Source organism: Bdellovibrio bacteriovorus, assembly GCF_001592735.1.
Lineage (GTDB): Bacteria > Bdellovibrionota > Bdellovibrionia > Bdellovibrionales > Bdellovibrionaceae > Bdellovibrio > Bdellovibrio bacteriovorus_D.
Map to the genome: position 1 here is coordinate 1,611,096 of NZ_LUKE01000001.1, position 114,589 is coordinate 1,725,684.

Here is a 114,589-nt window from a genome sequence, read left to right on the forward strand (position 1 = left end):
AGCCATCATCGCACCGGCGATTAGAATCAATACCTTTTTCATCTACGTTCTCCTTGTTCAGTGTTGATCATCCGTGTTTCGTAGTTTGTGTTCGTAATATTAAAGGAGGGAAAAAAATCGGGACCTCTCCGCTAAGATGCAAAACAGAGAAGCCCCAATCAGAAACACCATGCAGGCGGTGCCTCTTGAACTTTAAATTTGTGCCGAACTGTGAGGGCGGTCGTATTTTTTAAGCAAAGAGACCAATTGATCCTTTACTTCTTCTTCATGCAAACCGCACTTTGCTTGAACAAGCCCATAGATAGACTTTACACTTCCGCGAGTGCGCTCAATTTCTTCAATTGAAATGTCATCCCACGTTTTGTGAAGTTCTACCTTGAGAGAATTCCATTTTTCTTTTGGTATTTGCGTGTTCATCATATGTACTCTCCTTGAGTAACGTAGGAGTGACATAGCAGGAATGGTTCCAAGCGTGAGATCGAATGTATTTGAGTACAAGCAAAAAGGGCCTTAAAATCGGGGAATTAATCCCCAATGGCGGGGCATTAATAATTGAAAAAGCATTGATGACAACTTGAGCCAAAAATCCGAAGCTTGTCTGTGTGAGGGCGTTAAAGAAGTTTCTTATATTAATATTAGTAGCGGGATTGTTATCAACACAGTCTATCTGGGCTGCCGAAGATCCACCAAAAGAAGTTGAAACATCTTATCTTGAGCAAACCAGAGCCGTCGTTTCGCAAAACGTGATTCGTCTTTCTGATAGTATCGATTCCCTGTTTGGAAATACCCAATACGAAGATAGATACAATTCGAGCACCTTACATGTATCACAAACCGTATACATGAAAGACGGCGTGCCCGGTGCAGATAGTTTAGAGGCCTCGTTAAATTTAGATCTACCCAATTTAAAAAAATTGGAAGGTCGCATTCGCGATTACTTTCTTTCTTCCGAGGAAAAACGGGCGGCAACAGGTTCTATTGCCCCTGGTGAAGAAGAATTAAGTTTGTGGGATTTTAATCAAGAAAGTGGAGTGATCGTGGCGTTGCCGGTGGATTACTTCCTTCGCCTGCGGGCGCGCCGTGAGATACTGACCGATCGTTTTGGACATTCTTTTTATCAACAAGTGGGCTGGTCTAAAAGTAAAGAATGGGAATCTAAAACATCTCTAACATCAGATTCGGCCTTAAATAGGTACTTACTTTTCCGCTTTATTAACGATTTTAATTGGGCGATGACTAATAATGAACTGGGTTTCAGCCAAGGTCCGTCTTTGATTTATCAGATGTCTGATACGCGTGGGATTTCTTTTGATTTTCGTTATAAAACGGCGATCGAAGCCAACTCATTTTTGACAGATCGACTTATCTTAGGCTCGGTATATCGGCAAGAAACTCCTTTGCAGTGGGTGTATATGTCTGTAAACCCAGAAATCGCGTGGGAACGTGGATCTCATTTTCGTCCATTATATAATCTCTATCTGACGTTTGAATTTATTTTTGGTAAAAGGGATGAAAAAGGTTAGAAATGAAAATCACCGTAAGTCATATTTTAGTACGTCATCAATATGAAGCCGAAGATATCTTGCGCGCTTTAGAAAACGGGAAAAGCTTTGAAGAGCTTGCTCGTAAACATTCCACTTGTCCTTCCGCGGCGGAGGGTGGGGCGTTAGGAACTTTTGGGTTGGGTCGCATGGATGAAGATTTTGAAGATGCGGCATTTGTTTTAAACGTCGGAGAAACCACAAAAAAGCCCGTACGCACTAAATTTGGTTATCATATTATTAAGCGCACGGCTTAGTTTCACGATACAAAAGCCCAGGAGTTTGTGGGATTGCAGTTTCTAACTGTGAGAGTTGTCAAATCGTTGAGATGCATTTGGGTTTCTTGCCATAACAGAGGATACTAAAAGCGATTACAGGAGGTATCACATGTTAAGAGCAGCCATCGCATTTTTTGTCTTAGCCATTGTCGCCTTTATTTTTGGCGCTTCCGGAATTGCCGGAATGTCTATGGAGATCGGAAGAATCCTACTCTTTGTCTTCTTGGTCTTGGCCGTGATCAGTTTTGTGATCAATCTTGTTTCGACAAGAGGGTCACGCGGACCGAAGCTATGAACTAGTTTCGAGCTCCAGAAAGTAAAAAGCCCCGATTCCCGGGGCTTTTTCTTTTTTAGGACGTTTTCTAGTCTTCGTCCTCGTCGTAATCATCGTCTTCATCATCATCGTCGTCGTCATCTTCATCATCTTCGTCCTCATCATCAAGGTCTTCGTCAGCCTCGATGCGAATCAACCAGCCCTCTTCGTAAGGATCTTCCATAATCATGCTTGGATCATCGACAACCTGGTTATTCACTTCAATAACGGTTCCTGATACGGGTGAATAGATATCCAAAGGACCATCATCTGTTTCCAGTGTTCCGATAACTACGTCTGAATCTACTTTTTCTTGTTCTGCGGGAAGTTCGACAGAGCTGATTTCTTCGAAATCTTCTAATCCATCTTCATTAATACCGATTGTGATCACGCCATCTTCTTCGCGTATCCAAAGATAGCCCATAAAGTTTTTTACGTCGTCAGATGCCATTGTACTCCCTCAAGTTGCAATACATCTGGAATTTTAGGCGAATTTTTAGGTGCTTGTCCAGAGGGGAGATAATCTCCCCCCGGATTTTAACTGATTATTAGCAATCGTAGTAAAGATGGAATTCGTAAGGAACCGGTCTTTGTTGAACCGGACGAACTTCTTTGTCGATTTTGTACTGAATCCAAGTTTCGATCATGTCATCGCTGAAAACATCGCCTTTTTTCAAGAAGCTGCTGTTAGCGGCCAAATTGTTCAAAGACTCTTCTAAAGTTCCTGGAACAGATGGGATTTTTGCGGCTTCTTGGGGGGGCAATCCATAGATATCTTTATCTAGTGGGTCACCTGGGTGAATTTTATTGATGATACCATCAATACCGGCCATCAAGATCGCGGCCTCCGCTAAATAGATGTTCGCCGTTGGATCTGGAGTACGGAATTCAATACGTTTTGCTTTCGGATTTGGACCTGAATTCGGAATACGCATTGCCGCAGAGCGGTTTTTAAAGCTGTAAGCCAATTTTGTCGGAGCTTCAAAGCCGGGAACCAAACGTTTATATGAGTTTGTCGTCGGATTAATAATTCCGCAAAGTGCCGGAGCATGCTTCAACACGCCACCAATATAGTACAACGCCATTTCAGAAAGACCTGCGTACTTGTTGCCCGCGAAAAGATTTTTTCCATCTTTCCACAAAGACATGTGGATGTGCATGCCTGAACCATTATCGCCGAAGATAGGTTTTGGCATGAACGTCGCCGTTTTACCATGACGTCTTGCCACGTTTTTAACGATGTACTTAAACCACATCATTTTATCGCCCATGTTCAAAGCAGTATCAAAACGGAAGTTGATTTCGCTTTGAGCGGCGGCCACTTCATGGTGATGGCGCTCTACAGTCATTCCCACATTTTCAAGTTCTGCGCAGATTTCAGAGCGAAGATCTTGTTGAGTGTCGGTTGGAAGAGCGGGGAAATAACCTTCTTTGGGACGAACTTTGAAACCAAGGTTGTTGCCACCTTCGTCACGGCCCGTGTTCCAAGAAGCTTCGTCACTGTCGATCATGTAGAACGCAGAGTTTGAAGTTTGTTCGTAACGAATATCATCAAAGATGAAGAATTCAGCTTCTGGTCCAAAGTAAGCCGTATCCGCAATGCCAGTTGATTGCATATAGGCGATAGCTTTTTTAACAACTTGGCGGGGATCACGATTGTAAGCTTGAAGAGTTTCTGGCAGGCACACGTCGCAAATCAACGACAGTGTTGGCATTGACATGAAGGGATCCATGATGGCCGTCGTTGCGTCGGGACGGATGATCATGTCAGATTCTTCGATACCTCTCCATCCGCGGATCGAGCTGCCGTCGAAGCCAAAGCCTTCTTCAAAAGACTCTTCCGTCAATTGATGAAGGGGGATTGTTAAATGTTGCCAAGTTCCGATCATGTCACAGAACTTAAGGTCAACCATGCGTGCGCCTTTTTCATTGGCGAACTTCAAAGCGTCTTTTGCGGTCTTAATCATCGTGGGGCCTCCGATGTTTGTTGTGGGGTGTGGTTTAAAATATAATATTTCATAATGCTTGCTCGTCTTTTTCGCCGGTGCGGATGCGCAGAGCTTGCTCTACGGGAAGCACGAAAATTTTTCCGTCACCAATTTTACCCGTGTGAGCTGTTTTACGAATAGCTTCAACAGCGCTATTGACCAGTGCTTCAGGCAGAACGATTTCAATTTTTATTTTTGGAAGGAAGTCGACAACGTATTCGGCACCTTTGTAAACTTCGGTGCGACCTTTTTGTCTGCCGAACCCGCGAACTTCTGAGACAGTGATCCCCTCTACGCCGACCTCTGAGAGAGCATCGACCACATCATCAAGTTTAAAGGGTTTGATTATGGCCTCAATTTTTTTCATTTAATTCTTTTGTGCAGGTTTGAATGAGCATAGAAAATAAATTGAAAAAACAAAAGCAAATCATTTCTTTTTATTCTTTTAATAACGCAAAACAAAAAGTGTTACTGCTCTAGAAAAATCACATTTTGACGAATTTGGTGTTGTTCGACCCTGTGGTTTTTGGTACACACGGCTTCTCTTTTTCGGAAAACCTATATTGTTGTCACGCTCGGGGGGGATATGACTACAACACGTTTTTTCGTCTATGGTTCTTTGTGTGAGGGGATGGTTCATTTCGCGAAGATTCAAAATTTCATTGAATCTTCGATATTTGCGCGTATTCAGGGTTCTGCCTACCGCTTAAAGGTGGGTTTCCCAGCACTTATTAAAGAAGGACGTGATTTAATTCCGGGGCAGCTGGTCGAACTTAAGGGATCAGAACTGTTGGTAGGTCTTTTGGATGAATTCTTTGGCTTTAATCGCCAAGACCCAGAAAAAAGTCTTTATTGCCGGGACGAGATCGAAGTTTATCCAGAAGGCGCGACGGAGCCTGTCAAAGCCTGGGCTTACTTTTTATCTCCAACTAAGTTACCTATGAACGCCGTTAGAATTCCGGGTGGGGATTGGCAGAAGTCTTTAGAAGAAAAGCCTTCGTTGATTCAACAGCTCACGGAAAAACAAGCGGGTTACATCCAAAGATTAGGAAAATCTGTCGGCCGAGAGATTGTTCCTATTGATTTAGCTCTTTACAGAGAGCTGATGAACTTGGAATTAATCGTAGATAAAGGGCGCCGTTTGGCACTCTCTAAACTTGGCCAGGAAGTATTTAGACACCTTGCCTGATAATAAAACTCTTTTCCGCATTGTACTTATTGAGCCCGAGATTCCGCAGAACACCGGAAACATCGGGCGCAGCTGCGTAGCCACAAATTGCGAGCTGCACCTTGTAGGAAAAATGGGTTTTGAAATCAACGACACAAATCTAAAACGTGCCGGGCTGGATTACTGGCCCCATTTGACATGGCATCGCCACGCGACGTTCGAAGATTGGTTTAGCAAGGTCGAAGACACTTCACGCATTTGGCTTTTCACGACGAAAACAAAACGCACTTATTTTGAACCTAAATATCAGCCGGGCGACTGGTTTGTTTTTGGTAAAGAAACAAAAGGTTTAGATCCAGATTTTCTTTTGCAACACCCAAAGCAAACCGTGACCATCCCGATGATCGGTGAAGGCGCACGCAGTCTTAATTTGGCCACCAGTGTGGCGATTGCGGCTTATGAAGGTGTTCGTCAAATGAACTATTCAACTTTTAAGGGGGAATAAATGAAGTATTTAATTCTGCTGTCTTTATTTGTCGGTCTTTCTGCTCAAGCAGAAACAAATCCCGACGATCTGGCAAAGCTTTATTCGCCCTTCATTCAAGGTGATGTTTTATACATCAAAGGTCGCATCGACAGTCATATTTATGACTATTTCGCGCGTGAAGCTAAAGCCATTCAAAAAGTTTCTACCGTAGATTTGAATTCTTTAGGCGGAAATACCGAGTGGGCTTTGATGGCGGCCGAAAAAATTAAAACGCTAAAACTAAAAACCGTCCTTCATAAAGGAAACTTTTGCGCTAGTGCGTGTACGTATTTATTTGCGGCGGGCTCTGCGCGAATGGCTGAAAAAGAAACTTGGTTTGGAATTCATGGGGTGCGTTTGGGTGCCGGTTACACGACAAGCTTCAATGGTCTTTGTTTTATTGAAATGGAAGATGGCACAAGGGTCTTTGAACCCCGTATGAAGGGCTGTCAGGATTTTCTAAATAAATGGTATGCGGTGACTTTGGATTGGACCAATAAAGGTTTTGATTTCATGGAATCTAATGGGGTTTCTAAAGATCTTCGCGATACTTATTTTGCAATGCCTGATGACCCAGAGTGGCCTTCGCAATTAAATGTTCTAAGAAAACCAGACTGGTTTCTAACAGTCTCGGAAGCAATCAAGTATCGCTTCGTAACAGAGATCCTTTAAGACGCTGCCACCAAGTTTTTGGTGGCAATTTTTTTTCTAAAACCTCAATCAGCGCCGTGCGCTTGTAAGCTTTTGCGGCCTGCAGGGGTGTCAATCCATCAAATTCAGATTCAAGAGCGGGATCAGCGCCATTTTCTAAAAGAAATAGGGCGATATCGTCGTGGCCGGCGATGATGCTTGCGACTAGTGAAGTCGAAAGGATCTCAGGATGTTGGTAATTGGGATTTACACCATTGATGATGTGATATTTGACCAGCTCAAAGTCGCCGGAACTCGCCGCTAGGTACATTTCTTTCCAATCGCCTGCTGACATAATACCTCCCAAAGCGCCGGTAAATCTGTATCGTAACCAAATGATGTCAAGGTGAGGACCGAAAAGAGCTGTCTTTGGTCGAGTCTTTGGTGGAAATCTCAATTTCTCGAATGAAATCGCAACAATGACGCAGCTAGAAAAGGTCCGTTCGCTTGCACCCGTTGTCTATTTGGGTCTATTCTTGAAAACTATGGTGACACAGATTCTTACAAAAATATTCGGAACAAAACACGACCGCGAAATGAAGAAGATCCAACCTTTGGTTGATAAGATCAATTCACTTGAACCTCAAATGAAGGCGTTGTCGGACGATCAACTCAAAGCCAAGACTCCTGAATTTCAAGAGCGCTTAAAAAAAGGTGAAACGGTCGAAGACATTTTGCCAGAAGCCTTTGCGGTTTGCCGTGAGGCTGCGACTCGTGTTTTGGGCATGCGCCATTACGATGTTCAGTTAATTGGTGGTATCGTTCTTAATCGCGGCAACATCGCCGAGATGAAAACCGGTGAAGGTAAAACCTTAGTGGCGACTTTAGCAGTTTATCTGAATGCCCTAACAGGTAAAGGGGTTCACTTAGTCACCGTGAATGATTATCTAGTACGCCGTGATGCTGAGCACATGGGCCGCTTGTATGGATGGTTGGGTCTTACGACCGGTATCATCGTTCACGGGCTGAACGACCAACAACGTAAAGAAATGTACGCTTGCGATATCACTTATTGCACGAACAATGAACTAGGCTTCGATTATCTTCGCGACAATATGAAATTCGATTTGAATGATTACGTTCAGCGCGGTCACAATTTTGCGATTGTGGATGAGTGTGACTCGATTCTTATCGACGAAGCACGTACGCCATTGATCATTTCTGGTCCAGCAGAATCTTCCACGGACAAATATTTGCAAGTAAATGCGATTGTTCCACAACTTAAGCGCGATGTTCATTTCACCATGGAAGAAAAAACCAAAACGGTTTCTTTGACCGATGAGGGAAATGCGAAAGTTGAACAATTGATGGGTCTTTCAAATCTTTATGACCCGGAAAATATTGAAATTCTTCATCACATGTATCAAGGCCTTAAGGCGCACTATTTGTACCGCCTGGATGTTGAATACATGATTAAAGATGGTGAAATCGTGATCGTTGACGAATTCACCGGCCGTTTGATGCCGGGTCGTCGTTGGTCTGATGGTCTTCATCAAGCGATCGAAGCCAAAGAAGGTGTTGAAGTTAAATCTGAAAACCAAACTTTAGCGACCATCACGTTCCAAAACTATTTCCGTATGTACAACAAGCTTTCGGGCATGACGGGTACGGCGGACACTGAAGCGGTAGAGTTTAATAAAATCTATAAATTGGCCGTGAATGTGATTCCGACCAATCGTCCAATCAAACGTATTGACGAAGAAGATGTTGTTTATAAATCTGAAAAAGCAAAATTCAAGGCGATCACGGCCGACGTTAAAGAGCGTATGGCCAAAGGACAACCAGTTCTCGTCGGTACTGAGTCTATTGAAAAATCAGAAGCCTTAAGTGCATTCCTTCGTAAAGAAGGCATCAAACATGAAGTGCTAAATGCGAAACAACATGAGCGTGAAGCAGAAATCATTGCTCAGGCGGGCCGTAAAGGTGCCATTACGATCGCGACCAATATGGCGGGTCGTGGAACGGACATCATGCTAGGTGGTAACGCTGAGATGATGGCTAAAACTGCTGTGGGTAACGACGACAGTCCGGAATACCAAGAAATGGTGCAAAAATTAAAAGGCCAGGTCGAAGCGGAACGCGCCGAAGTGCGTGCGCTAGGTGGCTTGTGCATTATCGGTACCGAACGCCACGAATCGCGTCGTATTGATAACCAATTACGTGGTCGTTCAGGTCGTCAAGGGGATCCAGGCGGATCTAAATTCTATCTTTCATTAGAAGACAAGTTGATGCGTATCTTTAACGGGGAACGCATTCAAAAAATCATGGAGATGTTAAACATCCCTGAGGATGAGCCGATCACCGCAAAAATGGTGACGAACGCTATTGAAGGCGCGCAACGTAAAGTCGAAGGCCATAACTTTGATATTCGTAAGAACCTAATGGAATACGATTCTGTTATGAACTCCCAGCGTGGTGCGATCTATGGCATGCGCCGTAAAGTTCTTGAAGGTCAAGACATCGAAAGAACGACACTTGATTGGTTGGGGGACGTTGTTTCTACTTTGTTAGACACTTACGTTCCAGAAAACGTGAAAAAAGAAGAATGGAGCATCGAAGGATTGAACAATTCTTTGTCGCAAACATTCGGCTTTAAAATCGATTTAGAAAATAAACCTGTGAACTCTGAAACAGTCACCGATGCCGTAAAAGGTGGGGTGAAAACAGTTTTAGATCGTCAAAAAACTTCGATGGGTCCTTTCTTTGAACAAGTTCAAAAGATGATCTTGCTTCAAAGTATTGATACTCACTGGAAGAATCACTTGTACGTGATTGATAAATTAAAAGAAGGTATTGGTCTGCGCGGTTACGCCCAGAAGGATCCTTTGATTGAATATAAAAAAGAAGCTTTCAAGGCTTTTGAGAAGTTGAATGAAGTTATTAAAAAAGACGCGATTGAAAAAATCATGCGCGTTCAATTAGTAGCTCAACAATCTGAAGAGCAAGTTTTAGAAAGCCTTCGCCCGGATGAGCCAGATTTGGATGGGTTGGATTACTCTTCTTCGACGGAAGCAGATATCGGGCATTCACTTCCTGATTCTTCAGCGAATGCGCAACCTGAAAAACGTCGTATGACCTTCCAAAGCGGTCCACGCAATGACGATCGTCCGATGAATCGCGAAGAACGTCGCCGCATTGAAAAGTCTGGTAAAGGAAAACGCTAATTGGCTCAATGCCCGAACTGTCATAATTCGGTCGAGATTCTTGATAGGCATTTGGGGACATTGTTTACTTGCCCCAAATGCAATGCCGTTTTCTTTGTCGATTGGAACGGGCAACCGGAAATGGCCAATCACGAAATAGAAGTCGAAGCTCCGGTGGAAGAAGCATTTGTTCCACCCATCGATGTTCCTCAAGCTCCTTACGAAACGAATATCGAGCCCACATATGTGGGTGAAATTCCGCAAAATATTCCTGAAGAAATGGCGCCGCCAGAAGAGCCTTATTTAGAACCTGCCCAGGAAATCCCTGCCGGTTCGGAGATACACACGCCCCAGGATTACCAGCAGCCTCAGGAATACCAACAGAACTATCAAGACATTCCTGCTTATGGTGAAGAGCCTCCAGCGGAACAAGCTATAGTGCCGGTGGAAGCCGAGACGCCGATGGCGCAAGAACAAGAAATTGATCCTTACGATTTCAATCAGGCTTTGGGGCAGCCACCTCCGCAACCTATGCAGCCGATGGGTTCGGATAATTCTGACTTTTCAGACATCGCCGCCTTTGGCAATACCAATGCTTCGTCGGGTCCTTTGTCCTATGTGGTGATCATCGATGGGATTGAATCCAGTCATCTTTTAAAGCAGCTAAAAGAAGCTATGACGGATTCTCGCTTTGGGTGGGATGTTCAGGCGCTCATAGGTGGTATGGCTGGGGGCCGACTTATTCTAACCGGTCTTTCGCCCGCTAAAGCCTCTGTCTTAATCAACCGAATTAAATATCTGCCTTTTAAAATTTCTTGGAGGCAAGATGTACTCTCTAGCTCTTAAAACAGTTTTGTCCGTGATGCTTTCTTCCGTGGCTTTGGCCAGCGGCGGGGGTGGTCATGGTGGTGCCGAAGGCGGCGGTGAAGCTAAGCCCGAAAAAAAAGAGATCAAATCCGCTGAAGACAGCTTCAGTGTGGTGCAATCCCGGGTGCAAGGCTTAGAAGCCAAAGTGCATTCGGGCCAAGAAGAAATTCAAAAACTAATCACTGAAAAACAGCACACCAAAGATCCTGAAAAGGTGAACGAAATCATTCGTCAAATGCTGACCCTTCATAAGGAACTGGAAAAGAATTTAAAAGAGTACGATCAGCAAAGATCGCTTTTAAAATATCGATATCCTGAAAAAGCGGCTTCAGAAAAGCGCGAATACGAGCGCATTGAATTAAAAAGTATTGAAGACATGGAATCCCAAATGTCCATTGGAAGCTCCGTCAATCGCACGATGAAAAAGGTGCGTATGCAATACGGAAACCCTGAGCCCGAATCTAAAAAGGTTGAAAGCCATTCTAAAACGGCTCCATCTAAGCCGTCACAACCGGGTTTAACGGACCCTGTAATCCTAAAAAAATAAAATCAACGAGATGTCTTAACTTGAGACGTTTCACAAGGGGAAGTTTTGAAGCTTTCCCCGGAAACTGGTAAATTTAAAGACTGGGGGAACTATGCTTCGATATATAGCTATTCCTGTCTTGCTTATGAGTTTTATGCTCTCGGCTTGTCAGACATCTATGTTGAAACAATATAACAAGGTTAAAGCCGGTATGGAAAAAGATGATGTTTTAGACATCATGGGCTCTCCTCAACGCACTCAACGCTTTCATGGTAAAGATCGTTGGACTTATGTATTTTATGATCAGCGCATTCGTTTTGAAAAAGAAGTTCACTTCTTTGAAAATAACGCTATTTACGTAGGTGATATCTGGCAGCCCGAAGAAAGCAAATCTGCGTTTGCCATGGATAAAGCTAATGATCAACGTAACGTGGAAATCGATTCCCAGATCGCTAAAGACTTAGAGACGCATCGCCGAGCTTACGAAAGTTATGAATCGCAAGCGCGCGGCACCGATAAAGTGCGCTATCTTCCGACGTTTGAGCCTATTCGTTAATCACTCAGCCTGGATAAGAACAGGCTGTCCTAGGACCGAGATGATTTCATAGCCATTGATGTTCAGGCTTGGTTCTTCAACATCGCCATACAAAGTGACGCCAACCCAATTCCAATCGGTTGGCCAAAACTCCACGACATTCTTCACAAAAATCTTAGACTTTTCGCTGCGACCGGGGATTTCGCCCGCGAATTCAATTTGGGTTAAAGGACTGCGTAAGATTTTGCTAAATGGAATCGGCAAAGACTCTAAAGTTCTTTGATCCGAAGCCACTAAGCACGGACCACGAACGATCAATGTGGGAATTGCGCCTGAAAAGGCAACCCCTTCTGCTTTAAATACAAAATCAATAGTCGGATACTTTTCACAGACGTTCACTGTTTTGCCGTCTTCATCTTTTACTAAGAAAAGACCTAAAGTGATTCCGGGGCCCGCCGAGGTTTGATCTAGGGAGGCATTTTTTAGCATCTGATATTTAAAGGCTTTTTTAAACTCTTCCGGGCTTGAATCTGAAAGATCGTATTCTGAATGTGTGCTTTCAGATGAAGAAGTGTCGTTGGCCACCCCGCGTTTTTCACCCAGTTTTTTATCTAATATAAAAAGACCTATTGGCAGCAAGGCCAATGCTAGAATGACTAAGAATGTACGAACGTATTTCTTTTTCATCTTAGTACTCACACTTAATGGTGTCTCGATCGGCGTTGGTTAGATCAACACGCACCGAAGCTCCGTTTAATATAGGCCACATAACGCTAGGAACAGTTTTTTTATGATCAAGTCCCAGGGCGTGCCCAAGTTCATGAACTAAAAGACTTTCTAAGTGAACTTCGGCGGGGGTGGCCGGCTGATCGATATAATAATTAAAGTACTTATTATCGATGGCAATGTCAGTTTCGTAAAGCGTGCTGCCTGACCAATAGATCGTAGTTACGGCTTGTTGGTTTTTTTGCGCTTCTGCCCACGTCTGCATCCAATGAATGGTGCTCATTTTGTCTTTCTTGGCACTTTCCGTGGTGATGCCGTCATTTCGTTCAAAGCGGAACAGTGTTAATCCGGCGGCATCATTCCAGTGTTGGGCGGCTTTTTTCAAAGTTTCGACGAATTCTTCAGGATAACTTTTATGAAGCTGTAAAACGACAGGGATATTTGATTTCCAGGAGACCCTTTGCCCGTAAGAGTTTTGTACAAAACCGCAATCTGCTTGAGCGGCACTGGCAAGCGCGTCCTCGTTGCCGGGCCCCAATGATGGCCCCTTTTCGCAGGCAACGAGCCCCAGAAATGCGAGAATGAGTAGAATCTGAGCAAACATATGATTTCAGTTTACACGTACTTTAGTGCGAAATCGTGGAGTTCCTTTGGTAAAGTAAAAGGACTCGACCTAAGTATAATGCAATTCTACGCAATTACCGCCCTAAAACATTTTTTTGTTTGCAAAGGGTTTCAAACTCGCATACATCGTTGTCCATGATTGAACTGGTATTTTCTTTTATCCTAAGCACTTGGGGCGGCCTGACTGTCGTTCAGGAATGGGCTGATGACCACATTGGTGGTTTTCAAGTGCTTACCGATAGAATCCATAAGGAAGAACAAATCCTTTGCGCTTTAGAACGCCAAGGAATGCTAGTTTATGACGGTCAGTGGAAAGAAAAGACACAGCTGCCTATCCCGGCAAGCTGTTTAAAAGACACAACACCTCAGATTGCCAACCCTATTCCGACGATCAGTTTTCGCAGCGAGACTCTTGCGTCCGTTCCTAATCAATCTTCCTGGGACCAGCGCATCGACATTCGCTTAAAAGACGAAGAACAGTATTCGCTTTTTTTTCGCCAAGATAAACAGCACGTGGGGGTGCATTCGACCGCAGGTTGGTCGATGTGGGTGGAACGTAAAACAGGGTGTATTCGTTACGAACTGAGCGACGCAAAGTCCTTAATGCACTTTAGACTAAAAGTGATGGGGAATATAAATCCACTTAAGGGTGTGGTGACGGACGTCAACAGTGTAGAAGCTTTGCACGTCAGCCAAAGTGAAGGAAAAGTTGAAAAGGCCCATGTCTTAGTTGGAAAAAAGCAAGAAGGCTTCACCCAACTAGTATTCCGTCGCGATAAAGACTCTTTAAAGAAAGTCGCTTCAAGTGAATCTAAAAAAGGTTTTAAAGAAGGCTTTCATGAATCTTGGGCTTCAAAGATCGGCGAAAAAGAACTGACGTTGTTTGCTGATGTAAATTCAAAAAAATATCGTGACTTCGTGATGCAAGGTTTGCCGCTGGCTTTTGACAGGGTCAATCCGGAACAGCCTGTTCCGGAGACCGCTTTATTTCGATAGGCTATTAGTGATGGTGGTGGTGTTCAGAAGATGAATCCACGCGTGGTACTACTTTGAACGCGAATTCTTTATCTTTACCATCTTGTTTAAAACGAACCTTGATCGTTTCATCTAATTTTACTTCACGTTTTGGATCAAAAAGCATGATGTGATTGCCACCAGCTTTAAGTTCCAAAGTCCCTTTTGCGGGAACAGTCCAAGTGTCTACTTTTTCCATCGCCATTTTACCGTCTTTTTCTAAAGTTTGGTGAGCTTCCACCGCTTTAAACGGCTCTGCTTTATTCACAGACAACTTAATTTCTTTATCCGAGTTGTTTGTGAAGGTTCCGTATCCCGCTGTTGCTGGGCTGCCTTTTACCGGCAAAAAGATTTTTCCCTCTGAAAGAATTAATGCCTCAGTGGCTTTAGCTTGGGCTTGTAGTCCCGCTAACACGATAGCAGACGCAAAAAGTATTGATCTCATAGTAGCTCCTTTATTTTTTGTAAAATTTCTTCAGAGGATCGTGGGCTAGAAATCATATCCCGCACGCGTCCCTTTTTATCTAAGAAGTAAAGTCGATCGGTGTGGGCGATCGAATACCCCAGATAAGATTTTTTATTTTCTTCAATCATATAGCTGGCGCCGAAAAGTTTGATCGCCGCATCGATTTGATCTTTCGTACCAGTTAAGCCAATAAACGCAGGATTGAATTGTTCGGCGTAGGTGGCCACAGCGTCGGCGGTGTCGTTAGCGGCATCCACGCTGATAAAGATCATCTGCACCTTGCTACGCTCCTTTTCTGAAGCTTCTTTAATCGCTTGGGCCGTGTGGCTTAAGGCCATGGGACAGACATCGGGGCATTTGGCGTAACCGATATAAAGGATGTTCAGGGGCTTTGCTTTTTCCGCGAAGTGAAAGCTTTCCGCGCGATAGGTAAGAGTAAAGTCCCCGCCCAGGGTTGGACCTTGTTGGGCGTACTTGACACCAAAAGTGACCGCAATCGCTAGAAGTGCCGCCACGATAACGGCGATGATAAATTGTTTTCTCATTAGGGTTACCATAACCAAGAAAGGCTCCAGAGTTAAGCTAGGACCCTATGCGCAACAACATGTTGCGGCTTTATGCTTTCATGAAAGCATCGAAATCTTTAAATAGATCCTCTGACGCTTCAACTTGCATAATTATGACGTCATCTTTTTGCGCCAGCTTTCGTATCAGGGATTCAGGTGGCAAAGGGCGTCTATCAGTAATCAAGAAAAAGCGGTAGCCCAAGATGCAAGTCTCAACGGCATTAAGATCCTCAACGCGGGCCCGTTGCGGCGGGGATAATGTAGCACTGTATTCGGGTTGAAAGGCCACCCAAAATTGGTAGTCGTTTTCTTCAAGAAACCGACCATTGTAATCCTGTGCCAGGCGCTCAAAACTGGTCCCCAATAAATCTTCGCCCTGGGAAGCCAAGATCAAATGTTGCTTCAAGGCTAAGCCCACGATGAAATACAATAAAGCCGTGCGCGAGGCCTTATGATGGTGTTCTGCCCCAAAAAAAGTGTCGTAATAGTCAGGCTCAGTGGTCTTTTTTAAAAATTTTCGATCTTTAAAAAACTCGATCGTGAAAGCGACCGTACGATCAAAGCGTTTTATGCAGGATTCACAAAGCATCAGTGTCGGATTATCCTCTGCCTGCATCCATACGGGAAACAGGTTTTCCGCAAGCAGAGTCGCTTTTTTTGAACAAAGAGGGCAGTTTTCCATTTTTCAAAACTAACATGCGTCGCAATTCGAGGGTATCTTTTACTGGCTTAAGAAGCAGGCGTTCTCCGATAGGAGCACAAGGCTTCTTAAGAAGTAAAAGAGTAAAGGTCGTCGAAATCTTGGACATCCTTTCTCCGTCTGTTCTCTAGGTCGAGATGTTATGAAGATGGCATCTGGATTGCAACTTCGGCTTTAACCAAATTTGGAGAAGTCGATCCTCCGCTAAGCTGCGAGTCCGGCGTATTTCTCTATTATTCATTTAAAGGAAATATGTATGAATACCTATCTAAAAATTATGGGTGCAGCAGCGGTGGTTTTAAGTGTGCAATCAGCAGTGGCTGGCAATGGCACTATTGGATCTTTTTCAAGATCTGCATCATCTTCGACATCGTTAGTTAAAAAACTTACTTCTCGTTATGATATGAATGCCGTAAAGGGCAACATCATTACCATGCCAGATCAAGGTTATTGCCGCGTTACCGAATATTCGAGTGCACTTTTGTGTAGTAGTGACTACTCATATGGCTTGGGATTTGGGAACTTAAGACAAATCGGTGAGATCAATTGCGAAAGTGGAAGCAAATTTTTTGTACTTACGCCATTGGATGTTAGTAAACGGGGTGACGTCGTGGTGGGATATCCCAGCACGTTTTACCAAAAAAATTGTCGCCAGTTTGAAAATGCACCCAATCCTAAAGTTCAGTAACAAAGTGATTCTCTAACAGAAAGCCCTGAGCTCAAAGACTCGGGGCTTTTTAATCTTCGAAATTTGCGTAGCCATCACCATCAATGTCGTACTCTTTAAAGTCAGGGGAAACGATCGAGGTTTCCGTGATACGACCTTCAGTGCAGTCTTCTAAAGTCTCTTCATTCTCATAGTCGTAGTCACAAGAATCCGTGTTAATAGCAGCTTGAGAATAAATAATACGGTAAGCGATCAGTTTTTTGTTTTTATAAATTGCGACCACTTCATTCAATTCTGTTTCGCCGCGAGTGATGTAGCCGCCTTCTAAAATCGTATCACCCCACACGCGCACTTGATCTTCGGCAACTTCCATCAGTGCTTTTTCTAAAGCCGCAGGCAAGGTGCCTTCGCTGACCAGTTCTTTTTCTTCATAGATTTGTTCGCAAGTCGGGCCTTCGCAGTTGTTGAATTCTTCGATGATATCCCAGAATGAACTTTGTGGTCCCGAGCCTTGGGCTATTGTCGTAGTCAAAGCCATAAGAATAATGAAAGCGATATTTTTGGCCATTGCAGTCTCCATGAGTGAATGACCCGCTTATAAAAGACGGGCGTCAGAGATTCCAATGCATGAAGGGGATTTTATTATGCATTCTCTGCAAGAACGCGTTTTAGGACCTTGCCGCTGTCCCCTTTAGGCAGGGAGGCCATAAAAACGAACTGCTTAGGAATTTTAAACTTGGCGAGGTTCTGCAAGCAGTGCCGATGCAGATCTTCGCTGGAGATCTCTTTTCCCGGTACGATGAAAGCTTTACCCACTTCACCCCACTTATCATCGGGAACCCCGATGACAGCTGCTTCTAGGACATCGGGATGGGATCTTAAAATCTGTTCGACCTCTGGGGGGTACACGTTTTCTCCGCCTGAAATGAACATGTCTTTTTTTCGACCTACGACATAGAAATATCCTTCAGAGTCGCGGCGGACAAGATCGCCCGTATAAAGCCAGCCTTCTTTAATTGTTTCTTGGGTGGCCTTTTCATTATGCCAATATCCTTGCATGCACATAGGGCCGCGCAAAATCAATTCGCCCACTTGATTTTCACCTAACTCGCGACCTTCGTTATCCACGACTTTGGCTTCGATATAAAAATTTGGAAATCCGATAGAACCAATTTTACGAAGGGCATCTTCTTCATTAAGTGAAAATACGTTCGGACCAAACTCTGTGAGGCCATAGCCCTGACGAATCGGAATGCCTTTTTTATCCCAAGTTTTTATAAGCTCTAAGGGCATCGGTTCGCCGCCCACAATGGCGTAGCGAAGTGAAGAAAGATCTAAAGAGGAAAATTTAGGGGAGCGTGCCATCATATCCATGGTTGTCGGTACCCCAAACAAGATAGTGGCCTTTTCGTCGGCACTTAATTGTAAGATCTGATCGGCATCAAATTTTTTTAAGAAAACAACCTTTGCCCCGCGATGGATAAATGGTGTCGTTAAAACATTCCAACCACCAGTATGAAAGAAAGGCAAAAAGATCACCGTCGAATCGGATTGAGAGATGTTAAGGCGGAAAGTCGTATTGATCGAATTCCAAAAAAGCATTTTGTAATTCAGGATCGCGCCTTTGGGTGAACCGGTGGTTCCTGACGTATAAAGAATCATCACCGGATCACTTTCTTCCGGGATAAAGCTGTAGTCGGTAAGATGGGCCTCTTTTTCTAAAAGCTCGGAAAAACTTTTTTCAGCCGAATGGGATTTTTGAAAAAGCAGGCGTTGCGGTTGTGCTGATGCCGGAAGATTCTTAACGATGTCGCGATAAGCTTCCTGAAATAAAACAAGCTTCGGACTTGAGTCCGTGATGATGTGATTTACTTCACGTTGGGTCAGGCGAAAGTTCACCGGCACCATGATGGCGCCTAATCTTTGCAATGCAAAAAATAAAAAAACGTATTCAAGTTCGTTGGTCGCTAAAACCGCGACGCGATCGCCTTTGCGAATATTGAATTCTCGATGTAAAAGGTGTGCACCTTGATTGGCCAGGCGATAAAAGTCGGCGTAAGAAAATTCACGACCGGTATCACCATCTTTGATGGCGATACTTTTCGGCGAATAGGTCTTCCAACGTTTTAGCCAATCTAATTCCACAATAAACCTCGTTTATGTGTCATAGCTCCATTCAAGAGCTAGTGCCGCCATGCTCATACCACCACCAGAACCCAACATAAAGACCAAATCGCCTTTTTTCATCTTCTTTTGGGCGACGGCGTCCGCCAAAGCCATGCCAATCGAGGCAGAGCCGGTGTACCCGTAGCGATCCATCACGTAATGAGCTCTATCGCGAGGCAAGTTTAATTTATCCAAAGTTTCATAGATGCTTTGCACGTTAAACTGCGTGATAAAGAAATGCTTAATATCTTCAGGCTTTTTACGTATGCGATCCAAGAGAATGTTTGTTAATCGAGGCCAGTGAATACCATTGGTTTCTGGTGGAATGCGTTTTGGAAACGCCAGCAAGTGACCTCTGTCTTCGATCACTTGATGGGTTATCGGCTGCGCCGTTCCGCCAGCGTATATTCCCATGTGGTCATGGTAAATGCCTTCGGTGAACATTTCACTTTCGATAAAGCCTGAAGAATCTTTAGAGGGTTGTAAAACGGCGGCCCCGGCCCCATCAGCAAAAAGGGAGGCGATCTTATAGTCATCAAAGTTTAAATACTTACTCATGCCGTAGGCACCGACGACTAGAATGTTTTTATATTTCGTATCGGCGGCAATGTATTTTGAAGCAATATCGCAGCCTACAACAAAACCCGCGCAAGCCGTATTGATATCGTAAGTTCCAGAGTTTTTTGCGCCCATGCGATAAGCGACCACGGAAGCCGTGGATGGGGATAAATAGTCTGGTGTATCTGTAGAGACAATAATTAGATCTAAATCTAAAGCGCTAATGCCTGCGTTTTTCAAAGCTTGTTCGGCGGCGGGAATAATAAGATCTGAGGTGCGTTGTTCAGGATTCATCCAGCGACGCTCGCGAATATTGCGCGAGGATTCTAAGAAAGTGCCGATGTCTTTTTTGTAAAGATCATCAAAAAATTTATTAGTGACTACGCGTTCCGGTGCGTACATTCCTGTTCCTGCGATGGTGGCTTTTCTAATCGCTGTCATCTTCACATCCTTTGTTCAGATGCTCATCTACAAAACATTTCTCCCGCTTTGGCAAGAAAAGAAATCAGTAGTATTTGCTCTATTCACAGAGCGAAAAACAGAAATAATTTGACGTCACCGGTGTGCGTGATAAATCCGAGATATGAAAAATATTAATTTCTCTTTCACAAATAAAAATGCGGTTGTTACGGGTGGCGCTTCTGGAATTGGTTTTGAAATCACTCGAAGTTTTTTAACAGCGGGTGGCAATGTGTCGATCTGGGATTATTCTGAACAAGCGTTAAATAACGCCAAAACAGAATTAGCTCCTTACGCCAATCAAATTCATTTACAACAAATTGATGTGACCAATCGTGAATCAGTGGCGAAAGCCGCAGCTGCTTTACCATGGGCTGTGGATATCCTTGTGAATAACGCCGGGATCACACGCGATAAATCTTTTGCGAAAATGGGAGCTGAAGATTGGGATGCGGTTATCAGCACAAATTTAACAGGCCTATTTAATGTCACTAAAACTTTGTTAGAAAAGTTTAATGCTTCATCGACGCACAAGCGCATCATCAATATTTCTTCGGTGGTGGGACTTTATGGAAATTTTGGTCAAACAAATTACGCCGCTGCTAAGGCGGGGGTGATTGGTATGACCAAAACTTGGGGCAAAGAATTGGGTCGCAAGGGTTTTACATCTAATGCCATCGCGCCTGGATTCATTATGACGGCGATGACCAAAGCTATGCCTAAAGAAGTGCTTGAAGGTATGGCTTCTAAAGTTCCCGTGGTGCGTTTGGGTGAAACGGAAGATATCGCAAATGCTGTTTTATTCTTGGCAAGTGAGCAAGCCAGCTATATTAACGGCACAGTCTTAAGCGTCGACGGGGGCATTGTCCTTTAAGCATCTATTTTAGATTTTTTGGCCGAGGGGGCTTTAAGTGAAATCATTCTTAGTTGTTCTGATGTTCGTTTGTTCTGCGTTTGTAGCGCACGCGCAGGAAACAAAACCAATCAAGGGCTTTGTCGCTATTTCTTTAGAGCGAGAACTTTTTGTCGACTATGTGCCGGCAAAACGCAATCAACCGACGTTGGTTTTGATCAATGGTCTTACTTATAGCACTCGCCAGTGGGATTCCTTTGTTGAGCCTTTGATTAAAAAAGGCATCGGCATCCTTCGTTACGACCCGGTGGGGCAGGGACAAACACTGTTAAAGTATGCGCCGATGACTCAAGTTGTTCCGGTAAAAAATCAGGTCGAAGATCTAAAGACTTTACTAAAAGCTTTAAATATTCCTGCACCTTATAATTTAGGTGGTCTTTCTTATGGGGGCGGGATCGCCGCAGAATTTGCGGCCGCAGATCCGGAGCTTATAAATGCCTTGATCTTAATGGCGCCATTCACTCAGCCGCTGGAACAAACTGACAAATGGATTAAATCGCAAATTTGGGCAACTCGTAATATCTTTCCTTACAATAAAATTTCTGATGATGATCTTTATGATCATTTTCTTCATCAGATCGTATATTTGACCTACCCTCAGGCAGAGCCAATCGTGCTTGAAAATCCTTTTAAGCTCGAAGCGACCTTTCGCTTGGTTCAAGGGATTCGTAAAGCGCGTCCGATCGATAACACCCAACTGTTACCGGCAAAATCTGTGCACTTAATGATTGCGCGCCAAGATCAATATATAGAGACAAAAGTTTTGGATGATTATTGGAATGCGGTTCCCCCATCGGCGCGAGCAAGTCGTCTTTACGTGAATAACTCTGAACATAAAATGGTGGAAGCGGTTCCTAACTTCACCGCGGCTTGGGTTTATGAAATCCTTAAAGGGAACGCCAAGCTTTATGAGGGACGCGACTTCGAAGGATATCCATTTGAAGGCGAAGTTCGTTCGGGGCAAGACCAAATCAAAGTAGGTCGTGAATGATCAACCTTGAAGTAAAAGAAAACCTCGCTCCCGAGGATGTCTTTTTCATTCATGGTAACTTAGCTTCCAACCGTTGGTGGATGCCGGCGGAAGAGGTTTGGAAAAAACAAGCACAAGGCAAAACTCACACGGGCTCTTTAATTTATGGAGAGTTTCGAGGTTGTGGGAAAAGTTCGGCCCCAAAAAGCCTTGATGAAGTCGACATGCAACTTTTTGCTGCGGATTTTATTTCACAGATCCGCACGCTGGATCGTGGGCCCGTCCATGTCGTTGGACACTCCACCGGGGGTTTGATCGCAAGTTTAATGTTGGCGCAAGCTCCCGAACTTTTTAAAAAAGCAGTGCTCCTGGACCCTGTTGGCGCGCAAGGAATCACCTTTGACCGTTCGATGATAACTGCTTTTGAGCAGATGAAAACAGATCGCGGCCTCACCGGGGCGGTGATCGGATCGACTATTTATAAGAATGATTCTCAATCTGATTTCTTTCAACAAGTGGTCGTAGAGGACGCTTTTCATGCTGTAAAATCCGTAGGGCATTGGGTGCTTGAAGCCCTTGATGGGCTTGATGTTCGCGATAAACTTGCCGGCGTAAAACACCCGGTTTTAGTGCTTCACGGGGAACATGATAAACTTTTGCCTTTGTCTGATTCCCAGGCACTTGCGGAGCTTTTGCCGAACGGACAATTTGCGATTATTGCTGATCAAGGACATTGCGCGAATGTTGAAAATCCGGAAAAGTTTGTCGGCCTGGTCCGCAACTTTTTGTTTTCTTAAGGAGCATTGTCGCCACGCAGCACAAATCACGAACTCGACGGGGACGGTGGAATTAGTTGCCCGCCTTTGCGTTTTAAGTTAGTTATCAACAATACATTACAATATTGTGACAAAACTCTTTTGCGTTCTTCTAGGGGTGTCAGCCTATGTCTGAAAATAGAGATGAATTTAATCGTGGTGGTTTAATCGCTTTCATCTTTTCGATGGTATTCTGTTTTGCCTTCTTCTTTTATTTAGTTGCTGTGAATAAAGGTGTGGATCTTGCGGAAAACGTGATTGATCCAAATGCTCCAGTTGAAGAGGGTGCCGTTCCCGTATTTGATATTAATAAAATTGCGGAGCCTTGGGTTTCAACTCCAGAGTTGATCGCTTACGGTCAAAAAGTTTTCCAGACAAACTGTGCAATGTGCCACGGTGCTGAGGGTAAGGGGGATGGTGCTGCCGGTGCGGCTCTAAATCCAAAACCTCGTAACCTTGTTGAAGGTAAATGGACTCAAGGTGGCGGCGATATCGCTCACTTTAAAGTTCTTCAAAATGGTATTAAAGGAACTTCAATGGCATCTTACGGCCACTTTAAAGCGGCAGATCGTTGGGCCTTGGTTCACTTCATCGAATCTATTACTCAAAACAAATCAAAAGATACTCCTGAGCAGATTGCTGAGTTTGCTAAAAGCGCAAAATAAATAGGAACTTAAGAATGCTACATCGTGGTTTGGTTCTAAATTTGAAGACTCTGGGGACGGTTCTATCTGCAGCCGTTCTCGTTATGTTTTCAACGGCCAGCCATGCAAAGTACGACGGTCAGCCGGCTCCGAAAGTGGCCAGCGAACAAGCCGAAGAACTTCAAGGTGTGGGTATTGATGAAAAGTTAGGCGCTAAGCTTGATTTGTCTTTGCAGGTTAAAGACGAAGCGGGAAACTCTGTTCCGTTAAGCACGTATTTTGACGGCAAACATCCGGTGATCTTGTCTCCGGTATACTTTTCTTGTCCAGGACTTTGCAACTTTCACTTAAACGGTCTGACTGATGGCTTAAAGCTCATGGAAAAAGACTGGGGTGTGGGTGGTAAGTACCAAGTCATCTCTTTGAGTTTTGACTCAAAAGAAACTCCCGACTTGGCGGCGACTAAAAAACAGACTTACATGAAGATCTATGATCGCGCCGGTGCGGAAAAAGGCTGGCACTTTGTGACCGCTGATGAGGCGACAGTTCAGGCGATTACAAAGGCTTTAGGATTTAAATTTCGTTGGGATGATAAAGCCAAAGAATGGGCGCACGCTTCAGCCGCGGTTATTCTGACTCCTGACGGAACGATTTCGCGATATTTGCCGGGAATTCAGTTCCAGCCGCAAGATATCAAATTGGCTTTAAATGAGGCGACCGAAGGTAAGATCGGTAACTTCGTAGAACACTTGGTTTTATATTGTTTTAAGTATGACCCACAACAGAGCAAATACACTTTAGCCGCCTTCAATGTTATGCAGGTGGGTGGCGCGGTGATGGTTCTGGTGATGGCATTATGGTTATTGCCGGTTTATATTCGTTCTAAAAGAGCGAAGAACAAGTCGGCGGGGAGATAAAAGTACATGATGTGGTTTAATATAGCGAAGGCCCAATCCTTCATGCCCACACAAGCAACCGAGATTGCGAAGCAGGTCGATAATCTGTATGGTTTCTTGTTGATCACAAGTTTAATTGCCTGCGTTCTTGTCATCGGGGGTATGATCTATTTCGTTTGGAAATATCGTCGTAGAACTCCGAATGATAAGACCGCCTACATTTCTCACAATACATTCCTTGAGTTCTTGTGGTCATTCATTCCACTAGTGATCTTTTTGGCGGTGTTCGTATGGGGTTGGTATATTTACCACGAAATGCGCTCAATGCCTAAAAATGCGTTGGAGATTAACGTCCTTGGTAAACAATGGGCGTGGGAAGTTGAATACAAGAACGGTTATAAAACTGTGAACGAAGTGGTTGTGCCTATCGACCAAGACGTGAAGCTGATCCTGTCTTCAAACGACGTGATCCATTCCTTCTTCGTCCCTTCTTTCCGTATTAAGCAAGACGCCGTTCCAGGTCGTTATACAGCTTTGTGGTTCCGCGCCAACAAACTGGGTGAATTCCACATCTTCTGTACAGAGTACTGCGGAACTTCGCATTCAGGCATGATTGGTAAGTTGAAAGTCGTTTCTCGTGAAGACTTCGATAAATACTTAGAAGTGGGTCAAGAGGAGCGCAACCTGCCACTAGCGAAAAAGGGTGAAAAACTTTTCGCCGTGAAGGCTTGTGCTTCTTGTCACTCGGTTAATTCGCCAGCGACGATGGTCGGTCCTTCTTTATTCCAAAAATTTGGTCATGAAGAAGAAATGAATGATGGAACCAAAATCAAGTTCGACGAAAACTATATCCGCGAATCGATCTTAGAGCCGAACAAGCACGTTGTTAAAGGTTTCCAAGGCGGTATTATGCCGACTTTCCAAGGTCAGATTAATGAAAACGAACTCAACGCCCTTGTTGAGTACATCAAGGAATTGAAGTAAGGAGCGCACCCACATGGCTACAAAATCAGCTCATCACGGTGACAATTATATTAATTTTGAAAAAGGCCTTTGGTCTTGGCTAACGACTGTCGACCATAAGCGTATCGGCTTGATGTACATGATCACTGTCATGTTCTTCTTCTTTGTCGGTGGGGTTATGGCCCTGTTGTTGCGTTTGGAACTTTTCACTCACAACACGGTTGCGAACTCGGGACAGATTCTTAAAAACGGCGACGTTTATAATCAGGTACTGACTTATCACGGGGCGATCATGGTCTTCATGGTTATCATCCCGGGTATCCCAGCGATCTTGGGTAACTTCTTCTTGCCTCTTCAATTGGGTGCAAAAGACGTGGCCTTCCCGAAAATCAACTTGGCCAGCTGGTACTGCTTTATGTTCGGTGCCTTGCTCGCGATTTTGACTTTCTTCTTTAAGAAAATCGACACGGGTTGGACTTTCTATACTCCGTACTCTATCCGCACGGGTACTGCGACGGTGATGATGGTTCTAGGTGCCTTCGTTATGGGTATGTCTTCCATCCTGACCGGTTTGAACTTCATCGTAACAGTTCATAAACTTCGCGCGCCGGGCATGACCATGCATCGTATGCCATTGTTTGTTTGGGCGCTTTATTCAACAGCAATCCTCCAGATGCTTGCGACCCCGGTACTGGGAATCACACTGCTTCTTTTGGCTGTCGAAAAAATCTTTGGTGTTGGTATCTTTGATCCAGCTTTGGGTGGGGATCCGGTTTTGTTCCAGCATTTCTTCTGGTTCTATTCGCATCCGGCGGTTTACATCATGATTTTACCAGCCATGGGTGTGGTGTCTGAGTTGATCTCTTGCTTCTCTCGCAAAGTGATCTTCGGTTACACGGCGATTGCATACTCTTCACTGGGTATCGCGGCGGTCTCGTTCTTCGTATGGGGACATCACATGTTCGTTTCAGGTCAGTCTGAAACAGCGGGTATTTTGTTCTCTTTCATTACGATGCTGGTCGGGGTTCCCACAGCAATCAAAATGTTCAACTGGGTCTCGACGCTTTATAAAGGTTCGGTCTCTTTTGATTCACCGATGTTGTTCGCCCTTGGATTTTTATTCTTGTTTGCGATTGGTGGCGTGACAGGTATCATGCTGGCAACTTTACCAATCGACGTTCACTTCCATGATACTTACTTCGTCGTAGCCCATTTCCATTACGTGATGGTGGGTGGTACGTTGATGGCGCTCATGGGTGGGTTCTATTACTGGTTCCCGAAAATGTTCGGTAAGATGTTCAATGAATCTATTGCGCGTCTTTCTTTTGTGTTCATCTTCATCGGTTTCAACGTGACGTTCTTCCCGCAATTCATCTTGGGTGCGATGGGTATGCCACGTCGTTATTTCGATTACATCCCGGCTTATGAAACCTTGAATCGTATTTCGACAGTGGGTTCTTGGTTGATCCTTACTGGATTCTTGCTGGGTCTTTGGACGATTGTTCAAGGGATCCGTAAAGGTGAAAAAGCCGGTATCAATCCTTGGGGTTCAAAAACTTTGGAGTGGACAACGACGTCTCCTCCTCCTCACGACAACTTTGCGGTAGAACCTATCGTAACTGCGGGGCCTTATGAGTACAGATAATACAATGCACGGACACGGCACACCTAGAGCGCACGTTTCGCACCACTTCAAAACCGCGGAACAAGAATACCAATCTGGTAAAGAAGGTATCTGGCTGTTCATGGTGACAGAGATTTTGATGTTCGGTGCGATCCTTGTGGGTTACGGGATCTTCCATAACATCTATCCTGATATGTTCTCTGAAGGGGCGAAAACTCTGGATTGGAAAATGGGTTTCATCAATACCCTGGTTCTGATCTTCTCTTCTTTCACCATGGCGATTTCGATTTCCTTCATCCAGAAGAATCAAACTAAGAACGCGGCGATTGCTCTAGCAACGACGGTTCTGTGTGGTGCGATCTTCATGTGTATTAAGTACTTCGAATACTCACATAAGTTTCACTTAGGTCTTTACCCAGGTCGTTACTTAGATGTTGCTAAAGTCGGTGCGGAACACGCCAACCTTGGTATGTACTTCGGATTCTATTACGTGATGACAGGTCTGCATGGTCTGCACGTTTTGATCGGTATGGGTTTGATCACATGGCTTTTGATCAGAACCATCCGCGGGGACTTCCACTCTCAATACTGGATTCCAGTAGAGGGTGTGGGTATCTTCTGGCACATCGTCGACTTGATCTGGATCTTCTTATTTCCGCTTCTTTATTTGGTGGGGTAACAAATGGCACATCACAATCACGAACATAACGACGCTAACGTTCTTCACCCGCACATCACGCCCATGTCGACTTACCTTAAAGTCGGCGGCGCGTTGTTTGGATTAACTTTCCTGACGGTCATTGCGCATCAGTTCCATCATCAAATGGGTGCTTTTGCTGCGGTGGTGGCGTTTGCGATCGCTTTGGTCAAAGCCATTCTGGTTTTGTTGTACTTCATGCATTTGAAGGACGACACCAACATCAACCGTCTTATCTTTGCTTCGGGATTCTTTTTCTTGGCAGTATTGTTATTCTTTAGTGCCTTGGATATCTGGACTCGTGTTGTAGAGATCAGTCCGCTTTAGTCTAAGTCGTGCTTAAGACCTACGCGGATCTTACCAAGTTTGGCATAGTCGTATTCTCAGTTCTTACGGGACTCGTCGGCTATGCCACTGGATTTCAGATCGAACACACTTTCGACTGGATCCTCTTTTTCAAAGTCATTGCTGGTATCTATTGCATCAGCTCAGGCTCATTAGCATTAAATCAAGTTCAAGAGTGGAAATTAGATCAGAAAATGCCAAGAACCGCGAAGCGTCCCATTGCTTCCGGTAAAATCAAACCTGCGGCAGCCGGAATTATGGCTTTGGTTTTGATCTTTGTGGGTTCGCAGCTTTTATTTGAAGTTCAACCTGTTGCCGGTTGGGTGGGGCTTTTTTGTATCTTCCTTTACAATGTGGCTTACACCATGTGGTGGAAACGTCGTTGGGTTTTTGCAGCTGTGCCGGGTGCAATCCCGGGGGCTTTACCGGTGACGATTGGTTATGCGGCGGCAAATCCTGATATTTTCAATGCCGAATCATTGTATCTGTTTTTAATTATGTTCTTATGGCAAATGCCGCACTTTTGGGTTTTAGCGATTAAGTACAAAGATGATTACGCCAAGGGTGGCATCCCGACATTGCCCGTGGCTTTGGGGATGGATCGCAGTCTTTTTCAAATCGGTCTTTATACTTTTGCGTATGTGGGTGTGGCATTAGCCGCGCCTTTATTTGTTCACGCAAGTTGGATGTTCGTGCTTTTGACGTTCCCCTTTGCGTTTAAGCTTTTGCAAGAATTTTATCGTTATTATAAATCTAACGGCACAGAACGCTGGCTCGCGTTTTTCATGTGGCTGAATGTTTCGATGTTGGTGTTTCTGGTAATCCCAGTCATCGACAAATGGAACTTTTTGTTCATTTCTTCGAACTAAGAGTGCCCCCGCCAAAACCATGATTCCTTAATCCTCGATGCACCGAAGGGTTAAAGTAGCCCAACCTTGGTCTAAGTGTATTGGGCTCCTGCCCAAGACCCCTACGGGGCTGGCGCGCAAAAATGCCGTCATGGCATTTTTGTCACTTTTGAACTTCTTGGATTTTTGGATATAAAACGATCATTAAAAAAGCTTTAGTTACAGCTAAAAAGCGCCGAATAGTACGTAACTTGTCGTGGTTACGCATATCGGACCTCCTTTGTTCTTTCGGACAATGAGGTTCACCAAAAACGGATTTGGCGGAAGCAAAATCCGTTTTTGCATTTTTAAGACCTACTTATTTAGTGCGAAGATCTTCTGGTGTATCAATCTGTCTGAATGGATCGGCTTTGATAAAGGCCGGGTGTTTGGTGCAGTTTTCATAAATCTTAGTGAGCGTTTTGTATTTGCTGGTGTCGACTTTGAAGCGATTGCTGGTCAGCATTTGCGGGATTAAGAAAACATCGGCCATGGTGATTTCGTCACCAAAGGTGTATTTGCCAGAAAACTCGCTCGCAATATTTTCTAAGGTTTCTAAGCCTTGTGGCAACCAATGGGCCATCCAGCCTTCTTTCATTTCTTGGGAATATTGGTGCTTGGTTTCCATGTACTTCAGGGTTTTTAAATTACCCATTGGGTGCATAAAGGAATTGATGACTTCGCAGAACTGACGAATACGGGCTCGTTTGTAAGGGTCTTTTGGCAGCAAAGGGTTTTGGGGGAAGACTTCATCAAGATATTCCACAATGGCAAAAGATTCTGGAATTGCCTGACCATTATGAACCAACGTTGGTAATCCCCCTAAGGGATTTAGCTTCAAGTAAGCGGGATCTCGTTGTTCGTTTTTTAAAAGATTCACGGCTTTGTAGTCATAGTCCAAACCTTTAAGGTTTAAGGCTAAGCGAACGCGGTAAGAAGTAGAGCTTCGAAAATAGTTGTAAAGAACCAAACCAGCCATGATAATTCCTTTAGATAATTGTTTAGAGTTTCCGTCTGAAACTTATATTCAGTCAAAGGACTTTGCGGTGCCGAATCGGTTTATCTTTTCGCTGCGTTTTTCAACGAAGGTCTTTTTTAGACTTTCGATGCTGGCTTTGATCATGATCGTTTTCATGACACTCTTCCGATTGAATCTGTACTTTCTTTCTGTCTTTCATGCGACACCGGATGCCGTTTTTGTAGAGGTCGCTCAGTCCTTCCTGGCGGGGTTTCGCTTTGATGTGCTGATTTTTGGATTTTTAATGATCCCGATTTATTTCTTGCTGATGATTCAGGCCTTTAGTGAAAAATGGCCCAGCGGAGTTTTGATCGGGTATAAGATTTATTTCGGGATTGTGTGGTCCTTAATCTGTGTGCTGACTTACATAGATTTTTTCCATTTTTCCAGATACGGGGCGCGCATGCGCTTTGCGGATTACACCTCGTGGAATTTTGCAAAATTAGTAGAAGAGATGGAGCTTTTGCAGCGCCATCAGGTTTTGATTTTCAGTGTGATCACAGTGATGTTATTAAGCTTAGGCTATATGCTGACAAAGTCGCTGCGCTTTGGTGAGTGGAAGGATGAGTTCTCTCCGCAAGCAGGATCAAAAATCGAAGTCGTTTGGCGTGTGGTGTTTCCTTTATTGATCGTATTCTTGGCCGCCCGTGGCACCGTTGATGCGCATCATCTGGGTTTAGAGCACAGCGAAGTATCCAGCATGAAACCTATAAACGAAATGGCTTTAAGTCCAGTCTGGTGTTTCGATAAGTGAAACGCTTCGCTGTCCCTTTGCGTCGCAAGGGGCCGTTAGCAGATGGCAACAGCCTCATTTTGTGGGATTATTTAGATCAGCTTCCTTTAAGGATGCATTGGAGGATTTTAGTATGAAAAAGCTAACACTTGCTTTGGTAGCTATTCTTGGTTTTGCAGCAACGCCAGCGATGGCCGATATTGATTACGGTTTAGAAGTGGGCATTCGTCAGCAGTCGGGTGACGTAAAAAGTGGTTCTACGGATTCGCAAATGGGTTTGCAATTTGGCGCGACAGTGCATGCACCCCTTTCAGGTCCTTGGCATCTTCGTACCGGTATGTTGTACACCCAACGTCCGTTGGTTGTTAAAGCGACTCCGGATAATAAAGTCACCATGAACTACTTGGATATCCCGGTCGCTCTTATGTACAAGTTTGAAGAAGGTGCGGGCGTTTATGCCGGTATTTCTTTAGCGATGAATTTGGATAAAAAAGCAGATTCTGGAACGGTTGAAGATGTAAAGTCACCAATGACTCCGTTTATTTTAGGTGCGACTTTCAAGTTTGCCGAAAATCTTGGCGCGGGAATCTATTACGAAACAGCTAGTGGTGAAGCCGCTAAAAATTTAGAAAACTATCGCGCCGTGGGCGCAAACTTGATGATCACTTTTGATTAATACTAAATAGGGACTTGTCGTGAAACTTGGTTCATTAAAGTCCCCACACAGCCGTGATGGGGAACTTTGCGTTGTAAGCAAAGATTTAAAAACGGCAGTAAAGGCGACACAAATCGCACCGAACTTGCGTGAAGCCTTAGAGCATTGGAAAGATAAAGAATCTGCTTTGCAGAAGCTTTATACAGATCTTAATGCGGGCACTGCGAAAGACTCATTCTTGGTGAATGAATCTGAATTCCATTCCGCGATGCCACGCACGTGGCTTTTTGCTGACGGCTCAGCTTTCATTCATCATATCAAGCTTGTGCGTATGGCGCGTAAAGCTCCATTGCCAGAGACTTTAGAAACCGTTCCTTTGATGTATCAAGGGGAATGCGGTCAGTTCTTAGCACCGACTGAAGATATTCCACAGCGTGATTTTTCTCACGGGACGGACTTTGAAGGTGAAGTGGGTGTGATCACGGATTTTGTACCGATGGGAATCACCCCGGAAGAAGCCTTAAAGAAAATCCGCTTATTAGTTTTAATTAACGACGTTTCTTTACGCGGCTTGATTCCAGAGGAATTAGCGCAAGGTTTTGGGTTTTTCCAAAGTAAACCAGCTTCAGCACTTTCGCCATTCACGGTGACTCCGGATGAGTTAGGCACATCTTATCAAAATGGCCGTATCAATTTGCCGTTAACGGTGAATTATAATGGTGAATTCTTTGGTAAGGCCAATGCGGGTGCCATGCACTTTCACTTTGGTCAGTTGATCGCGCACGCAGCGAAAACTCGTAACTTAGCAGCAGGCTCTATTATTGGAAGCGGAACAGTTTCTAATGATGTTCAAGGGGCAGGTTCAAGTTGTTTGGCTGAAAAGCGTATGATTGAACAAATTGAAACAGGTTCTATTAAAACGCCATTTATGAAGGCTGGGGACACCATCGAGATGGAAATGCTTGATGAAAAAGGTCACAGCATTTTTGGGCGTATCTTTCAAAAAGTGAAGGCCGTTTAAGCCTTCACTTGTTCTTAAGCTCCGGCTTTCCCGGAGCTCTGATCTAAGTCTTAGTTAACAGCTTCAATAATTCCACACGCAATACGCGCGCCAGAGTTTCCAGCTGGTTGAGATTTAAAATCGTCTTTGTCTTTATGAATAACAACCGCGCGACCTAAGATGCCGTTGGGTGCAGATTTCAAAGTCACGCCATTAACTGTGATTGTTGATTTCGCCACACCTTTGCCATTCGCCATTAGATTTCCAAGATCCCCTTCGTGACGAGCTTTTGAATCTAAAGAACCATGTTGATGAGTGCTGCTGACAGTAAAGTGAGGTCCCGCAGACGCAAAATCCGCTTTGCTGCAATCGCCGACTTCGTGGATGTGGAAACCATGAGGTCCGGCTTTCAAGCCTTCAACCATCGACTCAACTTTCATGGCACCATTTTCTTCAGTGAAATGAATGATGCCTTTCACCTTTTGGCCATTAGCTGCCTTTAGAACGGCTTGAGCACGTGTGGGTGCTGGAGCTACTGGCGTTACCGCCGCTGTTGTTTCTTCTGCTTTCTTTTGAGAGTGCGAGCAAGAAATCATCATTGCCGAAATCAAGGTCAGAGCGATCACCGTTTTCATCAAATACTCCTTTGTTGTTAAAAACAGGAAATATTCTAACACTGTCAAAATAGAACGGCCAAGAGCATTATAAGATGACACGACCTTCACGAGCTCTGAAGCTTAAGACTCCGAGGAGATTTTATGATCTTAAATGCGCTATTGGCTTTTTCTGTTTCTCTTGTCATCGCACAGGAAAAAGTTCAGGTAAAAAACGTCACACCCCAAGGTTATGTAAAATCAGTGGATCAGATTCGCATTGAGTTCGCAAAACCCATGGTTAAGTTCGGCGAGATAAACTTAGCATTTCCGGCTAAAAGCAATTGTTTTCAAGGAGGTCAAGGGCGCTGGGTCGATACTCGTAATTGGGTTTATGACTTTAAAGAAACTTTACCCGGTGGTAAATCTTGCGGCATTTCTGTTGGTGATAAGGATTTTAAATTTAACACGGGTGGATCGCACATCGTTTCTGTATTTCCTCGTCAGTATCGTCCGATTGAGCCAGATCAAAATTTTATCCTCATTTTAGACAGCCCCGTAAAAAAGGACACAGTGGCAAAAGGGGCTTATTTTGTCGTGGCTGGATTAGGGGATCGCATCCCACTGCAAGTGGTTGAGGGATCGGAAGCAAATAAAGTCAAAGCAGCTGCTGAAAAAGAATATAAATACGAAGATGAAGAGTTAAAAAAGAAATACTGGATCGTAGTTAAATCTTCACGTCTTTTCCCACCACAAGCGGAAGTCAGCCTTGTCTGGGGTAAAGAAGTTCAATCGGAATCAGGTAGTACTTCGCCAGAACCAGAAAATTTTGCTTTTACGGTGGTGGAACCCTTTAAAGCAAGTTTTTCTTGCGAACGTGAAGCCGCGAATAAACCTTGTGTGCCTATTTTAGGTTTCCGCTTAAGTTTTTCAGGCTCTATTTCAACAGCAGATGCGAAGAAAATTTATTTAGAAGGTGCAGACAAAAATAAAATTTACGCTTCCGGTTTAGATGATCCCAAAGATCGCACCACGTTGCTTGAGTTTAAAGGCCCCTATCCACAAAAAGCCGAATATCAACTGGTGATTCCTTCAGGTCTTAAAGATGAAAATGGACGAGAGCTCAGTAACAAGGCGCAATTCCCTTTAAAAGTAAAAACGGGCGAAGATCCGGCGTTGTTAAAATTTTCAGCCTCTTTTGGTTTGTTAGAAGCGGGGCCAGAGGCGGCGATTGCTGTCACACTACGCAGAGTTGAAAAATCCTTAAGCACGCAGTTTATGGGATGGACGGGACAGTTGACGGCCGATAAGTTTGCGCAAATTCTTAAGGTTCTCAACGAAATCGAAAATAATCCTTACGATTCCACGCGATTAAAAAGCATGAAGTCTTTCCCCGCAAAAAAGATTCAAGTGCAAAAGCCTTTGAAGGCTTCGGACGTGGAAGTTGTGGGAATTCCACTTAAAGAAAATGGCTTTTATGCCGTTGAAATTGAAAGCCCTTTGTTAGGACAAAGTTTATTAGATAAGAAAACGCCTTATTTTGTTAGAACAGCGGCATTAGTCACAAGTATGACGACTCATGTGAAATACAACGACGATGAAGCCTGGGTGTGGGTGACGCGTTTGCAGGACGCCCACGTGGTCGACGGTGCTAAGATAAAAATCTATGACGTCAAGGGCCAAGAAGTGGCCCAAGGGATCAGCGGTGCCCAAGGCATGGCGCGCTTAAAGTTTAATAAACCGGTTTCAAAACTTCCTAATATTTCTGAAGGACGTTACACATCTGGGTTTTTTGTAGTTGCTGAAAAAGGAAATGATTTTACATTCACTCATTCATCTTGGGATAACGGGATTGAAAACTGGCGCTTCCAATTAGGTCTTTATGGCGGTGATTCAGGAGTTATCGGACATGCGATTTTAGATCGCACGCTATTCCGCCCCGAAGAAAAGCTTTCAGCTAAAATTCTTATCAGAAAAACTGCTGAAAAAGGTTTAAGCCTGCCGAGTGGAAAAGAGTGGCCAAGCAAGGTCAGCTTTAATCACGAATCGGGTGTTCAAAATTTTGATCTCCCTTTGAAGTGGAATAAAAAGACCGGCGTGGCTTTGGTTAACTGGGCGCTCCCCGCCGGCATCAAGATGGGTTCTTGGTCCATGACTTTAAAAGTTCCTAAGGGAAGTTCTGATCTGAATGTGGGGCAATTTTCGGTGGACGCATTTCGTATTCCACTTATGCAGGTGCAGATTCAAGGTCAGCCCGAATATATGTTAGAAAAGAATATCGCGCTTCAATCGCAAGTTCGATATTTCTCTGGCGGGGCCGCGCCTAACTTGCCAATCAAGGTTCGTTGGAGTGTGGAACCCGACGGATTTGTGCCGCAAGATTCTGATTTGCAAGATTATAGCTTTGCAAACGGATCCGTGAAAGAAGGTGTATTCCGTTCAGGTGAAGACGAAGGCGCCCGTCATATCCCTCAAGCTGGGACCTTGGAGGTGAAGACAAATGATCAAGGTGTCGCAGATATCAAGATTAATAGTATTAAGTATTCTGCGGGTCCTCAACGACTGCGTGCTGAAGTGGAATATAAAGATCCAAATGGTGAAATTAAAAATTCCGTAAGATCATTTGGCTTATGGCCGTCGCAATTGGTTTTAGGTATTAAAACCAAATCATGGTGGGCAACCCAAAGCTCAGTGGAATTTGAGGTCGTAGCTTTAGATGTCATGCAAAAACCCCAAGTGGGGCAAAAAGTTCAGGTCGATCTTTATACCAGCAATTACTATTCACATCGTAAGCGTTTGGTGGGTGGTTTTTACGCCTATGAAGATTTCACCGAAAATAAGAAAATCGGCGAGCTTTGTCGCGGCGAAACCAACGCCCAGGGACTTTTTAGTTGTGTGGGACAAAGCAAAGTGAGCGGTTCGGTCTTAGCCGTTGTTCGATCCAAAGACAGCAAAGGTCGGGAAAGCTTTGCGCGGGTTAATCAATGGATTGTGAAGCCTGGCGAAAACCAATGGTTTGGTTCTGATGATCACGATCGCGCGGATCTGATTCCATTCAGAAAATCCTATGATCCGGGTGAAGTGGCAGAACTGCAATTGCGCACTCCTTTCCCAGAAGCAAAAGTCTTAGTGACGGTGGAGCGTGATTCGATTCTTTATTCAGAAGTCATTGATGTGAAAGGCGATCGTCCTGTCATCAAAGTGCCTATAAAAAAAGAATATGCCCCGAACGTGGTGATTTCTGCTTTTGCTGTGCGGGGGCGTCTTAATGGTCCAAAACCTACGGCGTTGATTGATTTAGGTAAGCCTTCGATGAAATTAGGAATGGCGAATGTCCGTGTGGGCTTAAAGGAAAATACTTTAAAAGTCTCGGTTCAATCGGATCGCAAAACCTATAAGGCTCGGGATAAGTCTCAAATTACAGTGAAGGTGCAAGACTTCAAAGGTCGTCCGGCAGCCAACGGTGAAGTCGTTTTAGTAGCCGTGGACGAAGGCCTTTTAGAGCTTCGCGATAATAAAAGTTGGAACTTGCTGCAAGAAATGATGAAGATGCGTGAACACCGTATGGAATTTGCGACCGCACAGACGTTGGTTATTGGGCGCAGACATTTTGGTTTAAAGGCCTTGCCAATAGGAGGCGACGGCGGTGGGGGATTAAGACGTGAACTTTTTGATTCGCTTCTTTATTGGAATCCTTCTGTAAAACTTAATGCGCAAGGTGAAGCAAAAGTGGAAGTTCCGCTCAATGATTCCACGACCAGTTTCCGCATTGTGGCGATTGCGACTCAAGGGCTTGATGAATTTGGCACGGGATGGACAAGCATTCAGTCCTCGCAAGATATCATGATCATGCCGGGTCTTGCCGGGGTCGCACGTCAGGGGGATGATTTTGCCGCGGGATTTACAGTCCGTAATGCCACTAAAGAAAAACAACAGATCGCAGTGTCTTTAAAAACGCTGCCGGATGTTTCGGGCTTTGGTGTGCAAATGGTGTCGCTATCCCCAGGTGAATCAAAGGAAGTTCAGTGGAATATCAAAGTTCCGGTGACGGCGTCTTTAGATTACATTGTGACCGCAAAAACTCCTCAAGGAAAATTCTTAGACGAAATTAAGAAGGCCCAAAAAGTATTACCGGTCCGTGTTGCTAGGGTTTATCAAAGCGAGTGGGGACAGTGGCCCGAATTTTCGAAGTTGTCATTGCAAGCGCCAGAGGGGGCTTCCCAAAAAAGCCTGGTATTTGAAGTTAGTGAAGGCTTGGGTGGGTCAACGACCGGTTTAAAAGAGTATTGGGAAAATTACTATTACAACTGTCTTGAACAACAAGTTTCTAAAGCGGTGTCCTTAAAAGATAAAAAATTATGGAGTCAGATTTCTGCGAAGTTTGGATCTTACTTAGATAGTAACGGTTTATTAAAATACTTCCCCTCGTCCACTGAAGGCAGTGTGATCCTAACCGCTTACGTTTTAAGTGTTGCGAATGAAGCGGGCTTAGAAATAGATGACGGTATCGAAGACCGCATGCTCTATGCTTTAAGCCAGTATGCAGAGGGACGCTTAAAAACAAATGACTTTAGTTATGCTGATGGCAATTTACGTAAGGTGATGGTGTTTGAGGCCTTGTCTCGGCATCGTCGTTTGAATTTGGACCTGCTCACGTCCATTGAGTATCTGCCATCACAATGGCCACTGCATACTTTAGTTGAATGGTATCAAATCTTGCTTTGGGAAAAGGACGCTCCGAACAGAGCTAAAGAATTGCAAAACTTAGAAAGCATTTTGCGTAATAAGTTTTATTTCTCTGCCAAGCGTTTGCAACTGCGCGATGAAGGTTTAGAAAAAATGCCGTGGATGATGCGTGATACAGAGAGTGCTTTGATTCGTTTGGTGTTAACAACCATGTCTCAAGAAAGCTGGCAAAGTGACGTGCCACGTCTGTATTCTGGCCTGATCAGTCGCCAAGAGAATGGAAATTGGCAAACGACCACAAACAATGCTTGGGGTCGGGTTATGATGGATAAGGTGAAGCAAAAGTATTCTAAAGACAAAGTCGAAGGCAGCTTTAGCTTTAAACTGGGAACGCAAACTGCGACCCATTCATGGGCTAAAGCCCAAGAGGGTGCTTACGAGCTTCCTTGGCAAACTGAAAATCTGACCACGTGGAATCAGCAAGGTGCAGGAAAACCTTGGATCACGGTTTCAGTGAAGGCGGCAGTTCCGGTCACCAAACCTATTTTTGCCGGATTTAATGTTGAAAAGACCATTACACCCGTAAATCAGAAGAAAAAGGGTGCATGGAGTGTCGGGGATGTCGCTAAAGTCACGTTAAAGGTGAAAACGCCAGCCCCTCAATCTTGGGTCGTGATCGAAGATCCGGTGCCAGCGGGGGCGAGCATTTTACAAAGCTCGTTTGCAACGGCCACCGAACGCAAAGAAGAGCTTATCCGCAGCTATTATTCATGGTTTAATAGTGAAGAGACCATGGAGTACACGATTCGTTTTAATCAACCCGGAGCTTTCGTTTTACCGATTTCCAGAGTTGAAGCGATGTACAGTCCGGATTTATTTGCGGAACTTCCAGAGTCTCAGTGGGTGATAGAAAAATGAAGATAAAGAAGTATCGTTATCTTATGGTAGGCACAATCTTGGTCGCAGCTTTGGCGGCGGCGGCTTTTGTGGCCTCTGTCGAAAAGCCATTGGGCTTCGAGCAGGTGAAAAGCCAATATAAGATTTCAGAGCTTGTTGTCTTAGATTCTAACGGCACGGCCTTACATCGTTGGCGGCAAAACAAACTTCAAAAAACTGTGGCGTGGACGTCTTTATCCAGTATGTCGCCATCTTTACCAAAGGCCGTTTTAAAGTCAGAGGATCGAAAATTCTATTCTCACTCAGGCGTTGATCTTAAAGCCCTAGGAGCTAGCTTTTATCAGCGTCTGTTCCGTCGGTCCCCACGTGGGGCAAGTACCATTTCCATGCAGATGGCTAAACTGATTTCGACACAAAGATCCCAATACGATGGTTATGCGGGAAAAATAAAACAGATCATCGCCGCTATCAAATTAGAAAATTCATGGACGAAAGATCAAATCTTAGAGGCGTATTTAAATCTGGTCTCTTTTCGCGGCGAGTACCGCGGGATCGCCAGTGTTTCAGAAGCTTTGTTTGAAAAACGCCCGGCGGGTTTGACGTTAAAAGAATCCACGTTGTTGGCGGTTTTAGTACGTTCACCGAATGCAAACTTGCAGGCCTGGAGTCAGCGGGCCTGCTGGCAAGAGCGCGCTTATTGTCGTGATATGCATGAATGGATTTATCGAAATTCTAAAAAACCTGCGGGCAATATTTCTGAAAAGAAAGCCATTCATTTTGCTCAACGTTTGCATAATCAAGGACTCAAGGGCGAAGTAAAAACTTATCTCCATCGTGATGTGCAGCTGTATGCTCAAGAGCTGATGCAGTCACACATCAAGGGTTTAAAAGATCGCAACGTCAATGATGCGGCGGTGATGGTGGTGGAAAATAAAACCGGTCAGGTGTGGGCTTATGTGGGTGGCACAGGGCTCAGCGAAGAAACTTTGTATGTTGATGGCTTACAATCTTTTCGTCAGGCAGGTTCGACTTTAAAGCCGTTTCTTTATGCCACAGCTTTTGAGCGCGGTATTTTATCGCCGGATTCTTGGCTTGAAGATTCCGGCGTAGATATTGTTTTTGATAATGGAGTTTACAAGCCGCAGAATCACGACCGTAAGTTTTATGGTTGGGTCAAAGCCAAGACGGCATTGGGATCTTCACTTAATGTGCCAGCGGTAAAAGTATTTAAACTTTTAAATGATACGACTTTTTATTCTAAACTTCAGTCGTTGCATTTTAAAAAATTAGAAGATCCTGAACACTATGGACCTGCCTTGGCTTTGGGGGTCGCGGATGTCACGTTAGAAGATCTTATTCAAAGTTATCGCACGCTGGCTAACGGTGGTATGTATTCAACTTTGAACTTTACTCAAGATGACATCTCAAGCACGGAAAAAGTTTTTTCTGAAGAAAGTTCTGCTCAAGTGACAGAGATCTTAACGGCCAGTGAAAATCGCGCGTTGGGGTTCGGCCTAGATTCTGTGTTGTCTTTACCGGGCGTGGCCGTAAAAACGGGCACCAGCAAAGATATGCGTGATAATTGGACCGTTGGTTATAACGAACGATTTACCGTAGGCGTTTGGGTCGGAAACTTTAATGGGGCTCCGATGTGGAACGTGATGGGGGTCACTGGTGCGGCGCCAATTTGGCGCAATATTATGGAATATTTAGAGGAAAAATATCCATCAAAAGTATCAGGGATTCAAAAAACAAAATTGGCCGAAAGTTCCAAGCCTGAAAGATTTCCGAAAGCGCGCATCGTGTACCCACAAAATGGAATGGTCTTAGCTTTAGATCCCGCGATCCCGAAAAAAAATCAAAGAATGCCTTTGATCGCCGAAGCCACCGGTGAAGGTCGTATTGAGTGGAGGATTAACGGCATAAAAAAAGCGGCCTCTCAAAAAGCCGGAACCTTTATGTGGACTCCGGTTTTAGGTAAACACCGCTTTGAACTATTTAAGAATGGGCAGCTCGCCCAGTCCGTGGAAGTCTTAGTAAAATAAATTAGATGTCGTAATGAAATGCGACGGGCAATGCGAGATCTGGATGCAAGCTGACCTTTACGGGGCAGTTAAGTGCAAGATCTTCAAGTCTTTTGCGATGCTCGTGCGGAACAGATTGTGGTAAATGTAAACCCACCGTGAGCTTTGCCACACGACGAGGATTTAAGGCCATTTCTTTATCTACGGTGACGCGCGAGCCTTTAAGATTGATGCCGTCTTTTTCGGCATGAATAGCCATAGTCGTTAACATACAAGTGCCTGTAGCGACGCCTAAAAGATCTGTCGGAGAGAAAGCTTCACCGCGACCGTTGTTGTCTTTCGGAGCATCGGTAGAGATGCGCGAATTAGAAGGGCCATGCGTGGCCTCACAACGTTTTTCACCTTGATACAAAGCCGACATTTTAACCATGGGAACCTCTGGAGCTAAGAAGACATTCCTTCGATAATTTTGCGTAAGCGCATTTCTGAAGACTTAGACATGTCTGTATAGATTTTACGTAAATGATTAGATCGAACGGGGTCATTTTTAGAACCCTTCATTTCGCGGCCGAATTTTAAAGCCGCACAAACGCTTTCAATCACTAACTTCTTTTTTGAATCTTTAGTGATGAAATCAAAAGCACCTAAGGAAAGAGCTTCGAGAGCCCGTGAATGGTCGCCGTGCGCGGTCAAAACCACAAAAGGAGTCATTTGACCCAAAGAGCGAACATAAGCCAAAAACTTAAGACCATTCATTTGCGGCATTTCGATATCTGAAAGAATCGTGTCGAATTCTTGTGCTTTTACGAATTCTAAAGCGGCCGTGCCGTCTTCAGCCTCCACGATTTCATCCACAAATTCTTTAAGAAAATGTTTAAGAAGCTCGCGAATGTCAGCATCATCTTCTACAATCAGAAGACGGCTTTTTTCTTCTTGAAGCATCAAGCTCTCCCACAGTCGGTCTATACAGAGTACCGGTTGATGACCTTCACCAGAGTTTCTTTTTTAAACGGTTTAGCAATGTGGTCATTGCATCCTGCCTGCAAAGATTTCTGGCGATCCTCCGAAAGGGCGTGGGCCGTTAGCGCAATAATCGGAGTGGGGCGGCGATGTTGTTCCGTTTCCCACTCCCGAATAGAGTGCGTGGCCGCATATCCGTCCAATTCGGGCATTTGCACGTCCATAAAGACGATGTCAAACTCAGTGGACTTTATCTTATCTATGGCCTCAAGTCCATTGTGCGCTTCAATAATTTCATAGGGCTCGTTTTTTAAATAATGCGTGAAAAGAGTGCGATTGTCCTCGGTGTCGTCGGCCACTAAAATGCGCAAGCGCTTCTCTGAAGCCTTGGCCGCAACTTCAGAAGTTGGCGCAAAGTCCAAATTCTCGCGTTCCATGGTGAAAGGTTTAATCGCTGGGCTGAGGGTTTGTTCATGATGTGGCAGGGTGAAATAAAAAGTCGTTCCTCGGCCCTCATGGCTTTTAAACCAGATTTGTCCGCCCATAAGCTCAATAAGACTTTTAGAGATTGCTAAACCCAATCCTGTGCCTCCAAAGCGGCGATGGATGGAGTTGTCGGCTTGAGAGAATTTTTGGAAAATCAAACTTTGGCGTTCTGAAGGAATGCCTAATCCAGTATCGCTGACGCTAAACAGCAAGGTGTCCTTGCGTGACGGGCTTTTGCTAACAGATAAAGTTACCGAACCTTTTTCGGTAAACTTTAAAGCGTTCCCCACAAGATTGATTAATACCTGACGCAGCTTGTGGGGGTCCCCACTTAAAGTGGACGCAATTCCATGATGAATGCTGGAAGAATAATTTAGTCCTTTAGTTTGGGCGCGCGGACGCATGATGTCTTCGACATCCATCAAAAGGGACGTAAGATCAAAGGGAATATTTTCGATAGTGACTTCACCAGCCTCGATTTTTGATAAATCCAAAATATCATTTACCAGCGTCAGTAAGACCTCACCGGCTTTACCAAAAATGGTGACGTAGTACTCTTGATCGGCATTGAGCTTGGTGTCTTTTAAAAGATCGGCCATGCCCAGCATCGCATTCATTGGCGTACGAATTTCATGACTCATCTTTGCTAAGAATTCAGATTTTGCTTGAGAGTTTCTTAAGGCGGCATCTCTTTCCAGAATCAAATTATTTTCGATGCGACGAAGCTCGCCAATTTTAATTTGGGCTTCTTTGTATAAACCGCGTTGATTGGCCAAGGTTTTTTCAAGCTCTTTGATTTGTGCTTCGGTGGTGACTAAGCTATTGCGATAGGTCAGCGTCTGTTTTTCCAGAAGGTCTTTGCTTTCTTTAAGTTCATTCAATGCCTGGGAAAGGCTGACACAGCCGTCATAGACTTCTTTAAGGCTCCCGCGTGCTTGGGGATGGGCTTTTAAAAATGCGGCATTCCGTGACGTCAGTGTTTTAAGGCTGACAGAAAGTTCATGTAACGGAATGAAAACATGTCGGCGCAAATAAACGGAAGTAATGACAAAACCGACAAGAAATAAAATAGAAACAAAATAAGAGGTCAGAGAAATATAACCAAAGATGGAGGTGACGGAAATAACTCCGACCAACAGCAGAACCGATACGAAAAATAATATTCGGTTCCTGCTGCCGTTCATTGATGTCCTTCTTTACATGTTGACGTATCTTATCTCGATGTTCAGGAAATGCGTTTCCATGCGCTTTACAAGCTCAGGAAGCGGATCATGGTCGTTGCCCTTAGAGGCCTTTTCCATTTGCGCTGCAAGCTCGCTTAACTCATTAAAACCGTATCCGGCTGCGGCTCCCTTAATCTTGTGGGCAAGTTGGGAAATCGCATTCAGATCATCTTTTTGCACCAACGCTCGAAGTGTCTCGATGTCTTTTTTTCTATTCTCTACAAATTGAGGCACTAGATCTTGCAAATCGGCGTCGATCTCAACTATCGATTTTATCATTTCCTTTGACTCCTTATGCTTGAAGTCTACCGACTTTTTCAATGCATTTTAGAATATAACTTTGTTTATTGCATACTTTTAATTGCTTCAAAAAGTAGCATTACAATGGACTCAGTTCCCAATGAACATCATTGACGAGTCCAGTGTCTTTGGTCACGCAATTTAAACGTAAAATTTAGTCGTGAGTTTTATGGCAAATAAGATTTAGTTTTTCGGTTTTCTTTTTATAAATCGCGTGGAAAGCGCTATTTCCCTGATCATATAAAAGTTGTGCTTCCACGGAAACATCGCTTCCGTACCAAAGTTGCAGGTAATAATCTTGTTGAAAAATAGGAATTTGGTACACCTTAGTATCTGAACTTTCCAGAACCTCTGCGTTATAAATTCGGTCGATCTTCCCCAGGGTCATATTTTGGGCAAGATCAAAATACTGCTTCAGACGTACAACGACCTCACCGCCGGGTTTACTTCCTAAACCGCACAGGTACACCGAGCTTTCATCCGCGAAGGCCCATGACCAAGAAAATAGAATGCCGATACAAAGGCATTTTAAACGCATAGAAACTTATCGAATTAATGATTTCAGAGCTAAACGCAACCGGCCTGGTCTTACGCCTAGATTTGAATGTGAGATTGCGAAATTGAAACCTCGTATTTAACGGAATCTCGAAATGATGCGGCAGATTCTTTGGGCCTCACCGATAAGGACTGCATAGGAGTTGCCATGAAGCTCATCGCGACAATCTTGATTTTTTCTATGTCTGCAATCTCGGTGAGGGCCCAAGCCCAAGAAGGTGAACAGCGTTCGCCAGCCTCGTATCGTCCAAAAAGTTTAAGCGACGAAGCCGCAGGAAAAGACACTCGGGACCCCTTGCCCACCTTGGTTTCGCCGACGGACAAAGATTCCGAATCGGGCGTGGAATTTGGCATCATCTATAAAGGTGAACTGAGCAGCGTCATGCAGGGGGGCTTGGATCAGCAGTCTTCTTATTTGGAAAATTTAGATGTTCGCCTGATGGTGAATACTGAGAAGTTGTTAGGCTGGAAAGGGGGAAGCCTCTTTTTATACGGTCTCGGGGATCGAGGATCGAGCGAAACGAATTCTCCCACGGTGAATGTGGGGGATATTCAAGGGACCAGCAATATCCAAACACCTTCCTCGCAGTTCATCTTGTATGAAGCTTGGTACCAGCAAATGTTCTTTGAAGACAAAGTTTCATTGCTTGTGGGCATGCATGACTTAAACAGTGAGTTTTATGCCGTCGATTCCTCCGCCTTATTTTTTAATGCGAGCTTCGGGATCGGCAAAGAAATGTCGCAAACAGGCGTGCATGGTCCGTCTATTTTTTCGGTGACGTCTTTGGCGGCTCGTTTGAAAGTGGAGCCTTCGGAAAATTTTTATATGCAAACGGCCGTCTTCAATGCTCAGGCCGGAGATCCCAATGATCATGAAGCCACCCATATCCGTGGTTTTGGCGATGATGGTTTGCTTTCTGTGACAGAGGCTGGAGTCCTTAATGTTGGCGGGCGCACATCCAAATTTGCGGTGGGCCTTTGGTCCTATGATCGCACATTTGATTCCCTCGAAGATGCCAGTCGCCAAGTGGCAAGCAAAGGATCTTACGTGATGGCTGACGTCGAGCTTGTGAAAGATTTAGCGGCCTTTGTTAAATATGGTCGGGCTTCAACAGAAAGCAATGCAGTGGGGGCTTGTCTGGCGGCGGGAATTCAATGGCAGCATTTGTTTTCAGATTCTTGGAATGACCGCTTAGGCTTGGGAATGGCCAAAGCCTATTTAGGGGCAGAGCATTTGCGTTTGCAAGAAGCAGACGGGCTTAATATGGCGGATTCGGAAACGACTTATGAATTGAGTTATCGCTTTGAAGTTTTACCTTGGCTGGCTTTACAGCCGGACTTTCAATATGTCGTCAACCCCAGCGGCAATCGCGACATCGACGACGCGCAAGTGGGAACTTTGCGCGTAGAAATCAGCATGTAATTTTAAGGAATTAAAACCAGATGGCGCTCGACTTCTAAAAGAGGCGAGTGCAGGGTCTCGATTTGCGCCGTGACCGTTTTAAATTTCTTTTGGGCTAAAGCCATTTCTTCGTCGATCTTTTCTTTGCGACCTTTTAAAAGAAAATACTTTCCGCCTTTAGCAAAATAGTTCCGGCTCATGTCTAAAATCACATCAACAGGTTTAAATGCACGCGCACTGACGATTTCAATATCTTTTAAGTCCAAGGGAATTTCGCCGTTCACTTTTAAATTTGGCGCGATCGCTTGGCATTTTCTTAGGAACTCTTGTTTCTTGGGGCTTTTTTCAAACAGGTGATAAGTGGTTTTAGGAAATTGAATGGCGTAAACCACTCCCGGAAGTCCGCCACCAGAACCAAAATCTGCCGCGACTTTCACGTGCGGAAATTTCTTTAAAGGCAAAAGGCAATCTATCAAGTGATTGTCGATCAATTCTTCAAAAGTCATCTTACGGCTAATAAGATTAAGCTCTTCATTGGAGGCCCAAAGAAGGTCGATATATTTTTTTAGACGAGGAATTTCTGATTCAGAAAAACCAAGCTCAATCATCAAAGGAATTCTTTTGTCGAAATGCATGACCCACAGATAACCGATTCTGGGGTTAAGGTCAAAAATGAACGGGGATTTCTTCTGGGTTTTGAAGAAAATCTGCCCCGAAGCGGGCCTGGTAAAGCCTTAAATCTGCCGCCGACCTGGTCCCGCCATTGCTTTAAATACATATGAACAACCTAAAGGGGGTTTTATGAAAAAGACTTCAGAAACACCAGAAAACCTAAGTCCAGAGCAAACTTTTAACAGCAACTATACGGCAAAGCCTAAGCCACGCATTATTACCCAAGAACTGATTGAACAGGACGGCCCACCAGAGAAAATCGATTATGGCACCATGAATTTGGATGATGCCATTGAATCTGGTTACACGGATGAAGAAGGTCATGCGGTTTCCATGGCCAAACATGACGTGGAAGGATCGCCGACCGGGGCTTTTACAGATATCGGTGCGGGACGATCTTCCGTCGTTAAAAAGCATCATTAGTTATTAGCGAAGAACTGCAGCATTCGTTGCACCACCGGAGTGCGGATGGAATCAACCTCCATCAGCATTTCGTGGCGTGATCCACGAACGCGTTCAATGCGGCATTTGCTAGGTCCCATGCGCTGGCAAATCGGTGGATGACCTGAATTGTCTACGACCAATTCGTCATCTGCTTGAAGAATCAAAAATGGCGAGCGGATCGTTCCTAAACGATTGATGTCGCGACGTTTGATATTGGCTTGCACGGTTTCGCGAACCCAGCGGATAGTTGGAGAACCTAATTGCAAGGCCGGCCATTTTCTCCATAAGTGATCGCGATAATCAAAACGCACGCGACTGTGGGTGACGTCATTCGTTTCAAAATTGCGATCTTCCCAACGGAAAGGTCCTCCGTTTGGAATATAGTCATTGCACCGGAACTGCACATAACACGCCAAAAAAGTATCGCGCAGCAGATTTTCTTCCGTGTCATTGGGGATTTTATATAACGGCGCACTCATGGCCACTGCTTTAAACGGTGAACGATAGTTCATCGAATAATCCGTGATCACGGCACCACCTAACGAGTGGGCCACACCATAAAGGCGTTTTATATCGATTTTTTTATCTGCCACCACAAAATCCATAAATTGCGCAAAGTCTTTGGCGTAATCCACATAATCTTCCACATGACCTTTTTGCGGATCACTGAGCATACGACCCGAAAGTCCTTGCCCGCGATGATTGATCACGTAAACAGGGGAATATCCAGCTTGAATAAAGTCATAAGCGGTTTCGACATATTTTAAAGAGGATTCGGTACGTCCGGGTGAAATCACCAAGCTGCCTTTGGCACCTTGAGTAGTTCCGAATTTTGTAAAAACAATTTTGACGTTTTTCTGACCTATAAAATAATAGTGCTGATAAAAACTGCCACGTCCATTATCGACAAGGTTATAGATTTGGCCGTAATCAGATTCTGAAACGGCGAAACTTAACAGAGGAAACAGAAGTACCGTTGCGCCGAGAAGCTTTAAGAAAAGGCTTTTCATAAGACACCTCTTTTTTGGGTATCTTTTAAGTCTATTTTCTAAGCATCTTGTGGCAACTCTTTCATGATTGTTTAGACGTAAGTGTTAGTGTCATAAATGAAAAAGCCGACCTTGGTAAGAGGTCGGCTTTTTAAATTAAAGCAGTCGTCGGGACTATTTTGCGTTGCTAAAGTTTTTCGACACGAATTCCCAGTTAACTAGCTTCCAGAAAGCACCTAAGAAATCAGGGCGTTTATTGCGGTAATCGATGTAGTACGCATGTTCCCACACGTCACAAGTCATCAACGGAGTTTTTCCATCTGTCATCGGGTTGCCCGCGTTTGATGTCGAAAGGATTTCTAATTTTCCTTCTTTAGTTTTTACTAACCAGCCCCAGCCTGAAGCAAATTGCTTCACTGAAGTGTCAGAGAATTTTTCTTTAAACGCATCAAATGAACCGAAGTTCGCATTGATTGCTTCCGCCAAAGCACCGGTGGGTTGGCCGCCACCTTTTGGTGAAAGACAGTTCCAAAAGAAAGTGTGATTCCAGATTTGCGCGCCGTTATTAAAGATCGGACCAGTTGCTTTTTTAGTGATCTCTTCTAAAGATTTGCCTTCCCATTCAGTACCGGGAACAAGTTTGTTTAAGTTATCAACGTAAGTTTTGTGATGCTTTCCATAGTGGTACTCCAAAGTCTCTTTCGACATATGGGGCTCAAGAGCATTCATTTCATAAGGTAATGGTGGTAGTTCATAAGGCATGAGATTTCTCCTTCATTTAGCTTTCATTTATGAATCTACTATTAGCCATCCCCACCGGCCGTGGTAGCTGTTTGTTGATATATTGGCAAGAATTTGAAATTTGGACGGTTTATTGACGGATAGGGCGAGGGATGACATAGTGCTTTGATGCAAGACGTAACTCTCGACCTGCTTTCCCAGAATTTATCCATCAACATCGTCAACTTGCGTAAAAAACGCAAGATGACCCAGTCCGCGCTGGCGAAGATCTCGGGCATTCCGCGATCCACTTTGGCTAGCATGGAATGTGGGATGGGAAATCCTTCACTGCAAAACTTAGCCAAGGTGTGCGAAGCCCTGCATGTGTCTTTTGAAGAGCTGCTAGCGACCCCCAGATCTTCGGTAAAATTAATACGTAAAGAAGACATTCCTACCAATCGGCGGGCCAAAGGAAACGTCCTGGTTTACAAATTACTTCCCGACGCCATCCCAGGGATGGCGATTGATCGCATCGAGCTTGAGGCGGGTGCACGCATGGGCGGTATTCCGCATTCCACCGGAACAAAAGAATATCTTCATTGCGTGGAAGGCCACATCACAGTGGCGGTGAATGGAGTGACTTTCGAACTTCGCACGGGCGATGTTTTAGCTTTCCCCGGAGAGTCCGCGCATTCCTATTTAAATCACGGATCCAAAAAAGCCGTTGGGATCAGTGTTGTTACTTTATCAACGTTGTGATGGGATGGGCTTATGAATCTTTTTGCTGATAAGATTGTCGATTTTAAGAATGCTTCCTCCACCGAAATGGCTCACGCATTCGTGGACATCGCTTTTCTGGATACCGCGCTCACTTACCTTTTAGATGAACAGTGGCTGCATAAAGATCAAGAGCTTGCAGAGATCGTCACCTCACTCTTTGCTCGCGAGCTGGCCTCTTTAGATCATTTAAGGTCGCAGTTAGATTTAAGTTCCAAAAAATCGATAAGGGCTGCGCAAGCTGAAGCCTTAAAGACCCAAGAAGATTTATTGCTTTTTATTAAAATCCGCGCTGATCAAGAACAAAAAATATTTCTAAGGGAAGCCCTGCAAAAAATGTCAGGGCTTTTTAGTTTCGAAACCTTGTTGCAAAATGAACGCAAAGTTAAAAACGAACACTTGGGATTTTCGCTGTATCGCACATTTGACGGCTTAGATAAAATTTTTGATCTTGATTACGAGGCTGATATTGGGATGAAGCAAGATCTTGCGGTGAAAGAACGTCTTTATGAAGGCGCCGGTGTTGGGGTGCAGTCTGGATATTCCACGGTCTTAACGGCCTTAAAAAATTTAAATCTCAAGGCCGGGGATCGCTTCATTGATTTAGGTTCCGGGTATGGACGTGTGGGCTTGGTCGTGGGATTGATGCATCCCGAAGTGGACTTTATCGGATACGAATATGTTCCTCACCGTGTGGACATTTCTAAGCACACGACCGAGCGTTTAGAGATGACAAATCACGTTCACTTTCAAACGCAAGATTTATCACTGAAAGAATTCCACATCCCGGAAGCGGAAATCTATTATATGTATGATCCGTTTTCTGAAGAAACCTATGGGCACGTTCTTTCCCAGCTGATTAAATTTTCTAAATACCGCAAAATCACCATCATCACCAAAGGCAACGCCCGCGGGTGGTTGCTAGATGTCGTTCGTAAAGAAGGCTGGCTTTCGCCACAAGAATTCGATAGTGGCAACCTGTGCCTGTTCACCAGTCGGTAGACGGCGCGTTGCTCGGATAACATTTAGTTTGAACAACGATTTTCATTTAAACGATTCTTTTCTTTGCATTGCGCTTAGAAATTCCTTCCCCATAGTTGCTGCGAAACCAGATGCTCGCTTTGGCGCGAAGGCTCCAAAGACGAGTGCGCCCAAAACAAATGAAAGCACGGCACTACTTTCTTCGACATTCAGGCTGCCGGAAGATAGAGCCTCGATGGAGTTAATTTCTGTATCAAGATAATGCTTAATTTTATCCATTAAACTTTTGTCTCGCAGTCCTTCTGCCAAAATGCCAACCCAACATTTTGCGGCGATAGTATTGGCTTTTTCATCTAGCTTTAGAGCCGCATCGATATAACTCTCTAGATTGGGAGCTTTTTCTGAGCTTCGTTCTTTCAAGTTTCTTCTGAAGTCTATTAGTAAGGTATTGAGTAGTTCGAGAAGCATTTCTTTCTTATCGCTAAAGTGATGATGAAGAAGCCCTGGGGACAGATTAGCTTCCTCGGCTACGGCTAAAATGGTCGCTCCCGCATACCCATGCTGAGCCAAAACTCTGGCAAAAGCTCTTATTATTTCAGCGCGGCGTTCGTTTTTGAGACTTTTTCTTCCCATAGATTGGTTGTACAACCAATCTATATCTTCGACAATTAAATTGCGAGGAGGACATATGGAAAGGAAATATACCGATTTAAAACCTGAGGAAGTAGACTATATCCTAGTGAAGACTACGTCAGGTGGCCCTTTCAGCGAAGATGTTTTTTTTCTGATATTTTCAAAAGCCACTGATAGCTATTGGAAAATACCTCAGTCTTCGGACAAAAACTTTCTTGATTGGCTAAAGCAGTTTCCGGACGTGAATATGGAGCAATTCATCAAGAGCATGGGCTGTACAGAAGATAGGATTTTTATTTTGTATCGAGGCCTCGACTATCCTGTTCTGAGCGAACACAAAAAAGAAACTCTCAAAAATAGACTACTAAAGGTTCTTTCCGGAAACTTTGATGCCTCTCCAGAAGTTTTATACAAAATTGTCGACGACGTTTTTAATTGTTACCAAGAGAGTTCTCGTCACTATCATAACTTAGAGCATATTCAGAATTGTCTATGGGAACTTGATCAGTTGCAGGAGCCTGGAATCGACAAAGTAAGTATCGAATTGGCAATTTGGTACCATGACGTGATTTACTCGCAACTTTCAAAGACAAATGAACTCAAAAGCGCAAAAAAATTGAAAGAGACACTTGGGCGATTCAAATCGAAGGTAAGTCTTGATGATGCCTATCAAATGATTGTCGCATCGCCAAAAAACGGCCATGAGTTAACAAAAACAGCAAAGTATTTTATGGATATTGATTTTTCAATCCTTGGCCAAAGAGAACTCGAATACATGGCGTACAAACAAAATGTTCGCTTGGAATACCATCTTATTCCTACATTGATGTATAACTTCAAGCGCAAGGCTTTTTTGAAGAGTATACTCAAGCGAGGTGTTTTTTTGACCAAAGAATTTCGTGATAGGTACGAAGAGCAAGCGATCAAGAATATTAAATCTGAATTATCAAAGATGCCTCGTCTTTTTTATGTTATATAGTCCTTCATGATCTTTTCAACCCACTCCATGAATATCTGCACCCGTCGAGCAAGGTTTCGTCGGTGCGGATAAAGCAGGGACACGGGCATGGCTTCGGCGCGCAGCTTGGGCAAAACTTCGATAAGCTTTCCTTCGTCCATGTATGACTGCATACCCACAAGTGGAGTTTGAATAATTCCTAAGCCCGCAAGGCAAGCGGCCGTATACGCTTCTGAGTTATTCACAGTCACCGGGCCAGCGACCGCGCGGCTGACGTATTTCTCTCCGTCAAAGTATTCAAAACCAAACGGCTTCATGCCCAATGTGGGTGAATAGTGAACCATTTGGTGTTCGTCTAAATCTTCAATTTTTTTCGGACGACCAAACTTTTTGATGTATTCGGGGCTAGCGACATTCACTAACGTTAGATTACCAAGGTGTCGCGCAATCAATCCGGAGTCCTCCAGTGTTCCTACCCGGATCACACAATCAAAACCTTCACGGATTAAATCCACTTTGCGATCGGTCGAACTGACTTCGACTTGCACGCCCGGGAATTCTTTTAAAAATTCGGGTAAGCGGGGAAGGACTAATGATTTCGCCATCCCGGCTGACATATCCACACGGATGCGGCCGGTGATATTCGTGGTGCCTTGGACGAACATGGTTTCAATGTCTTCAACATCCGATAAAAGATCTTTACAGCGTTCAAAAAAAATCGTTCCGTCTTGGGTCAATTGAACTTTTCTGGTGGTGCGATGAAAAAGCCTGGTGCCCAAAGAGGACTCTAATTCTTGCACGGCCGAAGATATTGTGGCCTTGGGCAAGCCCAATCCTTCCGCGGCGCGGGTGAAGCTTGCGGCCTCGGCCACGCGGACAAAAACTTTCATGGTTTGCAATTTATCCATACTACAGTCCTCATTGTTCAAAAATCACGAACAGTATGTCCATAATAGGCATCTTTATTCAAGGCTAGAAAAGGCCTAATCTTAATTCATAAGGTTCATAATTTTTTAAAAAGGAGCATATATGAAAATCGCATTAATCACCGGTGGCAGTCGTGGACTTGGAAAAAATATGGCGACTCATTTGGCGAAAGATGGAACAGCCGTTATTTTTACTTATCACAGCAATGTGAAAGAAGCGCAAAACGTGGTGGCCGAAGTTGAAAAAAATAGGGGACGTGCTCATGCGTTGCAATTAGACGTTAGTAAAAGCAGCACCTTTGCAAAGTTCGCGGAAGATTTGCGCGCGGTTTTGAAAGATAAATTTAATACCGACTCTTTTGATTTCTTGGTGAATAACGCCGGTACAGGTTTAAATGCACCGGTCACAAGTACCACCGAAGAACAATTTGATGAATTGATGAACATCCACTTAAAAGGTCCCTACTTTTTAACGCAAAAACTTTTGCCGCTAATGAAAGACGGTGGTCGTATTTTAAATGTGTCCTCGGGGTTGGCGCGTTTTGCGGTTCCGGGTTATTCTGCTTATGCCTCGATGAAAGGTGGCATTGAAGTTTACACTCGCTATTTAGCCAAAGAATTAGGACCCAGAAAAATTTCCGTGAACGTTTTGGCTCCTGGCGCTATTGAAACTGATTTTGGGGGCGGGCACACGCGAGATAATCCGCAAGCTAATGCATTTGTTTCTTCGGTGACGGCGTTGGGTCGAGCGGGATTGCCTGATGACATCGGACCGGTTGTGGTCGCATTACTTTCGGAAGGCACTGCTTGGATTAATGGACAACGCATTGAAGCTTCCGGCGGAATGTTTATTTAATAACTGAAGATTTAAATTTTTGTAAATGAATCCTCTCGTGATAGCCTGGGTAAAATCTTAGCCCCTATCACGAGAGGATTTTTTTTATGGAAACACAAGAGCTTCATCGCGGACGTTTGATTGATCACATTCAACTTGTAGTTAAAGATCTTGCCGCAAGTAAAAAATTTTATTCTGCAGCTTTGAAATCTTTAGATGTGCCAATGGGTGGGGAGGGGCCGGGATTTTTTTGGTTTGATGAAGTTTTTGTTTCCGAACTTGAAAGCCCAGCTTCATCGATGGGGAAGTTAACAGGCCGTACCCATCTAGCCTTTCAGGCCCGTGATCAAAAAATGGTCGAAGCTTTTTATAAAGCCACGCTTGAAGCGGGGGGAAAAGATAACGGGGCTCCGGGTATTCGCCAGTATCACCCGGGTTATTATGCGGCTTTCGTGATTGATCCGGATGGAAATAATATCGAAGTGGTCTTTCATGGTCCCGCTAAAAGATCTGCGAGCTCAGTGAAGATTGAGTTTTAATGCTATGAAAAATTAAGTAATTTCATATACTTAATTAAAGATAAAAATTATCCTTGATATCCTCCTAATTAAAGATATAAAATATCCTTAATTAGGAGGAGTCATGAGTACTCGCATTAACTATAACAAACACGCCCCAAAACAAGTTGAAGCTTTAATGGCCTTAGAAAGCGCTATTGCTGCTTCGGATATCGATAAAAATTTGAAAGACCTTATTAAGCTGCGCGCGTCTCAGTTAAACGGCTGCCTGTTCTGCATGGACATGCATTCCAAAGAAGCCATTAAACACGAAGAGCGCTTGCTTCGTTTAATCCACCTTCCCGGATGGCGTGAATCCAGCCTTTTCACTGATAAAGAAAAAGCGGCCTTAGAGTGGACAGAGCTTTTAACTAAAATCGGTGCGCACGGCGCTGAAGACGAAGATTTCAAAAAAATCTCGGCTCATTTTTCAGAAAAAGAAGTTGTGGATTTGACTATGGCGATCGCGGCGATTAATGCTTGGAACCGTCTGGGCGTTGCCTTCCGCAGTGAACCGGGCACTTTTGATAAATTCTTTGGTTTGGATAAATTAGGATTGTCTTAGATGTTATTAAGAAACCAGGTCGAGTGGGCCATCCATTGTTGTGCAGTTCTTGGGTCTTTGCCGCCGGATCGTTATCTAGCGACAAAAACTTTGGCAGAATTTCATGGAGTGCCTAAAGAGTATCTTTCAAAAGCCCTGCAGGCCTTAGCGCAAGCAGGGGTTCTTGTCGGGACTCTTGGTCCCACGGGAGGCTATCGCCTGGCAAAAGAAGCAAAAGATATCACCTTCTTAGATATCGTAGAAGCCATCGAAGGAAAAAAGAAAACCTTTGAGTGCGAAGAGATTCGTAACAACACGCCTTGTCTTAAGGGTAAGAAAAAATCGACGGGCGTGTGCGCCGTCGCCAGAGTCATGTATCGTGCTGACGAAGCCTGGCGAAAAGAGTTGCGTTCTAAGAGTCTTGCGGAACTCATCCAGGACGTCATAGATCAAGTTCCTGCGGACCTTTTAAAAGCCAACGCGGAATGGCTGATGGATCCAAAATAAATATAAATAATTAATAATCTAAGGAGATGACATGTCTAAAGTAGAAAAAGTTCTATACAAAGCAGAAGCCACTTCAACTGGAGGCCGTGAAGGCCGTTCGGTATCAAGTAACGGAGTTCTTGATGTTAAATTGACTACGCCAAAAGAACTTGGTGGTATGGGCGAGCAAGGAACTAATCCAGAACAGCTTTTTGCTGCGGGTTATTCGGCCTGCTTTTTAGGTGCCATGAAATTTGTGGCGTCTAAAGAAAAAGTCACCCTTCCCGCCGAAACTAGCATCAAAGCTATCGTGGGTATTGGTCCAATCCCAACAGGATTTGGTATCGAAGCTGAGTTGCAAATCACAGTACCGGGAGTAGACCGCGCTGTTGTGCAAGGGATTGTGGAAAAAGCCCACATCGTGTGCCCCTATTCAAATGCCACTCGCGGAAATATCAACGTCACTTTGACCGTGAACTAGTTTTCATTGTTTGAAAAATAAAAAACGACGCCTTATCGGGGCGTCGTTTTTATTTTTAGATCTACAAAAAACTGAATTAGAAGCTTCCGATGGTATTCATCCAGGTCGCAGCCTGTACGGGGGCGATCCATGTTTCATAAGTACGCTGATATCGTGCCTTCCCATCATCAAAAGTAACAACCAATTCATTGATTGTCTGCACAAGCGCGGCTTCTTGCGCACGGAATGGCTTTAGCGCCTCTTGGATAGAGGCTAGCTTTTGTGCCGCCTGGTCACGCTTAAGTGTTTTTGCCGCAAGATCTTTAGTAAGCTCCTCAATTACGGGTTTGATTTTTTTTAAACTCGATTCAGTGCTAACAATCGTACTTTTTGATTTTGCAATCGCTTTTTCAAGATCACTTAACTGCGCGGCCGCGGCTTTGTACTCTCCTTCGATGCGATCAAAATCAAGTTGTATGCGTGCCGTATCTCTTTTTTGAATTGAATCCGCCAAAGCGGCTTCTAAAGAAGGCCTTTGCGCTTGCAGTTTCGGCACCTGATCTCGACTGTAGCTGAGCTCATTACGCAAATCCGGAAGAATATTGCTGATTTGGTTGTGACGATTCTGCAAAGAATCCAAATCCGACTGTAAAGAGCGGTATCTTCTTTCCGCATCATCAGCGTCGCTTTCTAAGCTGCGTTTTTTTCTTTCAATTTCAGACATAATACTGCGAGCACGGCTTTCCGCTTCTCTTTGGGCGTTATTGGCATTGTTAATGGCACTTCGAGAACGTTGCTCTGCTTGGCTGGCTTGATTTTCATGTTGGCGAATCTCGTTTTGGATTGAATCACAGTTTTGCGGTGGATTTTGGTTTTGGCAATGGTTTAAGCGAGCTTGGGCTGCTTGTTGAGCGGTGCGGGAGTTGCGCGCCTCATTGGCGTAACGGTTTCCTTCGTCACGGTATCTTTCGGCATCCCGTAATCTATTGCTATAAGTAAAGTCGCTGCGCAATTCACGATCGTATTCCCAACGAACGTTATAGCGATCAGCCTCGCTTTGTTTTGATTGATAATTGCTGCGCGCACGGTCCACATCATAACTTAAGCTGCTTATACGCGAAGCAAGATTGCTTTGCTCATTGCGTAGGCGCGGGATTTCGCTTTCAAGGTCTGAAATGCGGCTTTGGTAGTTTCGGGTGTCGCGGATATTTTTATTTAATGCCGATTGCTTGGTGTCAACGTCGGCAACATAAGAGGCAAACTGTTTACGAAGGGGCTCGTAAATAGCTTGTTTGTTTTTGGCGTTTTCTTGAGTTGCCGGCAGGGCCGTTTGCTGGCTTTGGAGTTCACCCGTTGTTTGCGCCAGGGTTTGTTGCAGTTGGGCTTGGGTTGCTAGTTGTGTTTTAAGGGCGGCGTCCCCGCTGTCCCATCTTTTTTGGGCCGTGTTAAAAGTGTTCAAAGCCTCGGTTTCCTGGGCTAAAATTTTTGCTGAACCTTTGCGAAGGTCGGTAAGCTCTTTTGTTTTTAAAAGACCCGTGCGATACGCTTCAAAAGTCTTTTCATTTCCTAAGATCATTTCATCAACGGATGCATAATTTGCGGCGGCACCTTCTGTTTTTGCGTTTAGTTTTTTAAGGAAATCAAGTGGTAGGATTTCGCTTGCCTTAAGGCATGTCGCTGTTCTTTGTAAAGAAACCGAGGAACCCTTAAGCGAGATAATCACATGGGTCGATGCCCCTTGAACAGTCAGCGTGTTGGCGGCAGCAATATAATCAGCTAGCGGTGACCAACCGATCGGAGCATACCAATAAATAGAAGGCTGATCTGGCTGGGTTGAAGCTTTCCATAAGAAGAGGGGATAACTGACCTTGGATGAAACCTTGATAAGAAGCTGTGATTCAGGAGTTGCTTGGTCCCAAACTTTCAAAAGAAGTTGGGGCACAGTCGCGCGATCCTTGGTAAAGGATAGCAAAAGCTGGGTGCGATTTGTCCCTGCGGCTACATTCGTCGCGGCTTGGCAGGAGTCTTTCGCGAAGATCTCGTCGGTACCTTCTTGGACCATCCAGTCTTTATAAGCAATAGGCTCGGCCCAAGCAAAAGAGCTGCTTAGTAATGCCGCAAGAACAAACTTCAGTGGTTTCATTTTGTCTCCTTAAATTAATGACAGAAGACGTATTTACAAAACGAGTGCCAAGTTTTGTGATCTGTCACCCCCTGAACAGGGGGTATAAGAAAATATATCGAGGACAAGAATAAAATTTGAAGGTTTGATATTGATACTTAGTCAAAGCCTTGCTGTGCGAGAATTTTAAAACAAACATGAATATACTTGCGGACAGAACTTTTTTATCTGTGTCATGTGAACGATCTTAAATTTTAAAAATAATTGACCTCAATAAAGCTGATTTGCTGAAGTTTTTGTTCATAGACAAAGTTTTTAAACAACAACATGAGGTCATTGATGAAAAAGTTTGTATTGGTATCTGTCCTTTCTTTAATCGCGGCCACTCAGGCTCACGCTTCTAAAGCTCGTATCCAAGCTCTGCAAAAAGCGGAGTTCCTAAAAGATTCACAAACCGTGTTTGAAAATCCGGCACACGTAAATTCTTTGGGAAAATATCTGACGATGGAAATGGGTGGAACCACAAACACGTCAGCGCCTAAAGCGGAGGGTGGATTGTTTGCCGATGAGTTTGGCGCAAACATGGGTGTCTATGTGGGTCACTTAAGCCCGATTCAACAAAGCTTGCGCGCAGGAGCTACAGCCTCTGAAGGACAAAACAATCCAGTTGAAGTCTTTTACGCAAAAGACGGCTGGGGTGCTTCAGTAGCTCTTTCTAACTTTGAAGATAAAACAACAGACGTAAAAGAACAGTACCTAGCTCTTCGGTACGGTATCGATAAAGATGGCATGGAGCTTTCGGCAACTGTTGAAGCGATCGCAGTTTCAGAAACAGCGACAGATAAAACGGTCGGTGCTCCTTACGTGACTGTGAACTATGAAAGAGAAATGGGCACAAGCTATTTCTTCAGCAAATTGGCATGGGGTTCAGGTAAAAGAGAAGCGGCGGCTGGCGACACAAACGTAAACGATATTGGCGCTGAAGTGGGTATCTTAAGCCGTAAAATCAAAAACGTGTATTATGGCGCTTCTTTGTCTTATGCAAAACGTGAGATCGGTAAAGACATCACGGCGATGAATCTTCCGATTTTTGCGGGTGTTGAGGCTGATTTGACTTCTTGGTCGGTGGTCCGCGCATCAATTTCTCAAAGCTTCCTTCTAAGCAACACGCAAGACAAAAACCAAACAGCACCTGCTGATGCCGTTATCACAAATAAAAACGATACGACAGTGGCTGCGGGTCTTGGTTTGAAATACAACAACTTTGCTCTTGATGGTGTTGTGGCGGGTTCTACAACAGGTTCAATCAACGGTAACGACGTTCTAACTCAAGCATCTATTACTTATAACTTCTAACCTTTGGGCTTTAAGACTCAAAAATAGAAGGAGTTAAAGATGAAAAAAATTATTCTAACGGCAGCAAGCATTAGTTTGCTGCTAGGTGGATGCGGTGGCAAAGGTGGAAAGCTATCGGCAGCTGGGGGCACGGTTACTCAAGCTCAAGCGCTGGCGATTTTTTCTAATCAAAACATTTCGGTTGCGATGCAAAGCTTGGTTCCAAGCGGTAATCCAAATGCGCCGATTCAAATGCCGATCAACTTTGCCGGCATGTTTGATTCATGCACGACCAAGAATCCAGAAACACCAGTAGATAACGACGGTGATGGCATCCCGTTATCGCTTCAGGTGAAGTATGCTTGTAACGGTATTAACGAAGGTGCATCCACGTTAAATCGTAAAGGCACCTACAAAATTGTCGACTTTAACGATGAATCGGGAAATGAAAACATGGGTTGGGGCGGTGGATATCGCTATGACTTTGATTTTTCAAATCAGTACGTCGCCGGCCATGAGGAATTCAAAGACACTTATGACGGATTTTTTGAAGTAAAGAAGACTTCTTCAGCGATTCGTTATTCTTCAGGATACACAGGGACTGTTGATGGCTTTAATAAAAATCCGAAGTACTTTGAATGGAATTGGAACTGGCAAAGTCAGTGGGACAATGTTTACATCCCGGACGACATGAGCCAACCCTATCAAAAAGGAAGCGCCAAGTTTGATGGTTTTTTTGCGGTGACCGGGACCATGGAGCCGGATCAGAGCAATCAACAAACGAAAGTGAAAGTGGTCTTTAAGCTTAAATCAACGGGCTTAAAATATGACCGCTCTTGCTCTCAGCATTGGAGCGAAGGCAGCATTATATTCTTAGATGGATCTAACAATGAGATCCGTTATGAATATTCATGCAGCGGTTCTAAAGCTTATTTTAATGGAACAGAAGTAACGAATTCTCTTGTGCGTTTGTAATTGCATCCTATAGATGCGCAAGATTATGTGTTCACAGCCCCACGGGCCGATCCAAAGGCCGTGGGGCTCACTAAGTCCAATTTTCGTCTCAAACTGAGACAGTCAAAGTTTCAAACAACTGGTGCCTGAAAAGCGCCTGGGGGCACTTTGTCCTACCTTAAAATCAAAATAATTGCAGTTAGATAGGTAAGGTTTTTGAATTACCAGGGTTTATGGTGAAATGCCTATCTCTCTGCTTAAAGTTGACGACACTCCTGGTGGGAACGCTAGCAAGTGCCTCCGTGGCTCTTGCCGACGTTACTCTGTATGCTTGGGAAAGGGGTCACAAGGCGCCTGCGATTATTATCCCCGTGAGAGAGGGACAAAGCCCTCTTGAAGTTTGGGAAAGCTACGTTGAGAATTTAAAGACCCACGCTGATCTGAATAGCTTTACTCCCCCAGCAGATTTAGAAAAACCAACGGAGCAAAGTTTTAAAAAATTAAGTTATGAGCCAGAAAAGCATTCCTTACTTTTAGCTAATACCAAGAATGATTTATCTCCCGCTCAAACGCGCCCCACGAACTGGACAAAGCTGATGTTGGATCGCGGGATTAAAAACTTTGTTTTGCCGCCAGCAGTGGGGTCGGTATTGTCTAAAAATCATCGTGATCTTTTTCATAAAGAAGTAGCGGCTCACTTTTCAATTTTATTTCCCTTAGGGGGCGCTGATGTAGATCCGCATATATATGGGGATATCCCAAATGGGGCGCGAGGCTATAACGGCGTTTTAGATATTTATGAAAAAGAATTGATTCAGAAATACATTCAGTCAGAAAAAGGTTTTGTATACGCGACTTGCCGAGGGGCTCAGATGACTGCGGCATCAATGGGTTATAAAATCGTGCAAGACGTCCCTTCGCAAGTAAAGACCGCCCATGAACATTGGGATGTGGGACATGACGTGATTATTGATTCTAAGAATGAGCTGATGGCCAAGATCTGGAAGGGCTTAGAAAAAATATTTATTTATTCTTACCATCATCAGGCCATCGACTATAAACCTATTGGCCCTTTGACGTTAGCGGGTGTCGCGGCGGATGGAATCCCAGAAATTTTAGTTTTTAAAAATGGTCGTGGTCTTTTGATGCAAGGTCATCCTGAATTGACATTAGGTGGTCGTCAAAACATCGGTGATCTTGATGCCGCAAGAAAACTATTTGATGGCTTTGTCTTAGAAGCCAGGAACAAGGTACGCTTTACTTGCGGCAAAATTCTTCTTTAAGGGAAGATCTTTCTTAATTTGGCATCTCTTAAGTAAAGTCCTAACCAAACAAAAGCAGCCACATAAATAGGGAACAGAGTGTGGGTGAAAAGGGGATTGCTAACACGCACGTGACTTGCCACAGCTCCACCAAGATAACCTGTTAAAAGAACGGCCCCTAGAAGTGACGTGCGCGGAATTGCATAAAGCAAAGTGCAAATAAGTAAGATCGTACCCACAGTCGGCATTAATTCGACAGGCCATTGCAGGACCGCACCAGCTTCTAAGGCTTCAGGTGGAAGTTTATCCATGAAAAATTTCATGATCCCATCAAATAGCAAGAAGGCGATCGCTAATCCACTTAAAACACGTCCGGTCCACATCATAGGGGTCTCCTTTAAACAAATAACTTTACTTCTATTTCATACCCATCAGGGTCAATTAGAAAAGCCGCATAGTATCGCGGCCCGTATTCCGGTCGTGGTCCTGGCTGACCATTATCTTTACCACCATATTTTAGGCCCGCTTCAAAGAAGGCATGAACATCGCTTTGAGTTTTGGCGTGAAAAGCTAAATGAAATCCCCGGCTCGGCGGATGGGCCTGGTGGACTCTTTTTTTAATGGCAAACTTCTCATTGCCTTGAGCATCCCCCCAACCGGCGGCAGTATCGCCAGTGTAAACGCGGGGGTATCCCAAGATGCCAAGGACGGCATCGTAAAACTCGGAAGATCTTTTAAGATCAGAGACTGACAAAGAAATGTGGCTAAGCATATCCATGAGGTTATTTAAAAATGAAAACCCGTAAATGTATACTTCTTGTTTTAACTTATCGTTTAAGGTACTGCCGTAAGATCTCTAATCCTTCCGGAGTCAGGTGCTGTTGAAGCTCAACGGCCGTGGCCCACGGAAGTATCACCTCATTGGAATTTTCTTGAGGTCCCCGATTGGTGAACCAACCGGCCTCTAGGTTGACTTGGTAATTTTTTAAATTTTTATCGATATTTTCACACATCATTTGGTGCGGACGTCCGTATTCAAGGTCGGTTAAGGCTTGATCCATGCAAGATTGATATTCATTTATCAGTCTTGTGATGGGTGTCAGAAGATTTGCCTCTAATTTTAAAGTGAGCTGAATCGTATCTTCGATTTTTTGAGAATAGTCAGCAAGAAGGGGCCATTTAAAAGCTGCGGCCTTTGTTTTAAATTTTTGAATAGCCTCTAAAGACAACTTTAAGTCATTGGCACTTTTGAAGCTTTGGATACGCGGTATTTCATTAAGGATCGGTTTTGCCTGAACGACAAAAAGATCTTCCTTGGGCATCATACTTTCTTCGATGACGCTCATTTTCTTTTGGATGTAGGCGTGAATATCCGGTCCTGAAGTAGGTTTTTTTAGAATTCCGGAAGCACCGTGGGTGACGGCAATAATAAGGCTATTGCTGTCATATTCTGACGTAAGAAAGAAGACTGGTAAATGATGATAAGCGGGATCTGATTTAAGCAAACAAAGGAATTGCAAGCCACTTTTACCGTTCATAAGCCAATCGGTAAGGATAATGTCGAATTTCTGCCCTGAAGCCATCAGATGAAGGGCTTCGTCGACGGATTCAACTTGGGTGAGCTCGTAATGTTCTTTGAAAGGTTCTAAGCCGCGCGCGATAGTCTTACGCAATACGGATGAATCATCAACGTGCAAGAGTTGGAGAGGTTTCTTTACGTACATATCGCTCCACTAGATAATCTCTGATTAACTTATCGATGTGTTAAGGTCTGGACTGAAGTGCCGGGGATTAAACTCAAGTAAGCTTTACACGAATCTCATTATGAGACACGATATCGAGGGCGACAGGCAGTTGAGCTTTATTTGTTGTGAAACACACCGCTATTGGCGGCGCAGTCCGCAGCGGCACTCGCTGCTGAATATTGCGGAGGATAATAAGTCGCATGGGCTTCGTTAGAACGTCCTCTTTGTACCGCACAGGTGCCTACGCTTTGGGTGTGATCGCAATTCGCAGTTGAAAAAACTCCGCCTGTGGCCTCGCAATTTTCTTTTAGGACCGCTAGATATTCAACATCGTTGTAATCATCGCCAACCACTTCAGTGCAAAGATTGATAAGGCTTACAGATTGTCGATTGCAAGTTCCAATGGATTTTACGCTTTGGCTATCAAATGAAGCTTCTCCCGCGGAAAGGGGAGTGAACTGCTCACATCCCATAAGACCTGAAGAAATCGTAAGTAGTAAAAATATAAAAAGTTTATTCATAAGATGATCCAAGCATGCATCCTTTATGTTCCGTCTAAGCAAGTGAATTTTGCTTTGATCAGGCTTCCTAACGGTGGGGCGTTTTGCAGCACAATTTTGTTGGGCGCAATAAAGGTTGAGGGCACTTTGACTAAGGCTCCGCCTAAGGCTTGTTCATAGGCTTCGGCAGAGTTTTCCACGATCTTTTCGCACGGTAAGGTGTAAGTCTTAGCTTCATTGACGATCTTAGCGGCAAGCGAGCTGAGTTGTTCTTGATAGGTTTGTTTTAAAGCGCAGATGTCTCCAATGATCCCGTTCGTTAAATTAGAAAGATTCATGTACATCGTACCCATCGAAACTCCAGGGCCATCAAGGCACTCTTGGGTGCTAGTAACGATCGAATGAAAACTGATGGTTTTCGGGATAGAGCTGACTTGATCTAAGGCATGAATCGCGGGAACAAAGTTTGCCGGCAGATCGATTGCTTCCGGAGCCGTATAATCGGCAGAGTTTGGATCTTGGGAACTGCGCTCATCTTCGTCAGATAAAACGATGACGGAAAAAGAAGTGTCGGGGCGAATAAATCCACGACTGGTGCTAGGGTTAAATTCTCTTTCAGCTGTTAATCTGGCAGCGGCAATCCCACGTTCATCCGCACTTCCACCGATACCTAAAACCACGGACGCTTGAAAGGCTGCATTGGCTTGATCGGTACTTATAGATGTATCTAAATAATAGGTATTCGCCGGCATATTTTGAAACGCCACCAAGGCCCCTTGTTTGCCCGAGCCCGAAGTTGCAATATCTGTCGATGTGATAGCCACATGCCAATCTAAAGTTCCGCTGCTGTATGCGTTTAAAGCAGAGGTGAAAGATGGAAAGCCGTTTTTTAAAAGGTCTTGCTCTTCGGCCATTGAATTGGAAGTGTCTATAACAAATAGGATGTCAGCAGAACGTTTCACGAAAAAGTAATAATTTTTAGTCACTCCGCCAGAGGGAGTTTCTGATCCCAGTGAGTCCTGATTATTATCCGTGACGTTAACGCCCACCTTTGAGCACGCGGGCATTAAGGTGAGTATTACCCAAAGACCTAAGAATTTTCTAAGTTTACGTCCGTGGCAAATCATCCTGATCACCTCTAAAAAGGATGGAAGCAGAATTCATGCCGCAAATGTGGATTAGAATGAGAAGCCCCTTAAGGAGCTAACTAATTGAGAAACCTAAACACTCCCGAAATTCCAAGAATGGGATTGTCCAAAATTTCGTCTATACCGAATCGAAGGATATATTTTCGACACTATCTGATGATTTTTCGTTACATTTGGTCCAACCATGCGGCGGCTGATGAAAATAGCGTTTTTCAAAGGCAAGGAAGCATGGGATCCGACGATTCTGCGAATAAAACTGATTATACGACATCGACTCTTGGGGGACTTGTGGGGTATCGAATCAACAAGTTCGACATTTGAGCCGGCTATGGTTTTAGTTCTAAAAAGAACAATAAAATAATTTACCACGCAGCTGAAATTTGTTCGGTGAGGCCGTATTACAAAATCAATACTCCCGCGCGTTAGGACCTCTTGAGGATTTACATTTTTCTTGGTGAATCTACCATCTGAATCTTCGATGCCAAATTATATCAAGGAGGAATTATGAGGCTCGCTGGTTGGTTTTTTTCTTTTCTGCTCTGCAGTTTAATGTCTTGGGCGCATGCCCAGTCATCACCTTATCCCATCACGATTTCCGCAAATAAGCGGCATTTCGTGAATGCTCAAGGACAGCCGTACTTAATGGTTGCTGATACGGCTTGGTCCATCTTAGCTGAGTTAACTCAATCTGAAATCATCGACTATTTAGATGATCGACAGGCGCGAGGCGTGAATACCATTTTGATTAACTTGATTGAACATAGCTTCACATCAAACACTCCCAAGTGGGTGACACGCACGGGGATTTCTCCGTTTTCAAACGTGAATGATATGTCCACTTATAATTCTGCCTATTTTGATTTTGCAGAGTGGTTCATCCAGGAGGCGTTAGAGCGCGATATTCTGGTTATCGTGACTCCTTCTTATTATGGTGCGGGTTGCAGCAGTGATGGCTGGTGTACAAAGATGCGCACGACGGGGGCGACGAAGCTTCAGCAGTATGGTCAATACATCGGGGCAAAGTTTGCCTCTTATCCCAATATTATTTGGTCTGCGTCGGGGGATGCGACACCTGGCCCTTCAGATATGTTGCTGGTTAATGCGGTCATGAATGGGATCGTGGCCGGTGAGGGCAGTGGTGGAGTTCACTATCACGTGGCTCACTGGGATCGAGACACTTCGGGTGCGGAAATTCCAGGAATCTCTCGTTTAGATATTGATACGACTTACACTTATGAAGGCCCCGAAAACTATTCAAGACTTCTAGCTCGCTGGGCGGACAATGAAGGTGTCAGACCTCATATCTTTTTTGAAGGTGAGTATGAGAATGAGCACAACTCTGACAGTCTGGTGTGGAGATCTCAGATTTACATGCCAATGGTGACGGGTTCTACGGGTTTTATCTTCGGAAATAATCCTATATGGTATTTTGCGGATCCAGGCGATCCCCAGGACACTTTCGGAAACGGAGGCTTTCCCGGTGGTTGGACGACGGCGATGAACAGTCCTGGAATTCAAACTCTGACTCATGCACGCAATTTTTTTAGTCCCATTGCCTGGCACACTTTAAGTCCTGACGTAAATCATACATTTATGACTTCAGGATATTTGGGATCGACGCCAGAAAACTACGTTCAAGCGTCGATAAATTCTGCGGGAACATTGGCGGTGATGTATTATCAAAACCACTTGCGCAATCCGACTTTTGATATGTCGAAGATGGCAGGTCCGGTGACCGCTAGGTGGTATGATCCATCCAACGGAACTTACACCGCGATTTCCGGAAGTCCGTTTGCTAATTCGGGAACGCGGCAGTTTATGCCTCCTTCTCTGAATTATGAAGGACAAACCGATTGGGTTCTTCTTTTAGAAACGACTCCGGAAAACAACGACAATCCCATTGCATATGTTCAAAACTCAGAACAAGCCGTGACGGCCAACACGGACTCCATTTCTACGCCATCATTTGTAACCAATCCTGTTGCTGGCAATTTAATGGTCTGCGCGATTGCCTACAATAGCACTTCGCCGGTATCTGCGGTTTCGGACACAGCAGGGAATTCATATACTAAAGCCGTCGGACCCGTTGGCACCTCAGGTGCTTTAGCGGGCTGGGGATTAGAAATATGGTACAAAAATAATCTTGTCAGTGGATCTAGTTTTGTAACGACGGCGACGTTCCCTTCGGCATTTGATGGATATAAACGCATCAGTTGTCATGAATACTCAGGCATTGCGGCAAGTAATGCTTTAGATCAAGTGATTGGCGACTCAGGGTATGGAGCCACCGGAAGTGTGGGCCCCGTGACTACGACTCAAGATAAAGAGTTGTTATTTATGGCCGGAGCGGTTGCGAGTGGTTCTTCAGCGGCGGGTTCTGGGTTTACTCAACGTTCAACTTTAGATAATGACACGATCGCTGATCGTATCGTCAGTACTGCTGGTGATTATTCTGCGACCATGTCGCCGACCGGTGATGAATGGCAGATGGCCTTTGTTACTTTCAAAGCGGCGGGGGAAGCGGTTCCCCCTACGGTAGCGATCACGGCGCCGTCAAACAGTGATGTGGTCCCTACTTCAAGCACCGTGGCTATTAATGTGACAGCCTCTGACAACGTCGGCGTATCGAACCTAAAAATCTATGTGAATGGAAATCTTTTGTGTACGGATACGACAACACCTTATTCATGTAATTGGAGTGTTCCGGCGACCGCAGGCAGTTTCTCAATTCAAGCAGTGGCGGTGGATGCGGCAGGAAATAGCGCCAACCATACAATTGCTGTGACTTCGGCATCGGCAATTCCGATTTCGTATGTGCAAAATTCCGAGCAGTCTATCACCGCAAATTCTAGTTCGGTGGCAACTCCGGCATTTAGCTCGTCTTTGACGGCCGGAAACTTGATGGTGTGTGCAATTGTTTACAACAGCAATTCGATTCAAGTGACATCCGTGTCGGACACTGCGGGAAATTCTTATGCTAAGGCTGTCGGCCCCGTCACGAGTCCGTCGGGTTTGATGGCCGACTGGAGAGCTGAAGTTTGGTATAAAGAAAATCTTGCAACCGGAACTAGTGTCACGGTTTCAGCTAACTTTGGATCTACTTTCAACGCATACAAGCGTATTAGTTGCCATGAATATGCGGGAATTAAAACCTCGGGCGCTTTGGACCAATCCACAAGTGCGGTGGGGACGACCTCTATCGGCAGCGTAGGTCCGATTACTACGACCCAAGCCAATGAGCTTTTATTTGTGGCCGGCGCTGTCGGTGGCGGAAATTCTATGGCGGGTTCTGGATTTACTCAGCGTTCGACTTTAGATAATGATACGGTCGCTGATCGTATCGTCAGTAGCACCGGAAGTTATTCTGCAACGATGTCGCCGACGGGCGATGACTGGCAGATGATACTGGTCAGCTTTAAAGGACTTTAGTTGTTTGCAAAAAAAGGGCTCGGGATTCCGGGCCTTTTTTATTTCTATTACAAAATCTGAGTCTTTTATATTGAATCTCGCTCGTGTGGATAGATTAGTAGTTGAAGCAGTTGTAGTAGCTGGCATTATCAGCCGGAAATTGAGACCACTGTTGATCTGCTTTAATATTTCCAATAGCGCAATACTCTTTTCCACCGCGATACTTGATGGTCAGATTACTGCGGTAACGGTTTGTCCGATATTGCTTTCCGGAATAGCTGTAAAAGCCACCGCTCCAAGCATGTGTGATGGGCAATAAAAAATTGTCCCAATCTTGCTTGTCGGCACGCTCCAGAATAAGAATTTGGTAATCTTTGGTCTTATCCGTTTTGTGCTTAACTGTATTTCTTAAAAGTGGGAACGAGTTAGAACCATCAGCGGCGATAAATTTCTCGATGGTCTGCGTGCCCTCAACGTCTTTACCTGCAATGCTATAATTCTTTGTGTACTCGGAAGAGTAGATGTTTCCATTTTGGTCTAAGGAAGTGATGCCGTATTCCAATAGCTCGCCTGTTTTCTTATAGAATGACAAAGATTGGATTTCTACAATTCGGTAACTGCTATCAACGAAATAGTTTGAGATTACTTCTCGTCCAAAATCTTGACCTTCCAGTTGAAGAACAAACGCATAAGGAAATCCGAAATTAGACGTGCCTGAAACATTCTGAACAAAGTTTTTACGAATACCGTATTGCCCACCACACATTGAATTGTAGGTAGAGCCACCTTCGAATATCACTTCAAATGGGTCGACTTTGTAGTTTGCGCTGATTTTTGACTTAGCATCTTCGCATTCATCTTTGCTGATTTTCGTTCCTTTTTTTAGAACGAGCGGTTTCATCCTTGCCGCTTTATCAAATTCTTTCGTCGCATTAGCAATAACGCCACTGAACGATTGCTTAAGTTGGTCCAAGCCTTGGTCTGCAAAAGCAGTTGAAACGCTAAATAAAATAAGCAAAGATATAACTCTCATCTAATACCCCTTCGTCGATTCGCCGTCTACGAATATAGTTGTTTTTAGTAAACGGGATATTTTTAGCGTGATGGTGTCGTAGAGTAAAGCCGCTCCATCACGATTGGAGCAGTTTATGATTTTAGACGAACAACAGCACATTCGCCAAGTCCTCACAGACTACTTTGTTAGGGCTTCTCAGAAGAACCCAAGTTTTTCACTCAGGGCATTCGCAAAGAAACTGGAAATTTCATCATCTGCCCTATCGGAAATCATGCGAGGCAAAAGAAAAATCTCGCTTTCTAAAGCCCTTATTTTAGCCAGTAAGATTGGCCTGAGTGACAAGGAGATTCAAAAAATTAGAAGCATCTTTGAACGAAAGAGCAGTATTGATAAATTAACAAAATTGTCCAATCCCTTTCGGGAAGTCATTCTTAAGCCCAATGAGTTTGATTTGCTTGCTGACTGGAAATTCTTCGCCATCGTGGCCTTGATGAGAACCAAAGGATTTAAATCAGAAAATAGCTGGATTGCTAAAAGACTCTCATTAACTGAAGCCGAGGTAGCTCAGTCACTTCAACGATTGATTGATTTGGGAATTGTTCAAAAAGATAGGCGTGGAAACTTATCTGAACAGAAATGTAGCTACAGAACTTCGGAAGATTATCCTGATGAACTCATCCGCAGTCGCCAAGTAGAAGGACTTTCTGCGGCGATTAAATCCATTCAGTCTGCCGCCAAAGGACAGATGGGCTTCTACTCCACGATTTCCGCTGACATAAGAAACATTGATAAAGCCCCCGATATGATTGAAGAGTTCCTAAAAAAATTTAGCATCTTCCTTCACGAAGGCGATCCCTCGGAGGTTTTTGAATTTCATATTCAACTATTTCCGAGAACACGGATTTAGAAATAATCTTGTAATGAGATATATCGCAGTAAAATTTGGCGGAGGATGCGAGATTCGAACTCGCGTTACGCTTTTGGCGTAAACTCGCTTTCCAAGCGAGCGCCTTCAGCCACTCGGCCAACCCTCCGCTACTTGGGAACTTTTCTGAAGGGCTAACATAGCATCGTGCGACGCGGCAATGCAAGGTGGTTGATGAGTAAGTTTGTCAGTGGTGAGATGAAAAGGCGGAGGTGCTTATGGGCATAATCGGAACCATTATTATTGGATTTTTAGTAGGGCTTGTGGCCCGTTTTATCAAACCTGGAAGCGATAAGTTGGGTTTTATCCTGACAACTATCTTAGGAATTCTAGGGGCTTTCGTCGGTGGTTATTTAGGGCAAGTCCTTGGTATTTATGAAGTCGGTGAGCCGGCGGGATTCATCGGCTCGGTCATTGGGGCTGTCATTCTGTTGGCCCTTTTAAAGGCCGTTGCGAAAAAATAAATTCTATTAGTGCGCGATGGTCGCGGCGTCGTGAGAGGTCGTGACCACGTTTTTGATGCGACGACTTCCAAAAGTTAAAACGGCTAAGGCCACGATAGACGAACCCATAAAGATCGCGGCAATCGGAAGTAACTGCTGGGCTTTCAGAACCCCGACGATGACTGAAGCAATCGCCCCAATCGCCATTTGTAAAAAGCCAATGAGGGCGGCGGCACTTCCTGCGTTTTTTGCAAAAGGGGCAAGCGCTAAGGCTGCCGCATTGGGGTTCGAGATGCCCACGCAAGCCAAATACAAAAAGATCACGGCAATGGTTCCGACTAAACCGTAAATGCCGTAAAAAGTGCCAATGAAAAAGATAGATCCCATCACCACAAGACTTGTCAGGCCTGCGCGCAAAATACCTTCGTTGGAAAAGCGCTTTAATAAAAAGACATTCAACTGAGTCGCCCCAATAAGTCCCGAAGCTAGCAGCGCAAAGATCCAGCCGTAAGTTTGTTCGTTGACTTGAAAGATCTCCATAAAAATAATCGGCGAAGCCGCCAAGTAAACGAAAAGTCCCGAAAAGCCGATGGCCCCCGCTAATGAATAAGAATAAAATTGGGGATTTTTAAAAATCTGCCAATAGTTTTTCGCAATTAAGACCGGATGCAAAGAGTGAGCTTTGTCGGGCTCATACACGGAAGGTAACAGAAACACGGCTAAGGATAAAACAAAGGCGCCTAGTGCTCCCAGGGCAATAAACACCGACTGCCATCCAAAATGGGACGTCAGAAAACTTCCCGCCGTCGGGGCAAGTAAGGGAGATACACCTAAAATTAAAACTAGCAGCGATAAAATCTTAGCACTTTCTTTGGGCGTGAAATAATCGCGCACCATGGCCATAGCGGTTACGCTGGCCGCGCAGCCACCGACGGCTTGAATAAATCGGAAAACAATCAGCGATTCGACAGACTTAGAAAAAAGACAACCGATGGTTGCTAAAATAAAAATAATCAAACCAATGTACAAAGGCGACTTGCGCCCGAAACGATCTAAAAGTGGACCATAGAACAACTGCCCTGCTGCAAGACCAATAAAGTAACTTGAAAGTGACATTGAAACTTGAGGCACGGTCGTTCCTAAGCCTTCAGCCATCTTCGGAAATGCAGGTAAGTACATGTCGATCGCAAAGGGGCTAAGCGCAGTAAGTGAACCTAAAACTAAAATTAAAGAACGTTTGCTAGATTTACTGTCAGACACGGAGAGCCTCGAAGGAAGAGAGAATTAATGTGACCATGTCTAATACATTAAAAAATGTCAATACAGAGTTTGGCAAAGAAAAAGGGCCTCTTTCTAGAGGCCCTTTAAAACTACTTAATGTCAGATTTCAAAACTTTGCAGTGTCCCAGCTCACCGTCACCAATCGTGGCAACCGGAATAGCTATCAATGCGTCTTTAGGGCCTTGTCGGATTTCAAAGATCACGCCGTATTCGTTGTCTCCAGGATAGCTCGCCACAATCGCAAATTGGCGTCGGTAAGAATTAGGAGTGAAATAAGTGATGTATCCGTCCGATTTTACGAAATCCAAAAGCTGTTCGCTTTCGCTCTCTGGTTCGCCGATAGAATAACTGTCGATGATCATTTGGCGCTCTAAATCGGTAAGACCTTTAAGGCGTTGTGGGCTAGATAATTCGATGGTTTCACCGTGGTACCAAAGTTTACCGGATGCTTCACTAGTGATCTCTTCTTTCAATTCCCAAGAGTCTTCGCCAAATGCGCATTGGTTGTCAGCGTGTGCAAAAGAAGTCATGGTTAAAGTCGTCGTTAAGACAAGGATAAGGGCTTTCATAAAATCTCCGTGAGGTTTGTTATGTATTTATGAACGCAATATGCCAGCGCAGACATCGGGAATCCAATGCCCGTTTGAAACGTTAATATGCGAAATATGGATATAAAGGCTTAATGTAATTCTTACTGCGTTTCTTTGGGTTGGGAGCGCCATTCCTTATCCACAATTAAACGAGCTCCGCGTTTGAAAGTCAGATAAGCGTAAGCCCACTGCCAGATAACGAAGAACTTATTTTTAAATCCGATCAAATAGTAAACGTGAATGAAAAGCCAAATAAGCCAAGCAAGAAAGCCTCCCATCTTAAAGCTTCCGATTTGCACGATGGCTTTACGGCGACCGATGGTGGCCATTTGACCTTTATCAAAATATTTAAACTCTTTTCGTGGCTGGCCTTTAATTTCGCCCAAAATTTCTTTGGCAACATGAAGTCCTTGTTGCATAGCCACCGGACCCAATCCGGGAAGACCACGGCCATCTTCTGTCGGAAAATAAGCCTGATCACCCACTACAAATGCTTCGGGATGGCCTTTGATGCTAAGATCTTTTTCGACAATCACTCGGCCTGAACGATCTAACGGAACCCCCAGAGTTTTATTTAAGCTGGATGGTTGAACGCCCGCCGCCCACAGAATGGTAGAGGCCTTGATCACTTCATCACCTAGTACTACGGAATTACTACGCACATCGGTCACGCGCGTATTAGTCCAAATCTGCACACCTAAATCTTCAAGATCCCGAGCCGCCCGACGAGAAAGTGTGGGATCAAAGGCAGCCAGAATTCTTGGCCCCGCTTCAATTAATAAAACACGCGTGCGCGAAGGATCGATATGACGGAAATCCTCCATCAAAGTATGACGGCTGATTTCTGCAATTGCGCCCGCAAGCTCGACACCTGTAGGCCCGCCACCGACGATGACAAAAGTCAGATGCTGTTTTTGAATTTCCGCATTGGCTTCAGTTTCCGCACGCTCAAAAGCGACAAGCAAGCGACGGCGAATTTCCGTGGCTTGTTCTAAAGTTTTTAGACCCGGAGCATTTTCTTCCCATTCTGGATGGGCGAAATAACTGTGCTTAGCGCCGCAAGCAAGCATTAGATAATCGTAAGAGATTTCTTTGGTAGTTGTTTTTAATTTACGATTAGCAAGATCCACACCTTGTACATTATCAAGATAGACAGAAATGTTCTGATATCTTGATAAGATCCCGCGGATAGGGCCCGAGATTTCAGCGGGCGATAAGCCCGCCGTAGCCACTTGATATAAAAGAGGTTGGAAAAGATGGTAATTACGTCGATCAATTAAAATGACTTCGACGTCTTTTTTATTTCCCAGTTCACGTGCTGCTTTGATGCCGGCAAATCCACCGCCGACAATAACTACTTTTTTTGCCATAGGATCCTCACGGAATAAGAAGACTTTATCATCATTTCGCGGGGAAGGATAATTGAAACTCTGTTGCTTTTTGCACACGTAAGTGAAAGTCTTTATGTATGTTGGATATCACTTTAAAAAATATTCAGGTGAATCTTCCTGATAAATCAAAGCTTTTTCATGTCGATCATCTGCATATTCCCTTTGGGGAGCACGTCCTGGTAAAGGGGAAAAGTGGCCAAGGCAAAACCACCTTATTGCATTTAATCGCCGGACTTTTAAAGCCCGATCAGGGCGAGCTGAAAATTGGTTCAGAGAGCTTAATAAACCTCAATGACAATCAACTGTGTCAAATGCGCCGTGAAAAAATTGGAGTTATTTTTCAGAAACTCAATTTATTAGATCACTTGACGGTAAAAGAGAATGTGCTGCTCAGTTCACAAAACGTGGGGTCTGTGTTGGATGACGTGGGTCTTGCTCAATGTGCTGACACGCGCTGTTCAGTTTTAAGTCTGGGCGAACAACAGCGAGTTGCGGTGGCACGCATCTTAGCGCAAAAGCTAGATATCATTCTGGCGGATGAGCCGACCTCAAGCTTAGATGAAGAAAATACTCAATTTGTTATCAACGCATTAAAGAAAAAAGCCGCAGGCAAAACTTTGGTTGTTGTGAGCCACGATGATCGCTTGACTCCGTATTTTGACCGTGTGTTGCAGTTTTCTGAGGTGATTCGATGAGTCCGCTAAAACTTGCGACTTTGAATCTGTGGCGCAGAAAAATTCCCACCTTCTTAGCGGTTGGAGCCATTGCCGTCGCTGTGGCGTGCAGTGGAATTTTATGGCGAATAAATATTTTGGCGAGCTCTAGATTTGAGAGCTTAGGCAAAGGACCCGAAGCCGTTATCGGCGCGAAAAGTGGCGGAATTGATATCTTGTTAGGGTCGCTTAATGGGGAAGGATCTTATCCTGGATTTTTGCCGAAAAAATTATTTGATAGCTTACGTTCGGCCCAAACGGTTCAGTTTGAAGACGGAGCGCAAAGCCAAACAAAATATATCCGTGCGATAGTTCCATTTTTATATTTTGCAAAATTCAAAGAAGCCCGTGTGGTGGCCACAGATGAAAGTTTCTTTGGTCAACCGCTAGATAATGAGCGCATGCAATTTGAAAGTGGCTCGTGGACCGGAAACCCCAATGAGGCTGTCATTGGTGCTGATATCGCGACCCATTCTGGATTGAACGTCGGGGATTCTTTCACCGCGAATGCGTGGTTTGGTGAAGATATCTTTTCGCCGACGCAAGTTTCTTTAAAAGTTGCGGGCATCTTAAAATCGACCTCTTCGACATGGGACCGATTGATTTACACGGACCTTGCTTCCGCCCAAGAGATTTTAAAACGCACGGATTTAAGAACAAAATCGATTTGGGGAGCGGATGTATTAAATTATTTTTTGGTACGCCTTGAACCCAATGGGCTTCAGCCTTTGCAGGCCTTAGTTAACAGCCGCACTGTAGGGCAAGTGATTGATGTACAAACGGAAAAAACAAGACTGGAAGAACTTGTCGGCTCAGGAAAAAACTTGGGTCTTTTGTTGGCGATTCTGGTTTTAATACAAGGTGGTCTTTGTATGGCCTCGATGTTGATCACAAGATTTGAAGCGATGAGTATGCAGCTTGCGGTCTTGCGAGCCATCGGTTACCAAAAGAATCAGTTAGGAACATGGTTGGTGTTTGAAGGATTGATCATCGGGCTTTGTGCGGCGGTGATAGGGGGAATACTTGATTACGCTTTCTTCCCTTTTATTTGTCATCTTTTAGGATCTTCGCTGCCATCATTGGAATTAGGGGGAGTGATGATTTTTGCCAGTTGGCCGGTATGGTTTATGACTTTGTTATCCACCACATTGGCGGTGATAGTTCCGCTTTACCGGGTCTATCACCAAGATGTGCATTTTTCTTTAAGAGGATAATTTTTTATTACTGCGAACAAGCAGAATACAAAGTAACAAGGCCGGAATTCCCACAAGGGCCGTGCTGACAAAAAATAAAGCATACCCTTCCATCAGTGTGCGTCCTTCGGCAAAGCTTTGCACCATAACGCCTGAAAAACCCTTTAAAGACTTGCCTAAAAGCGCATAGAACGAACTTAAAAGGGCATACTGAGTCGCCGTATAGCCAAGGCTTGTCAGACTTGACATATAACCAACAAGGGCGGTGCCCGCAAAGCCGGATGCAAAGTTATCAATCACCATCGCTGTGGTAAAAATCTCATTACTTGGTCCGACCATCGCCAAAAGTGAAAAGCCCAAGTTCGAAGCCGGGCCAATCACCGCACCAATCATTAATGTTGCGACAAAGCCCCAGCGAACCGCCGCTAAGCCACCAGCAGCTACACCCACAACCGAAGCGATCAGACCCACGGATCCACGAACCGCACCCACGGTTTCTTTAGTAATTCCGATATCGGCATAAAAAGGATTGGCCATGGGGCCCATCATAAAATCTGAAAGGCGATACAGGCTAACAGCGGCCAGGATCAATATTGCCTTTTGACCGTGTTGTTTGAAAAAATCAATAAACGGACCTGCGACGGCATCAAATACTCCGCGCAAGCTGTTCATGGAAGATTCCGCCCTGTCCGCGAGGTTGCGACCTGGTTCTACCGCAATAAAGGTGGCAGCAATACCCACGGCCATCAAGGCTCCCATCACGGAATAAGAAAGCGACCAGCCAACGGCACCGGCCACAATCAGGATCAAGGCATCAGTTAGTAGCAAAGAAGCACGGTATCCCAATTGATACGCCGAGGAAAGCAGGGCCATATCTTCACTGGCATCAGAAACCTCAATCCTCCATGCATCAACAACGATATCTTGCGTGGCCGAAGCAAAGGCAACCAACAAGGCTAAAGAAATAAACGGCATCAAGCCGCCTTCAGGTTTTACAATCGACATGCCGATCAGGCCGATCGCAACCAAAACCTGAGAAATCAGCATCCAACCGCGACGACGACCGAGCCATTTACCGACAATAGGTGCGTTAACTTTATCGATCAACGGCGCCCATAAAAACTTTAATGAATACGCTAAACCCACCCAAGAAGCAAAACCGATAGTCGCAAGTTCAATTCCACCTTCGCGCAACCAAAAACCTAATGTGTTTCCGGTAAGCATGAATGGAAGGCCCGAAGAAAATCCTAGGGCCAACATGATGGCCACTTTGGGGCGGGTGATCGCGCGAAGAGTTTGAGTCCAAGACGGCTTTGATTTTTTTGCGGTTGTTGCAGCCACTAGTTGTTCTTTCTAAGTTTTTTTCTCATCGTCCACAGAAGATGACTGATATAAGGACGGCGAGTTTCCCCGGTCGTCACCATAAGTAACTTGGTAATTTTAAGATTTACTGAATCGGTGTAAAGCAAAATAAGCATCTCGAAGATGAAATTGGTGTTCAAAGTGATATGGTTGTCGGTACCAACGCCTAATTGAACGCCCTTTTTTTCCCACCAAGAAAACGGATGATCTTTATAGTCTTCAAATTTTCCGGTTAATTTGTTATTCGAAGAAGGAAGAGAAATCAGAGTCACACCTTTTTGAATCATACGATTTAAAACGTCATGCTGATAATGCTCAACTTCACGGGCGGTGTGGAACTTTGCTTTAACGAATAAAATATCTTCTGCTTCCGTAAGCTTTTCCCCCTTAGTTAGCTTGCTTAAGACATTTCGATTTGTGCCCCAATCAAGCTCTGTCAATTCACGATAAAGGGGGTCTTTTTCGGTGATAGGTTGGCTGTTTTGATTCTTCTCGTGAATATTTTGATAAATATGATGGAAGTATTTATTGGGATTGATCCCCAAGCTGATTCCGTGCTCTAAAGTATCGATGTGCCAGATATTCATGGCGTTATCGACGGCTTGGATTCCTTTTTTTAGGGTGTGCCATGTTTCGCCGTGATGCGATCGGATTTTAAATCCGCGATATTGTAATTTTCTAAAGCCCGCTTGCATTTCGTTGAAGTGCTCTTTGCGATAAAGATCTCTTTCGTCACCCACGGTATCCACATCTGTCATGTGCTTAGTTAAAAAAGGATATTTATCTAACATGCGCACGATTTCATTAATCTGTGCCATAAAGTGGGCTTGGCGATTTGGATAGTTTGCCGAATCAAAGTGATTGGCTTCTTTTCTGAAGGAAGGTGAAAGAATGAAATCAAAATCGGGATGCTTTTCTTGGAACTTCTTAAATCCTTCATAAAGTCCCAAGACCACGTCATCCGAAGTTACATCATCAATGCCCGGAATTTGTTCAGACGAACTTGCGGTGGATCGAGATAGCGAAAATTTCAAACGAATACGACCGATATTAAATTTATAATAAAGCTCTTCGGCCATATGATAAGCAGCCTCATTATGAGCTTCGCGCGAAACAAAAATTAATTTCGGAAGATAGAGAATTTTAAGATAGCGCGAAAAGCCTTCGTTTTCTTGTAAAGAAATCAGGCGCTCAACATCGGCCACCGAATTAATGGGCAAAGCTTTGTCGCCATAAACTTCTTTGATCTTCTGTTCGTAAATAGCCTTGTCGGGGCCTTCTAATAATTTTTTTAAACGTGGAAAAATAAATTCTGCATTGATCGCGCCCGTCAGATGGATGTGTTCTTCGCGATATTTTAGCGGAAAATTTTTAAAGAACTCAAAAAGGGCGGCAGAGATCGGGTGTTTTAAAAGATCCGTGATCGAGGCTTGATTGATCTGAAAGCGATTTAGCAAATTGTGAAAATCAGAAACCTGATTGTAAGCATCAGGATGTTTTTGTTTTAAGTCAGAAGTTAATAACAGATCAATTGTGTCCGCAAGTGAAAGACCATTGGTCTCACTGATGATGGTTGTCAGCGCTGACACAAGATGCTGGTGAACGTCCTTATTCACTCGAAATCCCCTTGTAAAATCTGACTCAAAGTTTATCGGGGATCGAATCTCTTGTACATGACTTTATGGGGACCGATCTGGGGCAAGTCGAACATGGGTCCATAGAGAGTAAAGCCCAGGCTTTCATAGAAGGGAAATGCGACTTCCCTTGCGTTAAACCATATAAAGTCACATTCCAGTGTCGTTAAATGTTCGATGCCTTTTGCAAGCAACTTTTTTCCAAGACCTTGACCCTGCAAATCTTTGTCTACGGCCATCCCGCGCAAGCGATAGGGAGTGCGGGCGGGAAAATCGGGATGTTCTTGCTGAATAAATGTCGAAACACCCTTGATGTCTCCATCAAGGAAAAGGGCAAAGTGAAATGTAGTTGGATAATTATCATCAGGATAGGCGCACTCCGCTTCGCTGGCGAAGGGCTTTAAGATTTTTTGTCGAAGCGGCAAAGTCTCAAAGCCTTTCACCAAACGAATTTCAAAAGACACTTTTTTACCCCGTACTTAATCGAAGATACGGACTCCAATCGGGAGGCACATGGTCTTCGCCGATTTCTAAAGCTAGAGTCGGCAGCCAGTTTGGCGCTTTAGGCTCATTCAGTAAAGGCATATTTGCCGTTCGCGGAGTGCGGTTGGCTTTTTTCTGATTGCAAGCGCGGCAAGCAGAAACCACATTTGTCCAATTTTTGGGGCCGTTATGTGAAGCAGGTACGACGTGATCAAGAGTGAGCTGTTTTGCGGGAAGTTTTGTGGCGCAGTATTGGCAGGTGTATTGATCGCGGATATAGACATTTTCGCGACAGAATCGCACGGCGTTGGAACTCCGTGGTCGCACATATGTCTTGAGGCGCAAGACACTGGGGAGCTGGAATCTCCGTTGGACGGACCGGGCGAAGGCAGAGTGATATTCCAGTATCTCTACCTTACCTTGAAACCATAAAACCAAGGCCTTTTGCCAACTTACGACCCTCATCGGCTCGTAACTAGAGTTGAGCAGCAAGGACCTCAGTGAGGACATGTGCATCATGCGTTGTCTCCCTCTGCAGGCGTCTGTTTAAGTATATCTGAGTCGATGTGTTAAAAACAAGCCCCCCTCTTAAATATCCAGAAATACAGGCTGTTTTAGATTGAAAAAGGTGTCTATTAGTGGGATACCGAGCCCCAATAGACGCTTGGGAGGTCCAGATGAAACGAGTTTTAGCTTTTAATTATGTCCTTAAAGGTCCTGATGGAACTGTTTTGGATGCTTCAGAGCGTGGTCAGCCGCTTCCATTTCTTGAAGGTACTGGCCAAATTATTCCTAAACTTGAAGACGAAATTAAAGACCTTAAAGAAGGCGACAAAAAAATTGTTAAAATCAAAGCGGCTGATGCTTACGGCGAAGTGAAAGACAATATGTTCATGGAAGTTCCGAAAGAAGAACTTGCGCACTTGCCACAGCTTGATATCGGCGCTCACTTGCGTTTGGAATTGCCCCAAGGAGCTCACATCGTGAAAGTTTCTAAAATCAGCGACACGCATGTAACTCTCGATGGAAATCATCCTTTAGCAGGACAAGATTTAGAATTCGATATCGAAATGGTTCTGATCCGCGAAGCAACAACTGACGAAGTCTTGCACGGTCACCCGCACGGCCTTCACGGCAATGCAGGGCACGGCCATTAATTAGGAGTTTTCTGAATGCCATCATTTGATATTGTTTCTGAACTAGATGTCCAAGAAGTTGATAATGCTATCAACCAAGCTCGCAAGGAAGTCGAAGGTCGTTACGATTTTAAAGGAAGTAAATCAGAGATTCAGTGGGATAAAAAAGAAATCACCTTATTGGCTGAAGACGATTACAAAGTCGAGGCCATGGGTGGAATCCTGCAAACCAAACTTCATCGACGCGGTATAGATATTAAGGCGGTGAAGTTTGAGAAACCTGAACCAGCTGGTGGCAAAATGCTCCGCCAAAAGGTCACTTTGGTCCAGGGTATTGACCGCGAGGTCGCCAAAGACATTTTAAAGCTTATTAAAGATTCTAAATTAAAGGTTCAACCAAGTATTGCTGACGATAAAGTCAAAGTTTCGTCAAAAAGTATCGATGAACTTCAGGAGTGCATTGCATTGGTTAAGGGCGGAAGTTTTGCTGTTCCCTTACAATTTAATAATATGCGTTCATAGAAAAGTTTGAGCTTGCACAGTATTTGGGCTGTGCTAATTTGTATATGTATTTAAGTTCCCGTGTGAGTGGTCTCGATTTTATGCTGTTCGAAGGCGTCCCGGGGTCTAGCCGACCATAAGGAGGTCTTTGTGGCTAAAAAATTATATGTAGGAAACTTGCCGTACTCAGTTGATGACGAGGCACTTCACCAACACTTTGCTCAATTCGGAGCAGTTGATTCAGCAAAAGTTATCATGGACAGAGAAACGGGCCGTTCAAAAGGTTTCGGTTTCGTAGAGATGGCTGACGATTCAGCAGCTGACCAAGCTATTGAGCGTGGTAACGGCGTTGAGCTTAACGGTCGCGCGATCAACGTATCTGAAGCTCGTCCACAAGCTCCTCGCGAAGGCGGCGGTGGTCGTGGCGGCGGTCGCGGTGGTTTCGGCGGTGGTGGCGGTGGCCCACGTCGTTCTGGTGGCGGCTTCGGCGGCGGACGCGGTGGTTCTGGCGGTGGCGGATCTCGCTACTAAGACCCCATAAGTTTGACTTAGTCAGACTTGTTAAAAAGGTTTTTCAAAGGTCTCATAGGAAACTATGAGACCTTTTTTATTTTTCATCTCAGCACTCATTTCATTTTCCCTTTTATCTGCAAATGCCTTCGCCGAAAAAAAATTAGTCGTCCTTGGTGATTCCATCACTGAAGGTTATGGCGTGGCAAAGTCGGCAGCGTATCCCACATTGCTGGAAAAAAAACTTCATGAAGCCGGCAAAAAAGAATGGACCGTGATTAATTCTGGCGTCAGTGGATCAACCACGGCTTCAGGATTGTCGCGCATGAAATGGCTATTTAAAAGCAAGCCCGATGCCGTGCTTTTAGTCTTAGGTGCCAATGATGGTTTGCGTGGCTTAAAAGTCGAAGCCAGTCAAAAAAACCTGGCGGATGCCATTGAGTACGCCCAATCGCAAAAAGTGAAAGTCATCTTGGGTGGTCTTTATATGCCGCCGAATTATGGTAAAGACTATACAGATCAGTTTAAAAAAATGTATTCGGATCTGGCGGCGAAATACAAAGTCACTTTGATTCCATTCATTCTTGATAAAGTGGGCGGTGATCCCAAATACAATCTTGCTGATGGTATTCATCCAAACGAAGAAGGACATAAAATTATCGCGGATACGATTTTCAAGGTCCTAAAGGGGGCCTTGTGAGTCTTATCTTAAAGTCCGTAAAAAAAGGTTTTCACCAAGGTGACACCGAGATCAATGTGCTTAACGGCTTAAACGCCATTATCGAACCCGGACAAGTCGTATCGATCGTGGGGCAATCCGGCAGTGGTAAATCGACATTGTTATCCCTGTTGGCGGGCCTAGAGCGTGCAGACACAGGGCAAATTTTAGTGGATGGTGTAGATCTTGTTCCGTTGACTGAACAAGAGATGACTTTGTTTCGCGCTCAAAATATCGCGATCGTTTTTCAACAGTATCATTTGATTGCGCATCTAACGGCGTTGGAAAATGTGATGTTGGGGTTAGAGATTTTAAAAATCGATAACGCTAAAGAAAAAGCGGAAACGGCCTTAAAAGAGCTTGGGTTAGGACATCGTTTAAACCACTTCCCAAGTCAGTTAAGTGGCGGGGAATCCCAGCGCGTGGCAATTGCGCGCGCCTTGGTGGTCCAGCCTAAAATTCTTTTGGCCGATGAGCCTAGCGGAAACTTAGACACGCATACTGGTGATAAAGTGATGGATGTGTTTTTTGAAGTGGTTCGTAAATATAAAATCACCACTATTTTAGTGACCCACAGTGAAGGCTTGGCTCAACGTTGCGAGCGCACCTTGCGCTTGCAAGAAGGTCAGTTGAGGGAAGTCTAAATGTTATTTCGATTAGCCTTTCGCGAATTGCGGCGCAGCTGGCGCTTTGGTTTGTTTTTCATTTTTAATTTAAGCTTGGGTCTTACCGGATTTGTCGCCCTTCAAGCATTTAATTCCGCTTTAAATGCGCAGATCAAAGCCAACGCCAAATCCATTCTTTCGGCGGACTTGGCAATTTCCGCCCGTCGTGAACTGACGGAAGACGAACTTAAAAAAACGCGTGCGGTTTATCCCGCGGGCACAGAAGAAAGTAAAATGTATGAATTCTTTGCCATGATGAATTCGGCAAAGGGTTCGCGTCTGGTGATGATTAAGGCTATTGATGGGTCGTATCCGATTTATGGCAGTCTGGATTTAGAATCAGGTACTTCCATCGTTCAGGGATCAAAAAAAGATATCATCGAAAATAAAACGGCTTGGATTTATCCCGAACTGCGAGCGCAGTTGGGGCTGGAAGTGGGCGATGAAATTCAGTTGGGATCTTTAAAATTAAAAATCTCTGAAGTGATCCAAAAAGACGCGACCCAAACTTTCCGGATGGCTTCATTAGCACCCAGAGTTTATATCAATCGCGCCTACTTGCCTCAATCGGGGCTTCTGCAATTTGGAAGTACATTTTCTTTAGCTTATCTTTTAAAAATTCCTGAAAAAGTACCGATGGCGCCCCTTCAGGACGAGCTTTATAAAGCGTTGTCTGATCCTGCCGTTCGGGTTGAAACCCCAGACAGTGCGGGTGAAGATTCGGGTCGTCAGTTAGGATATCTGTCAGATTATTTAGGCCTGGTTTCGATCATTGCACTTTTTATGTCAGCCTTAGGGGCGGCCTACATTTATCGTCTGTTCCTTTCTTCGCGCATGAAAGAAATTGCGATCTTAAGGACCCTAGGATTGCAAAGCTGGGAAGCAGTGGGCGTGTACGTCATTCAAGCATCTCTCTTAGGTTTGCTAGCAACGGTGCCGACACTGCTTTTTAGTCATTTGGTTTTGCCGTTATTAAGTAAACTCCTGGCAAGCTTTACCCCATTTGATTTACAACCCAGCATCAGCCTAGAGGCTATTATTGTCTGTTTGGTGATGGCGGTGTTTGGCAGCTTTGTTGTGAGCATGCCGTTTTTGATGAAGATTTTTGATCTTCGCGCCGCCAAATTATTTAGCGAAGAAAAATTTGCGGTCGGTGATGGGGTTCGTCGTTATTGGACGTTCTTACCACCAGTGATGTTGTTTTATTTTTTATCGGTGTATCAGGCTCATTCGTGGAGGATTGGCTCTTTATTCGTGGGTTCAATGGTCGCTGTCATCATTCTTTTAACCGTGATCGGCTATGTGGCGGTAAAAGGCGCGGGATTGCTGACCGGATTTAAGACGTGGTTCTTGCGTTTTAGTTTCTTAAGTCTCTCACGTCGTGCGATTGCCAGCTTAGCCGTTTTTGTGGCTTTGGGTTTAGGGGCGTTGTTAATTAATATCTTACCGCAGTTAAAAAACTCGTTGCAGTCTGAATTTCGATTTGAAGGGCGATCTAAAATTCCTTCATTATTTATTTTTGATATTCAAGATGAACAGCTGCCGGGAATTCAGAAGGTCCTAGAAAATAATCAGCTAAAGCCATTGGGGCTTTCTCCCTTGGTTCGAGCTAGAATTTTAAAAGTTAATGATCAAGATTATGAACGAAAGCTTGAGGGAGAAGGTTTTAAAACCCGCGAAGAGGAAAACGAAGCGCGTTTTCGTAACCGGGGAGTGAACCTTTCTTACCGTGAAGGTCTTTCTGATTCAGAAACTTTGATTGAAGGTCGTCCTTTTTCGGGCGATTTTAAGCCAGATCAAAAAGTAGCCGAGCTTTCAGTTGAGATGCGTTTTGCAGATCGCATGGGCTTTAAAATTGGCGATAAGTTGCTCTTTGACGTGCAAGGTGTTGAGGTCGAAGGTGAGATCATTAACTTAAGAAAAGTAAAATGGACAAGTTTTCAACCTAACTTCTTTATTTTGGTTCAAAATGGCGTTTTAAATGAGGCGCCGAAAACCTATATCGCAGCCATTCCGTCAATTGCTGAAAACCGCCGCGTGGAACTGCAAAACCAAGTGGTGAAGGAATTCCCGAATATTTCGGTGATCGACGTCGTTCGGGCGGTGGATGATGTCTTAAAAACGGCAGAGAAAATGAGTTGGTCCTTAGAGCTCATGGCAGCATTAGCTCTGATTACGGGTTACATCGTTTTGTTTTCAATTGTACGTAGCCAGATTAAGCTGCGCCGTTGGGAATTGAATATGCTTAAAATTCTGGGGGCATCGGGCCAGGAAGTGGCGAGCTTCATTTTGGTTGAATTTGCCTTTTTATCTTTCTTGGCAGCCACCGCGGGTTCATTTTTAAGCATTCTTGTGAGTTTTTCTTTAAATACCTTTATTTTTGAAAGTGAATTCACCCTGTCTTGGCTGCAACCCATGGTTTCGGTGGTCATCATCACGGCAATTAGTTTGCTTGTCTCTTTCCTTGCGAGCCTGGATATTGTAAAAGAAAGTGCTTTAAGTATCCTGCGCGAGGAAAAATAAATGGGAATGACCCAAGATATTGCCAAAGCAAAAAACATTCTGGATGAGGGAGGCGTTATCGGCCTTCCCACCGAAACCGTTTATGGCTTGGCCGCGCGTATCGACATTCCCTCGGCCATCGAAAAGATCTTTAAAACCAAAGAACGACCTTTTTTTGATCCCTTGATTGTGCACGTTTCATCCATGGCTCAAGCCCAAAAAGTGGCCGCTTACTGGGGGCCGGTGACGGAAATCTTGGCGCAAGCTTTTTGGCCGGGTCCTTTGACGCTTGTTTTACCTAAAGGATCGTCGGTAAACCCCATGATCACCTCAGGCCTTGAAAGTGTTGGTATTCGCATGCCCGCGCACCCGGTGGCTTTAGAGATTTTAAACAAAGTCGGAACACCGCTGGCGGCTCCAAGTGCGAATAAGTTTGGTAAAACTTCGCCAACATCTGCGGCCCATGTACGAACGGAATTTGGAAAAGAAGATGTTTTTGTCGTCAATGGCGGGGATTGCAATATCGGGATTGAGTCCACTGTATTGTCCGTTAAAGAAAATGGGCGTGAAGCTGTGCTTTCCATTTTACGCAAAGGTCATATCTTAAGATCTGATCTTGAAAAGGTCTTAAACACTAAGAACATTTCTTATCAATTTGTGGAAACGACAGACAAAAAGGAATCCCCCGGCCATATGAAGCATCATTATATGCCGCCGGTGCCTTTTATCGTCTGTAAGGATTCAAAGCGTCCGTTAGCAAGCATCCTGCAAGAAGTGAATCAACAGTTGGCAAAGCTGCCAGATGAAATCGAAAGTATTAAAATCGTAAAGCCTAAAGAAGGTTTAAAAACAATCACCGCTTTAAAGCTGGATAACGATCCGGTTCTCGCGTCTAGGGAATTTTACGCCAAACTTCGTGAAGCGGCCGCCGCTGGAAGTGATGGCATTCTATTTTACCAAGAGTCCTTTCATGATGGGGAACGATGGGAACCCCTGTTTGATCGCTTAAATAAAGCGGCGTCCTTGATTTTGAACTAGACCTTTTCAATTATCCTCACAAAGACTCGACAGAATCTTAAGACTCTTCTGACAATTTCGTTTCGAAAATATCGTTAGACTTGAGGTCACAAGGGGGACTTCATGATTAACGCCATTGCTTCAGCCAGCGGTCGAGTGTCTTCAAATATCCAGTCATTTTACCAACTGCGCTCCAATCGTATTCATAAGTTTAAGGCGAAGATTGAAATTCAATCCGAGGTTGGGCCTTTTGAAATTAAGACCGCGACGAATGTGGATGAGCTTAAAGAAGCCTTGGCTCTTCGTTACGAAGTTTTTCACCGCGAGATGCAAGGCAAAACCCGACTGCGCGGCTTTGATGTGGATAAGTATGACTTTGACTGTGATCACTTAATTATCAAAGAAAAGCGCACCAATCAAATCATCGGTACTTACCGATTGAACTGCTCTTTATTCACGGACAGCTTTTATACTTCTAAAGAGTTTTTGATGAATGAGATTCTTCAGCAGCCGGGCGTAAAGCTTGAGCTGGGGCGTGCTTGCATTCATAAAGATTTCCGTCGCGGGGTTTTGGTTTCCTTATTATGGCGCGGAATTGCGGAATACATGGCCGCTAGTGACGCCAAAATGCTATTTGGTTGTGCCACTGTAATGACGGATGATCCCCGAGATGCTGCTTTATTAACTCGCTATTTCGAAGAAGAAAACAGAATCATGGCGGGATTGCGTACTCGCCCTACGTTGGCTTATACGATGCCCATGCTAAATTATTTTATGAACGAAATTCGCAGCCCTCTCACGGAGACTCAGAGAGCGGAAGCGGAAAATCTTTTACCACCGTTATGTCGGGCTTACGTTAAAATAGGCGCCGCCATCGGGGGCGAGCCAGCATGGGATCAAGAATTTCAATGTATTGATTTCCTGACTATCTTACAGCGTGAAGATCTCAACCGAACGCTGTGGAAAAAATTTAAACTTTAGTAAACTTAAGGCCAGTCTTTGACAGATCACACGGTCTACCGTGTGAGTTTTGTCATTATCCGCACGTTTTTTTGGAAGCATGGTATGAAGCAGTCTACTTTGTTAAGAGCAAAGGAAGTAGGAGGCGACCATGCGATCAAATATCTGGAAGGGCTCCATCAGCTTTGGCCTTTTAAATATCCCCGTCAGTCTGCAATCAGCGCAACAAGATAAAGACCTTCATTTTTCGATGTTAGATTCGAAAGATATGGCCCATATAAAATACAAAAAAGTGAACGCCAAAACGGGTCGCGAAGTTCAACAAAAACAAATCGTAAAGGGTTATGAATATAAGCCCGGTCAATATGTGACCATCACCGATGCAGACTTTGAAAAGGCGAACACCAAAGCCACCAAAACCATCGATATCGAAGATTTTGTTCTATTAGAAGAAATCGACACCATGATGTTTGAAAAGCCTTATTACATTGCGCCTCAAAAAGGCGCAGAAAAAGGATATTTCCTTTTAAGAGACGCCTTAGAGAAAACCAAAAAAGTCGCTATTGCTAAAATCGTGATCCGCACTAAACAGCATTTAGCGGCCATTTTGTCTAAGGGTGATTACCTAGTTTTAGAACTTTTGCGTTTCGCCCATGAAATGAAAGATGTAAATGAAGTAAATTATCTTTCAGAGGTTAATAAGCGCGTTCGCTTTTCGGAGCGTGAGCTAAAAATGGCCGAAGACCTGATCAAAGGAATGACGGCTAAGTGGAAGCCCGACAAATATAAGGACACCTATTACGACGACATGATGAAACGAATCAAAGCCAAAGTAAAACAAGGCCGCGGTCAAAAAGTCGAAGAAGTCGAGGAGGTGGAAGATATCGAAGAATCATCCAATGTGGTGGATTTATTGCCACTGCTACGTAAAAGTCTGCAAGAGCGCGAGGGTGGCGGAAGAAAAAAAGCCTCTACTCGTCGTAAAGCCCCTGCGCAAAGGAGAGCTTAATGCCGATTCAGGAATATAATCGCAAAAGAAATTTCAAGGCGACCCCCGAACCTAAGGGCGGAACAAAGTCAAAAAAGAATGCCCGGAAGGAAACTCCAAGAATGTTTGTGGTGCAAGAACACCATGCCTCACACCTGCATTATGATTTCAGGCTGGAATTAAATGGCGTTTTAAAAAGTTGGGCAGTACCGAAGGGCCCCTCTTTGGATCCAAAAACAAAACGCCTGGCCGTGGAGGTCGAAGATCATCCTTTAGAATACGGATCATTTGAAGGAATTATTCCCGAGGGAAATTATGGTGCGGGTCATGTGCATATCTGGGATACCGGAGTTTGGACGCCGGTGGGAAGTCCGCGTGCGGGTTTAGCCAAAGGACATTTAGAATTTGAATTAAAGGGAAAAAAGCTGCACGGACGGTGGATGCTACTTCGTACCAATCGCGGTGGCAGTAAGGCACAGTGGTTGCTGGTGAAGCGCACCGACGAATATGCTCAAGCGGGGCACGAGGTTGAACCCATCGCTACGGACGACGATGCTGGGAATCTGGATCAAGTCTGGCAAAGCAACCGTAAAGCAAAAGGATCAAAAAAAGTTCAAGCGTCGGCTAAGCCCAAAAAGGCGGTCCAAAAAAAGTCGGGGGCGCGAAAAGCGCCTCCCAAATTCATCGATCCTCAGCTCGCGGTCCTCGTTAAAGAAGTTCCCCAAGGTGAAAAATGGGTTCATGAAACAAAGTTTGATGGCTATCGCACGCAAGCTCGCGTGCAAGGGGAGGATATATCTCTTTACAGTCGCAGTGGTCTTAATTGGACAAATAAATATCCACGTATCGCCAAGGCCCTAGAAAATTTGGCTGCGGACAATGCCGTTTTAGACGGTGAAATCGTGTGGGTGGAAGAAACAGGGCGTACCGACTTTCAAAAATTGCAAAATGCGCTAAAGACCTCGGACACAAGCCGTATCGTTTATTATATTTTTGATTTACTTTTTGTGGACGGCGAAGACTTGCGAGATAAACCTCTTTGGGAGCGGAAAGAAAAACTAAAAACGCTGCTTGGTGAAACTAAGAGTTCCCTTTTAAGGATGAGTGACCATATCGAAGGACACGGCCAAGAACTTTTAGATGCCGCCTGCGAACATCATCTTGAAGGAATCATTTCCAAAAATATCGACAGCACCTATGTCTCTGCCCGCACCAGTGATTGGGTGAAAGTAAAATGTCATAAGCAGCAAGAATTTGTGATCGGCGGATTTTCCGCTGGTGAGGGTTCGCGTGGCGCTCTGGGTTCCCTCTTGCTAGGAGTCTACGAAGGAAAAAAACTTCGTTACGCGGGTAAGGTCGGAACAGGCTTTACCGAAACCTCGTTGAATGATGTCTATAAAAAATTGAAGAAACGTGAAATTAAAGAGTCCCCTTTTGATTTAAAATCACCGCGAGAAAGAAATCTGCACTGGGTAAAACCAGAACTGGTCGCCGAGGTGACCTTCGCCAATTGGACCAGTGATGAAGTTTTACGACAAGCCGTCTTTCACGGACTCAGAGAGGATAAAAACCCTGTGGAAATTCATGTGGAAAAAGAAAAGGTCGCGCCGAAACTTTTAGCGAAAACAAAGGGATCAAAAAAAGAAGTAAGTACAAAAAAGGCGAAAACGGCGAAAAAGACAATAGCGCCAGCGGAAGATGTCGCCATCACCAATCCAGAAAAAATAGTCTTTAGAAAAGAAAAGATCACCAAGCGGGATCTGGCGGAGTACTACCAAATGATCACTCCGTTGATTTTGCCTTACGTCGAAGACCGTCCCTTAAATCTTTTGCGCTGTCCGGACGAGGCCGGCAAAAACTGCTTTTTTCAAAAACATATGACTGGCAAGGCCACCGACAATATGATCCCGGTACGTATTAAAGAAAAAAGCGGAACGAAAACATATCTGACGGTAGAAACGGCAGAGGGGATTGCGGACCTGGTACAAATGCGCGCCTTTGAAATTCACGTCTGGGGGTCTAAGGCCGGTCATTTAGAGCATCCCGACCAGATCGTGATGGATTTTGACCCGGGCCCGGGCACTTCCTGGAAAGATACGGTCAAGGCGGCTTTTGATCTAAAAAAAATACTGGATAAATTAGATCTGAAAAGCTTCGTGAAAGTTTCTGGTGGTAAGGGAATTCACGTGCAAGTACCCATTGCACCGATTTATTCTTGGGATCAGGTCAAAGATTTTTCCAAGGCTTTAGGTGAAGAAATGGCCCGTCGCGACGACATCTATACGGTGTCGATCGCTAAAGCCAACCGGAATGGAAAGATCTTTGTGGATTATCTTCGTAACGGCCGCGGTGCCACGGCAGTGGCCCCTTATGCTGTGCGGATGCGAGAACAAAGTGCGGTGGCGATGCCGATAAGCTGGGATGAACTTAAAAAGCTTAAAGCAGCTAATTTCTTTGATCTTAAGACGGCAATAACATTTTTGAAAAAACGTAAAAAAGACCCTTGGCAAGGTTATACTGACCTTCAACAAAAGATCTCGATTCTTAAACCGAATGTGAGATAGTGGGGGAATGGAAAAAACGCTTTCAAAAGAGTTAACGGGTTTAGTGGACTGGGCGGTCACCGCTTTGGGTGATATTATTCGCATTGAGTTGGGCGAACGAGGATTTCAAAGAATAGAAAAAATCAGGAAGTTCGTTAAATCTTCTGAAGGACAAAAGCTTCGGGGACTGATGAAGCTTAAAAAGGATTTAGATAAACTAAGCGCCGCTGAAAGATTTCATATCGCTCATTCCTTTGCGTTGATGTTAGAAATAATTAACTGTTGTGAAGCGGCTTATCGTACCTATCGTTTAAAACAAGAAGAATATCAAATAGACCGCGAGTCTCATCGATTTGGCCGAATCATTCATGTTCTTACCGCGCATCCCACCGAATCGCGAAGTGCCGATGCGATTTATTATTTTCGAAAAATCCAAGAGCTTTTAGAAAGACGCCTAGAAAAAGCGCAAGATCAAGATTTAGAAGAATTGAAATCTTATCTAAGTTGGTCATGGCGCCTGCCGATGTCTAAGCAGCGAAAGCCCAGCGTTATGGATGAGGCGGAATACATTTATTCCTTGGCCTTAGATAAAGATGTCGTGGATCTTTATATCGAACAGTATAAAAGTGGCCAGCCATTTTATATTCGCACATGGGTGGGCGGCGATAAAGATGGTCATCCGGGTGTGGATGAAAAGTCCATGCTGGGCAGCCTGCGTTTGTCCCGATTAAGCATCATCCGCTGGATGGAAAATAAGTGGGATGCGTTACAACAAGATATCGTCCCCCTTGCGCATACCAGCCATCAGGACCGAAAAAAAACGCAAAGTCTGCTTAAAGAAATTGCCAAGGCAAAAGCAGAGTTAAAAAAATTAAAAGCACTGAAGATGGGGGATGCCCAGCGAGTGCAAAAGTGGGTCAAAGGCGTTGACGATATTCAAAAATCTTACACTTTAAATTTCCGTCAGAAATCAGCTCTTTTAAATGATATTGTCACTTGCGCGAAGGTATTTCCTGGTTTGGTGGTTCCCTTAGAAATTCGTGAAGACAGTAATCTTGTTCATCAAGCACTTAAAGCGAGCCCCGCATCTTTTGCTATTTCCAGAATGCTAAAAACTTTGGATAAGATTTCACCCAACCATGATCCAAGATTTTATGTGCGCGGATTTATTTTAAGCCAAACAGAATCAGAAAACGACATAATCGCGGGGATTCAATTGGTTAAAAGGTATATGCGTGAGCCTCGCTTGCCGGTGGTGCCGTTATTCGAAAGTGCGCATTCGCTGGAAAACAGCGAAGATATCATCACGGCCCTGTTAAAAGATGTGCGCCGCCGGGCCTTGATTAAAAAATATTGGTCATCGAAAATTGAAATCATGGTGGGGTATTCAGACTCGGCTAAAGAAAATGGTTCTTGGCCTTCGCGCTATCTTATTGCCACCGGTATTCGCGGGTTAGAAAAACTAATTCAATCTAAAAAGTTCATTCCGATTTTTTTCCACGGTTCTGGGGGAAGTATTGAACGGGGAGGAGGCTCTGTCCAAGAGCAAACCGAGTGGTGGCCACTAACGGCGTTAGAAACGGTTAAGATGACTGTCCAAGGTGAAACCATTTATCGGAATTACGCAGCGTCTGAAATTCTTAAACGGCAATTGCAAAGATTTGCCGAAGCTCGTGACAATCAAAAAAAGACGACGATGTCGCGAGGAGCGGAAACTCATTTGCATCGTCTGGCAATGTCGGTACAAAACTCGTATCGAAGCATTTTGCAGGAACCGAATTTTTTAGAACTGATCGAATTGGCGACACCATATACTTTTATGAAAGATTTGCGTTTGGGATCACGGCCCGCAAAACGCCAGGGAACGGTGGATTTAAAAAGTCTGCGTGCGATTCCCTGGGTGATGTGCTGGACCCAGACACGATCTCTTTTTCCCACCTGGTGGGGAGTAGGGTCTTTTTGGGATGGGCTGAGCCGCAAAGAAAAAGCTCAATTTCGAAAGATCTTTAAAGAGTCCTCGCTATTTAGAACATATATTAAGGCACTGGGATTCACGTTAGAAAAAGTTGAAATCGACGTCTTTGGGCTTTATCTTTTTGAATCGAAACTTCCGCAAGACGTGGCGCAGGATTTTTATGACCGATTTAAAAAGGAACTGAGTCTTTGTCGTAAAGCGATGAAAGAGATCACGGGGGCAGAAAGTTTACTTTGGTACAGGCCTTGGCTAGAGACCAGTATTTCACTGCGATCGCCGCTGATCCACCCCTTGAACGTATTGCAATTACTGGCTTTGCGGGATCATGACGTGCCCTTGTTGCGTGAGTCTGTAACGGGTATTGCCAGTGGAATGTTGACCACAGGCTGATTTCAGACTTTAATATTTGTGTGACCACAATCTTCGACACATTGCGGGGGATTCTCCGCCTTATTCTTTTTATCTGCACTGTTATCATTTTTCTGATTTGCGCATTCAGTTTCCATCTTATCACGCGCGATCCAGATAAGCGCTTGAAGCGTTTTTCATCCACAGCTTGTTATTTCTGCGGGTGGTTGGTCACGATTCTGAACGCAGAAGTTAAAGTCACAAATCCCCCGACGGAGTCTGAGAAATATCTTTTAGTCAGCAATCACATGGGCTTTTTGGATATTTTGCTCTTAGCTTCGACGCGTTCGATGGTATTTGTAACCTCCAATGAAATGAGAGAAACCCCGTTCTTGGGCCTTTTATGCGAAATGGGTGGTTGTATTTTTGTTGAGCGCCGCAGTCGCACAAAAATTTTGGATGAGATGAAGGGCATCGTGGAAGTTCTTAAGAAAGGCTTCCGCGTCGTTCTTTATCCTGAAGCGACTTCCACCAATGGCGAAAAAGTATGGCCATTTAAAAGGACCTTGATGATGGCCGCGGCTCACGCCGAAGTTCCGATTCAACCCGTGGTTATCAATTATCGCAAAATCAATGGCGATGATTTCAATTTGAAATGGCGTGATCATGTCTGCTGGTATGGGGACACTCCTTTTGCGGTGGCAATGTGGAAGACCTTAACCTTAAGATCGGTGAAAGCCGAAATTGAATTTTTAGAACAGATTCACTCTAAGCCTGAAGACGATCGCGGCCTGGTGGCAGACAAAGCCCATGCGTTGATCGCGGCAAAATTTATTCCCGTCAAAGGGGCAAAGGAGGCTGCCTCGGCCTCGATCGAGTTTGAAACAGATCCGACTTGATTTCCGCTAAATTATATGTAAATAATATGTAAATGAGGAAGATCATTCACATTGATATGGACTGCTTTTATGCCGCGGTGGAAGTGAAGTTCCGTCCGGAGCTCAAAGGAAAACCTTTGGGTATTGGCGGTCCCGCAAATTCTAGAAGCGTGCTGTGCACGGCCAGCTATGAGGCTCGCAAGTTTGGCGTGCGTTCGGCGATGTCTTCCTCTCAAGCCGTTCGCTTGTGTCCTGAGTTGATTTTAATTCCTCCGCATTTCAGTTTATACAAAGAAGAAAGCCGCAAAGTCCGCGAAATTCTTGAGAGGTTTACAAACAAGATTGAGCCTTTGTCTTTAGATGAAGCTTATCTGGACGTGACCGACTGTCCTCTTTTTGGGGGGAGTGCTACCTTGATCGCCCAAGAAATTCGTCGCCTTATTTACACTGAATTAAATTTAACGGCCTCTGCTGGCGTGGCGCCCAATAAGTTTTTAGCCAAAGTGGCTAGTGACTGGAAAAAACCCAATGGTCAGTTTGTGATCCGCCCCCAAGACGTGGAGGGTTTTGTAAAGGACCTGCCGGTGGAAAAAATTTTTGGTGTGGGTAAAGTGACAGCTCGCAAGATGCATGAGTTAGGCCTAAAAAAGTGCAGCGATATTCAAAAGCGCAGTTTAACAGAGCTGCATCAGTGGTTTGGATCTTGGGCGCAAAGTCTGCACAACTATTCCCATGGCATCGACAATAGAGCTGTCAGCACAAGTTGGGAAAGAAAATCCCTGACGGTGGAAGAAACCTATAATCAGGATCTGCAATCATTGGCCGCCTGCCTCAAAGTCGTTCCTGAATTGTACGAAGATTTTCATAATCGCTTAGAAAAGGGCGAATACAAAACGCGCGTAAAAGGTATTGTGGTGAAATTAAAATTTCGCGACTTTAAACAAACAACCCATGAAGAAATCTTTCAAGGCGTTCCGAAGATCGAAGACTTTGAACGTCTGGTAGAAAAAGCTTGGTCTCGCCGTATGTCGCCGGTGCGTTTGGTGGGGCTGGGTGTGCGCTTAGAAACGGAAAAAAAATCCTCCACCGAAGTGAAGGATACTTTACAGATGAAATTTGCGATTTAGTGAACGTTAAGAACTTCAGAGATTCGCGCCATTAAATCTTGACGACGAGCGGGTTTTGTTAATACCGCCGTGCATCCCGCATCTAGGCACTTTTCGCCTTCCTCTTTCATTGCGTGAGCGGTTAAAGCGATGATCGGTTTAGTGAAACCTTGCTCGCGAATACGACGAACTGTTTCGTAACCATCCATCTCTGGCATCTGGATATCCATAAGAATTAAATCTGGATTATTCTTTGAAGTGATTTCAATGGCATCAAGCCCATTTGAAGCTAAGATGATTTCGGCTTGAGTAGCTTGCATATAGCGTTCAATCAAAAGACGATTGTCGCTGACGTCATCGACAACCAAGATCGTTTTGCCGGAAAGATTTAACTTTTTTGTCGGAGCTTCCGATTTTTTTTCGGCCTTTGGCGACTCGACATTTCGGCCATGTTCAAATTCCATTGAGATTTCAAAGAACGAGCCTTTGCCGAATTCAGAAGAAATAAGTTTTAAATCCCCGTTAAGGGATCTTGCTAATTGGCGAGAAATCACCAGACCTAAACCCGTACCGCCAAAGCGTTTCCGTGTCGACAGATCTGCTTGAGAAAAGGGTTGGAAAAGCTTTTGCCCTTGTTCTTGGGAAATCCCAATTCCGGTATCGACGACTTCAAAGACCAAGCGATCCACTTTTGTATCAGAAGTGCCTTTAGCCGCCGAAACAAAAAGTTGTACGGTCACCGAACCCTTGTCGGTAAATTTAATCGCGTTCCCGATGACATTCAGTAAGATCTGTTTTACGCGCGCAAAGTCCGAATTGTAAACACGGTCTAAGTTCGCCGAAGTTTCGATGATCAGATCAATACCTTTATCGTTAGCTTTTAAGCTTAAGGTTGATTCTACATCCGCGATCAACTCACCCAAAACAAAATCAGAGCGCATAAAGTGCAACTGATGAGCTTCGATTTTAGAAAGATCCAAAATATCGTCAATCAACCGCAATAACAGTTCCCCATTACGACGAATCGCTGAAACTGAGTCACGACGTTCCTGTTCGTCTAAGTCATCTTGAGTAAGAACATCTGAAAAACCTAAAACCGACGCCAGCGGCGTGCGAATTTCATGGGACATGTTCGCTAAGAACTGGCTTTTCGCCATATTTGCTTGCTCCGCTTTTTGGCGCAAGAACTCCACCTCGTCCATTTTTGCTTTGAGCAATTTATTTTGCTTATCAAGCTCAATGAAGGTGCGTACTTTGCTGCGAACGATGTGCGGATCTAAGGGCTTAAAAAGTAAATCAACCGCGCCACTTTCATAACCTTGGAACAAAATACTTTGATCTTGTTGCTGAGCAGTTACAAAGATCACCGGTAAGTGACGTGTTTTATGAACGCCACGGATAAGTTGGGCTAATTCAAAGCCGGTGATTTCTGGCATTTGCACATCTAAAAGGGCCAAGGCGAAGTCATGATCTAAAAGATGAGCTAAAGCGTCTTCTGGACGTTGAGCAGTTAATATCTCAAGATCAGGATTGGCGATAAGTTCAGACAGAGCCAGAATATTCTCTTTGTGATCGTCGACGATGAGGATCTTTGTTTTTTCCAAGAATAAACTCTCTTTCACTATTTCCATCATCATGGCTTAATTAACTCCGTTTTTAGTTTGAAGCCAATTTTTTTGGTAAATCTTGTTCTCTTTATCAAGGCAGTTGAAATTGTCAGCAAATTCCGAAAAACGCGTTGTTTCTTTGCTCCCCAAAGCTAGAAAACAGCGCGGAGCCAAAGATTGATGGAATAAGCTCATGGCTCTATCTTGCAATTCTCGGTTGAAATAAATCAAGACATTGCGACATAAAATTAGATTTGCCTCAATAAAAACGCCGTCCGTTGCTAAGTTGTGTTCCGCAAAGACCACGTTTTCACGCAAAAAGCTTCTCATACGGGCACGGTTATATTCTACGGTATAATAATCTGAAGGACTGCCTTTGCCGCCCGCGGCCACGTAATTTCGGGTGAAGTCTTTGATGCTATCAATATTGTAAATGCCTTCTTTAGCCATTTTCAGTGCGTGGGTGTTGATATCGGTGGCAAAAATCGTTGAGCGCTCTAAAAGACCTTCTTCGTTTAATAAAATAGCCAGGCTGTGGACTTCTTCGCCTGTACTGCAACCCGCAATCCAGATATTCAGATTGGCGTAAGTCTTTAAAATCGGGACGATGTTTTGTCTTAACGACAAAAAGAACGTGGGATCCCGAAACATTTCGCTAGTGGTGATCGTAAAAGTTGGCAAAATCCTATGGAAAATTTCAAAATCTTTTAAAACGATCGCTAGTAAATCAACTTCGCTTTGAATTCCCAGAGACTTCATAATCTGATCAATACGACGATTTAAGGCGACTTCCGAATATTGTCGAAAATCGTAGCCATATTTCAGATAAATACCTTCTAAAAGAAGATGTCTTTCGACGGATTCGATCACGCAAAGATCTCTTTTTCTTTAACCCAAACTTTTAATACGGTCATGAGACTCGCAATATTGATTGGCTTTGGTAAGTAGTCATTGGCGCCCGCCTCCAGGGCCTTTTCGTGATCACCTTTCATGGCTTTGGCAGTTAAAGCAATGATCGGGGTGGCTTTACGGAAATCCAACTCACGAATCTGCGCCATGGCCTGAAAGCCATCCATACGTGGCATCATTAAATCCATTAAGATGACGTCATAACGGTCTGGTTTGTTGCAGGCTTCAACCGCTTCAACTCCGTCACGGGCGACGACAACCTGAAATCCTTTGCTTTCAAGAACATGGGTCAAAGCAAAAACATTGCGAAGATCATCGTCCACTAAGAGGGCTCTTTTGCCTCTGAATAGGTTTTCTGAAAGACGCAAGCTTCTTAAAATTTCACGTTGTGAGTCATGCAAGCCATCTTCCACGCGATGCAGGAATAAATTCACCTCATCTAAAAGACGCTCTGGTGAACGAGCCCCTTTTAGAATGATACTTTCAGAATATTTTCTTAAGTATTCTTCCTCGCGACGAGAAAGATCTTTACCGGTATAAACAATCACTGGCGGCAAAGGAATGTTCATTTCGTCGAGTTTTTCTAAGAACTCTTTTCCCGTCATATCCGGCAGAGCTAAATCAAGAACGATACAGTCATAGCGTTTGGCGCGAACGGCTTGTAAGGCAAGCTCTCCGGTGCCTACGGCATCAAGCTTGATGTCTGGTCCATTTAAGAGCTGTTCAATTGCTTCACGTTGAGTAACGTTATCTTCGACGACTAAAAGATTGCGCGTAGATTCGGTTGCTTTTAAGTCAAGCTGGCTAAGGGCATCGCGAAGCTTATCAATGCTGACTGGTTTGCCAAGAAATCCCATCGCTCCCATACGCAAAGTATAGCGCGAATAATCCATCGCGGAGATCATGTGAACCGGGATGTGTCTGAGGTGGGGCATTTCTTTGATAGTTTCTAAAATACCAAAGCCACTAATGCCAGGAAGTTTAATATCAAGCATGATTGCCGTCGGCGTAAAGCGTTCTAGCAATTGTAGCCCCATTTCACCGGTGTTGGCTTCCAATGCCGTGAAACCATAAGTTTCAGCCGTTTCGGCAACGAGGTGAGAAAAAACTTGATCGTCTTCAATAATAAGCAAAGTCTTTTTTGCTGCGTTAGCTTTGGCCAAAAGAGATAGAATCTCTGGACTGGCATCTTCTGATTTAATAGGGGTGGGGACAGGGCGCGCGATTTCTGGGCCGGGACGATCCTCCGTAAAATGCAAAGATTGGTTTGGAATATTTACGGGTATACGCAAAGTGAACTCGCTGCCGCGACCTTCTTCAGATTGGACGGAAATTTCACCACCTAAAAGCAGACTGAGTTCCCGTGAAATTGTCAGACCTAAACCAGTGCCGCCAAATTTTCGCGAAATAGAACTGTCACCTTGTTCAAAGGCATTAAAGATCAGGTCTTGTTGAGCCTTCGGAATTCCGATGCCGGAATCGCGAACGCGGATATCGATATATTCTTTGTTATTTAAAGATCTAGCTACGCGAACGTCGATAGAGCCTTTTTCCGTGAACTTTATTGCGTTTGAAATAAAGTTGCGCAGGATTTGGCTGATACGTTGCGGATCGCTATTGATGATTAAATTTTGGATGTCGGGTTCAATCTGAAAATTGAAATCTAAGTTTTTCTTAGAGATTTGTGGCATGAACGTGGATTGAAGCTGCGCCATCAAAGTCTGCAGAGAGAAAGCTTCCGCGCGAATGCTCAAGCGACGAGCTTCAATCTTAGAAAGATCTAAAATATCATTAATAAGTGAAAGGAGATCATTTCCGGAGTCATAAATCGTGCTCGCAAAAGTTTTTTGCTGCTCATTCAGATTGCCTTCTTTATTTTCACGCAACAAGGTCGCTAAGATTAGCAGACTATTCAGTGGTGTTCTTAGTTCATGCGACATTTTGGCTAAGAAATCAGACTTATATTGATTCAAACGTTCAAGTTCAGAATTGCGTGAATTCAACGTCTCTTGTTGAACCTCAAGTTGGCGGGCTTGTTCTTCAAGTTCCTCATTGGATACGCGAAGTTCTTCTTGTTGAACTTGCAGTTCTTCGGCTTGTTGTTGAGTTTTTTCTAACAACGCTTGTAGGCGGAAGCGGCTTTCTGAAGAGTGAACCCCGTTGGCGATAACCTCACGAACTTTTTCAAAAAGTTCCATCGTTTCTTTGTTGGGTTCTTCAAAAAGAGCCATCTCGATGATGGCCACGTTTTTGCCGAAATGGCTTAGTGGCATCATTAATAGCGAACGAGGTTGTTTTTGACCTAAACTGGACCCCACCCAGAAATAGTCTTGAGGCAGTTCATTGATCACGGTCATTTTTTTATTGCGAATAGCTTGTCCTAAAAGACCATCACCCATTGGAATGATCGAAGCAACGCGGCTGTATTCCCCGGACACACGCCCATAGTTTGCCGCCAGACGCAGTTGATTGCCCTCAGCCACATATAAAGTGGCAGCGGGAATATTAAAATGTGTGGCGAAGAATTCTAAAGTGGCGTTTGAAAGGGACTGAGTATCGGTGTCGCCAGCGACGAACTGAGACAGCTCTGTCAGGCGCTCCTGAGACCAAAGCTGGAGTTTTTGCAATTCCGACTCTATCAGGGCCGCAATATTAGCGCGACGGATGAAGTAGTAGGCTGCCGCAGACAGTAGCAGGTTAATAATCGTCGCGGCGATGATAGACCAATATCCTAAGGACTGGCTGTTGCGGGTTTGTTCAGATCGAACTGCCAACAGGCGACGCTCTTGTGACTTCATTTCATCCACAAGCTTACGAAGGGCATCCATCGTAGATTTGCCCTCGTTCAAAGTGCCTTTGCGGGAAAGAATTCCGCTTGTAGCAGGGGCGGCCATGGCCGCAGAGGTTCCTTTGATTGCGTCGGCTAAGATTTGGAGGCGCTTTTGAATGATGTCTTGCAAAGCGGCCAAGCTGTCCTGCTGAGCGCGGTTGTCGCCAGTAAGCTGTTTAGCTAAGCGAAAGTGCGCCCACACTTCGGTGGTACCTTCATAATACGGCTCCAGGTAACTCGAGTCGCCGGTCAAAAGGTAACCCCGCATCCCTGTTTCAGCGTCCTTGACCGATGACAGGATAAGTTCCAGTTCTGACAAAACATCATTGCTGTGCTGCAGCCAAGCTTCGTTTTCACGAGCCTTCTGGAAAGAAGAAAAAAGATAGGCTGAGTTAAGGACCATCAAGAAAGTGGCCGCCACAAAAAAGACATTCAACCCGGTGAATTTAGCTGAGTTTTTTATTCTATTCCGCATATAGGATGCTCTTATCAGTGTGGGGGCAAAAAGACCACCTTGAGAATCCACATTAGGGAAAAAAGTGAGTGCCCTAAATGAAATTTCACCACTTTTTGACGGATGACAGGCAAAAAATAAATTCGTTACAGTTTGTTTCGCCCCCGTTGCTTTTTGACATTTTAATGGAGGGCTGGGTTTTCGAGACTCTTTGAGAAGTCTGTGGCATTCTAAATAAAAGAGATCGGAGGACTTATGATCAGCCTTACTGTCGTAATTCTTTTTTTCGTCTTGGTATTTGCTTCCCTTTATTTAATTTTCGGGACGACTCGGAATTCCCATTTAGCGAAAGCTAGACGGCGCCATCCTCACAAAAAGCAGACGCAATGAATATTGCGCCTGCTTTAGAAATTCTCTTTCCATTCGTCTTCTTTAAAGCCGACAAGATGAATGTCGTCGCCGATGACGAAAGGCCTTTTCACCAGCTTTCCGTTGTCGGCCAAAAGTTTTAAAGCTTCTGTTTCGGAAAGATTCGGAAGCTTTTCGCTTAACTTCATTTCTTTGTAAACCAAGCCCGAAGTATTAAATAAATTGCGGATACTGCCGCCATTTTCTTTCACAGAGGCCAACATCTCTTTAAGCTCTTTCATCGAAGGAGGTGTGTCGACGATGGCCATCTTTTGATACTTCACTTTTTTGCTGTCCAAAAACTTCAATGCTTTTACACAAGTTGAGCACTTGGCGTATTCGTAAATTTTAAGCATTGGATTTCACCAACCAGCCGCACATTTTATACAAAATACGCGCGCCTACGTTGCCGTCCCATTCCACTTCGTGTTCAGCAAGGCCGCCCGTTGAAACCTCATTCAAATCAAAAGCGATGATTTTGCGACCTGAGTTGTGGACTTCGCGGAATAAAAAGAAGACCTGATCTACACTCAAACCACCTGGAACTGGTGTTCCCGTATGGGGGCAGAAAGCAGGGTCTAGCCCGTCGATATCAAAGGAGATGTATACGTTTTGCGGCAAATCTTTAATGATGTCTTGGCAAAGCTTTTCCCAAGTTTCCCCTTTGAGCATGCGACGTTTAAGCTCAAGGTCATAGTGAGTTTTGATATCTTCGCGAGAGTTGCTAAAGTCGTATTCTTCTTCGCAGAAATCGCGAATTCCCACTTGCACCAATTTTTTTGGTTTTTTCGCGTCCGTCATGACGTTGTACATGATTGAAGCATGGGACTGTTTGAAGCCCTGATAGCCTTTGCGTAAGTCGGCGTGAGCATCTATGTGTAAAACACCAAAGTCGCCTTTGAACTTGTTGCTCACCGCACGGATGGCTCCAAGCGGGGTGGAGTGGTCGCCGCCCACAAGTCCTAAAAGCTTTCCTTTTTTAAGGACGTCAGAGCATTGGTCATAAACCCATTGGGTCATATTTTCACAAGCCACATTCACTTCGCTTGCTAATAAATCCATTTTGGCGTGGTCTTCGCTCATGCTGGTGCGCATTTCAATCAGTTCTTGTGCAACCGCTTTAAAGCGATCATTCATTTGGCAAAGATCTTCCGGGAAGTCGCGCATGTGATAACCAACTTCGTAAGCTTTACCGACTTCGATATCAAAAAGGTCAATCTGTTCACTGGCTTGGCGGATGATCTTGGGTCCGCGGGAGGCGCCCTCGCCGTAAGATGTCGTTACTTCCCATGGCACTGGTACTAAAATGACTCTAGATTCCTCTTCCGTCATTGGGATGCCGAAGATGCCGAACTCAGCGGAAATAGTGGTGGTGGGGTCGAACTTGACGTTCTTCTCAGACATATATTGCTCCTTAGGAATGCTCTGGGTTTATAGCATTTAAGCCGCGCGTCAATCGAGCAATAACTTGATTATTTTTAGCTCATAAACCATTTTAACCGCACCTTGGGAACTATTGAAATTCCCTACGAAATTCTTTGGAGGATACACAATGAATATGAAGGGTCTCCTAGCTTTATTATTAAGCTCAGCTATGGCAGCTCCCGCTTTGGCTCTTGCACCGAATGCATCAGCTCCACAAGGCGGCAATTTCGTCATCAACTTAGGTGGAGAGCCACCGACAGTTCATCCGATCACTAGCACTGATACATACAGCCGTGCGGTTCAGGGTTATGTGTGTGAAGGCTTAGCGACTCGTGACTCTGAAACTTACGACTGGAAACCTCGTTTGGCAGAGAAGTGGGAAATCTCCAAAGACAATAAAACATTCACATTCTTCTTGCGCAAAAATGCTGTTTTCCATGACGGAACACCGGTGACTGCGGAAGACGTGAAGTTTTCTTTCGACGCGATCTTTGAGCCAAAATATGAAGCGGCTCATCTTCGTCCTTACTATGAAGGTTTAACGAAAGCGGAAGTGGTTGATGCTCACACCATCAAATTCACCGCCAAAGATCTTTACTTCAAAAACTTTGAGTCTGCGGCGACATTGACCGTCATTCCAAAAGCGACTTACAGCGATGTTGAAAAGTCTAAAAAAATGAACCGCAGCTTGAACTGCTCGGGCCCATACCAATTGTCTAAATTTGATCGTGGTCAATTGATCACTCTTAAGAAGTTTGACAAGTGGTGGGGTATCAATGACCCAATTTACAAAGGCACTTACAACTTCGATACTGTGACAATGCGTTTTTATAAAGATGAAAACGTGCAACTTGAGCGCGCTAAAAAAGGCGAGCTTGATTACATCGATTTACGTATTGAAGCTTTCATGAAAAAAACCGAGGGTGCTCCTTGGGGTAAAACAGTTATTAAGCACAAAGTGGCTAATGATGCTCCTAAATCTTACGGCTTTGTAGGTTGGAACTTCCGCAAAGAATTGTTCCAAGATAAAAATGTTCGCGTGGCTTTGGCACACTTGTTAAACCGCGAAGAAATGAACAAAAAATTCCGTTACGGTATGTCGGATCTTGCGAACGGTGCTGTTTACATCCGTTCAGAGTTCAACCCAGGCAACAAAGCTTTGGAGTTCAGCCCTAAGAAAGCTCAAGAGCTTTTGGCTAAGGCAGGTTGGACTGACGCTGATAAAAACGGTGTTTTAGAAAAAACTGTGAATGGTAAGAAAACTGAATTCAAATTCACATTGATCTATCCAAATAAAGACGTTGAAAAATACTGGACTCTTTACCGCGAAGACTTGAAAAAAGCCGGTATCGACATGGAATTGAAATACCTAGAGTGGAACTCATTCCTTAAGTTGATTGATGAAGGAAACTTCGACGCGGTGACTTTGGCTTGGGGTGGCGGTTCGGTTGAACCAGACCCAAAACAAATCTGGCATTCTTCGGGTGCCGTAGCCGGTGGATCTAATTTCATCGCTTACAAAAACCCTGAAGTTGATAAACTTATCGACGAAGCTCGTGTTGAACCAAACCGTGCTAAACGTGTGACTAAGTTGAAAGAAGCTTACAAAAAAATCGCGGAGGATGCTCCTTACGCATTCTTGTTCAACGATAAGTATGAATTCTATGCAAATTCTTCACGCATGGGCTCTCCAGGCGAGACATTTAAATACGAAGTTGGTACAGACTACTGGTGGATGAAGCCTCAATAGGCTTCGTTCACTAATAATTGTACATTTTGTCTCTCTAGAAAATTGGGAGTAGCGCCTTGGTCGTTTACTTAATTCGCCGATTATTACTGATGATCCCGACATTTTTCGGGATCACGATTGTGACTTTTGCCCTTATCAATATGGCTCCAGGTGGGCCTATCGAACAAAAACTGCAAGCCATTCGCTTTGGTAGCGGTGGTGGAGGCGGGGGTTCTACTGGTTCTTCTGTTGGCAATCGCGGCGACTCCGCTGTGAACGAAGAAGTTATTGAGGCTCTTAAAAAACAGTACGGTTTTGATAAGCCTCTTCATGTGCGCTACCTGATCTGGCTTAAAAACTTAAGTCGCCTGGATTTCGGCGAAAGCTTTACTTACCAGGAACCAGTGACTGATGTGATCATCAGTAAATTCCCAGTTTCTTTGACCTTCGGTCTTACCTCATTGTTTTTAACTTACCTCATTTGTATTCCGTTGGGGGTCAGTAAGGCCACCAAAGCAGGGGGTATTTACGATCGACTGACCACGTTCGGATTGAATCTGACATATTCCATTCCACCTTTAATTTTGGGTATTTTCTTAATCGTTGTGGTTGCAGGTAAGTGGAATTTGGCTCCGCTCGGGGGATTTCAGTCTGATGACTATGAATCTTTGAGTACTTGGGCGCGTTTCACTGATCGCCTTCATCATATGATCTTGCCTTTGCTTTGTTATATGATTGGTGGCTTTACAGAGCTTTCTACGTTGATGCGAAATTCGATGCTAGATGTGATTAAGTCTGACTATGTTCGTACGGCACGGGCGAAAGGTCTTTCTGAGCGCAAAGTTATCTTTAAGCATGCCCTTCGCAATGCTTTGATCCCAATTGCAACGGGCCTAGGTGGATTCTTCGGAGTTTTCTTAGCGGGTTCGTTGATTATTGAACAGATCTTTAATTTAGATGGTATCGGTCTTTTAGGATATCAATCCATTATGTCGCGTGATTATAACGTGATCATGGGACTGACGTTCATGTCGTCGATGGTACTGATGTTAGGTCGAATTTTCTCTGACGTTATTTATGTGATGGTTGACCCAAGGATTGATTTCAAATGATCGACCCAATTCAAAAATACCTTATTAAGAATGAGCTGACCTTAAAACGTTACCGACGTTTTAAAAAGGACCGAGTAGCTGTATTGTCCGTTTGGATCTTGCTAACCATGTTCTTTTTCAGCTTTACTGCAGAGCTGTGGGCTAACAATCATCCCCATGTAATTAAATACCACGGTAAATTGTATTTCCCTTTATTTAAGGATTATCATCCGACAGAATTTGGGCGCGACGACATCTATGTGATGGATTATCGTGCGCTTAAGCTGGCGGAAGGTGATTGGGCGGTTTGGCCATTGATTCAATGGAATGCTTACGAAAGTAATAAAACTGTTGATACGTATCCATCTCCTCCCTCCAAGAGCAATTGGTTCGGCACGGATGAAAGTGGTCGGGATGTGACAACTCGCGTCCTTTATGGTTTCCGTTATTCGATGATGTTCTCTTTGGGTGCTTGGCTTGCGTCTTATGCGATCGGAATCTTGTTGGGATCCATCATGGGTTATGCGGGAGGTAAAACGGATTTGATTGGCCAGCGTATTGTAGAAATCATCGAAAGTATGCCTATCATTCTGATCTTGTTGACGATGATTTCGATCTTTACACCGTCGTTGTTGTTCCTAGTGCTGTTTTATTCCATCTTCTCTTGGACGGGTATTTCGGCTTACATGCGTGCGCAGTTCTTACAACTGCGTAAACGTGAATACGTCGAAGCAGCGCAAGCTTTAGGTGCCAATCACCGGCGTGTTATCGGGAAGCATATTTTACCCAACGGCTTAACTCCGATTATCACATTCTCTCCATTTGTGATTTCTGGGAATGTTTCGGTTTTGTCTTTCTTAGACTATTTAGGTTTAGGTTTGACGCCACCAACTCCGTCTTGGGGTGAGTTGTTAAGCCAGGCGCAAAAATGGTTCACAATTGCTCCGTGGTTGGTCTGGGCGCCATTGATAGCTCTTTTTGTAACTTTGTTGTTATTGATCAATATCGGTATCGCCGTTCGCGACGCCTTCGACTCTCGAATGTAAGGTACCAGCTTCTTTCCGTCGAATTTCCGGTACATAAAAAGCGCTTGGAAACAGGCGCTTTTTTTATTTGTCCGAAATGCCACAATCGCGAATGGTTCGACCTTCCCATGTCGCAAGTTTGAGAGACCATGTCAAACTACTTGTGCTTTATCCATCACGCTTACAAGGGGGAAATTTATGCCTTTGTCTTAATGAGTAATCACTTCCACCTTTTAATCCGCTTTCCTGAAAACAATATGTCTGAAGCGATGACATATTTTATGCGAGAGTCTTCCAGAATGATTTCCCGGCAGGCGGGGCGAATCAATCAAACTAAATACAAGTCCGTCAGAACAAGATAAAAAAAAGGGCGCATCGTAAGACGCACCCTTTTTATGTACCGAAATTCGACGAAAAGAAGCTGGTACCTTCTTATTCTGGTTCTTCGAGGTAGGTGTAGCCGGAAAGTCCTTCTTCGTAGTGTTTGATCAAAAGCTTGGCTTCTTGCTTTGTGATCGAACCTTTTTGAATAGAATCTTCGGTCGCTTGGCGAACGTTATCAACCATCTCAGATCTTCCGTACTGCACGTAAGAAAGAACTTCCGTCACGGTGTCGCCCGGAACATAGTGATCAATGGTGTAGCCCATGTCGTTTAATGAAATATGAACGGCATCGGTGTCACCAAAAAGATTGTGCAAGTCGCCAAGAATCTCTTGGTAAGCGCCCGTTAAGAACACGCCCAAGTAATACTGTTGCCCATCGGTGAATTGGTGAAGACGAACTGTTTCTTTAGGTTCACCAGATTCAGTGTCGATGAATTTTTCAATCACACCGTCAGAGTCACAAGTTAAGTCTGCCAAAGTCGCCTCACGCACAGGCTCTTCGCCCAAGCGGTGAATGGGGATCACTGGGAACAATTGTCCCACGGCCCAAGAATCCGGAAGAGATTGGAACAAAGAGAAATTTGAATAATAGGTGTCGCAAAGCTCTTTGGAAAGAGAAGAAATAATGTCTTCTGTATCTGGCGTAGTTTTGGCGATTTTTACCATTTTGGTAGAGATGGCGAAATACATCGATTCACACCAGGCGCGTTGTTCAAGAGTCAAAACGCCATAAGTGAACAGCTGCAAAGTTTCTTGCTTAGCTTGTTCTAAGTCATTGAAGCATTCGTTGATATTGTCTTTGTTCACCTTTTCAAAGATGTACTGCATATCCCGCATGATTGATGGATCCGTTTTCGTCGCCGGACGAGGCGGTTCATGGCGGTGAAGGTCGTTCACTCCCATAACATTGAAAACCAAAACGGAGTGATGGGCCACCAAGAAGCGACCGGATTCCGTCACAATACTTGGATGAGGAATTTCTTTTTCGTCACACAGAGTTTGCAAAACAGACACGATATCGTTGGCATATTCTTGTTCAGAATAGTTCACCGAGCTGTCAGAGTGGCCAGAGCCATCGTAATCGATTCCTAAGCCGCCACCCACGTCGATGTATTTAAGACCGGCACCCATTTTATAAAGTTCAGTGTAAAAACGCGCGCCTTCTTTAAGGGAGGACTTAATTGACTGAATTTGAGGTACCTGAGAGCCGATGTGGTAATGAAGAAGCTCAAGACAATCCAGCATGCCTTCTTTTTTTAGAAGCTCCACACCTTCGACGATTTCCACCGCCGTTAAACCAAATTTAGAACGAGCGCCGGAAGAATCAACCCATTTACCCGCACCTTGCGTGTTTAATTTCGCGCGGAAGCCGATTTTGGGGCGAGTATTGAATTTCTTAGCGGCATTGATGATCAGTTGCAGCTCTTCTTTGCGGTCCACAACGATGATCGTGTTGCGACCTAGTTTTTGTGACAAGATCGCAGTCTCAATATACTCAACGTCTTTAAAGCCGTTGCAGATAATCAAAGCATTTTCGGTGTTCATAAGCGCAAGCACCACCAGAAGTTCTGGTTTAGAACCGCACTCAAGGCCCATTTTAAAGCCTTTTCCGTATTTTACCAACTCTTGCACCAAGTGACGTTGTTGATTCACTTTGATTGGATAAACGCCGCAATAATTGCCCTTATAACCGTGGTCGGCAAAGGCTTTTTGAAAGCATCCATTCAGCAATTCCACACGGGATTTAATAATTTCAGGAAAGCGGATCATGATAGGAACGCGGATGCCGCGATCCAAAAGATCTTGGGTCAGTTCGTAAAGATCAACTGAAGGGCCTGAGGCTCCCATGGGCGTCACCGAGACGTTGCCTGCTCCATTAATTCGGAAATAACCATTACCCCAGTTATTAATTCCATATAAAGCGGCGCTTTTCTCTGGACTCCAGTTGCTCATCTTCGCGAACCCTCCCTAGGTGGCGTTAAGGCTAAACCTTAACGATCAAATTCAAAATTTTTCCGGCTTTATAAATCACCTTATCAGGGGATTTGCCAGCTAAAACTGCAGAAACTCCGGCAACTTCTTTTGCCGCAGCGACCGCGTCGGATTCAGAGGCATCAGCCGCGATTTCAATCGTTCCGCGCATCTTGCCGTTCACCTGAACACCGATCGTTACCGTGTCGTCGGTCACCAGGGCCGGGTCATATTTTGGCCAAGGGGCCAAAGCACATAAACCTTTTCCGCCCATTTTCTCCCACAGCTCTTCAGCCAAGTGGGGAGCAAACGGCGCAAGCACTTGCACCAGGGGACGCAAAGCCTCTTCGGAACGGCAGTCCATTTTATAAAGCTCATTGACCAGAATCATCATAGCACTGACAGCCGTATTAAAACTCATGCTTTCAATGTCTTCTGTCACCTTTTTCACAGTTTTGTGAACAAGCTTAACAATTTCTGTCGGTGCCGGAGTTTGAGTAGCGACATAACCGCCGTCATCATTAACGACCAATCTTGAAACGCGGTCCAAGAAGCGTTTTACTCCGTCAATACCTGTTGGCGACCAGGCTTTGTCCTTGTCCAAAGGTCCCATGAAGCAAACGAAAGTTCTTACGGCATCCGTTCCATGAGTTTGGGCGATATCCAAAGCGGGAATCACATTGCCGCGGGATTTCGACATTTTCTCGCCATCGGGTCCCAAGATCATTCCCTGGTGGGCCAGTTTTTTAAATGGTTCATCGTGAGTGACTAAACCGCAGTCAAAAAGAACCTTCATCCAAAAGCGTGAGTAAAGTAAATGTCCCACCGTGTGCTCAGGTCCACCCACATAGAGGTCGACCGGCATCCAGTATTTTTCAGAATCAGCACTGAATGGCGCATTGGCATTATGCGGATCAATATAACGCAAGAAATACCATGATGATCCCGCTGCTCCCGGCATGGTGTCGGTAATACGACGACCTTCTTCACCCCCGTTGGCGGCCCCTTTATAACGAACCCAATCATGGATTTTAGCTAAAGGAGCTTCACCCGTGTCTGAAGGTTCATAGTCAGCAACTTCAGGTAAAAGAACCGGAAGTTCATTTGCCGGAACTGCTTTTTGGACCCCATTTGGGAAATCCACGATCGGGAACGGCTCGCCCCAATAACGTTGACGGCTGAATAACCAGTCACGCAATTTGTATTGAACTTCACGCAAGCCCAATTTTTTGCTTTCAAGGTGAGCCAGCATTTTTTTAATGGCATCAGTTTTTGTCAAGCCATCTAAAAACTGCGAATTGACCATGGTGCCTTCACCTTCAAAAGGCAAAGCCTCACCGCCCTCAACCACGCGCTTAATAGGAATATTAAATTTTGTAGCAAATTCGAAATCGCGAGCATCATGACCCGGAACCGCCATAATCGCACCTGTTCCGTAATCCATAAGAACGTAATCCGCGATCCAGATTTCAATTTTTTCGCCCGTGATGGGGTGAAGAGCATGCGCTCCGGTAAAAACTCCGGTTTTTTCAGTTGTTGCTTTACGATCTACTTCTGATTTTTTTGAAGTATCAAAAATATAGTTTTCAACCGCCGCGGCCTGCGGGTCCGTCATGATGGCCTTCACTAACGGATGTTCCGGAGCCATCACCATGAAAGTCACGCCAAACAAGGTGTCCGGGCGAGTGGTGAAGACTTCAAAGGTATCTTTTTCGCCTTCAACCTGGAAAGTGATGCGCGCCCCTTCGCTTTTGCCAATCCAATTGCGTTGCGCTTCTTTTGTGCGCTCGGGCCAGTCAACGTTGTCTAAATCTTTAAGCAGGCGTTCAGCGTAATCAGTGATTTTAAGCATCCATTGTTTCATCGGAACGCGAATAACCGGATGGCCCCCGCGTTCTGACTTTCCGTCGATGACTTCATCATTGGCCAAAACTGTTTTTAAAGCCGGGCACCAGTTTACAGGCACTTCTTTTTGGTAAGCTAAGCCGCGCTCATAAAGTTTTAAGAAAATGAACTGGGTCCATTTATAGTAATCAGGTTCACACGTGGAAATCTCTCGTGACCAGTCAAAGCTAAAACCGAAAGTTTGCAAAGTTTTACGGAACGACTCAATCGCCTTACGGGTGGTGACAGCCGGATGAATACCGGTTTGGATGGCGTATTGTTCTGCGGGCAAGCCAAAGGCATCATAACCCATTGGATGAAGAACATTAAAACCATTGGCTCTTTTATAGCGAGAGATGATATCCGCCGGGGTGTAAGAGGCGATGTGGCCTACGTGCAGGCCAGATCCTGAAGGGTAAGGAAACATGTCTAAGGCATAGTACTTAGGCTTTGTGCTTTTCATGTCGGCTTCAAAGGCTTTCGCCTCGGCCCACTTAGTCTGCCATTTTTGTTCGATCTCGGTAAAATTCAAAGCCATAAAACTGCTCCCTCAAAGGCGAAAAATCCTAAGCTAATTAAATAGCGAAGAACTCTTAAAAACTCACTTAAAAAGTACTGCGTCACCCCACAAGTTCTGGACTGGACGTGGGTCGAGAGAGATTCGGTCGAAAGATCAGAATTTTGCCTAAATTCTTAACCCTTATTAACCGATAAGAAGTCTTGAAGTTACAATGGGAATTGTAAATGAGCTTTGAAGCCAATTTTAAACATCCTAAAAGTCGCCGCGTCCTAGTGATCGACGACGATCCAGACAGCTTAGAGATTCTTCTAGAACCTCTTCGTTGGGAAGGCTATGACGCCCGGGGAGTCACTTCTGAAAAAGAAGCGCACACTCTTATTGAGTCATGGATTCCTCATATCGTAATTCTGGATTGGATTGCGCCATCGATGGCGGGCTTAAAATTACTTAAATCTGTCCGTGAACGCTTAAACCATGTTTCGTGCGTTTTCGTCTCTGAAAACTCCAGTACGGAAGCCATTATTGAGGCCTTAGACTCTGGCGCTGATGATTATATCGTCAAGCCCTTCGTGCCGCTAGAGCTTTTGGCCCGTATTCGTACCCAATTGCGTATCCGTGATTTGCATGAACAACTTCTTTTTGCCAATGAAAAACTGAAGGAGCTTGTCGATACCGATGACTTAACGGGTCTGTTTAATATGCGCTCGCTTTATCAAAAATTAGATTTAGAGTTAGAGCGGGGACGCCGTTTTCACCGTGATGTTTGCGTTGTCATGATGGATATGGACTTTTTTAAAACCGTGAATGATGGTCATGATCATCTTTTTGGAAGTTATGTGCTTTCTGAGGTCGGCAAAATCATTCGTGCTTCGACTCGTAATATCGACTTACCGGCCCGTTATGGCGGGGATGAGTTTCTTATCGTATTAACCGAAACAAATCACGAAGGGGCTATTCATTTCTGCGAGCGCTTGCGTGACAGTATTCGTGAAACACTATTTAAAAACGGTGCTGATGAAATCAAGCTAACGGCTTCTTTAGGTTTTGCCATTACTATCCCAGGGGAAAATATCAGTGCGCGCGATTTAGTTCGTCGTGCCGACCACGCTTTGTATGATGCCAAAAATGCAGGTCGCAATCAGGTTCGCTTCTATGAACCCGAGCAAGCCCCTGTGGTGCAATTAAAAACGGCTGCTCAAAAACGTCGAAAAGCAGCAGGTTAGTCATTGACGAAACCAGGGGGATCATAGAAAACCCTCTATATGGCTGAATCCATTTTCAATACCACCGATCGTATCCGTAATCGAGCTGCTTGGATCTCGGCTATCGCTAGTATCTTGATTTTTCTTTTAAAAGTTTACGCTTATCGCCTAACAAATTCTGCGGCCGTTTTATCCGATGCTTTAGAAAGTATTGTAAACGTGATTGCGGCGGGTGTGGCTTTGTACGTGATTCGCATCTCTTCAGAGCCCGCTGATGAAAATCATCCCTACGGTCACGGTAAAGCTGAAAGTTTTTCTTCTACGTTTGAAGGGGGATTGATCTTTTTTGCGGCGGTCATGATTATTGCCGAAAGTATTAAGGCGTTGATCTATCACGAACCGGCCCAAAAATTAGAGTTAGGATTGGTTTTTGTTGGGGCCGCAGCAATATTAAATCTTGTATTGGGTTTGTATCTAAAAAACACCGGAATTAAGCATCAGTCCGAAGCCTTGCGCGCCAGCGGCACGCATGTTTTGTCGGATGTTGTCACCACCGTGGGTGTGATGTTGGGATTGGGTTTGGTTCTGTTGACTGGCTGGGAGTGGATTGATCCGGTCGTGGCCATTTTGGTGGGTTTGCAATTGGCGTATTCGGGATATAAAATCGTGCGCGAATCTTTAGGCGTTTTAATGGACGAACAAAATGAAGAGGTTTTGGGAAATCTCGCGCGTTCGTTAGAAAAAAATCGTCGTCCCGGGATCATTGATATTCATGAGCTGCGCACCATTCGTTCGGGGCGTTTTCACCATGTCGATGCCCATTTGGTGGTGCCCGAATACTGGGACGTTTCCCGGGTTCATAGTTTGGGTAATGCCTTTGAGGCCGACGTGGTTCGCGATTATGAGTTTGATGGGGAGCTCGCTTTCCACATTGACCCGTGTAAAAAATCCTTTTGTTCGGTTTGTTCCGTGCCGGACTGCCCAATTCGTCAGGCCCCTTTTCAGCAAGAGCGTCCTTTCACAGTGAAAAGCTTGACCGGAGGGCCACAGCCGACTAATCCATGACGCCATGACAGACTCTAATACAACGACTTCGGTTCCGCCTCGCCGCCAAATCAATATTACCTCTGAGTTGCCTCGCCAAAATGCTTATACTTTGGCCCTTAATGGCGAATTTTCTCACGTTGCTTTTGATGAAGTGCGCGCTCCTGGAAATAAAGGCCTTTGGCGTTCGAATGTTTTTAAAACAGACGCTTCATTGCCGATGGATGTGGAAGTAGGAACAGGCAATGGAACTTATTTTGCTCATCACGCAAAACAAAATCCGAATCGTTTATTGGTCGGTTTAGAGCTTAAGTATAAGCCGTTAGTGCAAACCATTCGTCGTGCGGTCACGGCGGGATGCAAAAATGCGGCGATCGCGCGTTTTCATGCGTTTAATATCGATGAGCTTTTCACGGAAGGTGAAATCGATAACGTTTATATTCACTTTCCGGATCCATGGACATCGCCAAAAAAACCCAAAAACCGTTTTGTGTGTAAGCAAAATTTAGAGATCTTGCATCGCTTGCAAAAGCCAGGTTCTTTCATCAATTTCAAAACCGATTCTTTGACTTACTTCTTATGGGCGATGGATGAAATCCGCCAGTCGCCGTATAAGATTTTATTTGAAACCCAAGACCTTCATAATTCTGAAATGAAAAATGAAAATTTTGAGACGGCTTTCGAAAAAATCTTTTTGCGAGAAGGTATCAAAATCAATCTAGTTCGCTTGCAAAAGGTCTAGCGTTAAAAGTCACATCGCTCACGGCATCTAAATAACTTAGAATAGATGTCGTGAGAGGTGTCCGATGAAATTGACTCCGCTTTTTATCTTTGTTGGTTTTTTTCTGGCAGATGTTTCTTTGGCGGCCGTTCCGGGTCCGCAAGATTCGTCTCCGGTCGCACTTCCTGATGACAGCTTATCTACCACGACTCGCGGCTCGATGACGGTCTGTGGACGCAAAGGCATACGCTTTATGCAAATAGATAAAGCCGCTTGTCCTCATGAACCTTCAAAGGCGGTAGGTTGGGATCGACCTCAAGTGGAGCCGGTTTCTCCTGGAGTTCCCTTTCAAGATCAGGGAATTGAAAGATTTTAAAATAGAAAAAATTGATTTACCAATAAGTGGCGTCTATGACGATGTCTCCCAAAACTCCAGTTTGGCAGCTGATGCGCGCTTGAGGGGGAATATTATTGGATTCCTTTAAGAATATTTCGGTGGCATTTTCTCGAGAAAGATTTTCGGCGCCCTCAACGATGATTATTTTGCATTTGGCGCACACTCCATCACCATCACAGCTTGATGCGACTGGTAGATCCGCTTGAAGCAGAGCCTTCATCAAGTTCGTATTCAGGGGAACTTCAATGGGCGCGTGGTTGTTTTTTTTAAAGCTGATGCGAGGCATGTCTCATTCTAGCTGACGCACTCCAAAACTTGCAAAGAACTAATGAAATAGACCACTTTTATGGTAGTTTAGATTTATCAAAGAGGTTTATTTATGACTCCAGATCAAAAAATTGAAAATGTCATCATCATCGGTTCAGGCCCTGCGGGTTTGACTTCGGCTATTTACACCGCACGTGCCAATTTATCTCCATTGATGATCGAAGGTGAAGAATCAGGTGGTCAGCTGATGACAACCACGGAGGTTGAAAACTTTCCTGGCTTTGAACACGGGATCACGGGTCCTGATCTTATCGCAGTGATGCGCAAACAGGCTGAACGATTCGGCACGCGTTTTATCACTCGCAATGTGACTAAAGTAGATTTTGAACAAAGACCTTTCAAAGTTTGGATTGGTGATAAGTTGCATCTTGCAAAAACCATCATCATTTCTACGGGTGCTAAGGCCAAATACTTGGGTCTGCCCTCAGAAAAACAATATGCCAATCGCGGGGTTTCGGCTTGCGCGACTTGTGATGGCGCATTTTTCCGCAATCAAGAAATTGGTGTTGTGGGTGGCGGTG

The 114,589-nt window shown here is 44.5% G+C and carries 115 protein-coding genes and 1 tRNA gene (2 of these 116 only partly in view); 67 read left to right on the forward strand and 49 right to left on the reverse strand.

Translation table 11 applies throughout. From position 1 onward, the window contains the following. Together AZI86_RS07860 and AZI86_RS07865 are read right to left on the reverse strand one after the other, a co-directional pair. Positions 1 to 42: the start of an outer membrane beta-barrel protein gene (locus AZI86_RS07860; RefSeq protein ID WP_061834508.1), read on the reverse strand. Its footprint begins 480 nt before the window's first position; only the first 42 of its 522 coding nucleotides appear in the window; it begins with the start codon at positions 40 to 42; its stop codon lies off the left edge, out of view. 150 nt (positions 43 to 192) lie between these two features. Then, positions 193 to 420, reverse strand: a complete 228-nt coding sequence (locus AZI86_RS07865) for a hypothetical protein (protein WP_061834509.1) — start codon at positions 418 to 420, stop codon at positions 193 to 195. Between the two features lie 227 nt (positions 421 to 647). Here AZI86_RS07865 and AZI86_RS07870 point away from each other — a divergent pair, with 227 nt between their 5' ends. The 3 genes from AZI86_RS07870 (at position 648) to AZI86_RS07880 (ending at position 2,114) form a co-directional block, all read left to right on the forward strand. Continuing rightward, positions 648 to 1,523: a hypothetical protein gene (locus tag AZI86_RS07870; RefSeq protein ID WP_061834510.1), complete on the forward strand. Its 876-nt coding sequence runs from the start codon at positions 648 to 650 to the stop codon at positions 1,521 to 1,523. Between the two features lie 2 nt (positions 1,524 to 1,525). After that, positions 1,526 to 1,798, forward strand: a complete 273-nt coding sequence (locus AZI86_RS07875) for a peptidylprolyl isomerase (RefSeq protein ID WP_061834511.1) — start codon at positions 1,526 to 1,528, stop codon at positions 1,796 to 1,798. A gap of 130 nt (positions 1,799 to 1,928) precedes the next feature. Then, positions 1,929 to 2,114, forward strand: a complete 186-nt coding sequence (locus tag AZI86_RS07880; protein ID WP_061834512.1) for a DUF1328 domain-containing protein — start codon at positions 1,929 to 1,931, stop codon at positions 2,112 to 2,114. 67 nt (positions 2,115 to 2,181) lie between these two features. Here AZI86_RS07880 and AZI86_RS07885 read toward each other — a convergent pair whose 3' ends face one another. The 3 genes from AZI86_RS07885 to AZI86_RS07895 form a co-directional block, all read right to left on the reverse strand. Next, positions 2,182 to 2,583 (reverse strand): glycine cleavage system protein H, encoded by a 402-nt coding sequence (locus tag AZI86_RS07885; protein ID WP_061834513.1) that lies wholly within the window; start codon positions 2,581 to 2,583, stop codon positions 2,182 to 2,184. 97 nt (positions 2,584 to 2,680) lie between these two features. Then, the gene (gene glnA, locus AZI86_RS07890; protein ID WP_061834514.1) at positions 2,681 to 4,099 is read right to left on the reverse strand and encodes a type I glutamate--ammonia ligase; all 1,419 of its coding nucleotides are present in this window, start codon (positions 4,097 to 4,099) and stop codon (positions 2,681 to 2,683) included. Between the two features lie 49 nt (positions 4,100 to 4,148). After that, the gene (locus AZI86_RS07895; protein ID WP_061834515.1) at positions 4,149 to 4,487 is read right to left on the reverse strand and encodes a P-II family nitrogen regulator; all 339 of its coding nucleotides are present in this window, start codon (positions 4,485 to 4,487) and stop codon (positions 4,149 to 4,151) included. A gap of 219 nt (positions 4,488 to 4,706) precedes the next feature. Between AZI86_RS07895 and AZI86_RS07900 the strand changes: the two genes are divergently transcribed. From AZI86_RS07900 to AZI86_RS07910, 3 genes are read left to right on the forward strand one after another with little or no spacing between them, the layout of a single operon-like run. Continuing rightward, positions 4,707 to 5,309: a gamma-glutamylcyclotransferase family protein gene (locus AZI86_RS07900; RefSeq protein WP_081111812.1), complete on the forward strand. Its 603-nt coding sequence runs from the start codon at positions 4,707 to 4,709 to the stop codon at positions 5,307 to 5,309. Further along, on the forward strand, positions 5,302 to 5,793 hold the full coding sequence (locus tag AZI86_RS07905; protein WP_061834516.1) for a tRNA (cytidine(34)-2'-O)-methyltransferase: 492 nt from the start codon (positions 5,302 to 5,304) through the stop codon (positions 5,791 to 5,793). The genes AZI86_RS07900 and AZI86_RS07905 overlap by 8 nt, the downstream gene beginning before the upstream one ends. Next, on the forward strand, positions 5,794 to 6,486 hold the full coding sequence (locus AZI86_RS07910) for a hypothetical protein (protein WP_061834517.1): 693 nt from the start codon (positions 5,794 to 5,796) through the stop codon (positions 6,484 to 6,486). Here the strand turns inward: AZI86_RS07910 and AZI86_RS07915 are convergent. Further along, the gene (locus AZI86_RS07915; RefSeq protein WP_061834518.1) at positions 6,455 to 6,799 is read right to left on the reverse strand and encodes an ankyrin repeat domain-containing protein; all 345 of its coding nucleotides are present in this window, start codon (positions 6,797 to 6,799) and stop codon (positions 6,455 to 6,457) included. The two genes, AZI86_RS07910 and AZI86_RS07915, sit on opposite strands and share 32 nt — an antisense overlap. A gap of 190 nt (positions 6,800 to 6,989) precedes the next feature. Between AZI86_RS07915 and secA the strand changes: the two genes are divergently transcribed. The 4 genes from secA (at position 6,990) to AZI86_RS07935 (ending at position 11,596) form a co-directional block, all read left to right on the forward strand. Then, positions 6,990 to 9,668 carry a preprotein translocase subunit SecA gene (gene secA / locus AZI86_RS07920; protein WP_061835106.1) on the forward strand — a complete coding sequence of 893 codons (2,679 nt, stop codon included), beginning with the start codon at positions 6,990 to 6,992 and terminating at the stop codon, positions 9,666 to 9,668. Next, on the forward strand, positions 9,669 to 10,493 hold the full coding sequence (locus AZI86_RS07925) for a zf-TFIIB domain-containing protein (RefSeq protein ID WP_061834519.1): 825 nt from the start codon (positions 9,669 to 9,671) through the stop codon (positions 10,491 to 10,493). Further along, complete coding sequence (locus AZI86_RS07930) at positions 10,474 to 11,061, forward strand: hypothetical protein (protein ID WP_061834520.1); 588 nt, start codon at positions 10,474 to 10,476, stop codon at positions 11,059 to 11,061. Before AZI86_RS07925 ends, AZI86_RS07930 begins: the two co-directional genes overlap by 20 nt. A gap of 91 nt (positions 11,062 to 11,152) precedes the next feature. Then, positions 11,153 to 11,596 carry an outer membrane protein assembly factor BamE gene (locus AZI86_RS07935; protein WP_061834521.1) on the forward strand — a complete coding sequence of 148 codons (444 nt, stop codon included), beginning with the start codon at positions 11,153 to 11,155 and terminating at the stop codon, positions 11,594 to 11,596. On the opposite strand, the gene AZI86_RS07940 is transcribed toward AZI86_RS07935, so the two are convergent. Together AZI86_RS07940 and AZI86_RS07945 are read right to left on the reverse strand one after the other, a co-directional pair. Then, complete coding sequence (locus tag AZI86_RS07940; protein ID WP_061834522.1) at positions 11,597 to 12,262, reverse strand: hypothetical protein; 666 nt, start codon at positions 12,260 to 12,262, stop codon at positions 11,597 to 11,599. It abuts the gene before it with no gap. 1 nt (position 12,263) lies between these two features. Beyond that, on the reverse strand, positions 12,264 to 12,905 hold the full coding sequence (locus AZI86_RS07945; RefSeq protein WP_061834523.1) for a matrixin family metalloprotease: 642 nt from the start codon (positions 12,903 to 12,905) through the stop codon (positions 12,264 to 12,266). 155 nt (positions 12,906 to 13,060) lie between these two features. Here AZI86_RS07945 and AZI86_RS07950 point away from each other — a divergent pair, with 155 nt between their 5' ends. Next, positions 13,061 to 13,921, forward strand: coding sequence for a hypothetical protein (locus tag AZI86_RS07950; protein WP_061834524.1), 861 nt, complete (start codon positions 13,061 to 13,063; stop codon positions 13,919 to 13,921). Between the two features lie 4 nt (positions 13,922 to 13,925). Here AZI86_RS07950 and AZI86_RS07955 read toward each other — a convergent pair whose 3' ends face one another. The 3 genes from AZI86_RS07955 to AZI86_RS07965 form a co-directional block, all read right to left on the reverse strand. Then, positions 13,926 to 14,384 (reverse strand): copper chaperone PCu(A)C, encoded by a 459-nt coding sequence (locus AZI86_RS07955; RefSeq protein ID WP_061834525.1) that lies wholly within the window; start codon positions 14,382 to 14,384, stop codon positions 13,926 to 13,928. After that, a complete protein-coding gene (locus AZI86_RS07960) occupies positions 14,381 to 14,950 on the reverse strand; it encodes an SCO family protein (protein ID WP_253715823.1) in 570 nt (189 codons plus the stop codon). Before AZI86_RS07960 ends, AZI86_RS07955 begins: the two co-directional genes overlap by 4 nt. Positions 14,951 to 15,020: 70 nt before the next feature. Next, positions 15,021 to 15,653, reverse strand: a complete 633-nt coding sequence (locus tag AZI86_RS07965) for a hypothetical protein (protein ID WP_253715824.1) — start codon at positions 15,651 to 15,653, stop codon at positions 15,021 to 15,023. A 274-nt stretch (positions 15,654 to 15,927) separates the two neighbouring features. Between AZI86_RS07965 and AZI86_RS07975 the strand changes: the two genes are divergently transcribed. After that, entirely contained in the window at positions 15,928 to 16,359 is a 432-nt protein-coding gene (locus tag AZI86_RS07975) for a hypothetical protein (RefSeq protein WP_061834529.1), read from the forward strand. A gap of 49 nt (positions 16,360 to 16,408) precedes the next feature. Here AZI86_RS07975 and AZI86_RS07980 read toward each other — a convergent pair whose 3' ends face one another. The 3 genes from AZI86_RS07980 to AZI86_RS07990 all read right to left on the reverse strand — a co-directional run bounded on the left by AZI86_RS07980 (position 16,409) and on the right by AZI86_RS07990 (position 19,503). Beyond that, positions 16,409 to 16,906, reverse strand: a complete 498-nt coding sequence (locus tag AZI86_RS07980) for a hypothetical protein (RefSeq protein ID WP_061834530.1) — start codon at positions 16,904 to 16,906, stop codon at positions 16,409 to 16,411. 74 nt (positions 16,907 to 16,980) lie between these two features. Then, complete coding sequence (locus tag AZI86_RS07985; RefSeq protein ID WP_081111814.1) at positions 16,981 to 18,483, reverse strand: class I adenylate-forming enzyme family protein; 1,503 nt, start codon at positions 18,481 to 18,483, stop codon at positions 16,981 to 16,983. 12 nt (positions 18,484 to 18,495) lie between these two features. Next, entirely contained in the window at positions 18,496 to 19,503 is a 1,008-nt protein-coding gene (locus tag AZI86_RS07990) for a ketoacyl-ACP synthase III (protein WP_061834532.1), read from the reverse strand. Between the two features lie 142 nt (positions 19,504 to 19,645). Here AZI86_RS07990 and fabG point away from each other — a divergent pair, with 142 nt between their 5' ends. The 10 genes from fabG to cyoE all read left to right on the forward strand — a co-directional run bounded on the left by fabG (position 19,646) and on the right by cyoE (position 28,257). Beyond that, entirely contained in the window at positions 19,646 to 20,395 is a 750-nt protein-coding gene (gene fabG, locus AZI86_RS07995; protein WP_061834533.1) for a 3-oxoacyl-ACP reductase FabG, read from the forward strand. A gap of 37 nt (positions 20,396 to 20,432) precedes the next feature. Continuing rightward, positions 20,433 to 21,425, forward strand: coding sequence for an alpha/beta fold hydrolase (locus AZI86_RS08000; protein ID WP_253715825.1), 993 nt, complete (start codon positions 20,433 to 20,435; stop codon positions 21,423 to 21,425). After that, positions 21,422 to 22,201, forward strand: coding sequence for an alpha/beta fold hydrolase (locus AZI86_RS08005; protein ID WP_061834534.1), 780 nt, complete (start codon positions 21,422 to 21,424; stop codon positions 22,199 to 22,201). The genes AZI86_RS08000 and AZI86_RS08005 overlap by 4 nt, the downstream gene beginning before the upstream one ends. 146 nt (positions 22,202 to 22,347) lie before the next feature. After that, a complete protein-coding gene (locus AZI86_RS08010; RefSeq protein WP_061834535.1) occupies positions 22,348 to 22,884 on the forward strand; it encodes a c-type cytochrome in 537 nt (178 codons plus the stop codon). A 14-nt stretch (positions 22,885 to 22,898) separates the two neighbouring features. Continuing rightward, positions 22,899 to 23,780 (forward strand): SCO family protein, encoded by an 882-nt coding sequence (locus AZI86_RS08015; RefSeq protein ID WP_061834536.1) that lies wholly within the window; start codon positions 22,899 to 22,901, stop codon positions 23,778 to 23,780. 6 nt (positions 23,781 to 23,786) lie between these two features. After that, positions 23,787 to 24,743, forward strand: coding sequence for a cytochrome c oxidase subunit II (gene coxB, locus AZI86_RS08020; RefSeq protein ID WP_061834537.1), 957 nt, complete (start codon positions 23,787 to 23,789; stop codon positions 24,741 to 24,743). Positions 24,744 to 24,756: 13 nt separating this feature from the next. After that, on the forward strand, positions 24,757 to 26,367 hold the full coding sequence (gene ctaD, locus AZI86_RS08025) for a cytochrome c oxidase subunit I (RefSeq protein ID WP_061834538.1): 1,611 nt from the start codon (positions 24,757 to 24,759) through the stop codon (positions 26,365 to 26,367). Continuing rightward, positions 26,354 to 27,025: a cytochrome c oxidase subunit 3 family protein gene (locus tag AZI86_RS08030; RefSeq protein ID WP_061834539.1), complete on the forward strand. Its 672-nt coding sequence runs from the start codon at positions 26,354 to 26,356 to the stop codon at positions 27,023 to 27,025. The genes ctaD and AZI86_RS08030 overlap by 14 nt, the downstream gene beginning before the upstream one ends. A 3-nt stretch (positions 27,026 to 27,028) precedes the next feature. Next, positions 27,029 to 27,370, forward strand: coding sequence for a cytochrome C oxidase subunit IV family protein (locus tag AZI86_RS08035; RefSeq protein ID WP_061834540.1), 342 nt, complete (start codon positions 27,029 to 27,031; stop codon positions 27,368 to 27,370). 8 nt (positions 27,371 to 27,378) lie between these two features. Next, positions 27,379 to 28,257, forward strand: coding sequence for a heme o synthase (gene cyoE / locus AZI86_RS08040; protein ID WP_061834541.1), 879 nt, complete (start codon positions 27,379 to 27,381; stop codon positions 28,255 to 28,257). A gap of 337 nt (positions 28,258 to 28,594) precedes the next feature. On the opposite strand, the gene maiA is transcribed toward cyoE, so the two are convergent. Then, a complete protein-coding gene (maiA, locus tag AZI86_RS08045; RefSeq protein ID WP_061834542.1) occupies positions 28,595 to 29,254 on the reverse strand; it encodes a maleylacetoacetate isomerase in 660 nt (219 codons plus the stop codon). Between maiA and AZI86_RS08050 the strand changes: the two genes are divergently transcribed. From AZI86_RS08050 to AZI86_RS08060, 3 genes are all read left to right on the forward strand, one after another. Next, on the forward strand, positions 29,253 to 30,047 hold the full coding sequence (locus AZI86_RS08050) for a hypothetical protein (RefSeq protein WP_253715826.1): 795 nt from the start codon (positions 29,253 to 29,255) through the stop codon (positions 30,045 to 30,047). The two genes, maiA and AZI86_RS08050, sit on opposite strands and share 2 nt — an antisense overlap. 112 nt (positions 30,048 to 30,159) lie before the next feature. Then, positions 30,160 to 30,702: an outer membrane beta-barrel protein gene (locus AZI86_RS08055; protein ID WP_061834543.1), complete on the forward strand. Its 543-nt coding sequence runs from the start codon at positions 30,160 to 30,162 to the stop codon at positions 30,700 to 30,702. Positions 30,703 to 30,721: 19 nt separating this feature from the next. After that, a complete protein-coding gene (locus AZI86_RS08060) occupies positions 30,722 to 31,702 on the forward strand; it encodes a fumarylacetoacetate hydrolase family protein (RefSeq protein WP_061834544.1) in 981 nt (326 codons plus the stop codon). A gap of 50 nt (positions 31,703 to 31,752) precedes the next feature. Here the strand turns inward: AZI86_RS08060 and AZI86_RS08065 are convergent, their stop codons facing one another. Then, complete coding sequence (locus tag AZI86_RS08065; protein WP_061834545.1) at positions 31,753 to 32,316, reverse strand: superoxide dismutase family protein; 564 nt, start codon at positions 32,314 to 32,316, stop codon at positions 31,753 to 31,755. A gap of 123 nt (positions 32,317 to 32,439) precedes the next feature. Between AZI86_RS08065 and AZI86_RS08070 the strand changes: the two genes are divergently transcribed. Continuing rightward, positions 32,440 to 37,878 carry an alpha-2-macroglobulin family protein gene (locus tag AZI86_RS08070; RefSeq protein ID WP_096000880.1) on the forward strand — a complete coding sequence of 1,813 codons (5,439 nt, stop codon included), beginning with the start codon at positions 32,440 to 32,442 and terminating at the stop codon, positions 37,876 to 37,878. After that, a complete protein-coding gene (pbpC, locus tag AZI86_RS08075; protein ID WP_061834546.1) occupies positions 37,875 to 39,902 on the forward strand; it encodes a penicillin-binding protein 1C in 2,028 nt (675 codons plus the stop codon). Before AZI86_RS08070 ends, pbpC begins: the two co-directional genes overlap by 4 nt. Position 39,903: 1 nt before the next feature. Here the strand turns inward: pbpC and AZI86_RS08080 are convergent, their stop codons facing one another. From AZI86_RS08080 to AZI86_RS08100, 5 genes are all read right to left on the reverse strand, one after another. Next, positions 39,904 to 40,311, reverse strand: coding sequence for an OsmC family protein (locus AZI86_RS08080; protein WP_061834547.1), 408 nt, complete (start codon positions 40,309 to 40,311; stop codon positions 39,904 to 39,906). A 14-nt stretch (positions 40,312 to 40,325) separates the two neighbouring features. Beyond that, on the reverse strand, positions 40,326 to 40,823 hold the full coding sequence (locus AZI86_RS08085) for a response regulator (RefSeq protein ID WP_061834548.1): 498 nt from the start codon (positions 40,821 to 40,823) through the stop codon (positions 40,326 to 40,328). 20 nt (positions 40,824 to 40,843) lie between these two features. Beyond that, positions 40,844 to 42,511, reverse strand: a complete 1,668-nt coding sequence (locus AZI86_RS08090) for an ATP-binding protein (protein WP_061834549.1) — start codon at positions 42,509 to 42,511, stop codon at positions 40,844 to 40,846. Positions 42,512 to 42,523: 12 nt separating this feature from the next. Next, positions 42,524 to 42,829 (reverse strand): Hpt domain-containing protein, encoded by a 306-nt coding sequence (locus AZI86_RS08095; protein ID WP_061834550.1) that lies wholly within the window; start codon positions 42,827 to 42,829, stop codon positions 42,524 to 42,526. 175 nt (positions 42,830 to 43,004) lie between these two features. Beyond that, the gene (locus AZI86_RS08100) at positions 43,005 to 43,388 is read right to left on the reverse strand and encodes a hypothetical protein (protein WP_061834551.1); all 384 of its coding nucleotides are present in this window, start codon (positions 43,386 to 43,388) and stop codon (positions 43,005 to 43,007) included. A 165-nt stretch (positions 43,389 to 43,553) separates the two neighbouring features. Between AZI86_RS08100 and AZI86_RS08105 the strand changes: the two genes are divergently transcribed. After that, positions 43,554 to 44,828 carry a carbohydrate porin gene (locus AZI86_RS08105; RefSeq protein ID WP_061834552.1) on the forward strand — a complete coding sequence of 425 codons (1,275 nt, stop codon included), beginning with the start codon at positions 43,554 to 43,556 and terminating at the stop codon, positions 44,826 to 44,828. Between the two features lie 2 nt (positions 44,829 to 44,830). Here AZI86_RS08105 and AZI86_RS08110 read toward each other — a convergent pair whose 3' ends face one another. Further along, on the reverse strand, positions 44,831 to 45,442 hold the full coding sequence (locus AZI86_RS08110) for a 16S rRNA (guanine(527)-N(7))-methyltransferase RsmG (RefSeq protein ID WP_061834553.1): 612 nt from the start codon (positions 45,440 to 45,442) through the stop codon (positions 44,831 to 44,833). A 166-nt stretch (positions 45,443 to 45,608) separates the two neighbouring features. Here AZI86_RS08110 and AZI86_RS08115 point away from each other — a divergent pair, with 166 nt between their 5' ends. Continuing rightward, positions 45,609 to 45,902: a hypothetical protein gene (locus AZI86_RS08115; RefSeq protein ID WP_061834554.1), complete on the forward strand. Its 294-nt coding sequence runs from the start codon at positions 45,609 to 45,611 to the stop codon at positions 45,900 to 45,902. Here the strand turns inward: AZI86_RS08115 and AZI86_RS08120 are convergent. Beyond that, on the reverse strand, positions 45,899 to 46,933 hold the full coding sequence (locus tag AZI86_RS08120) for an alpha/beta fold hydrolase (RefSeq protein ID WP_061834555.1): 1,035 nt from the start codon (positions 46,931 to 46,933) through the stop codon (positions 45,899 to 45,901). The two genes, AZI86_RS08115 and AZI86_RS08120, sit on opposite strands and share 4 nt — an antisense overlap. A 153-nt stretch (positions 46,934 to 47,086) precedes the next feature. Further along, positions 47,087 to 47,674, reverse strand: a complete 588-nt coding sequence (locus AZI86_RS08125) for a superoxide dismutase (RefSeq protein ID WP_061834556.1) — start codon at positions 47,672 to 47,674, stop codon at positions 47,087 to 47,089. A gap of 147 nt (positions 47,675 to 47,821) precedes the next feature. Here AZI86_RS08125 and AZI86_RS08130 point away from each other — a divergent pair, with 147 nt between their 5' ends. Both AZI86_RS08130 and AZI86_RS08135 read left to right on the forward strand, forming a co-directional pair. Further along, positions 47,822 to 48,391 carry a helix-turn-helix domain-containing protein gene (locus AZI86_RS08130; RefSeq protein WP_061834557.1) on the forward strand — a complete coding sequence of 190 codons (570 nt, stop codon included), beginning with the start codon at positions 47,822 to 47,824 and terminating at the stop codon, positions 48,389 to 48,391. 12 nt (positions 48,392 to 48,403) lie between these two features. Further along, on the forward strand, positions 48,404 to 49,411 hold the full coding sequence (locus AZI86_RS08135; protein ID WP_061834558.1) for a methyltransferase: 1,008 nt from the start codon (positions 48,404 to 48,406) through the stop codon (positions 49,409 to 49,411). Positions 49,412 to 49,453: 42 nt separating this feature from the next. On the opposite strand, the gene AZI86_RS08140 is transcribed toward AZI86_RS08135, so the two are convergent. Continuing rightward, on the reverse strand, positions 49,454 to 50,023 hold the full coding sequence (locus AZI86_RS08140; protein WP_061834559.1) for a TetR/AcrR family transcriptional regulator: 570 nt from the start codon (positions 50,021 to 50,023) through the stop codon (positions 49,454 to 49,456). A gap of 55 nt (positions 50,024 to 50,078) precedes the next feature. On the opposite strand from AZI86_RS08140, the gene AZI86_RS08145 reads away from it, so the two are divergent. Further along, on the forward strand, positions 50,079 to 51,002 hold the full coding sequence (locus tag AZI86_RS08145; RefSeq protein ID WP_061834560.1) for an HD domain-containing protein: 924 nt from the start codon (positions 50,079 to 50,081) through the stop codon (positions 51,000 to 51,002). Here the strand turns inward: AZI86_RS08145 and AZI86_RS08150 are convergent. Next, positions 50,990 to 51,889 carry a LysR family transcriptional regulator gene (locus AZI86_RS08150; protein WP_061834561.1) on the reverse strand — a complete coding sequence of 300 codons (900 nt, stop codon included), beginning with the start codon at positions 51,887 to 51,889 and terminating at the stop codon, positions 50,990 to 50,992. The two genes, AZI86_RS08145 and AZI86_RS08150, sit on opposite strands and share 13 nt — an antisense overlap. Before the next feature lie 121 nt (positions 51,890 to 52,010). On the opposite strand from AZI86_RS08150, the gene AZI86_RS08155 reads away from it, so the two are divergent. The 5 genes from AZI86_RS08155 to AZI86_RS08175 all read left to right on the forward strand — a co-directional run bounded on the left by AZI86_RS08155 (position 52,011) and on the right by AZI86_RS08175 (position 54,810). After that, positions 52,011 to 52,763, forward strand: a complete 753-nt coding sequence (locus tag AZI86_RS08155) for an SDR family NAD(P)-dependent oxidoreductase (protein WP_061834562.1) — start codon at positions 52,011 to 52,013, stop codon at positions 52,761 to 52,763. A gap of 86 nt (positions 52,764 to 52,849) precedes the next feature. Further along, positions 52,850 to 53,281, forward strand: a complete 432-nt coding sequence (locus AZI86_RS08160) for a VOC family protein (protein WP_061834563.1) — start codon at positions 52,850 to 52,852, stop codon at positions 53,279 to 53,281. Positions 53,282 to 53,384: 103 nt separating this feature from the next. After that, complete coding sequence (locus tag AZI86_RS08165) at positions 53,385 to 53,864, forward strand: carboxymuconolactone decarboxylase family protein (RefSeq protein WP_061834564.1); 480 nt, start codon at positions 53,385 to 53,387, stop codon at positions 53,862 to 53,864. Further along, complete coding sequence (locus AZI86_RS08170) at positions 53,865 to 54,350, forward strand: RrF2 family transcriptional regulator (RefSeq protein WP_061834565.1); 486 nt, start codon at positions 53,865 to 53,867, stop codon at positions 54,348 to 54,350. It abuts the gene before it with no gap. A 31-nt stretch (positions 54,351 to 54,381) separates the two neighbouring features. Next, positions 54,382 to 54,810, forward strand: a complete 429-nt coding sequence (locus AZI86_RS08175; RefSeq protein WP_061834566.1) for an organic hydroperoxide resistance protein — start codon at positions 54,382 to 54,384, stop codon at positions 54,808 to 54,810. A gap of 76 nt (positions 54,811 to 54,886) precedes the next feature. On the opposite strand, the gene AZI86_RS08180 is transcribed toward AZI86_RS08175, so the two are convergent. After that, entirely contained in the window at positions 54,887 to 56,932 is a 2,046-nt protein-coding gene (locus AZI86_RS08180) for a hypothetical protein (protein ID WP_061834567.1), read from the reverse strand. A gap of 318 nt (positions 56,933 to 57,250) precedes the next feature. On the opposite strand from AZI86_RS08180, the gene AZI86_RS08185 reads away from it, so the two are divergent. From AZI86_RS08185 to AZI86_RS08195, 3 genes are all read left to right on the forward strand, one after another. After that, positions 57,251 to 58,267: a hypothetical protein gene (locus tag AZI86_RS08185; protein ID WP_061834568.1), complete on the forward strand. Its 1,017-nt coding sequence runs from the start codon at positions 57,251 to 57,253 to the stop codon at positions 58,265 to 58,267. Between the two features lie 39 nt (positions 58,268 to 58,306). Further along, the gene (locus AZI86_RS08190) at positions 58,307 to 59,221 is read left to right on the forward strand and encodes a hypothetical protein (RefSeq protein ID WP_061834569.1); all 915 of its coding nucleotides are present in this window, start codon (positions 58,307 to 58,309) and stop codon (positions 59,219 to 59,221) included. Between the two features lie 242 nt (positions 59,222 to 59,463). Then, entirely contained in the window at positions 59,464 to 60,483 is a 1,020-nt protein-coding gene (locus AZI86_RS08195) for a gamma-glutamyl-gamma-aminobutyrate hydrolase family protein (protein ID WP_172797999.1), read from the forward strand. Here the strand turns inward: AZI86_RS08195 and AZI86_RS08200 are convergent. The 5 genes from AZI86_RS08200 to AZI86_RS08220 form a co-directional block, all read right to left on the reverse strand. Beyond that, entirely contained in the window at positions 60,480 to 60,848 is a 369-nt protein-coding gene (locus AZI86_RS08200; protein ID WP_061834571.1) for a DoxX family protein, read from the reverse strand. The two genes, AZI86_RS08195 and AZI86_RS08200, sit on opposite strands and share 4 nt — an antisense overlap. An 11-nt stretch (positions 60,849 to 60,859) precedes the next feature. After that, on the reverse strand, positions 60,860 to 61,240 hold the full coding sequence (locus AZI86_RS08205; protein ID WP_216635894.1) for a VOC family protein: 381 nt from the start codon (positions 61,238 to 61,240) through the stop codon (positions 60,860 to 60,862). Positions 61,241 to 61,289: 49 nt separating this feature from the next. Continuing rightward, entirely contained in the window at positions 61,290 to 62,186 is an 897-nt protein-coding gene (locus AZI86_RS08210) for a response regulator (RefSeq protein WP_061834572.1), read from the reverse strand. Positions 62,187 to 62,323: 137 nt separating this feature from the next. Further along, a complete protein-coding gene (locus tag AZI86_RS08215) occupies positions 62,324 to 62,728 on the reverse strand; it encodes a hypothetical protein (protein WP_061834573.1) in 405 nt (134 codons plus the stop codon). A gap of 23 nt (positions 62,729 to 62,751) precedes the next feature. After that, the gene (locus tag AZI86_RS08220) at positions 62,752 to 63,756 is read right to left on the reverse strand and encodes a VWA domain-containing protein (RefSeq protein WP_172798000.1); all 1,005 of its coding nucleotides are present in this window, start codon (positions 63,754 to 63,756) and stop codon (positions 62,752 to 62,754) included. A 603-nt stretch (positions 63,757 to 64,359) separates the two neighbouring features. On the opposite strand from AZI86_RS08220, the gene AZI86_RS08225 reads away from it, so the two are divergent. Beyond that, complete coding sequence (locus tag AZI86_RS08225; RefSeq protein ID WP_061834575.1) at positions 64,360 to 67,284, forward strand: apiosidase-like domain-containing protein; 2,925 nt, start codon at positions 64,360 to 64,362, stop codon at positions 67,282 to 67,284. A 94-nt stretch (positions 67,285 to 67,378) separates the two neighbouring features. On the opposite strand, the gene AZI86_RS08230 is transcribed toward AZI86_RS08225, so the two are convergent. Then, positions 67,379 to 68,296, reverse strand: a complete 918-nt coding sequence (locus AZI86_RS08230) for a hypothetical protein (RefSeq protein ID WP_061834576.1) — start codon at positions 68,294 to 68,296, stop codon at positions 67,379 to 67,381. A 115-nt stretch (positions 68,297 to 68,411) separates the two neighbouring features. Between AZI86_RS08230 and AZI86_RS08235 the strand changes: the two genes are divergently transcribed. Further along, complete coding sequence (locus AZI86_RS08235) at positions 68,412 to 69,185, forward strand: TIGR02147 family protein (protein WP_061834577.1); 774 nt, start codon at positions 68,412 to 68,414, stop codon at positions 69,183 to 69,185. A 36-nt stretch (positions 69,186 to 69,221) separates the two neighbouring features. On the opposite strand, the gene AZI86_RS08240 is transcribed toward AZI86_RS08235, so the two are convergent. Continuing rightward, a tRNA-Ser gene (locus tag AZI86_RS08240) sits at positions 69,222 to 69,312 on the reverse strand. A 109-nt stretch (positions 69,313 to 69,421) separates the two neighbouring features. On the opposite strand from AZI86_RS08240, the gene AZI86_RS08245 reads away from it, so the two are divergent. Beyond that, positions 69,422 to 69,667 (forward strand): GlsB/YeaQ/YmgE family stress response membrane protein, encoded by a 246-nt coding sequence (locus AZI86_RS08245; protein ID WP_061834578.1) that lies wholly within the window; start codon positions 69,422 to 69,424, stop codon positions 69,665 to 69,667. 6 nt (positions 69,668 to 69,673) lie between these two features. On the opposite strand, the gene AZI86_RS08250 is transcribed toward AZI86_RS08245, so the two are convergent. From AZI86_RS08250 to AZI86_RS08260, 3 genes are all read right to left on the reverse strand, one after another. Next, positions 69,674 to 70,906: a multidrug effflux MFS transporter gene (locus AZI86_RS08250; protein WP_061834579.1), complete on the reverse strand. Its 1,233-nt coding sequence runs from the start codon at positions 70,904 to 70,906 to the stop codon at positions 69,674 to 69,676. Between the two features lie 110 nt (positions 70,907 to 71,016). Continuing rightward, positions 71,017 to 71,496 carry a hypothetical protein gene (locus tag AZI86_RS08255; RefSeq protein ID WP_061834580.1) on the reverse strand — a complete coding sequence of 160 codons (480 nt, stop codon included), beginning with the start codon at positions 71,494 to 71,496 and terminating at the stop codon, positions 71,017 to 71,019. Between the two features lie 122 nt (positions 71,497 to 71,618). Beyond that, positions 71,619 to 72,887: an NAD(P)/FAD-dependent oxidoreductase gene (locus AZI86_RS08260; RefSeq protein WP_061835111.1), complete on the reverse strand. Its 1,269-nt coding sequence runs from the start codon at positions 72,885 to 72,887 to the stop codon at positions 71,619 to 71,621. A gap of 98 nt (positions 72,888 to 72,985) precedes the next feature. Between AZI86_RS08260 and AZI86_RS08265 the strand changes: the two genes are divergently transcribed. Beyond that, positions 72,986 to 73,603, forward strand: coding sequence for an ABC transporter ATP-binding protein (locus AZI86_RS08265; protein ID WP_061834581.1), 618 nt, complete (start codon positions 72,986 to 72,988; stop codon positions 73,601 to 73,603). Next, entirely contained in the window at positions 73,600 to 74,835 is a 1,236-nt protein-coding gene (locus AZI86_RS08270) for an ABC transporter permease (RefSeq protein ID WP_061834582.1), read from the forward strand. Before AZI86_RS08265 ends, AZI86_RS08270 begins: the two co-directional genes overlap by 4 nt. On the opposite strand, the gene AZI86_RS08275 is transcribed toward AZI86_RS08270, so the two are convergent. From AZI86_RS08275 to AZI86_RS19200, 4 genes are read right to left on the reverse strand one after another with little or no spacing between them, the layout of a single operon-like run. Then, complete coding sequence (locus AZI86_RS08275) at positions 74,824 to 76,155, reverse strand: AmpG family muropeptide MFS transporter (RefSeq protein WP_061834583.1); 1,332 nt, start codon at positions 76,153 to 76,155, stop codon at positions 74,824 to 74,826. The genes AZI86_RS08270 and AZI86_RS08275 overlap by 12 nt on opposite strands. After that, complete coding sequence (locus AZI86_RS08280; protein ID WP_081111816.1) at positions 76,155 to 77,792, reverse strand: hypothetical protein; 1,638 nt, start codon at positions 77,790 to 77,792, stop codon at positions 76,155 to 76,157. Before AZI86_RS08280 ends, AZI86_RS08275 begins: the two co-directional genes overlap by 1 nt. A gap of 32 nt (positions 77,793 to 77,824) precedes the next feature. Next, complete coding sequence (locus tag AZI86_RS08285) at positions 77,825 to 78,253, reverse strand: GNAT family N-acetyltransferase (protein WP_253715827.1); 429 nt, start codon at positions 78,251 to 78,253, stop codon at positions 77,825 to 77,827. A 25-nt stretch (positions 78,254 to 78,278) separates the two neighbouring features. Beyond that, the gene (locus AZI86_RS19200; RefSeq protein ID WP_157684660.1) at positions 78,279 to 78,596 is read right to left on the reverse strand and encodes an HNH endonuclease; all 318 of its coding nucleotides are present in this window, start codon (positions 78,594 to 78,596) and stop codon (positions 78,279 to 78,281) included. 374 nt (positions 78,597 to 78,970) lie between these two features. Between AZI86_RS19200 and AZI86_RS08295 the strand changes: the two genes are divergently transcribed. The 13 genes from AZI86_RS08295 (at position 78,971) to dinB (ending at position 94,161) form a co-directional block, all read left to right on the forward strand. Next, complete coding sequence (locus AZI86_RS08295) at positions 78,971 to 79,450, forward strand: FKBP-type peptidyl-prolyl cis-trans isomerase (protein WP_061834585.1); 480 nt, start codon at positions 78,971 to 78,973, stop codon at positions 79,448 to 79,450. Positions 79,451 to 79,465: 15 nt separating this feature from the next. Continuing rightward, complete coding sequence (locus tag AZI86_RS08300) at positions 79,466 to 79,951, forward strand: YajQ family cyclic di-GMP-binding protein (RefSeq protein ID WP_061834586.1); 486 nt, start codon at positions 79,466 to 79,468, stop codon at positions 79,949 to 79,951. 129 nt (positions 79,952 to 80,080) lie between these two features. Continuing rightward, on the forward strand, positions 80,081 to 80,461 hold the full coding sequence (locus AZI86_RS08305) for an RNA recognition motif domain-containing protein (protein ID WP_061834587.1): 381 nt from the start codon (positions 80,081 to 80,083) through the stop codon (positions 80,459 to 80,461). Between the two features lie 64 nt (positions 80,462 to 80,525). Then, positions 80,526 to 81,140: an arylesterase gene (locus AZI86_RS08310; protein ID WP_061834588.1), complete on the forward strand. Its 615-nt coding sequence runs from the start codon at positions 80,526 to 80,528 to the stop codon at positions 81,138 to 81,140. Next, entirely contained in the window at positions 81,137 to 81,802 is a 666-nt protein-coding gene (locus AZI86_RS08315; protein WP_061834589.1) for an ABC transporter ATP-binding protein, read from the forward strand. The genes AZI86_RS08310 and AZI86_RS08315 overlap by 4 nt, the downstream gene beginning before the upstream one ends. Beyond that, positions 81,803 to 84,346, forward strand: coding sequence for an ABC transporter permease (locus AZI86_RS08320; protein WP_061834590.1), 2,544 nt, complete (start codon positions 81,803 to 81,805; stop codon positions 84,344 to 84,346). It begins immediately after the preceding gene. After that, the gene (locus tag AZI86_RS08325) at positions 84,347 to 85,363 is read left to right on the forward strand and encodes an L-threonylcarbamoyladenylate synthase (RefSeq protein WP_061834591.1); all 1,017 of its coding nucleotides are present in this window, start codon (positions 84,347 to 84,349) and stop codon (positions 85,361 to 85,363) included. Positions 85,364 to 85,465: 102 nt separating this feature from the next. Next, positions 85,466 to 86,323, forward strand: coding sequence for a GNAT family N-acetyltransferase (locus AZI86_RS08330; RefSeq protein ID WP_061834592.1), 858 nt, complete (start codon positions 85,466 to 85,468; stop codon positions 86,321 to 86,323). Positions 86,324 to 86,453: 130 nt separating this feature from the next. Continuing rightward, positions 86,454 to 87,311, forward strand: coding sequence for a Ku protein (locus AZI86_RS08335; RefSeq protein ID WP_061834593.1), 858 nt, complete (start codon positions 86,454 to 86,456; stop codon positions 87,309 to 87,311). Beyond that, positions 87,311 to 89,854 carry a DNA ligase D gene (gene ligD / locus AZI86_RS08340; RefSeq protein ID WP_061834594.1) on the forward strand — a complete coding sequence of 848 codons (2,544 nt, stop codon included), beginning with the start codon at positions 87,311 to 87,313 and terminating at the stop codon, positions 89,852 to 89,854. Before AZI86_RS08335 ends, ligD begins: the two co-directional genes overlap by 1 nt. 7 nt (positions 89,855 to 89,861) lie before the next feature. Then, complete coding sequence (locus tag AZI86_RS08345) at positions 89,862 to 92,198, forward strand: phosphoenolpyruvate carboxylase (protein ID WP_061834595.1); 2,337 nt, start codon at positions 89,862 to 89,864, stop codon at positions 92,196 to 92,198. A 20-nt stretch (positions 92,199 to 92,218) separates the two neighbouring features. After that, entirely contained in the window at positions 92,219 to 93,055 is an 837-nt protein-coding gene (locus tag AZI86_RS08350) for a lysophospholipid acyltransferase family protein (protein ID WP_253715828.1), read from the forward strand. Positions 93,056 to 93,087: 32 nt separating this feature from the next. Next, the gene (dinB, locus tag AZI86_RS08355) at positions 93,088 to 94,161 is read left to right on the forward strand and encodes a DNA polymerase IV (protein WP_061834596.1); all 1,074 of its coding nucleotides are present in this window, start codon (positions 93,088 to 93,090) and stop codon (positions 94,159 to 94,161) included. On the opposite strand, the gene AZI86_RS08360 is transcribed toward dinB, so the two are convergent. From AZI86_RS08360 to AZI86_RS08380, 5 genes are all read right to left on the reverse strand, one after another. Next, positions 94,158 to 95,777: a response regulator gene (locus AZI86_RS08360; RefSeq protein WP_061834597.1), complete on the reverse strand. Its 1,620-nt coding sequence runs from the start codon at positions 95,775 to 95,777 to the stop codon at positions 94,158 to 94,160. The two genes, dinB and AZI86_RS08360, sit on opposite strands and share 4 nt — an antisense overlap. A 3-nt stretch (positions 95,778 to 95,780) precedes the next feature. Then, on the reverse strand, positions 95,781 to 96,617 hold the full coding sequence (locus AZI86_RS08365; RefSeq protein ID WP_061834598.1) for a CheR family methyltransferase: 837 nt from the start codon (positions 96,615 to 96,617) through the stop codon (positions 95,781 to 95,783). Then, positions 96,614 to 99,961, reverse strand: a complete 3,348-nt coding sequence (locus tag AZI86_RS08370; protein ID WP_061834599.1) for a response regulator — start codon at positions 99,959 to 99,961, stop codon at positions 96,614 to 96,616. Before AZI86_RS08370 ends, AZI86_RS08365 begins: the two co-directional genes overlap by 4 nt. A gap of 383 nt (positions 99,962 to 100,344) precedes the next feature. Then, entirely contained in the window at positions 100,345 to 100,704 is a 360-nt protein-coding gene (locus AZI86_RS08375; RefSeq protein ID WP_061834600.1) for an arsenate reductase family protein, read from the reverse strand. After that, positions 100,697 to 101,752, reverse strand: a complete 1,056-nt coding sequence (locus AZI86_RS08380) for an agmatinase family protein (RefSeq protein ID WP_061834601.1) — start codon at positions 101,750 to 101,752, stop codon at positions 100,697 to 100,699. Before AZI86_RS08380 ends, AZI86_RS08375 begins: the two co-directional genes overlap by 8 nt. Positions 101,753 to 101,900: 148 nt before the next feature. Between AZI86_RS08380 and AZI86_RS08385 the strand changes: the two genes are divergently transcribed. The 4 genes from AZI86_RS08385 (at position 101,901) to AZI86_RS19510 (ending at position 105,980) form a co-directional block, all read left to right on the forward strand. Then, positions 101,901 to 103,523 carry a peptide-binding protein gene (locus AZI86_RS08385; protein ID WP_061834602.1) on the forward strand — a complete coding sequence of 541 codons (1,623 nt, stop codon included), beginning with the start codon at positions 101,901 to 101,903 and terminating at the stop codon, positions 103,521 to 103,523. Positions 103,524 to 103,579: 56 nt separating this feature from the next. Beyond that, positions 103,580 to 104,614, forward strand: coding sequence for an ABC transporter permease subunit (locus AZI86_RS08390; RefSeq protein ID WP_253715829.1), 1,035 nt, complete (start codon positions 103,580 to 103,582; stop codon positions 104,612 to 104,614). Beyond that, positions 104,611 to 105,639, forward strand: coding sequence for an ABC transporter permease subunit (locus AZI86_RS08395; RefSeq protein ID WP_061834603.1), 1,029 nt, complete (start codon positions 104,611 to 104,613; stop codon positions 105,637 to 105,639). The genes AZI86_RS08390 and AZI86_RS08395 overlap by 4 nt, the downstream gene beginning before the upstream one ends. A gap of 128 nt (positions 105,640 to 105,767) precedes the next feature. Continuing rightward, a complete protein-coding gene (locus AZI86_RS19510; RefSeq protein ID WP_081111818.1) occupies positions 105,768 to 105,980 on the forward strand; it encodes a transposase in 213 nt (70 codons plus the stop codon). Between the two features lie 70 nt (positions 105,981 to 106,050). On the opposite strand, the gene speA is transcribed toward AZI86_RS19510, so the two are convergent. Together speA and leuS are read right to left on the reverse strand one after the other, a co-directional pair. After that, entirely contained in the window at positions 106,051 to 107,955 is a 1,905-nt protein-coding gene (gene speA, locus AZI86_RS08400) for a biosynthetic arginine decarboxylase (RefSeq protein ID WP_061834604.1), read from the reverse strand. Positions 107,956 to 107,986: 31 nt separating this feature from the next. Next, entirely contained in the window at positions 107,987 to 110,395 is a 2,409-nt protein-coding gene (gene leuS / locus AZI86_RS08405; RefSeq protein WP_061834605.1) for a leucine--tRNA ligase, read from the reverse strand. 206 nt (positions 110,396 to 110,601) lie between these two features. Between leuS and AZI86_RS08410 the strand changes: the two genes are divergently transcribed. The 4 genes from AZI86_RS08410 (at position 110,602) to AZI86_RS08425 (ending at position 113,720) form a co-directional block, all read left to right on the forward strand. Further along, on the forward strand, positions 110,602 to 111,600 hold the full coding sequence (locus AZI86_RS08410; RefSeq protein WP_061834606.1) for a GGDEF domain-containing response regulator: 999 nt from the start codon (positions 110,602 to 110,604) through the stop codon (positions 111,598 to 111,600). Positions 111,601 to 111,639: 39 nt separating this feature from the next. Continuing rightward, the gene (locus AZI86_RS08415) at positions 111,640 to 112,644 is read left to right on the forward strand and encodes a cation diffusion facilitator family transporter (protein WP_061834607.1); all 1,005 of its coding nucleotides are present in this window, start codon (positions 111,640 to 111,642) and stop codon (positions 112,642 to 112,644) included. A gap of 4 nt (positions 112,645 to 112,648) precedes the next feature. After that, positions 112,649 to 113,365, forward strand: a complete 717-nt coding sequence (trmB, locus tag AZI86_RS08420) for a tRNA (guanine(46)-N(7))-methyltransferase TrmB (protein ID WP_253715830.1) — start codon at positions 112,649 to 112,651, stop codon at positions 113,363 to 113,365. A 64-nt stretch (positions 113,366 to 113,429) separates the two neighbouring features. Continuing rightward, positions 113,430 to 113,720: a hypothetical protein gene (locus tag AZI86_RS08425; RefSeq protein WP_061834608.1), complete on the forward strand. Its 291-nt coding sequence runs from the start codon at positions 113,430 to 113,432 to the stop codon at positions 113,718 to 113,720. A gap of 16 nt (positions 113,721 to 113,736) precedes the next feature. Here AZI86_RS08425 and AZI86_RS08430 read toward each other — a convergent pair whose 3' ends face one another. After that, positions 113,737 to 114,027, reverse strand: coding sequence for a 2Fe-2S iron-sulfur cluster-binding protein (locus AZI86_RS08430; RefSeq protein WP_061834609.1), 291 nt, complete (start codon positions 114,025 to 114,027; stop codon positions 113,737 to 113,739). 93 nt (positions 114,028 to 114,120) lie between these two features. Here AZI86_RS08430 and trxB point away from each other — a divergent pair, with 93 nt between their 5' ends. Beyond that, positions 114,121 to 114,589 carry the start of a thioredoxin-disulfide reductase gene (trxB, locus tag AZI86_RS08435; RefSeq protein WP_061834610.1) on the forward strand. 473 nt of this gene lie beyond the right edge of the window, so only the first 469 of its 942 coding nucleotides appear in the window; its start codon is at positions 114,121 to 114,123; its stop codon lies beyond the right edge, outside the window.

Bases quoted from the DNA above. Each gene is read 5' to 3' on its own strand.
- AZI86_RS07865 (WP_061834509.1), bottom strand. From the start codon at position 420: ATGATGAACACGCAAATACCAAAAGAAAAATGGAATTCTCTCAAGGTA.
- AZI86_RS07875 (WP_061834511.1), top strand. From the start codon at position 1,526: ATGAAAATCACCGTAAGTCATATTTTAGTACGTCATCAATATGAAGCC.
- AZI86_RS07880 (WP_061834512.1), top strand. From the start codon at position 1,929: ATGTTAAGAGCAGCCATCGCATTTTTTGTCTTAGCCATTGTCGCCTTT.
- AZI86_RS07885 (WP_061834513.1), bottom strand. From the start codon at position 2,583: ATGGCATCTGACGACGTAAAAAACTTTATGGGCTATCTTTGGATACGC.
- glnA (WP_061834514.1), bottom strand. From the start codon at position 4,099: ATGATTAAGACCGCAAAAGACGCTTTGAAGTTCGCCAATGAAAAAGGC.
- AZI86_RS07895 (WP_061834515.1), bottom strand. From the start codon at position 4,487: ATGAAAAAAATTGAGGCCATAATCAAACCCTTTAAACTTGATGATGTG.
- AZI86_RS07900 (WP_081111812.1), top strand. From the start codon at position 4,707: ATGACTACAACACGTTTTTTCGTCTATGGTTCTTTGTGTGAGGGGATG.
- AZI86_RS07910 (WP_061834517.1), top strand. From the start codon at position 5,794: ATGAAGTATTTAATTCTGCTGTCTTTATTTGTCGGTCTTTCTGCTCAA.
- AZI86_RS07915 (WP_061834518.1), bottom strand. From the start codon at position 6,799: ATGTCAGCAGGCGATTGGAAAGAAATGTACCTAGCGGCGAGTTCCGGC.
- secA (WP_061835106.1), top strand. From the start codon at position 6,990: ATGGTGACACAGATTCTTACAAAAATATTCGGAACAAAACACGACCGC.
- AZI86_RS07930 (WP_061834520.1), top strand. From the start codon at position 10,474: ATGTACTCTCTAGCTCTTAAAACAGTTTTGTCCGTGATGCTTTCTTCC.
- AZI86_RS07935 (WP_061834521.1), top strand. From the start codon at position 11,153: ATGCTTCGATATATAGCTATTCCTGTCTTGCTTATGAGTTTTATGCTC.
- AZI86_RS07940 (WP_061834522.1), bottom strand. From the start codon at position 12,262: ATGAAAAAGAAATACGTTCGTACATTCTTAGTCATTCTAGCATTGGCC.
- AZI86_RS07945 (WP_061834523.1), bottom strand. From the start codon at position 12,905: ATGTTTGCTCAGATTCTACTCATTCTCGCATTTCTGGGGCTCGTTGCC.
- AZI86_RS07950 (WP_061834524.1), top strand. From the start codon at position 13,061: ATGATTGAACTGGTATTTTCTTTTATCCTAAGCACTTGGGGCGGCCTG.
- AZI86_RS07955 (WP_061834525.1), bottom strand. From the start codon at position 14,384: ATGAGATCAATACTTTTTGCGTCTGCTATCGTGTTAGCGGGACTACAA.
- AZI86_RS07960 (WP_253715823.1), bottom strand. From the start codon at position 14,950: ATGAGAAAACAATTTATCATCGCCGTTATCGTGGCGGCACTTCTAGCG.
- AZI86_RS07965 (WP_253715824.1), bottom strand. From the start codon at position 15,653: ATGGAAAACTGCCCTCTTTGTTCAAAAAAAGCGACTCTGCTTGCGGAA.
- AZI86_RS07975 (WP_061834529.1), top strand. From the start codon at position 15,928: ATGAATACCTATCTAAAAATTATGGGTGCAGCAGCGGTGGTTTTAAGT.
- AZI86_RS07980 (WP_061834530.1), bottom strand. From the start codon at position 16,906: ATGGCCAAAAATATCGCTTTCATTATTCTTATGGCTTTGACTACGACA.
- AZI86_RS07990 (WP_061834532.1), bottom strand. From the start codon at position 19,503: ATGACAGCGATTAGAAAAGCCACCATCGCAGGAACAGGAATGTACGCA.
- fabG (WP_061834533.1), top strand. From the start codon at position 19,646: ATGAAAAATATTAATTTCTCTTTCACAAATAAAAATGCGGTTGTTACG.
- AZI86_RS08005 (WP_061834534.1), top strand. From the start codon at position 21,422: ATGATCAACCTTGAAGTAAAAGAAAACCTCGCTCCCGAGGATGTCTTT.
- AZI86_RS08010 (WP_061834535.1), top strand. From the start codon at position 22,348: ATGTCTGAAAATAGAGATGAATTTAATCGTGGTGGTTTAATCGCTTTC.
- AZI86_RS08015 (WP_061834536.1), top strand. From the start codon at position 22,899: ATGCTACATCGTGGTTTGGTTCTAAATTTGAAGACTCTGGGGACGGTT.
- coxB (WP_061834537.1), top strand. From the start codon at position 23,787: ATGATGTGGTTTAATATAGCGAAGGCCCAATCCTTCATGCCCACACAA.
- ctaD (WP_061834538.1), top strand. From the start codon at position 24,757: ATGGCTACAAAATCAGCTCATCACGGTGACAATTATATTAATTTTGAA.
- AZI86_RS08030 (WP_061834539.1), top strand. From the start codon at position 26,354: ATGAGTACAGATAATACAATGCACGGACACGGCACACCTAGAGCGCAC.
- AZI86_RS08035 (WP_061834540.1), top strand. From the start codon at position 27,029: ATGGCACATCACAATCACGAACATAACGACGCTAACGTTCTTCACCCG.
- AZI86_RS08050 (WP_253715826.1), top strand. From the start codon at position 29,253: ATGATAATTCCTTTAGATAATTGTTTAGAGTTTCCGTCTGAAACTTAT.
- maiA (WP_061834542.1), bottom strand. From the start codon at position 29,254: ATGGCTGGTTTGGTTCTTTACAACTATTTTCGAAGCTCTACTTCTTAC.
- AZI86_RS08055 (WP_061834543.1), top strand. From the start codon at position 30,160: ATGAAAAAGCTAACACTTGCTTTGGTAGCTATTCTTGGTTTTGCAGCA.
- AZI86_RS08065 (WP_061834545.1), bottom strand. From the start codon at position 32,316: ATGAAAACGGTGATCGCTCTGACCTTGATTTCGGCAATGATGATTTCT.
- AZI86_RS08070 (WP_096000880.1), top strand. From the start codon at position 32,440: ATGATCTTAAATGCGCTATTGGCTTTTTCTGTTTCTCTTGTCATCGCA.
- pbpC (WP_061834546.1), top strand. From the start codon at position 37,875: ATGAAGATAAAGAAGTATCGTTATCTTATGGTAGGCACAATCTTGGTC.
- AZI86_RS08080 (WP_061834547.1), bottom strand. From the start codon at position 40,311: ATGGTTAAAATGTCGGCTTTGTATCAAGGTGAAAAACGTTGTGAGGCC.
- AZI86_RS08085 (WP_061834548.1), bottom strand. From the start codon at position 40,823: ATGCTTCAAGAAGAAAAAAGCCGTCTTCTGATTGTAGAAGATGATGCT.
- AZI86_RS08090 (WP_061834549.1), bottom strand. From the start codon at position 42,511: ATGAACGGCAGCAGGAACCGAATATTATTTTTCGTATCGGTTCTGCTG.
- AZI86_RS08095 (WP_061834550.1), bottom strand. From the start codon at position 42,829: ATGATAAAATCGATAGTTGAGATCGACGCCGATTTGCAAGATCTAGTG.
- AZI86_RS08100 (WP_061834551.1), bottom strand. From the start codon at position 43,388: ATGCGTTTAAAATGCCTTTGTATCGGCATTCTATTTTCTTGGTCATGG.
- AZI86_RS08105 (WP_061834552.1), top strand. From the start codon at position 43,554: ATGAAGCTCATCGCGACAATCTTGATTTTTTCTATGTCTGCAATCTCG.
- AZI86_RS08110 (WP_061834553.1), bottom strand. From the start codon at position 45,442: ATGCATTTCGACAAAAGAATTCCTTTGATGATTGAGCTTGGTTTTTCT.
- AZI86_RS08115 (WP_061834554.1), top strand. From the start codon at position 45,609: ATGAAAAAGACTTCAGAAACACCAGAAAACCTAAGTCCAGAGCAAACT.
- AZI86_RS08120 (WP_061834555.1), bottom strand. From the start codon at position 46,933: ATGAAAAGCCTTTTCTTAAAGCTTCTCGGCGCAACGGTACTTCTGTTT.
- AZI86_RS08125 (WP_061834556.1), bottom strand. From the start codon at position 47,674: ATGCCTTATGAACTACCACCATTACCTTATGAAATGAATGCTCTTGAG.
- AZI86_RS08130 (WP_061834557.1), top strand. From the start codon at position 47,822: ATGCAAGACGTAACTCTCGACCTGCTTTCCCAGAATTTATCCATCAAC.
- AZI86_RS08135 (WP_061834558.1), top strand. From the start codon at position 48,404: ATGAATCTTTTTGCTGATAAGATTGTCGATTTTAAGAATGCTTCCTCC.
- AZI86_RS08140 (WP_061834559.1), bottom strand. From the start codon at position 50,023: ATGGGAAGAAAAAGTCTCAAAAACGAACGCCGCGCTGAAATAATAAGA.
- AZI86_RS08145 (WP_061834560.1), top strand. From the start codon at position 50,079: ATGGAAAGGAAATATACCGATTTAAAACCTGAGGAAGTAGACTATATC.
- AZI86_RS08150 (WP_061834561.1), bottom strand. From the start codon at position 51,889: ATGGATAAATTGCAAACCATGAAAGTTTTTGTCCGCGTGGCCGAGGCC.
- AZI86_RS08155 (WP_061834562.1), top strand. From the start codon at position 52,011: ATGAAAATCGCATTAATCACCGGTGGCAGTCGTGGACTTGGAAAAAAT.
- AZI86_RS08160 (WP_061834563.1), top strand. From the start codon at position 52,850: ATGGAAACACAAGAGCTTCATCGCGGACGTTTGATTGATCACATTCAA.
- AZI86_RS08165 (WP_061834564.1), top strand. From the start codon at position 53,385: ATGAGTACTCGCATTAACTATAACAAACACGCCCCAAAACAAGTTGAA.
- AZI86_RS08170 (WP_061834565.1), top strand. From the start codon at position 53,865: ATGTTATTAAGAAACCAGGTCGAGTGGGCCATCCATTGTTGTGCAGTT.
- AZI86_RS08175 (WP_061834566.1), top strand. From the start codon at position 54,382: ATGTCTAAAGTAGAAAAAGTTCTATACAAAGCAGAAGCCACTTCAACT.
- AZI86_RS08180 (WP_061834567.1), bottom strand. From the start codon at position 56,932: ATGAAACCACTGAAGTTTGTTCTTGCGGCATTACTAAGCAGCTCTTTT.
- AZI86_RS08185 (WP_061834568.1), top strand. From the start codon at position 57,251: ATGAAAAAGTTTGTATTGGTATCTGTCCTTTCTTTAATCGCGGCCACT.
- AZI86_RS08190 (WP_061834569.1), top strand. From the start codon at position 58,307: ATGAAAAAAATTATTCTAACGGCAGCAAGCATTAGTTTGCTGCTAGGT.
- AZI86_RS08200 (WP_061834571.1), bottom strand. From the start codon at position 60,848: ATGATGTGGACCGGACGTGTTTTAAGTGGATTAGCGATCGCCTTCTTG.
- AZI86_RS08205 (WP_216635894.1), bottom strand. From the start codon at position 61,240: ATGGATATGCTTAGCCACATTTCTTTGTCAGTCTCTGATCTTAAAAGA.
- AZI86_RS08210 (WP_061834572.1), bottom strand. From the start codon at position 62,186: ATGTACGTAAAGAAACCTCTCCAACTCTTGCACGTTGATGATTCATCC.
- AZI86_RS08215 (WP_061834573.1), bottom strand. From the start codon at position 62,728: ATGAATAAACTTTTTATATTTTTACTACTTACGATTTCTTCAGGTCTT.
- AZI86_RS08225 (WP_061834575.1), top strand. From the start codon at position 64,360: ATGAGGCTCGCTGGTTGGTTTTTTTCTTTTCTGCTCTGCAGTTTAATG.
- AZI86_RS08230 (WP_061834576.1), bottom strand. From the start codon at position 68,296: ATGAGAGTTATATCTTTGCTTATTTTATTTAGCGTTTCAACTGCTTTT.
- AZI86_RS08235 (WP_061834577.1), top strand. From the start codon at position 68,412: ATGATTTTAGACGAACAACAGCACATTCGCCAAGTCCTCACAGACTAC.
- AZI86_RS08245 (WP_061834578.1), top strand. From the start codon at position 69,422: ATGGGCATAATCGGAACCATTATTATTGGATTTTTAGTAGGGCTTGTG.
- AZI86_RS08255 (WP_061834580.1), bottom strand. From the start codon at position 71,496: ATGAAAGCCCTTATCCTTGTCTTAACGACGACTTTAACCATGACTTCT.
- AZI86_RS08260 (WP_061835111.1), bottom strand. From the start codon at position 72,887: ATGGCAAAAAAAGTAGTTATTGTCGGCGGTGGATTTGCCGGCATCAAA.
- AZI86_RS08265 (WP_061834581.1), top strand. From the start codon at position 72,986: ATGTTGGATATCACTTTAAAAAATATTCAGGTGAATCTTCCTGATAAA.
- AZI86_RS08270 (WP_061834582.1), top strand. From the start codon at position 73,600: ATGAGTCCGCTAAAACTTGCGACTTTGAATCTGTGGCGCAGAAAAATT.
- AZI86_RS08295 (WP_061834585.1), top strand. From the start codon at position 78,971: ATGAAACGAGTTTTAGCTTTTAATTATGTCCTTAAAGGTCCTGATGGA.
- AZI86_RS08300 (WP_061834586.1), top strand. From the start codon at position 79,466: ATGCCATCATTTGATATTGTTTCTGAACTAGATGTCCAAGAAGTTGAT.
- AZI86_RS08310 (WP_061834588.1), top strand. From the start codon at position 80,526: ATGAGACCTTTTTTATTTTTCATCTCAGCACTCATTTCATTTTCCCTT.
- AZI86_RS08320 (WP_061834590.1), top strand. From the start codon at position 81,803: ATGTTATTTCGATTAGCCTTTCGCGAATTGCGGCGCAGCTGGCGCTTT.
- AZI86_RS08325 (WP_061834591.1), top strand. From the start codon at position 84,347: ATGGGAATGACCCAAGATATTGCCAAAGCAAAAAACATTCTGGATGAG.
- AZI86_RS08330 (WP_061834592.1), top strand. From the start codon at position 85,466: ATGATTAACGCCATTGCTTCAGCCAGCGGTCGAGTGTCTTCAAATATC.
- AZI86_RS08335 (WP_061834593.1), top strand. From the start codon at position 86,454: ATGCGATCAAATATCTGGAAGGGCTCCATCAGCTTTGGCCTTTTAAAT.
- ligD (WP_061834594.1), top strand. From the start codon at position 87,311: ATGCCGATTCAGGAATATAATCGCAAAAGAAATTTCAAGGCGACCCCC.
- AZI86_RS08345 (WP_061834595.1), top strand. From the start codon at position 89,862: ATGGAAAAAACGCTTTCAAAAGAGTTAACGGGTTTAGTGGACTGGGCG.
- dinB (WP_061834596.1), top strand. From the start codon at position 93,088: ATGAGGAAGATCATTCACATTGATATGGACTGCTTTTATGCCGCGGTG.
- AZI86_RS08360 (WP_061834597.1), bottom strand. From the start codon at position 95,777: ATGATGATGGAAATAGTGAAAGAGAGTTTATTCTTGGAAAAAACAAAG.
- AZI86_RS08370 (WP_061834599.1), bottom strand. From the start codon at position 99,961: ATGCGGAATAGAATAAAAAACTCAGCTAAATTCACCGGGTTGAATGTC.
- AZI86_RS08375 (WP_061834600.1), bottom strand. From the start codon at position 100,704: ATGCTTAAAATTTACGAATACGCCAAGTGCTCAACTTGTGTAAAAGCA.
- AZI86_RS08380 (WP_061834601.1), bottom strand. From the start codon at position 101,752: ATGTCTGAGAAGAACGTCAAGTTCGACCCCACCACCACTATTTCCGCT.
- AZI86_RS08385 (WP_061834602.1), top strand. From the start codon at position 101,901: ATGAATATGAAGGGTCTCCTAGCTTTATTATTAAGCTCAGCTATGGCA.
- AZI86_RS08395 (WP_061834603.1), top strand. From the start codon at position 104,611: ATGATCGACCCAATTCAAAAATACCTTATTAAGAATGAGCTGACCTTA.
- AZI86_RS19510 (WP_081111818.1), top strand. From the start codon at position 105,768: ATGTCAAACTACTTGTGCTTTATCCATCACGCTTACAAGGGGGAAATT.
- speA (WP_061834604.1), bottom strand. From the start codon at position 107,955: ATGAGCAACTGGAGTCCAGAGAAAAGCGCCGCTTTATATGGAATTAAT.
- leuS (WP_061834605.1), bottom strand. From the start codon at position 110,395: ATGGCTTTGAATTTTACCGAGATCGAACAAAAATGGCAGACTAAGTGG.
- AZI86_RS08410 (WP_061834606.1), top strand. From the start codon at position 110,602: ATGAGCTTTGAAGCCAATTTTAAACATCCTAAAAGTCGCCGCGTCCTA.
- AZI86_RS08415 (WP_061834607.1), top strand. From the start codon at position 111,640: ATGGCTGAATCCATTTTCAATACCACCGATCGTATCCGTAATCGAGCT.
- trmB (WP_253715830.1), top strand. From the start codon at position 112,649: ATGACAGACTCTAATACAACGACTTCGGTTCCGCCTCGCCGCCAAATC.
- AZI86_RS08425 (WP_061834608.1), top strand. From the start codon at position 113,430: ATGAAATTGACTCCGCTTTTTATCTTTGTTGGTTTTTTTCTGGCAGAT.
- AZI86_RS08430 (WP_061834609.1), bottom strand. From the start codon at position 114,027: ATGCCTCGCATCAGCTTTAAAAAAAACAACCACGCGCCCATTGAAGTT.